This is a genomic window from Pedobacter zeae (assembly GCF_014196715.1).
Lineage (GTDB): Bacteria > Bacteroidota > Bacteroidia > Sphingobacteriales > Sphingobacteriaceae > Pedobacter > Pedobacter zeae.
On sequence record NZ_JACIEF010000003.1, the window covers coordinates 273,545 to 388,887 of the forward strand.

114 protein-coding genes (1 of these 114 cut by a window edge) are annotated in these 115,343 nt (G+C 39.8%); 49 read left to right on the forward strand and 65 right to left on the reverse strand.

Going from position 1 to position 115,343, the window contains the following annotated elements:
• Both GGQ60_RS14125 and GGQ60_RS14130 read right to left on the reverse strand, forming a co-directional pair.
• Positions 1 to 88 carry the beginning of a hypothetical protein gene (locus GGQ60_RS14125; protein WP_229685121.1) on the reverse strand. The gene continues 803 nt to the left of window position 1, outside the view, so only the first 88 of its 891 coding nucleotides appear in the window; its start codon is at positions 86 to 88; its stop codon lies beyond the left edge, outside the window.
• 86 nt (positions 89 to 174) lie between these two features.
• Positions 175 to 882: a DUF2490 domain-containing protein gene (locus GGQ60_RS14130; protein ID WP_183765490.1), complete on the reverse strand. Its 708-nt coding sequence runs from the start codon at positions 880 to 882 to the stop codon at positions 175 to 177.
• A 365-nt stretch (positions 883 to 1,247) separates the two neighbouring features.
• Between GGQ60_RS14130 and fabV the strand changes: the two genes are divergently transcribed.
• The 5 genes from fabV to GGQ60_RS14155 all read left to right on the forward strand — a co-directional run bounded on the left by fabV (position 1,248) and on the right by GGQ60_RS14155 (position 5,270).
• Positions 1,248 to 2,441 carry an enoyl-ACP reductase FabV gene (gene fabV / locus GGQ60_RS14135; RefSeq protein ID WP_183765492.1) on the forward strand — a complete coding sequence of 398 codons (1,194 nt, stop codon included), beginning with the start codon at positions 1,248 to 1,250 and terminating at the stop codon, positions 2,439 to 2,441.
• A 97-nt stretch (positions 2,442 to 2,538) separates the two neighbouring features.
• Positions 2,539 to 3,003 (forward strand): GNAT family N-acetyltransferase, encoded by a 465-nt coding sequence (locus GGQ60_RS14140; RefSeq protein WP_229685122.1) that lies wholly within the window; start codon positions 2,539 to 2,541, stop codon positions 3,001 to 3,003.
• Positions 3,004 to 3,213: 210 nt separating this feature from the next.
• Positions 3,214 to 3,666: a cold-shock protein gene (locus tag GGQ60_RS14145; RefSeq protein ID WP_183765495.1), complete on the forward strand. Its 453-nt coding sequence runs from the start codon at positions 3,214 to 3,216 to the stop codon at positions 3,664 to 3,666.
• A 504-nt stretch (positions 3,667 to 4,170) separates the two neighbouring features.
• The gene (locus GGQ60_RS14150; protein WP_183765497.1) at positions 4,171 to 4,857 is read left to right on the forward strand and encodes an SIMPL domain-containing protein; all 687 of its coding nucleotides are present in this window, start codon (positions 4,171 to 4,173) and stop codon (positions 4,855 to 4,857) included.
• Positions 4,858 to 4,955: 98 nt separating this feature from the next.
• The gene (locus GGQ60_RS14155) at positions 4,956 to 5,270 is read left to right on the forward strand and encodes a hypothetical protein (protein WP_183765501.1); all 315 of its coding nucleotides are present in this window, start codon (positions 4,956 to 4,958) and stop codon (positions 5,268 to 5,270) included.
• Positions 5,271 to 5,640: 370 nt separating this feature from the next.
• Here the strand turns inward: GGQ60_RS14155 and serS are convergent, their stop codons facing one another.
• Positions 5,641 to 6,912 carry a serine--tRNA ligase gene (gene serS, locus GGQ60_RS14160; protein ID WP_183765504.1) on the reverse strand — a complete coding sequence of 424 codons (1,272 nt, stop codon included), beginning with the start codon at positions 6,910 to 6,912 and terminating at the stop codon, positions 5,641 to 5,643.
• A 98-nt stretch (positions 6,913 to 7,010) separates the two neighbouring features.
• Between serS and rsmI the strand changes: the two genes are divergently transcribed.
• From rsmI to GGQ60_RS14200, 8 genes are all read left to right on the forward strand, one after another.
• Positions 7,011 to 7,724, forward strand: coding sequence for a 16S rRNA (cytidine(1402)-2'-O)-methyltransferase (gene rsmI / locus GGQ60_RS14165; protein ID WP_183765507.1), 714 nt, complete (start codon positions 7,011 to 7,013; stop codon positions 7,722 to 7,724).
• Positions 7,725 to 7,762: 38 nt separating this feature from the next.
• Positions 7,763 to 8,416 carry a PH domain-containing protein gene (locus tag GGQ60_RS14170; RefSeq protein ID WP_183765510.1) on the forward strand — a complete coding sequence of 218 codons (654 nt, stop codon included), beginning with the start codon at positions 7,763 to 7,765 and terminating at the stop codon, positions 8,414 to 8,416.
• Positions 8,417 to 8,545: 129 nt separating this feature from the next.
• On the forward strand, positions 8,546 to 10,174 hold the full coding sequence (gene lnt, locus GGQ60_RS14175) for an apolipoprotein N-acyltransferase (protein ID WP_183765512.1): 1,629 nt from the start codon (positions 8,546 to 8,548) through the stop codon (positions 10,172 to 10,174).
• The gene (locus GGQ60_RS14180) at positions 10,167 to 10,628 is read left to right on the forward strand and encodes a DinB family protein (protein ID WP_183765515.1); all 462 of its coding nucleotides are present in this window, start codon (positions 10,167 to 10,169) and stop codon (positions 10,626 to 10,628) included. Before lnt ends, GGQ60_RS14180 begins: the two co-directional genes overlap by 8 nt.
• 5 nt (positions 10,629 to 10,633) lie before the next feature.
• Positions 10,634 to 11,140: a signal peptidase II gene (lspA, locus tag GGQ60_RS14185; protein ID WP_183765518.1), complete on the forward strand. Its 507-nt coding sequence runs from the start codon at positions 10,634 to 10,636 to the stop codon at positions 11,138 to 11,140.
• A 135-nt stretch (positions 11,141 to 11,275) separates the two neighbouring features.
• Complete coding sequence (locus GGQ60_RS14190; RefSeq protein WP_183765521.1) at positions 11,276 to 12,025, forward strand: M57 family metalloprotease; 750 nt, start codon at positions 11,276 to 11,278, stop codon at positions 12,023 to 12,025.
• Between the two features lie 199 nt (positions 12,026 to 12,224).
• The gene (locus GGQ60_RS14195; RefSeq protein ID WP_183765524.1) at positions 12,225 to 12,641 is read left to right on the forward strand and encodes an OsmC family protein; all 417 of its coding nucleotides are present in this window, start codon (positions 12,225 to 12,227) and stop codon (positions 12,639 to 12,641) included.
• Positions 12,642 to 12,760: 119 nt separating this feature from the next.
• Positions 12,761 to 13,213, forward strand: coding sequence for a hypothetical protein (locus GGQ60_RS14200; protein ID WP_183765527.1), 453 nt, complete (start codon positions 12,761 to 12,763; stop codon positions 13,211 to 13,213).
• 86 nt (positions 13,214 to 13,299) lie between these two features.
• On the opposite strand, the gene GGQ60_RS14205 is transcribed toward GGQ60_RS14200, so the two are convergent.
• Together GGQ60_RS14205 and GGQ60_RS14210 are read right to left on the reverse strand one after the other, a co-directional pair.
• On the reverse strand, positions 13,300 to 14,940 hold the full coding sequence (locus GGQ60_RS14205) for an NAD+ synthase (RefSeq protein ID WP_183765530.1): 1,641 nt from the start codon (positions 14,938 to 14,940) through the stop codon (positions 13,300 to 13,302).
• 48 nt (positions 14,941 to 14,988) lie between these two features.
• The gene (locus GGQ60_RS14210) at positions 14,989 to 15,663 is read right to left on the reverse strand and encodes a porin family protein (protein WP_183765533.1); all 675 of its coding nucleotides are present in this window, start codon (positions 15,661 to 15,663) and stop codon (positions 14,989 to 14,991) included.
• A 29-nt stretch (positions 15,664 to 15,692) separates the two neighbouring features.
• Here GGQ60_RS14210 and gldB point away from each other — a divergent pair, with 29 nt between their 5' ends.
• From gldB to GGQ60_RS14230, 4 genes are all read left to right on the forward strand, one after another.
• Positions 15,693 to 16,727, forward strand: a complete 1,035-nt coding sequence (gldB, locus tag GGQ60_RS14215) for a gliding motility lipoprotein GldB (RefSeq protein WP_183765536.1) — start codon at positions 15,693 to 15,695, stop codon at positions 16,725 to 16,727.
• Between the two features lie 47 nt (positions 16,728 to 16,774).
• On the forward strand, positions 16,775 to 17,548 hold the full coding sequence (locus GGQ60_RS14220) for a patatin-like phospholipase family protein (protein WP_183765539.1): 774 nt from the start codon (positions 16,775 to 16,777) through the stop codon (positions 17,546 to 17,548).
• 312 nt (positions 17,549 to 17,860) lie between these two features.
• Complete coding sequence (locus GGQ60_RS14225; RefSeq protein ID WP_183765542.1) at positions 17,861 to 18,655, forward strand: M12 family metallopeptidase; 795 nt, start codon at positions 17,861 to 17,863, stop codon at positions 18,653 to 18,655.
• Between the two features lie 75 nt (positions 18,656 to 18,730).
• On the forward strand, positions 18,731 to 19,648 hold the full coding sequence (locus tag GGQ60_RS14230; protein WP_183765545.1) for a hypothetical protein: 918 nt from the start codon (positions 18,731 to 18,733) through the stop codon (positions 19,646 to 19,648).
• Between the two features lie 57 nt (positions 19,649 to 19,705).
• Here the strand turns inward: GGQ60_RS14230 and GGQ60_RS14235 are convergent, their stop codons facing one another.
• From GGQ60_RS14235 to rnhB, 4 genes are all read right to left on the reverse strand, one after another.
• Positions 19,706 to 20,422 carry a 2-phosphosulfolactate phosphatase gene (locus GGQ60_RS14235; protein ID WP_183765548.1) on the reverse strand — a complete coding sequence of 239 codons (717 nt, stop codon included), beginning with the start codon at positions 20,420 to 20,422 and terminating at the stop codon, positions 19,706 to 19,708.
• A gap of 74 nt (positions 20,423 to 20,496) precedes the next feature.
• Complete coding sequence (gene gcvT / locus GGQ60_RS14240) at positions 20,497 to 21,576, reverse strand: glycine cleavage system aminomethyltransferase GcvT (RefSeq protein ID WP_183765550.1); 1,080 nt, start codon at positions 21,574 to 21,576, stop codon at positions 20,497 to 20,499.
• A gap of 729 nt (positions 21,577 to 22,305) precedes the next feature.
• Positions 22,306 to 23,508, reverse strand: coding sequence for a glycosyltransferase (locus GGQ60_RS14245; RefSeq protein WP_183765553.1), 1,203 nt, complete (start codon positions 23,506 to 23,508; stop codon positions 22,306 to 22,308).
• Between the two features lie 22 nt (positions 23,509 to 23,530).
• On the reverse strand, positions 23,531 to 24,139 hold the full coding sequence (rnhB, locus tag GGQ60_RS14250; RefSeq protein WP_183765556.1) for a ribonuclease HII: 609 nt from the start codon (positions 24,137 to 24,139) through the stop codon (positions 23,531 to 23,533).
• Positions 24,140 to 24,419: 280 nt separating this feature from the next.
• Here rnhB and GGQ60_RS14255 point away from each other — a divergent pair, with 280 nt between their 5' ends.
• The 3 genes from GGQ60_RS14255 (at position 24,420) to GGQ60_RS14265 (ending at position 26,087) form a co-directional block, all read left to right on the forward strand.
• On the forward strand, positions 24,420 to 24,758 hold the full coding sequence (locus GGQ60_RS14255; RefSeq protein ID WP_183765559.1) for a TfoX/Sxy family protein: 339 nt from the start codon (positions 24,420 to 24,422) through the stop codon (positions 24,756 to 24,758).
• 77 nt (positions 24,759 to 24,835) lie between these two features.
• The gene (locus tag GGQ60_RS14260; RefSeq protein ID WP_183765562.1) at positions 24,836 to 25,444 is read left to right on the forward strand and encodes a hypothetical protein; all 609 of its coding nucleotides are present in this window, start codon (positions 24,836 to 24,838) and stop codon (positions 25,442 to 25,444) included.
• A 112-nt stretch (positions 25,445 to 25,556) separates the two neighbouring features.
• Positions 25,557 to 26,087, forward strand: coding sequence for a DUF4251 domain-containing protein (locus tag GGQ60_RS14265; protein ID WP_183765565.1), 531 nt, complete (start codon positions 25,557 to 25,559; stop codon positions 26,085 to 26,087).
• A gap of 110 nt (positions 26,088 to 26,197) precedes the next feature.
• Here the strand turns inward: GGQ60_RS14265 and GGQ60_RS14270 are convergent, their stop codons facing one another.
• The 12 genes from GGQ60_RS14270 to rsgA all read right to left on the reverse strand — a co-directional run bounded on the left by GGQ60_RS14270 (position 26,198) and on the right by rsgA (position 39,958).
• Positions 26,198 to 27,280, reverse strand: coding sequence for a glutaminyl-peptide cyclotransferase (locus GGQ60_RS14270; RefSeq protein WP_183765567.1), 1,083 nt, complete (start codon positions 27,278 to 27,280; stop codon positions 26,198 to 26,200).
• On the reverse strand, positions 27,258 to 27,623 hold the full coding sequence (locus GGQ60_RS14275) for a YraN family protein (RefSeq protein ID WP_183765568.1): 366 nt from the start codon (positions 27,621 to 27,623) through the stop codon (positions 27,258 to 27,260). Before GGQ60_RS14275 ends, GGQ60_RS14270 begins: the two co-directional genes overlap by 23 nt.
• Positions 27,624 to 27,840: 217 nt before the next feature.
• Entirely contained in the window at positions 27,841 to 29,823 is a 1,983-nt protein-coding gene (dnaG, locus tag GGQ60_RS14280) for a DNA primase (RefSeq protein ID WP_183765570.1), read from the reverse strand.
• A 110-nt stretch (positions 29,824 to 29,933) separates the two neighbouring features.
• Positions 29,934 to 30,371, reverse strand: a complete 438-nt coding sequence (locus GGQ60_RS14285; RefSeq protein WP_260300621.1) for an SGNH/GDSL hydrolase family protein — start codon at positions 30,369 to 30,371, stop codon at positions 29,934 to 29,936.
• A 12-nt stretch (positions 30,372 to 30,383) separates the two neighbouring features.
• Entirely contained in the window at positions 30,384 to 30,596 is a 213-nt protein-coding gene (locus tag GGQ60_RS23005) for an SGNH/GDSL hydrolase family protein (protein ID WP_229685124.1), read from the reverse strand.
• 269 nt (positions 30,597 to 30,865) lie between these two features.
• Positions 30,866 to 31,807, reverse strand: a complete 942-nt coding sequence (locus tag GGQ60_RS14290) for a hypothetical protein (RefSeq protein WP_183765572.1) — start codon at positions 31,805 to 31,807, stop codon at positions 30,866 to 30,868.
• Between the two features lie 106 nt (positions 31,808 to 31,913).
• A complete protein-coding gene (locus GGQ60_RS14295; protein ID WP_183765574.1) occupies positions 31,914 to 33,098 on the reverse strand; it encodes a M20 metallopeptidase family protein in 1,185 nt (394 codons plus the stop codon).
• Positions 33,085 to 33,528, reverse strand: coding sequence for an SPOR domain-containing protein (locus tag GGQ60_RS14300; RefSeq protein WP_183765576.1), 444 nt, complete (start codon positions 33,526 to 33,528; stop codon positions 33,085 to 33,087). Before GGQ60_RS14300 ends, GGQ60_RS14295 begins: the two co-directional genes overlap by 14 nt.
• Before the next feature lie 319 nt (positions 33,529 to 33,847).
• Complete coding sequence (locus GGQ60_RS14305) at positions 33,848 to 37,324, reverse strand: preprotein translocase subunit SecA (RefSeq protein ID WP_183765578.1); 3,477 nt, start codon at positions 37,322 to 37,324, stop codon at positions 33,848 to 33,850.
• 136 nt (positions 37,325 to 37,460) lie between these two features.
• Positions 37,461 to 37,760: a hypothetical protein gene (locus GGQ60_RS14310; protein WP_183765580.1), complete on the reverse strand. Its 300-nt coding sequence runs from the start codon at positions 37,758 to 37,760 to the stop codon at positions 37,461 to 37,463.
• A gap of 176 nt (positions 37,761 to 37,936) precedes the next feature.
• The gene (locus tag GGQ60_RS14315; RefSeq protein ID WP_183765582.1) at positions 37,937 to 38,890 is read right to left on the reverse strand and encodes a Smr/MutS family protein; all 954 of its coding nucleotides are present in this window, start codon (positions 38,888 to 38,890) and stop codon (positions 37,937 to 37,939) included.
• A 147-nt stretch (positions 38,891 to 39,037) separates the two neighbouring features.
• Positions 39,038 to 39,958 (reverse strand): ribosome small subunit-dependent GTPase A, encoded by a 921-nt coding sequence (gene rsgA / locus GGQ60_RS14320; protein WP_183765585.1) that lies wholly within the window; start codon positions 39,956 to 39,958, stop codon positions 39,038 to 39,040.
• A gap of 177 nt (positions 39,959 to 40,135) precedes the next feature.
• Between rsgA and fumC the strand changes: the two genes are divergently transcribed.
• The 6 genes from fumC to GGQ60_RS14350 all read left to right on the forward strand — a co-directional run bounded on the left by fumC (position 40,136) and on the right by GGQ60_RS14350 (position 45,091).
• Complete coding sequence (gene fumC, locus GGQ60_RS14325; protein ID WP_183765588.1) at positions 40,136 to 41,533, forward strand: class II fumarate hydratase; 1,398 nt, start codon at positions 40,136 to 40,138, stop codon at positions 41,531 to 41,533.
• A 102-nt stretch (positions 41,534 to 41,635) separates the two neighbouring features.
• Complete coding sequence (locus tag GGQ60_RS22915) at positions 41,636 to 41,983, forward strand: hypothetical protein (RefSeq protein ID WP_221235973.1); 348 nt, start codon at positions 41,636 to 41,638, stop codon at positions 41,981 to 41,983.
• 8 nt (positions 41,984 to 41,991) lie between these two features.
• Positions 41,992 to 42,507 carry a fumarate hydratase gene (locus tag GGQ60_RS14335; RefSeq protein ID WP_183765594.1) on the forward strand — a complete coding sequence of 172 codons (516 nt, stop codon included), beginning with the start codon at positions 41,992 to 41,994 and terminating at the stop codon, positions 42,505 to 42,507.
• Between the two features lie 2 nt (positions 42,508 to 42,509).
• Entirely contained in the window at positions 42,510 to 43,316 is an 807-nt protein-coding gene (locus GGQ60_RS14340; protein WP_183765597.1) for a S1/P1 nuclease, read from the forward strand.
• Positions 43,317 to 43,426: 110 nt separating this feature from the next.
• The gene (locus GGQ60_RS23110) at positions 43,427 to 44,284 is read left to right on the forward strand and encodes a low molecular weight protein-tyrosine-phosphatase (protein WP_308421193.1); all 858 of its coding nucleotides are present in this window, start codon (positions 43,427 to 43,429) and stop codon (positions 44,282 to 44,284) included.
• 39 nt (positions 44,285 to 44,323) lie between these two features.
• Positions 44,324 to 45,091 (forward strand): ThuA domain-containing protein, encoded by a 768-nt coding sequence (locus GGQ60_RS14350; RefSeq protein ID WP_183765600.1) that lies wholly within the window; start codon positions 44,324 to 44,326, stop codon positions 45,089 to 45,091.
• Positions 45,092 to 45,139: 48 nt separating this feature from the next.
• Here GGQ60_RS14350 and GGQ60_RS14355 read toward each other — a convergent pair whose 3' ends face one another.
• Positions 45,140 to 45,895 (reverse strand): hypothetical protein, encoded by a 756-nt coding sequence (locus GGQ60_RS14355; protein ID WP_229685125.1) that lies wholly within the window; start codon positions 45,893 to 45,895, stop codon positions 45,140 to 45,142.
• Positions 45,896 to 45,973: 78 nt separating this feature from the next.
• On the opposite strand from GGQ60_RS14355, the gene GGQ60_RS14360 reads away from it, so the two are divergent.
• Positions 45,974 to 47,428 carry an alpha-L-fucosidase gene (locus GGQ60_RS14360; RefSeq protein WP_229685126.1) on the forward strand — a complete coding sequence of 485 codons (1,455 nt, stop codon included), beginning with the start codon at positions 45,974 to 45,976 and terminating at the stop codon, positions 47,426 to 47,428.
• Positions 47,429 to 47,436: 8 nt separating this feature from the next.
• Here the strand turns inward: GGQ60_RS14360 and GGQ60_RS14365 are convergent, their stop codons facing one another.
• From GGQ60_RS14365 to GGQ60_RS14375, 3 genes are all read right to left on the reverse strand, one after another.
• Positions 47,437 to 48,963 carry a rhomboid family intramembrane serine protease gene (locus GGQ60_RS14365; RefSeq protein ID WP_183765603.1) on the reverse strand — a complete coding sequence of 509 codons (1,527 nt, stop codon included), beginning with the start codon at positions 48,961 to 48,963 and terminating at the stop codon, positions 47,437 to 47,439.
• Between the two features lie 7 nt (positions 48,964 to 48,970).
• Positions 48,971 to 49,720 carry a class I SAM-dependent methyltransferase gene (locus GGQ60_RS14370; protein ID WP_183765606.1) on the reverse strand — a complete coding sequence of 250 codons (750 nt, stop codon included), beginning with the start codon at positions 49,718 to 49,720 and terminating at the stop codon, positions 48,971 to 48,973.
• Between the two features lie 174 nt (positions 49,721 to 49,894).
• A complete protein-coding gene (locus tag GGQ60_RS14375; RefSeq protein ID WP_183765609.1) occupies positions 49,895 to 53,092 on the reverse strand; it encodes a S41 family peptidase in 3,198 nt (1,065 codons plus the stop codon).
• A gap of 74 nt (positions 53,093 to 53,166) precedes the next feature.
• Between GGQ60_RS14375 and GGQ60_RS14380 the strand changes: the two genes are divergently transcribed.
• From GGQ60_RS14380 to GGQ60_RS14395, 4 genes are all read left to right on the forward strand, one after another.
• Positions 53,167 to 54,447 carry a glycosyltransferase family 4 protein gene (locus GGQ60_RS14380; protein ID WP_183765612.1) on the forward strand — a complete coding sequence of 427 codons (1,281 nt, stop codon included), beginning with the start codon at positions 53,167 to 53,169 and terminating at the stop codon, positions 54,445 to 54,447.
• A 135-nt stretch (positions 54,448 to 54,582) separates the two neighbouring features.
• On the forward strand, positions 54,583 to 55,329 hold the full coding sequence (locus tag GGQ60_RS14385; protein WP_183765615.1) for a glycosyltransferase family 2 protein: 747 nt from the start codon (positions 54,583 to 54,585) through the stop codon (positions 55,327 to 55,329).
• Positions 55,330 to 55,332: 3 nt separating this feature from the next.
• Positions 55,333 to 56,025: a hypothetical protein gene (locus GGQ60_RS14390; protein ID WP_183765618.1), complete on the forward strand. Its 693-nt coding sequence runs from the start codon at positions 55,333 to 55,335 to the stop codon at positions 56,023 to 56,025.
• Positions 56,026 to 56,095: 70 nt separating this feature from the next.
• Entirely contained in the window at positions 56,096 to 56,656 is a 561-nt protein-coding gene (locus GGQ60_RS14395; protein ID WP_183765620.1) for a type 1 glutamine amidotransferase domain-containing protein, read from the forward strand.
• A gap of 176 nt (positions 56,657 to 56,832) precedes the next feature.
• Here the strand turns inward: GGQ60_RS14395 and GGQ60_RS14400 are convergent, their stop codons facing one another.
• The 5 genes from GGQ60_RS14400 to typA all read right to left on the reverse strand — a co-directional run bounded on the left by GGQ60_RS14400 (position 56,833) and on the right by typA (position 63,105).
• Positions 56,833 to 57,876 carry a hypothetical protein gene (locus GGQ60_RS14400; protein ID WP_183765623.1) on the reverse strand — a complete coding sequence of 348 codons (1,044 nt, stop codon included), beginning with the start codon at positions 57,874 to 57,876 and terminating at the stop codon, positions 56,833 to 56,835.
• Between the two features lie 125 nt (positions 57,877 to 58,001).
• On the reverse strand, positions 58,002 to 59,192 hold the full coding sequence (locus tag GGQ60_RS14405) for a serine hydrolase domain-containing protein (RefSeq protein WP_183765626.1): 1,191 nt from the start codon (positions 59,190 to 59,192) through the stop codon (positions 58,002 to 58,004).
• A gap of 29 nt (positions 59,193 to 59,221) precedes the next feature.
• Positions 59,222 to 60,154, reverse strand: a complete 933-nt coding sequence (locus GGQ60_RS14410; RefSeq protein ID WP_262891943.1) for a lysophospholipid acyltransferase family protein — start codon at positions 60,152 to 60,154, stop codon at positions 59,222 to 59,224.
• A 68-nt stretch (positions 60,155 to 60,222) separates the two neighbouring features.
• Positions 60,223 to 61,149: a lysophospholipid acyltransferase family protein gene (locus GGQ60_RS14415; protein ID WP_183765633.1), complete on the reverse strand. Its 927-nt coding sequence runs from the start codon at positions 61,147 to 61,149 to the stop codon at positions 60,223 to 60,225.
• Positions 61,150 to 61,299: 150 nt separating this feature from the next.
• Complete coding sequence (gene typA, locus GGQ60_RS14420) at positions 61,300 to 63,105, reverse strand: translational GTPase TypA (RefSeq protein ID WP_183765636.1); 1,806 nt, start codon at positions 63,103 to 63,105, stop codon at positions 61,300 to 61,302.
• Between the two features lie 203 nt (positions 63,106 to 63,308).
• On the opposite strand from typA, the gene GGQ60_RS14425 reads away from it, so the two are divergent.
• Entirely contained in the window at positions 63,309 to 63,668 is a 360-nt protein-coding gene (locus GGQ60_RS14425; protein WP_183765639.1) for a DUF4180 domain-containing protein, read from the forward strand.
• A gap of 132 nt (positions 63,669 to 63,800) precedes the next feature.
• Here the strand turns inward: GGQ60_RS14425 and GGQ60_RS14430 are convergent, their stop codons facing one another.
• The gene (locus GGQ60_RS14430; RefSeq protein WP_183765642.1) at positions 63,801 to 64,253 is read right to left on the reverse strand and encodes a VOC family protein; all 453 of its coding nucleotides are present in this window, start codon (positions 64,251 to 64,253) and stop codon (positions 63,801 to 63,803) included.
• 137 nt (positions 64,254 to 64,390) lie between these two features.
• On the opposite strand from GGQ60_RS14430, the gene GGQ60_RS14435 reads away from it, so the two are divergent.
• On the forward strand, positions 64,391 to 65,077 hold the full coding sequence (locus GGQ60_RS14435) for a TIGR02117 family protein (protein ID WP_183765645.1): 687 nt from the start codon (positions 64,391 to 64,393) through the stop codon (positions 65,075 to 65,077).
• A 19-nt stretch (positions 65,078 to 65,096) separates the two neighbouring features.
• Here the strand turns inward: GGQ60_RS14435 and GGQ60_RS14440 are convergent, their stop codons facing one another.
• The gene (locus GGQ60_RS14440) at positions 65,097 to 65,909 is read right to left on the reverse strand and encodes an alpha/beta hydrolase (RefSeq protein ID WP_183765648.1); all 813 of its coding nucleotides are present in this window, start codon (positions 65,907 to 65,909) and stop codon (positions 65,097 to 65,099) included.
• Positions 65,910 to 66,092: 183 nt separating this feature from the next.
• Between GGQ60_RS14440 and GGQ60_RS14445 the strand changes: the two genes are divergently transcribed.
• From GGQ60_RS14445 to GGQ60_RS14495, 11 genes are all read left to right on the forward strand, one after another.
• Positions 66,093 to 66,800: an esterase family protein gene (locus tag GGQ60_RS14445; RefSeq protein WP_183765651.1), complete on the forward strand. Its 708-nt coding sequence runs from the start codon at positions 66,093 to 66,095 to the stop codon at positions 66,798 to 66,800.
• Between the two features lie 103 nt (positions 66,801 to 66,903).
• A complete protein-coding gene (locus tag GGQ60_RS14450; protein ID WP_183765654.1) occupies positions 66,904 to 67,959 on the forward strand; it encodes an ATP-grasp domain-containing protein in 1,056 nt (351 codons plus the stop codon).
• A gap of 29 nt (positions 67,960 to 67,988) precedes the next feature.
• Complete coding sequence (locus GGQ60_RS14455) at positions 67,989 to 69,089, forward strand: carboxylate-amine ligase (protein ID WP_183765657.1); 1,101 nt, start codon at positions 67,989 to 67,991, stop codon at positions 69,087 to 69,089.
• A 7-nt stretch (positions 69,090 to 69,096) separates the two neighbouring features.
• A complete protein-coding gene (locus GGQ60_RS14460) occupies positions 69,097 to 69,924 on the forward strand; it encodes a type 1 glutamine amidotransferase (RefSeq protein ID WP_183765659.1) in 828 nt (275 codons plus the stop codon).
• A 119-nt stretch (positions 69,925 to 70,043) separates the two neighbouring features.
• A complete protein-coding gene (locus tag GGQ60_RS14465) occupies positions 70,044 to 71,231 on the forward strand; it encodes an ATP-grasp domain-containing protein (RefSeq protein ID WP_183765661.1) in 1,188 nt (395 codons plus the stop codon).
• A gap of 338 nt (positions 71,232 to 71,569) precedes the next feature.
• A complete protein-coding gene (locus GGQ60_RS14470; RefSeq protein WP_082018525.1) occupies positions 71,570 to 71,728 on the forward strand; it encodes a FeoB-associated Cys-rich membrane protein in 159 nt (52 codons plus the stop codon).
• A 12-nt stretch (positions 71,729 to 71,740) separates the two neighbouring features.
• Complete coding sequence (locus tag GGQ60_RS14475) at positions 71,741 to 72,328, forward strand: Crp/Fnr family transcriptional regulator (RefSeq protein WP_183765663.1); 588 nt, start codon at positions 71,741 to 71,743, stop codon at positions 72,326 to 72,328.
• Between the two features lie 178 nt (positions 72,329 to 72,506).
• The gene (locus GGQ60_RS14480; RefSeq protein WP_183765665.1) at positions 72,507 to 73,037 is read left to right on the forward strand and encodes a YceI family protein; all 531 of its coding nucleotides are present in this window, start codon (positions 72,507 to 72,509) and stop codon (positions 73,035 to 73,037) included.
• A gap of 76 nt (positions 73,038 to 73,113) precedes the next feature.
• Positions 73,114 to 73,986 carry a pirin family protein gene (locus GGQ60_RS14485; RefSeq protein ID WP_183765667.1) on the forward strand — a complete coding sequence of 291 codons (873 nt, stop codon included), beginning with the start codon at positions 73,114 to 73,116 and terminating at the stop codon, positions 73,984 to 73,986.
• A gap of 285 nt (positions 73,987 to 74,271) precedes the next feature.
• Positions 74,272 to 77,676, forward strand: a complete 3,405-nt coding sequence (locus tag GGQ60_RS14490; protein ID WP_183765670.1) for a trifunctional glycoside hydrolase family 18/polysaccharide deacetylase/glycosyltransferase family 2 protein — start codon at positions 74,272 to 74,274, stop codon at positions 77,674 to 77,676.
• Positions 77,677 to 77,744: 68 nt separating this feature from the next.
• A complete protein-coding gene (locus tag GGQ60_RS14495) occupies positions 77,745 to 78,212 on the forward strand; it encodes a DUF1440 domain-containing protein (protein WP_183765672.1) in 468 nt (155 codons plus the stop codon).
• Here the strand turns inward: GGQ60_RS14495 and ispF are convergent.
• Both ispF and porV read right to left on the reverse strand, forming a co-directional pair.
• Positions 78,209 to 78,688: a 2-C-methyl-D-erythritol 2,4-cyclodiphosphate synthase gene (ispF, locus tag GGQ60_RS14500; RefSeq protein WP_183765675.1), complete on the reverse strand. Its 480-nt coding sequence runs from the start codon at positions 78,686 to 78,688 to the stop codon at positions 78,209 to 78,211. The two genes, GGQ60_RS14495 and ispF, sit on opposite strands and share 4 nt — an antisense overlap.
• Before the next feature lie 49 nt (positions 78,689 to 78,737).
• Positions 78,738 to 79,928, reverse strand: a complete 1,191-nt coding sequence (porV, locus tag GGQ60_RS14505; RefSeq protein ID WP_183765678.1) for a type IX secretion system outer membrane channel protein PorV — start codon at positions 79,926 to 79,928, stop codon at positions 78,738 to 78,740.
• A 560-nt stretch (positions 79,929 to 80,488) separates the two neighbouring features.
• On the opposite strand from porV, the gene GGQ60_RS14510 reads away from it, so the two are divergent.
• Positions 80,489 to 82,162 carry an SUMF1/EgtB/PvdO family nonheme iron enzyme gene (locus tag GGQ60_RS14510; protein WP_183765691.1) on the forward strand — a complete coding sequence of 558 codons (1,674 nt, stop codon included), beginning with the start codon at positions 80,489 to 80,491 and terminating at the stop codon, positions 82,160 to 82,162.
• Positions 82,163 to 82,337: 175 nt separating this feature from the next.
• Here the strand turns inward: GGQ60_RS14510 and GGQ60_RS14515 are convergent, their stop codons facing one another.
• The 28 genes from GGQ60_RS14515 to pckA all read right to left on the reverse strand — a co-directional run bounded on the left by GGQ60_RS14515 (position 82,338) and on the right by pckA (position 107,959).
• Positions 82,338 to 82,838, reverse strand: a complete 501-nt coding sequence (locus tag GGQ60_RS14515; RefSeq protein ID WP_183765694.1) for an acyl-CoA carboxylase biotin carboxyl carrier protein subunit — start codon at positions 82,836 to 82,838, stop codon at positions 82,338 to 82,340.
• 3 nt (positions 82,839 to 82,841) lie between these two features.
• Complete coding sequence (locus GGQ60_RS14520; protein WP_183765697.1) at positions 82,842 to 83,426, reverse strand: DUF4159 domain-containing protein; 585 nt, start codon at positions 83,424 to 83,426, stop codon at positions 82,842 to 82,844.
• A 128-nt stretch (positions 83,427 to 83,554) separates the two neighbouring features.
• The gene (locus GGQ60_RS14525; protein WP_183765699.1) at positions 83,555 to 84,259 is read right to left on the reverse strand and encodes a 16S rRNA (uracil(1498)-N(3))-methyltransferase; all 705 of its coding nucleotides are present in this window, start codon (positions 84,257 to 84,259) and stop codon (positions 83,555 to 83,557) included.
• Positions 84,260 to 84,267: 8 nt separating this feature from the next.
• Positions 84,268 to 85,695 (reverse strand): hemolysin family protein, encoded by a 1,428-nt coding sequence (locus GGQ60_RS14530; protein WP_229685128.1) that lies wholly within the window; start codon positions 85,693 to 85,695, stop codon positions 84,268 to 84,270.
• The gene (locus GGQ60_RS14535; protein ID WP_183765702.1) at positions 85,695 to 86,246 is read right to left on the reverse strand and encodes an inorganic diphosphatase; all 552 of its coding nucleotides are present in this window, start codon (positions 86,244 to 86,246) and stop codon (positions 85,695 to 85,697) included. The genes GGQ60_RS14530 and GGQ60_RS14535 overlap by 1 nt, the downstream gene beginning before the upstream one ends.
• A 2-nt stretch (positions 86,247 to 86,248) precedes the next feature.
• Positions 86,249 to 86,908 carry a DedA family protein gene (locus GGQ60_RS14540; protein WP_183765704.1) on the reverse strand — a complete coding sequence of 220 codons (660 nt, stop codon included), beginning with the start codon at positions 86,906 to 86,908 and terminating at the stop codon, positions 86,249 to 86,251.
• A 47-nt stretch (positions 86,909 to 86,955) separates the two neighbouring features.
• Complete coding sequence (locus tag GGQ60_RS14545) at positions 86,956 to 88,329, reverse strand: NADH-quinone oxidoreductase subunit N (protein WP_183765707.1); 1,374 nt, start codon at positions 88,327 to 88,329, stop codon at positions 86,956 to 86,958.
• A 3-nt stretch (positions 88,330 to 88,332) separates the two neighbouring features.
• On the reverse strand, positions 88,333 to 89,796 hold the full coding sequence (locus tag GGQ60_RS14550; RefSeq protein WP_183765710.1) for a complex I subunit 4 family protein: 1,464 nt from the start codon (positions 89,794 to 89,796) through the stop codon (positions 88,333 to 88,335).
• 20 nt (positions 89,797 to 89,816) lie between these two features.
• Positions 89,817 to 91,721, reverse strand: coding sequence for an NADH-quinone oxidoreductase subunit L (gene nuoL / locus GGQ60_RS14555; RefSeq protein ID WP_221235974.1), 1,905 nt, complete (start codon positions 91,719 to 91,721; stop codon positions 89,817 to 89,819).
• A 13-nt stretch (positions 91,722 to 91,734) separates the two neighbouring features.
• A complete protein-coding gene (gene nuoK / locus GGQ60_RS14560) occupies positions 91,735 to 92,064 on the reverse strand; it encodes an NADH-quinone oxidoreductase subunit NuoK (RefSeq protein ID WP_039472993.1) in 330 nt (109 codons plus the stop codon).
• Entirely contained in the window at positions 92,064 to 92,567 is a 504-nt protein-coding gene (locus GGQ60_RS14565) for an NADH-quinone oxidoreductase subunit J family protein (RefSeq protein ID WP_183765712.1), read from the reverse strand. Before GGQ60_RS14565 ends, nuoK begins: the two co-directional genes overlap by 1 nt.
• Positions 92,568 to 92,698: 131 nt before the next feature.
• Entirely contained in the window at positions 92,699 to 93,202 is a 504-nt protein-coding gene (locus GGQ60_RS14570; RefSeq protein WP_183765715.1) for a NuoI/complex I 23 kDa subunit family protein, read from the reverse strand.
• A 2-nt stretch (positions 93,203 to 93,204) separates the two neighbouring features.
• On the reverse strand, positions 93,205 to 94,242 hold the full coding sequence (gene nuoH, locus GGQ60_RS14575) for an NADH-quinone oxidoreductase subunit NuoH (protein ID WP_183765718.1): 1,038 nt from the start codon (positions 94,240 to 94,242) through the stop codon (positions 93,205 to 93,207).
• Positions 94,242 to 95,252 carry an NADH-quinone oxidoreductase subunit G gene (locus tag GGQ60_RS14580; RefSeq protein ID WP_183765721.1) on the reverse strand — a complete coding sequence of 337 codons (1,011 nt, stop codon included), beginning with the start codon at positions 95,250 to 95,252 and terminating at the stop codon, positions 94,242 to 94,244. The genes nuoH and GGQ60_RS14580 overlap by 1 nt, the downstream gene beginning before the upstream one ends.
• A gap of 96 nt (positions 95,253 to 95,348) precedes the next feature.
• A complete protein-coding gene (nuoF, locus tag GGQ60_RS14585) occupies positions 95,349 to 96,716 on the reverse strand; it encodes an NADH-quinone oxidoreductase subunit NuoF (protein ID WP_183765724.1) in 1,368 nt (455 codons plus the stop codon).
• 80 nt (positions 96,717 to 96,796) lie between these two features.
• Complete coding sequence (locus GGQ60_RS14590) at positions 96,797 to 97,309, reverse strand: NADH-quinone oxidoreductase subunit NuoE family protein (protein WP_183765727.1); 513 nt, start codon at positions 97,307 to 97,309, stop codon at positions 96,797 to 96,799.
• Positions 97,302 to 98,516 carry an NADH-quinone oxidoreductase subunit D gene (locus GGQ60_RS14595; protein WP_183765730.1) on the reverse strand — a complete coding sequence of 405 codons (1,215 nt, stop codon included), beginning with the start codon at positions 98,514 to 98,516 and terminating at the stop codon, positions 97,302 to 97,304. Before GGQ60_RS14595 ends, GGQ60_RS14590 begins: the two co-directional genes overlap by 8 nt.
• Before the next feature lie 4 nt (positions 98,517 to 98,520).
• Complete coding sequence (locus GGQ60_RS14600; protein ID WP_183765733.1) at positions 98,521 to 99,021, reverse strand: NADH-quinone oxidoreductase subunit C; 501 nt, start codon at positions 99,019 to 99,021, stop codon at positions 98,521 to 98,523.
• A complete protein-coding gene (locus GGQ60_RS14605) occupies positions 99,021 to 99,563 on the reverse strand; it encodes an NADH-quinone oxidoreductase subunit B (RefSeq protein WP_183765736.1) in 543 nt (180 codons plus the stop codon). The genes GGQ60_RS14600 and GGQ60_RS14605 overlap by 1 nt, the downstream gene beginning before the upstream one ends.
• A gap of 230 nt (positions 99,564 to 99,793) precedes the next feature.
• Complete coding sequence (locus tag GGQ60_RS14610; RefSeq protein ID WP_183765739.1) at positions 99,794 to 100,165, reverse strand: NADH-quinone oxidoreductase subunit A; 372 nt, start codon at positions 100,163 to 100,165, stop codon at positions 99,794 to 99,796.
• 82 nt (positions 100,166 to 100,247) lie between these two features.
• Entirely contained in the window at positions 100,248 to 101,966 is a 1,719-nt protein-coding gene (locus GGQ60_RS14615; RefSeq protein WP_183765742.1) for a tetratricopeptide repeat protein, read from the reverse strand.
• Positions 101,967 to 102,053: 87 nt separating this feature from the next.
• On the reverse strand, positions 102,054 to 102,953 hold the full coding sequence (locus GGQ60_RS14620; protein WP_183765745.1) for a PstS family phosphate ABC transporter substrate-binding protein: 900 nt from the start codon (positions 102,951 to 102,953) through the stop codon (positions 102,054 to 102,056).
• An 8-nt stretch (positions 102,954 to 102,961) separates the two neighbouring features.
• The gene (locus tag GGQ60_RS14625; protein ID WP_029274767.1) at positions 102,962 to 103,189 is read right to left on the reverse strand and encodes a hypothetical protein; all 228 of its coding nucleotides are present in this window, start codon (positions 103,187 to 103,189) and stop codon (positions 102,962 to 102,964) included.
• A 6-nt stretch (positions 103,190 to 103,195) separates the two neighbouring features.
• Positions 103,196 to 104,014: an energy transducer TonB gene (locus GGQ60_RS14630; RefSeq protein WP_183765748.1), complete on the reverse strand. Its 819-nt coding sequence runs from the start codon at positions 104,012 to 104,014 to the stop codon at positions 103,196 to 103,198.
• Positions 104,015 to 104,032: 18 nt separating this feature from the next.
• Complete coding sequence (locus GGQ60_RS14635) at positions 104,033 to 104,539, reverse strand: ExbD/TolR family protein (protein ID WP_147227704.1); 507 nt, start codon at positions 104,537 to 104,539, stop codon at positions 104,033 to 104,035.
• Positions 104,540 to 104,542: 3 nt separating this feature from the next.
• Positions 104,543 to 105,157, reverse strand: coding sequence for a biopolymer transporter ExbD (locus tag GGQ60_RS14640; RefSeq protein ID WP_183765751.1), 615 nt, complete (start codon positions 105,155 to 105,157; stop codon positions 104,543 to 104,545).
• Between the two features lie 78 nt (positions 105,158 to 105,235).
• Positions 105,236 to 106,066 (reverse strand): MotA/TolQ/ExbB proton channel family protein, encoded by an 831-nt coding sequence (locus tag GGQ60_RS14645; RefSeq protein ID WP_183765754.1) that lies wholly within the window; start codon positions 106,064 to 106,066, stop codon positions 105,236 to 105,238.
• Positions 106,067 to 106,363: 297 nt separating this feature from the next.
• On the reverse strand, positions 106,364 to 107,959 hold the full coding sequence (pckA, locus tag GGQ60_RS14650; protein ID WP_183765757.1) for a phosphoenolpyruvate carboxykinase (ATP): 1,596 nt from the start codon (positions 107,957 to 107,959) through the stop codon (positions 106,364 to 106,366).
• A gap of 693 nt (positions 107,960 to 108,652) precedes the next feature.
• Between pckA and thrA the strand changes: the two genes are divergently transcribed.
• From thrA to thrC, 4 genes are all read left to right on the forward strand, one after another.
• On the forward strand, positions 108,653 to 111,106 hold the full coding sequence (gene thrA, locus GGQ60_RS14655) for a bifunctional aspartate kinase/homoserine dehydrogenase I (protein ID WP_183765760.1): 2,454 nt from the start codon (positions 108,653 to 108,655) through the stop codon (positions 111,104 to 111,106).
• A gap of 4 nt (positions 111,107 to 111,110) precedes the next feature.
• Positions 111,111 to 111,563, forward strand: a complete 453-nt coding sequence (locus GGQ60_RS14660) for a DinB family protein (protein WP_221235975.1) — start codon at positions 111,111 to 111,113, stop codon at positions 111,561 to 111,563.
• 21 nt (positions 111,564 to 111,584) lie between these two features.
• Positions 111,585 to 112,517, forward strand: coding sequence for a homoserine kinase (locus GGQ60_RS14665; protein WP_183765763.1), 933 nt, complete (start codon positions 111,585 to 111,587; stop codon positions 112,515 to 112,517).
• A gap of 86 nt (positions 112,518 to 112,603) precedes the next feature.
• On the forward strand, positions 112,604 to 113,911 hold the full coding sequence (thrC, locus tag GGQ60_RS14670; RefSeq protein ID WP_183765766.1) for a threonine synthase: 1,308 nt from the start codon (positions 112,604 to 112,606) through the stop codon (positions 113,909 to 113,911).
• 127 nt (positions 113,912 to 114,038) lie between these two features.
• On the opposite strand, the gene GGQ60_RS14675 is transcribed toward thrC, so the two are convergent.
• The 3 genes from GGQ60_RS14675 to GGQ60_RS14685 all read right to left on the reverse strand — a co-directional run bounded on the left by GGQ60_RS14675 (position 114,039) and on the right by GGQ60_RS14685 (position 115,335).
• Positions 114,039 to 114,398, reverse strand: coding sequence for a hypothetical protein (locus GGQ60_RS14675; RefSeq protein ID WP_183765769.1), 360 nt, complete (start codon positions 114,396 to 114,398; stop codon positions 114,039 to 114,041).
• A gap of 144 nt (positions 114,399 to 114,542) precedes the next feature.
• Complete coding sequence (locus GGQ60_RS14680; protein ID WP_183765772.1) at positions 114,543 to 114,956, reverse strand: tail fiber domain-containing protein; 414 nt, start codon at positions 114,954 to 114,956, stop codon at positions 114,543 to 114,545.
• Positions 114,957 to 115,032: 76 nt separating this feature from the next.
• Entirely contained in the window at positions 115,033 to 115,335 is a 303-nt protein-coding gene (locus GGQ60_RS14685) for a hypothetical protein (RefSeq protein ID WP_183765774.1), read from the reverse strand.
• Between the last annotated feature and the right edge of the window lie 8 nt (positions 115,336 to 115,343).

The following is a 115,343-nucleotide window of genomic DNA, read 5'->3' on the forward strand; positions in this document are numbered from 1 at the left end:
TTTGGTTAGCCGAAGAGCTTCGAATTTCCTGTGCCTGCATCCGCTTGCCAAACAGGAGTGCTAAAAATAGAAGGGTAAATCGTTTCACGCGGCAAATTGAGCAAAAAGCAAGATCAATTACAATAGCTTTAACATTTTGTAAGAGTTGGAGTACAAAAAAATGACTTTAAATCATTAAAACCGGGTGTAAACAGCCAGCTGAATAATATTGTTAATGGTATTATTGTTCAGCCCGTGAGAAGCCTGATTCATATAACCGGCTTCCAGGTCAATTTTTTTCGAAAAACGGTATCCCACAGCAAGATAGGCCCTGTTCTGATCGAACACACTGTTATTGATTTGGTTCCTGTTCTGCAGGTTTAAGAAAATTTCGTTTTGCAAGGCTACAAAAGCACCTTTTTTAAAAACAGGTTGTGTTTTTTGTAAAGGCTGTATCAACCTTACGAAATAACGGAACCTTTGCGAAAATACATCTTCTCCGGTTCTGCCGATAAAGCGCTGCTCAAGCCTAAGCCTATGACTGGCAAATACCGAACCGATTTTATGGTTGTAAATATATTGTTCAAAAATACGGTGCTCGTGAAGGGTAAGATCGGTACTTCCTGCCACTTCGGTGGTTGTGGTCTGCCACAGGTAACCCAACGCAAGATTGCTTTTGTTATTGATAAAATATTGCACTGCGGGCCGTACCAGTGTATTGCGCACATAGCCCCAGTTATCTGCCGAACGGATCTGCAGATCGAACTGTAATCCCCACTTCTCATTAAACCTGGTATTGTTCAAAAACATAAACCAACCCGAATTTTGGTATTGGGTCTGCGCATATAGCCTTCCTGATGCCAGGACGAATACCATCGAGGCAAGTAATAATATTTTTCTCATAAAAAGATAAACCGGTTTTATCTGTGTGCTGCTAAAATAAAAGAAATATGTTAAAGTAGGAAGTCAGAAGTCTTGAGTCCAAAGTCTAATCTATAATGTCTATGCCCAACTTTGTATTCTCTGCTCCTTTGTGGTTAAATAAAAGCCGGAATCTCAATTTACAACAACAGATTTCCTGACTGCGTTGCACTCCGCCCGAAATGACGGTTGCGCAGAATCAACAAACTTAAAAATCTTCAATATTTAAAATTCATTTAAGGTTAAACAATTAAAAATATATCTTCGTTAAAGATTTGGACATTAAGGCATTCAATTAGCTTAAATTGTGCTTATTTTAACATTACAAAACGTAAAAAAGAACAAAAATGATTATCGAACCTAGAATGAGGGGCTTTATCTGTTTAACAGCACATCCCGATGGTTGCGCTCAAAACGTAAAGAATCAAATTGAATATGTAAAATCAAAAGGAGCTATCAATGGTCCGAAAAAAGTATTGGTAATTGGCGCATCCACCGGTTTCGGCCTCGCATCGAGAATTTCCGCTGCTTATGGTTCTGGCGCTGCTACTATTGGCGTATTTTTCGAAAAAGCCCCTTCACCAGGCAAAACAGCTTCACCGGGCTGGTACAACAGTGCTGCTTTTGAAAAAGAAGCACATGCAGCAGGCTTATATGCAAAAAGCATTAACGGTGATGCCTTCTCCAAAGAAATCAAAGCAAAAACGATCGAACTGATTAAAGCTGATTTAGGTCAGGTAGATTTAGTCATTTATAGTTTAGCTTCGCCGGTAAGGAAACACCCGGATACAGAGGTATTACACCGCTCTACCCTAAAGCCTATCGGCCACACTTATACCAATAAAACGGTCGATTTTCACACCGGTACCGTAAGCGAGGTTTCTATCGAGCCAGCTACCGAAGAAGATATTGAGAATACGGTTGCGGTAATGGGCGGCGAAGACTGGGCCATGTGGATCGACGCTTTAAAAGCAGAGAACCTTTTGGCAGAAGGTGCTACAACGGTAGCTTATTCTTACATTGGTCCTGCCTTAACCGAGCCGGTATACCGTAAAGGAACGATAGGAAGAGCAAAAGACGATTTAGAGGCTACTGCCTTTACCATTGGCGACAAGCTGAAAGATATTAACGGTAAAGCCTACGTATCGGTAAACAAAGCATTGGTTACACAGGCCAGCTCAGCTATCCCGGTTATTCCTTTATATATCTCATTATTGTACAAAGTGATGAAAGCCGAAGGTATCCACGAAGGTACCATCGAGCAGATCCAAAGGTTATATGCCGAGCGGTTGTTTACCGGTAACCCGGTTCCTGTTGACGAAAAAGGCAGAATCAGGATCGATGATTGGGAAATGCGCGATGATGTACAGGCTAAAGTGGCCGAACTTTGGGAACAGGCAACTACCGAAACTTTACCAGCTATTGGCGACCTGGCTGGTTACCGGTCTGATTTCTTGAGCCTGTTCGGTTTCGAAATTGATAAAGTAGATTATCAGAAAGAAGCCAATGAAGTTGTTGAAATTGAAGGCCTGGTTGAATAAACCACTGGCCTGTCGCCCTGAACCTGTTTCAGGGTCTCTATTATAAAAATACTCAACAAACGGCTGGCTTTTTTAGCCGGCCGTTTTTATAAAAAATATGATGCATTTCGATTTACAGCCCACATTAGAAGACGATCTGATTAAAATTGTCCCATTAAAAGAAACAGATTTTGAAGCCCTGTTTGCTGTAGCATCCGATCCCCTACTCTGGGAACAGCACCCCAATAAAGACCGTTACCAAAGGGATGTTTTCCAGAATTTCTTTAAAGGCGCTATCGAATCGCACGGCGCTTTTATCGTTTATGAAAAAGAGACCGGCGAAATTGTTGGGAGCTCGAGGTATTATGATCTAAATGCAGCAAACCATTCAATTGCCATAGGTTATACCTTTGTTGGTCGTAAGTTTTGGGGCAAAGGCCACAACCGTTCTTTAAAAACATTGATGCTCGATTATGCGTTCCGTTTTGTAGATAAAGTAATCCTGCACATTGGCTCAACCAACTTCAGGTCGCAAAAGGCAACAGAGAAACTGGGTGCTTTAAAAACAGGCGATTTGAAGTAGCTTACTATGGCGAACCTGCAAAACCCAATTTTATTTATCAGATTGATAAAATAAAATGGACAAACAGGTAAGTTTAGGCTATTTTTAAGCAATAACACATCCTTTATAAGCTGCTTCTCCCGATTAAAATCGTGTTTATGATTCTGTATTGTTATCTTTGTTTAATTCTCCATTCCACTCACCCTTCTAAAACAAAACAGTAAGTAAAATATGGCTAAATCCCAGGCATCATACAGTAAAAAAGAAAACGAAAAAAAACGGTTAAAGAAACAAAAAGATAAACAAGAGAAAAAAGAAGAACGCCAGGCGAACGCCAAAAAAGGTTTAACGCTGGAAGATATGATGGCTTATGTAGACGAAAACGGAAACATCTCTTCTACCCCACCTGATCCGAATAAGAAAATTGTAATCAATACAGAAGATATTCAAATTGGCATTTCGAGACAAGAAGACATCATCGACGAAAACCCTGTTAAAAAAGGAACCGTTACTTTCTTTAATGACAGCAAAGGTTACGGTTTCATTAAAAACACCGAAACACAGGATAGTATCTTCGTTCACGTAAATGGCTTGACAACACCGATTAAAGAAGGCGATAAAGTGACCTTCGAGGTAGAAATGGGCCAAAAAGGGCCAACTGCCGTTAAGGTTTCAAAAGTTTAACGGCTAAATACTGCGCCGGCAGCCTATCCAGGCTTGCCATAAAAATAAAATTCAACAGCAAACATGCTGTTGCGCTTGGTTTTATAATCCTGATAATTCCGTCTATTTAAGCATAAAACCTTGCGCACATTTTTTCTAGATCGGGAAAACACACCAGCATTTTATATGCTTCCTTAGCTGCCTGCTCTTTCTGTTGAGGTATAAGCCATGCGATTTTAATAAATTGTGCCTCATCAATGTTCAGGTTATTAAAAAATATTTTAAGGCTGAATTTAGTATTTACGGCTTAAAGAATTACTTTTCCGGCTTCTTTTTCCAAAACACATCCAGCTGAAAATAAGACAAATAGACGCAAAACAAACCTAAACAACATTAAATAACAGCCCTGCTGTAGCTATTTGCCCGCTGTAACCGTTATCAGTGAAAACAAAAAAATATTTAATCTCGGTGTGGAATTTGCATAGCATTTACATCTTTACAGTACACACAAAGAAAATTTGAATTATGAAAAAGTTAATAGCACTTGCATTAGTTGCATTTTTAGGATTATCGACAGCGATGGCTCAACAAGTAGATTTACGCAGAAAAATTAATGTTAGCGGTACCTCCGAAACTGAAGTAACACCCGATATCATTTACATCGGTATTTCGCTTAAAGAGTACTTAAACGGTAAGAAAAAAGTAGAGATTACTGAGTTAGAAAAACAGCTTTATGCTGCAGTTCAAAAAGCTGGTATTGCCAAAGAAAATTTAACCATCAGCAATTTAAGCAGCTGGAACTACGCAACAGAGAAAAAGAAAAATCCTGATTTTTTAGCCAGCAAACAATACCGCTTAAAAGTTAGTGATTTAAACAAATTCAATTCGATCATTGAAGCAATTGATGCTAAAGGAATTGCTAATACCAACATCGAAAGCTATGATTACAGTAAAATTGAAAGCCTGAAAAAAGAACTGAAAATTAAAGCCCTGTTGGCGGCTAAAGAAAAGGCTGCTTACCTGGTAGAAGCTTTGGGCGATAAATTAGGCAGTGTTATTGAAATACAGGATGGTGGCGACAATATTATACAGCCTGTTTACAGAAATTATGCGATGAAAGCTGAAATGGCTGATGCCGCCGGAGCCCCGGAAATTGATTTCAAAAAAATTAAGCTGAATTTTACAGTAAATGCCATTTTCGAGATTAAATAAAAATTTTAACACTTAAATAAAAGCTTTTTAAAAACCTACCAGAACATTTTGGTAGGTTTTTTGTTAGAAAGAGGTCGTAACACTAAAAAATTAATATTATGAAAAAATTCGTTTACATGTTAGCCTTGGTTTTCGCTTTAGGCATTAGTTTCAATTCAGTTCAGGCAGCTGATAAGCCTGCGAAAAATCCTACAGAATTAACTGCAGAACAAGCGGTAAAACTGGAAAAAATTAAAACCCGTGTTGAAGAGATCAGAGACATGGACAAATCGAACCTGACTAAAGCGGAGCGTAAGGCATTGCGTAACGAATTAAGAGAATTAAAGGGTCAGGCCCGTGCAATTTCCGGAGGTGTTTACCTTTCAGTTGGTGCCATCATTATCATCATCTTATTGTTGATCTTGATCCTATAATTAAATCACATCTACCTATATAAAAACAAAAAGCTTTGCAGTATTGCAAAGCTTTTTTTATGCACTTCTTAGGAAGTTTGCGATGGGTTATACGATGAAAACTTCGTAAGTCTTAGTCCTTGCTTAGCTATTGAAGCTTTTCATGTGCCTTTACCTTCAAAACTTCGTTAGTTACCCAACTTGATCAACTACGTAAGTCATGGGCTTTACAACTGATATCAGGTAATTAAAAATGCATTTCGTCATTTGAGCCGGAATATGGGCAAGCCGAAGCAATCTATTCTATAATTTATGGTCAAAAAAGGTTGCTTCACTCCTGCGCAAAGCCTTCTTCTGTCCGGAATGATGAAATTAAAACCCAACTCCCACCTTAATCAATCATATCAAATCCGGTATACTTCACTAAAGCATCCGGAATTTTAATACCGTTCTCGGTCTGGTAATTCTCTAAAATCGAAGCAACAATACGAGGCAAAGCCAATGCGCTTCCGTTTAGCGAGTGTGCCAACTGTGCTTTTCCCTCTTTTCCTTTAAAACGCAGCTTTAAACGGTTAGTCTGATAAGTTTCGAAATTAGAAACTGAAGAAACCTCTAACCAGCGCTCTTGCGCCGCGCTCCAAACTTCCATATCGTAAGTCATGGCTGAGGTAAAGCCCATATCGCCACCGCATAAACGCAATACGCGGTAATGTAGGCCCAACTCCTGTAAAAGCGACTGTACATACAGGCTCATATCTTCCAGGGTTTCATAAGATTGATCAGGATGTGTAATCTGTACCACTTCTACCTTATCAAACTGGTGTAAACGGTTCAAACCGCGTACATGTGCACCGTAAGAACCGGCTTCTCTACGGAAACAAGGCGTATAGGCCGTATTTTTAATGGGTAAGTCTTCTTCCTTAATAATAACGTCGCGGTACAAATTGGTTACCGGTACTTCGGCTGTTGGGATTAAATATAAATCATCAATGGTTGAGTGGTACATCTGCCCTTCTTTATCAGGCAATTGCCCGGTTCCAAAACCCGAAGCCGCATTTACGAGGTGCGGCACCTGCATTTCTTTATAACCCGCAGCAGTAGCGTGATCTAAAAAGAAATTGATCAGGGCACGCTGCAGCCTGGCGCCTTTTCCCTTATAAACCGGGAAACCTGCACCGGTTATTTTAACCCCCAATTCAAAGTCAATAATATCGTATTTAGCTGCCAGTTCCCAATGTGGCAAAGCCTTACTGGGCAGTTTTGCCGGTTCGCCATGCGTAAGTACAATTTCATTATCCTCAGCAGTGGAGCCCTGTTTTACCAGATGATAAGGCAGGTTTGGCAGCTGAACAATTAAGTTGTGCTGGGCTGTTTCCAGTTCGTTTAATTTATCGCCCAGGTTTTTAATATTTTCCTTATGAGAAGCCGTTTGTGCTTTAATCGCCTCAGCTTCGTCTTTTTTACCTGCACGCATTAAATCGCCAATTTGTTTGGCTGCTGCATTTGCTTCTGCAGAGATACTATCCAGCGAAGTTTGAGTGGAACGGCGTTCTTCATCAATTTTGATGATTTCGTCTACCAGTTCTGGTTGTTTAAAATTACGTACACTTAAACGTTCTAAAACTTTCTCTCTATTTTCGCGGATATAGTTAACTTGCAGCATTATTTAATTTTTTAAGCAAAGATAGCAAGAGTTTGGAGTTTGGGGTAAGGAGTTTGGAAAAAACTGCAAGCCTTTAACTGTAAACCGCAAACTGAAATATGGATGGCAAACTATTTCTTGTACCTACACCAATAGGCAACCTGGAGGACATGACCTTCAGGGCAATCCGGATTTTAAAAGAGTGCGATTTGATTTTGGCAGAAGATACCCGCACAAGTGCACCCATGCTTAAACATTTTGGCATTGATAAACGGGTTTTTGCGCACCACCAGCATAACGAACATAAGGCCACTTCAGAAATTATCAGGTTTTTAAACGAAGGGCAGCAAATTGCCCTGATTTCGGATGCGGGTACACCAGCTATTTCCGATCCGGGTTTCTTTCTTGTACGCGAGGCCATTAAAAACAATATTGCAATAGAATGTTTACCAGGTGCAACTGCTTTTGTACCAGCTTTGGTAAACTCGGGTCTCCCGGCCGATTCTTTTTGCTTTGAAGGTTTTTTACCGGTTAAAAAAGGCCGGCAAACTAAATTCAAAAAACTGGCTGAAGAAGAACGTACGATCATACTTTATGAAAGTCCGCACCGTTTATTAAAAACTTTAGAAGAGTTTGCCCAATATTTGGGTGCTGAGCGGCAGGCATCGGTAAGCAGGGAGCTGACCAAAATGTTTGAGGAAACCGTAAGGGGCACTTTGGCCGAAATAAAATCACATTTTGAAAACAATACTTTAAAAGGAGAATTTGTAATTTGCATAGCGGGTAAACCGGCAACAAAAAACAAAAACAAATATGATGATGCCGAAGATTAGCATCTGAACATAACCACACATCAATTTTAAAAAATATTATGATTAGTATAGATAGATTTCTGAGCGACGAACAAGACCCTAAAGCGGTTGAAAAGGTGATTGGAAAATTAAACGATCTTTTAACCAATGGCGAAGAGCTTTTGTATTTAGCTGTGCAAAAAAAACCGGCCGTAAACCTGCTGCCTGATAGCATTGCGATTTCGAACAAAAGGATTTTTTACTGCGAGCCGGGCAACCTGGGTTTAACCATGAACTTTAAAGACATTTCCTGGAAAAGCATTAAAGAGGTTTCGTTTAAGGAAGAGTTTTTCGGGTCTAAATTTATTTGTGTACCACAGCATGGCGAAAATATTGTAACCGAATTTATTCCGAAGGTACAGGCGCGCAAATTGCATCAGGCCGCAAACCAGCAACTGGAAGAGTATAAAGAAATGCTGCGTCAGCAAAAGTTGGAAGAAAACAGGGCAACAGCCTCTCCGATCAGTTTTAATGCACAGCCAGTAGCCGAAATTCCGGCTTACGAACCAGCTCCTGAACCCGAACAACCGGTTATCCAGATTGCCGAAGTGGTAGAAGAAGCTGAAGACGAAACAACTTTGAAATTACGTAAGCTTAAAACTTTGTACGATAAACACCTGATTACACAGGAAGAGTATGAAGCCAAAAAAGCAACTATTTTAGATAGCTTATAAGTAAACCCCTGTCATGCTGAGGCAAGAAGCATCTTTAACATAACCGTACTGCACTTACGTTAACAAAAATAAGGTCAGTTTTCTGTCGCATAGAGACTCTTCCTGCGTCAGAATGACAAGTATTCTTATATGAAATCTAAACAAACCTACTTCCTCGCCCTCTTAAGTGCATTTTTACTGTGGCTGGCCTGGCCGCCTATGCCATTTACCACTCCCTTACTATTAATCGGTTTGGTACCCCTGCTCATCGCAATAGATCATATTGCCGGCAGTAATTTCAAAAAAGCAGGCAAAAGGGTTTTCCTAACTGCGGGTTTAACTTTCTTAACCTGGAATACCGCGGCTATTTATTGGGTTTACAATGCCATAAGCGCCTATAATAACCCCATTGTGGCTATTCCGGTATCGTTAATCCCCTATGGTTTAGGCGCGCTTTTAATGACTTTTTCGGTTTGGCTCTATTACCGTTTGGGCAGGTATGTGAATAAAACGGTTGCTTATATCGGCCTGATTTCCTTTTACATTGCACTCGAATATTTGCAGCAAACCTGGGACCTTGCTTTCCCCTGGATGACTTTAGGCAACGGATTGGCAGGCATGCACCAGCTGGCACAGTGGTACGATTATACCGGGGTTTACGGCGGGTCGCTCTGGATTTTAACCAGCAATATCCTTGCTTTTGAAGCTTACAAAAAATTAAAATCTCAAACTGGCTATTTAAAGTACAGGTCTTTAGGTATCTGGGTAGTAGTGGTCATCATTCCGGTGACCGTATCATTAACCAAATACTTTACAGCCGAACAGAAAGGAACACCCAGCAATGTAGTAGTGGTGCAGCCGAATATTGATCCTTATCAAAAGCTCGAAAATATCCCGCCTGCTGAACAGATTAAAATTTTAACCCGTCTTTCTGATTCGATCGGGCAAACCAATACCGAGTATTTCATCTGGCCTGAAACAGCCATTCCTAATTATGCTGATGAAGATAGGATCAGAAGCAATAATGATTTCATTAACCTGCAAAGCTTTTTATCAAAGTACAAAAACGGCACATTGATTACGGGTATAGAAAGCATCAAAATTTATCAGGATAAAAAAACCATCACCTCAAAATTTGATAACCAGCAGGGTGTTTACTTTGATAATTTTAACACCGCCATGCAGGTAGAAAATTCGGCAAACGTGCAGTTTTATCATAAATCTAAATTGGTACCGGGTGTAGAAAAAATGCCCTTTCCAAAGGTGTTTTCATTTTTAGATGGTGTTTTTGCACAATTAGGCGGAACAGTTGGTGGCTGGGGCTGGCAGGATAAACCCAGTGTTTTATATGCCCAAAGCGGTATAGGTGCCGCACCTGTTGTTTGCTACGAAAGCCTCTGGGGAGATTGGATTGGCCAACAGGTAAAAGATGGTGCACAGTTTATCGCCATCATTACCAATGATGGCTGGTGGGGAAATACTTCAGGTAAAGACCAACACGAAATGTATGCTAAACTCAGGGCCATAGAAACGCACCGCGATGTAGCACGCTCGGCCAATACCGGCATTTCGTGTTTCATTAACCAGCGTGGCGATATTACCCAAAGCACCAAATGGTGGACAAGAACCGCCATCAAAGCCAACATTAACCTGAACGATGAACTAACCTTTTACGCGAAGAATGGGGATATTATTGCCAAACTTCTTAGCCTGGCAGCCATTCTTTTAGCTTTGATTATTCCGTATAGAAAATGGATCAGGAAACCACGCCATGCTTAAACAACAATACGAATACGTTTTATCTTCCAGAAATACCCTTTTAACTTATATCAGTACCATTTCCGAACAGGATTTCTTAACCGATAACAGTTCATTTGGCCGGGGTTCTATCCGGAATTTACTGGTCCATATCTGTCAAACCTACTGTGCATGGATAGGCGAAAGGGCTTTAGGCATTAAACAGGAATTTTTACCTTTCGAAAATTACCGGACCTTAAGCGATTGTCTGAGCTATTTTGCCCAGGTAGATGAATATATTGGCTTATTTACCGAAAAATTTAAAGGAAATGAACTGCTGCAAATTGAACTGCAAAGAAATGGGGGATCTTTAATCGTAAATCCATTAAAGCTGTTTACCCATGTGATTACGCATGAATTTCATCACAAAGGACAAATCATGTCGTTAAGCAGGCATTTAAGCTACACGCCGGTTGATGCCGATATTATCAGATAAAAAATATGCAAAAAATAAAAACCTTACGCTGGTCAGTATTGCTCTTATTATTAGCCTTAAATTTTGGCTGCGACCAGATATCCAAAAAAATTGTCCGCGCCAAGATCAGCGATTACGAACACATCAGCATTATTAAAGGCCGTTTTACTTTAACCAAGGTAGAAAATACCGGTGCGTTTTTAAGCTTAGGGGATGAAATGCCTTATATTTTCAGATTAGTCATTTTAACAGGACTACCTCTGTTATTTTTGGGCTATGGCTTATATTTTCTGTTTGCCAAACATCATTTACCAATGACGATGCAAATTGCTTTGTGCTTTCTGATAGGTGGCGGTATAGGCAACCTGTATGACCGGATAGTACATGGATCGGTGACCGATTTTATGCATATGGATTTTTACCTTTTTCAAACAGGCGTTTTTAATTTTGCTGATATTTCGATTATGATCGGGATCGGAATTTTGCTTGTCCAGTCCATTAAAAATAAAGCAGTTCAGCAAGAAATAGATTAGGCACATCAATATCGTAATAGACTAATTAAAAATACAAACTTATTTATTAAATATACATATTTGTATTTTTTGTATTATATTTAGCTATACAATACCATTTACAACCTATTACGATCTAAACTAAAAACCTAAACTATGAAAACCCTATTAAAAAAAGTGGCTTTGATCGCATTGCTATCAGCGATCATCATCTCCTGTAAGAAAAAAAATGAAATCCCGGCCGAGTCCGAAATCCAAACTACCCAAAATCAAAAAGTTCTTGCTTACATCAAAAATCTTGGATTTACGGATGCGCAGATTGTAGAAAGTGGTGATAATTATGTAGTTGACGGAGATATTGTATTCAGCAAGAAAATGGAAGTTCCGGCAGATTACGGAAAAGCAATAACCGAACAATATTACAATGGTTACATTGTAACCAACAGCACCAACATCCGCGTTAAAATCGATCCTTCGATAACCAGCATGACCAGCGAAATCAATTCTGCAATTAACCAATGGAATACAGTGCCAAATTCAAAACTAAAATTTGTGATCACAACCGGTACTGTATACGATATCCTGATTAAAGTGGATAATACCATCGGAAGCTCTACCTGTGGACAAGCCTATTTATCAACTTCAAACGGTAAAGCCGGTAATACTATTTGGATCAATCAGGCCCTCATCCAAAACAATTCTTTTGCACAGCGCACAAGAACCATTACGCATGAATTTGGTCATACCATTTCATTTAAGCACACGAACCAGTCTACCACAATTAATGTTCCCGGTGTTGGCGGAACAGACGCACTATCGCTCATGAATGGCGGGCAATGTGGAAGCGGTGCTACTGTTTTATCAGCAAAAGACAAACAGGCTACCGCAGTATTGTATCCTTTATAATTAAAAATCAGATAAAATAACCTAAAAGATCGTAATTAAAAAAGGAGCTGTTTCAAAGAAACAGCTCCTTTTTTAAAACACTTTAAATAGGATTTTCAACTGATTTGATACAAGAATTTCTTAATGAAGAATTATCATCTTTTAACCAAACATATCTTTATCTTTAGCTGTTAACAATTTAAAAAAACAAAATCTGATCATGAAAAGAAACGCAACAGCCGTATGGCAAGGTTCTATTAAAGAAGGTAATGGCAGTATCACTACGCAAAGCACGACCTTAAATAATACTCAGTATTCTTTTAATTCACGCTTTGCAGAGGGTGTTGGTACCAATCCTGAGGAATTAATCGCTGCGGCACACGCAGGCTGTTTTACCATGAAATTATCAGCTAATTTAACTGAAGCAGGATTTACAGCTGATAAACTGGAAACCAAATGTGAAATTAACCTGGATCCGTCAAAAGGTGAAATCGTAGAATCGCATTTAACTTTAACAGCTTCTGTACCTGGTTTAACACAGGAAAAATTTGATGAACTGGTAGCAGATGCAGAGAAAAACTGCCCGATCTCTAAATTATTGAATACAACCATTACGGTTGATGCTACTTTAGGATAAGAATATCTTTAACCAATAAGCGTCATTTGGGAGCATTTGCAAACCTCAGATGACGTTTTTTTTTGCATTAAACCTCAACACTTTGTTAAAAATATATAACTTAGTAAAAACGCAACTCAATGAAGGGATCATTCTTATTTCTCGGCACTATATTATGCTTAAGCAGCTGCATCCGCATTGGCAGCAAAAAAGAATTGGTAATCAACTCTGTTCCTGCTGCCAGCTCCTCTCATTTAAACCTTACTGCTGTTTCGGAGGAAGAACTTTTTCACATAGCCTGCTTTAATAATGATACAGCTCTTGTAAAGATCGCTGTAGCAAAATTAACCGAGCAGGAAAACCTATTTCATGTTGCCTGCTTTAACACTCAAGTAACGATAAGGAAAATTGCTGTTGATAAACTAAAAGATGAATCCAACCTTTTCCATATTGCTGTGTTTGATAAAGATGCTGCCACCAGAAAGCTTGCCGTAAGCAAAATAAATAATGCGCTGCACCTTAACCACATTATTGCAAATGAACAAGACGGTGAAATCAGGAAGTTGGCACAAAATCAGCTTCAGCAGAATTAAACTGCCCTTTGGTAAGCCATTGAATAATCCCGACAATTGAACAATTTAACATTTCAACAATTTAAACTTTAAAACCTTTCAACCTTCTAAGCCATATACTTCCCTACAATTGGCATTCTCCTTCCCATACCAAATGCTTTAGGCGATACCCTTAAAATGGGAGGGGTTTGGTAGCGTTTAAATTCTGCAATATTAACCATCTTTAATATGCGCTGCACCAAAGCTTCGTCGAAACCCTGTGCAATAATTGCTTTGGATCCTTGTTTCTTTTCAATATGCTGGTACAATATTTTATCGAGGATTTCGTACTCCGGCAGGGAGTCAGAATCTTTCTGATCAGGCCTCAATTCTGCCGAAGGTGGTTTAACAATGGTATTAAGCGGAATAATTTCTTTTTCCTTATTGATGTACCTGGCCAGCTCAAAAACCTGCATTTTATACACATCTCCAATTACCCCGATAGCGCCGCACATATCGCCATATAAAGTACCGTAACCTACCGCGCACTCGCTTTTGTTCGAGGTATTCAGTAAAATATAGCCAAATTTATTACTCATGGCCATGTTAATAATCCCCCTGATCCGGGCCTGAATGTTTTCTTCTGCAAGGTTAAATGGTAAACCTTTAAAAGCTGGTGCCAAAATATGGTCAAAAGCGTCGGCAACTTCTTTAATCGGTACAATTTCGTGCATACAGCCAATATTGTTAACGAGGTCTAATGCATCCTGTACCGAATGGTCTGAAGAAAATTTGGAAGGCATTAAAACTGCCATTACATTTTCTGGCCCTAAAGCACGACAGGCCAGTGCACAAACCACAGCCGAATCAATTCCCCCAGACAAACCTAAAACCGCTTTACTGAAGCCTGATTTTCTGAAATAATCTTTAATCCCCAATATCAACGCATCATGAATCTGCTCAATATCTGTTAATCTTTCTGCTTTTGGGTATTTATTATGCACACTTTCAATCTCATCTAAATCAAAAACCTGGAGATCCTCCTTAAAATATTTCATTTCGGCCTTCATTTCCCCATCGGCATCAAAAACCAATGAACCGCCATCGAAAATAATTTCGGTTTGCGCCCCCACCTGATTTACGTAAAATACAGGCAAATGGTATTTTTTAGCATTATCTGCCAATACCTGTATGCGCTCATCATCGTGCGTATAAGAAAAAGGAGAAGCCGCAATATTGATCATTACATCAGGCTGCTCTTTAATCAGTTCATCCATTGGATTTGATACATACAACGGATTGTCGTTGATATTCCACAAATCTTCGCAAATGGTTAAGGCAATTCTTTTACCCTTAAAATCGATACAGTTAAATTGTGTGGCAGGTTCGAAATAGCGGTATTCATCAAACACATCGTAAGTTGGCAACAATGCTTTTTTAACAATGGCCTTAATTTTTCCTTCTTCTATAAAATAGGCTGCATTAAACAGGTCTTTTCCCTGCAATACTTCATTTTTAATTGGCAGACCAACAATGCAGGCAATGCCTATACAATGTTTGGCTATTTCCTGGGCAGCAGTTTCGCACAATACGATAAACTCGTCAAACTCCAAAAAATCTCTTGGTGGATAACCACAGATAGCCAATTCGGCAAAAACAACCAGATCAGCTCCTTTATCTTTGGCCAGTTTAATATTTTCGGTTATTTTTTGGGTATTGGCCTCGAAGTTTCCGATATGGTAATTGAGTTGTGCTAGTGCTATTTTCATGTTTATTGTGTCAAGCAGTGAGTATCGAGTATCAAGAGAATATCCGGATTAAAAGAATACGCCAAAATTAAGTGCTAAATAATGATTTCTAACATCTCTGGCTTTATCTGTTACAATATTAGTAAAACCGTTATTAAAAGTTAATCCGGCTACAATACTGGTATTTCCGGAAACATCAAACTCACCACCGCCACCAATGATTAAGCCGGCACGGTAAAGTTTAATATAGTCTGATACGTTTGAATTATCGCCAACAACCATCCCACCCGTTACAGCATCCTGTTTTGCACTGATATTGAACGAGTTAGATAAACCAAATTGCCCATACCACCGTTTACCATCTGCTTTTATGGTTTTCAACTTCACCGTTAATGGTAAATCTATGTACTGCAATTTATATTTTAGATCGTAAGCTTTCGGTGCGGTACTGCCGCTGTTTGCGTAATAAGGCAATACGTTGGCCTCAGTACTTTTACCGTTTATCGATGTAATGGTTAGCGCAGTAGCAAAACTGTAATTAGGGGCAAAATTGAAATCGCCTATCAATCCGTAAGAAAAGCCTAAAGCCACACCATTGGTTTTTCCCTGTTCGGGTTTAATCCAGCCAAAAGTTGGTGTAGCGGTTAAACCTAACCTAAAGCCGTAATTGGTTAAAGAGTAATTTTGTGCCCACGCGCCAAAGCTTAACAGAGACAAAATTAAAATGGTCGATATTTTTTTCATGCTATGCTGTTTATATATATTTGTTCTACATGATGTATAACGTAAAACAGTGGCAAATTTATCTAATTTTTCTTTTTGCCATGGCATTTATTTCCTGCAGGCAAGGTAACCGGCCTGATGTAAGTAAAATACAGGCGGATCTCAGGATCGAAAGATTTGATAACGAGCTGTTTGCAGGCAAAAACAAAAACGTTACCGGGGTCGACCAACAGCTTCGTTCTAAATACGGGGTATTTTACGATGATTTTATCCACCGGATACTCGATAGCAGGTATTCCAGTACCGAGTCGCTGGCCAATTTATACCGCGACCAGGCCTATACCGATTTAACCAAAGAAGTGGACAGCGTTTTCCCCAACCTAAAACCACAGGAGGAAGGCTTAAATGAAACCTTTAAATACATAAAATATTACTACCCCAAGGCTAAAATCCCGAGGTTTATTGCTTTTGCTTCTGGTTTTGCTTATCAAATGCCAGTAGGCGACGGTTACCTTGGCATTGGCCTGGATATGTTTTTGGGCAAAGACAGTAAGTTTTATAAGGCCATTGTGCAAAGTGTACCCTTATACCTTTCGCGAAGATTCAGCCCTGAATACATTGTACCCCGTGTTGCCGAAACTTATGCACACGAAGAGCTTTTTACCGAACCTGATGAAAACAGGACGCTTTTATCAAAAATGATTTTCCAAGGAAAAATATTGTACTTTCTTGATCAGGTTTTGCCGGAAAATATAGGCGATTCGACTAAGATCGGCTATACCCAGCAACAATTGGATTGGGTGCAAAATTTTGAGGGCGACATTTGGGCATATTTTTTGGAGAACAGCTTTCTGTATGAAACCGATTACCAAAAGATCCAGGTATTTTTATCAGAAGGACCTTTTACACCGGGTTTAGGAGAAAACAGAGATTCGGCGCCAAAATTGGGCGTATGGGTTGGTTGGCAGATTGTACGGAAGTACATGAAAGAACATCCAGATGTTACCCTGCAGCAATTGATGGCCGATAACGATACACAGAAAATTTTAAATCAATCAAAGTATAAACCAAAACAACGGAAGTAGTTAGCAGTAGGCCGTTAACCAGTTCAAAAACAATTAACCCAGAAAAAATGAGAGTTGGCATTGTATTATCAGGCGGAGGTATCAGGGGAATAGCACATTTAGGTGTTTTAAAAGCCTTCAGTAATTTGGGCATTACTTTTAGCCACATCAGCGGAACCAGTGCAGGCGCAATAGCAGGTGCATTTTTTGCCGCTGGCATAGATCCGGAAGAAGGTTTGAATATTTTCTTAAAAACCAAACTCTGGCGCTTCGTCCGGCCGGCTGTTGGGTCTTTGGGCTTGATTAATATTGAGAACACTGCGTTAATTTTAAAAGAATATTTCCCTGATGATACCATTGAGAAATTAAAGATTCCGTTAACCATCGCTGCTGTAAATTTTAGCGAAGGCCGCTTGGTTTATTTTACCAAAGGGCCACTCATCAGGGCCATTCATGCCTCCAGCTGTATACCAGGCATTTTTAAACCCATTATGATTGATGGCCAGATGTATGTGGATGGCGGCATTTTAAATAATTTTCCCGTTGAACCCCTAATGGAAGATTGCGATTTCATTATCGGCTCCTCTTGTAACCACCTTAAACCCGTTGATAAAATTACAGGCATAACCAATTTAATGGGGCGTGCAGGAATTATGTCAATCAACCATGATATGGAAAGAAAGGCAAAATTCTGCAACGTGCTGATCGAACCAAAAGGTTTAGGCGCCATTAGCACCTTTGATATGAAACGCGCTGAAGATATTTATTGGCTGGCGCACGAGGAAGCCCTGATTACCATTAAAAATAGCCCTACCATTTCCGACTTGATCACCAAACCCTAAAAAACTAAGATGGATATACTCAAATTCAAGTAGTATTAATACTACTTGAACAGTACAATAAATTAAGAATTTATCATAGTATTACAAATACACTTATGAAATAAAAATATTACATTTCCCTTGGTGGTTATATAATATTATTTTACTTTAGGATTATACTTGCAGCAGCAGGTGTATTAACCTAAACGTCTATCTATGTTTTTTAGTCTGATTATTCTTTTTCAGCACAGAAGAATTCCTGTTTTTACGATCTTCTAACTTGATTTTTTGTCAAATACAGATCATTAAATTTTTACCTAAAAAACCTAAAACATGAAATTCTTAAAATTAAATAAATCCCTGCTTACCGCTCTCGCATTAATAACCGTATTATTCGCCTGCAAAAAGGAAAAGCCAACAGAAACAGCAGATTTGCAAAAACCAGAAACCACAGCTGTTAACCCGCTAGGCGACATCCACATCTGTACAGAACGGTCCTTAGATGGTACCACCCCAAGAGGCGCCGTTTTAAAATCAACAAAATGGACTCCCGGAACCACTATAAAAGTGAGTTTAAATGGAAGCACAGCAGCAATCAGGGCAAAAGTGATCCAATATGCCAGGCAATGGGAAAATTATGCTAACATTAAATTCAATTTTGTAACCAACGATAATACAGCTAAGATCAGGGTAAGCTTTGTTAGTGGGGATGGATCTTGGTCGTACATAGGAAAATCAACACCAAGCACCGGAGCGACCATGAACTTTGGTTGGTTAACTGCAAGTACAGCCGATTCTGAATATAGCCGTGTGGTCATCCACGAATTCGGTCATGCCTTAGGCTTGATTCACGAACACCAGCATCCATTAGTGGCTATTCCTTGGGATAAACCTGCGGTTTACGCTTATTATGCTGCTGCACCAAATTATTGGAGCCAGGCAGATGTAGATAATAACTTATTTGCAAAATACAGCACTACGCAAACCAACTATAGTGCTTATGATAAATATTCGATCATGCATTATTCAGTTCCAAACGAATTAACCATAGGCGATTTCGAGGTGGGATGGAATACCGTTTTATCGCCTACCGATAAATCATTTATCGCTACAGTATATCCCTTTTAGGAAATAAATTATTCAACACATAGTGGTTTAAATGACCACTATGTGTATTTTGCTGTTATAAACTTAAACACAGGTATGCTGATCGCTTTGCGCACTTCCTTTATCAAACAATTTCTGGCCTGCTTAACGCTCATTTTATTTTACCAAAACGCATTTGCACAAGATAGTCGTCAAAAATGGGAGCTAAAGCCATACGTTGGCATTCAGCAATCCAAATTTAATTGGTCTATTGCAGGGAATGCAGACGGCACTAATCCGGATATCTTATCAGAATTGATCTGGAAAGATCTTAAAGGGGCTGATTTCGGTTTAGATATCAAATACCATATTACCAGTCGGCTCAGTATTAAGGCCACCAACCAATACAGCACCATAACCAAAGGTGAAGTAGAGGATACCGATTATGCAAATGATAACCGGCAAAATGCTTTTTATTTCGATCTGCTTAATGCAAATAAAGGTTATTTGTACCATGGAGGGCTACAACTCAGCTACCAGCTATTAAAGTTTGGGCAATTTAGTACTCATCCGATTATAGGAGCTTCATACCATCAGCAGAAGTTTTTCCTGTTGGAAAGTGCAAATAATCCCGACAGCAAAGGCTTAAACTCTACCTATGAAGCGAGATATAAAGGTTTCGATTTTGGTGCAGAATTTGTTTTTAAAATGCAGAAATTTAGCATAGGCGCCACGTTTTTAGGCGGTTTTTATACATATTCGGCAAAAGCCAACTGGAATTTAATTCCTGACTTTGCTAAACCTGTAAGTTTTACACATAAAGCCAATTCATTTTCGTTAAATGGCGGCATCAACCTGGCTGTGCCATTAAACAAATGCTTGCAGGTAGAGGCTGACTATATGATCAATAACATCAACACCTATTCAGGTGTAGATAAAGCTTTTTTTAATAGCCGCCCAACAGAGGAAACTCAATTTAATGGTGCAAATTTCAGAAAAAATGCAATATTGCTCGGCTTAAAATTTAGTTTTTAGATTGACTTTACATAGCTCATTGTCATCGCTGAAAACGAAGACTATAACCAGAAGTTTTTAATTTTTTAGGGCCACCAGGCGTTCGCCCTCCAATACCGGAATTGCTTTGCAAACATTTAATTGCAAACAAAAAACAACATCCTCTTCAATATTTAGTTGTGCAAGGCGATGACTATGAGAAGATTTGCGCAGGTATTGCCGCAGGTCATCTTTAGCTAACAGGTATAAATCTTCTGCAGCTACGCTCGAATCATCAAAATGTTCAAAGTTTTGACGGAGTTTGTTTACAACTGCACCTGCAAACAAGGTATCTTCCAGGTTAAACTGGTCTTTCCAGCCGGCACATAATAAAAGTACATTTTTATCCTGGCTTTGCAGATAAGTACAAAGTGAATCCAGATTAAGAAACGATCCGATTACTACCTGAAAAGCATGCTTTTGTGCCAAATGCAACGCTTTGGTTCCATTGGTTGTAGTAAGGACAACCGTTTTTCCGCCAACTTTTTCTTTTGTATAGGAGAAAGGCGAATTACCAAAATCATATCCGGTTACCACTTCTCCGTTTCTTTCTGCAGCCAATAAAAATCCACTTTCGCGATAATTTAAACAATCCTCTACATGAGCGACCGGAATAATCGCTTCGGCACCATTATCGATCCCATAAGTAATAGAGGATGTAGCCCTTAAAATATCGATCACGACCACAATGCTCTGCTCGATATCGTAAAGGTTAATCAAAGCGGGCGTTAAACAAACTTCTATTTTTTTTGACATACGTGGAGTTTCGAGTACTAGAGTATCAAGTAACAAGACAAATTTATCTCACTACTTGATACGGGCTACTCTATCTATTTATAAAAAGGAAATTTAACCACTTTTGCTTTAATCGGTGTATTGCGGATGCTGATGAAAATTTCAGTTCCTTCTTTCGTAAAATCTTTAGCAACGTAACCCATGCCGATTGCTTTTTGCAATGATGGGGCTTGCGTACCTGAGGTTACCCTGCCAATTACATTTCCGTCAGAATCAACAATTTCGTAATCGTGACGCGGAATACCACGATCGATCATTTCGAAACCAACCAGTTTCTTTTGAATTCCTGCTTCTTTTTGCGCCAATAACGCCTCTGAGTTTGTAAAAGATTTAGAAAACTTCGTAATCCAGCCTAACCCCGCTTCAATTGGCGAAGTAGTATCGTCAATATCGTTCCCGTACAAACAGAAACCCATTTCTAAACGTAGTGTATCACGCGCACCCAAACCAATTGGTTTAATATTTTGTGCTTTTCCGGCTTCAAAAATGGCATCCCAGATCTGGTTTGCGTACTGGTTTTCGAAATAAATCTCAAAACCGCCCGCACCGGTATAACCTGTTGCTGAAATTACTACGTTTTCAATGCCGGCGAAAGTACCTTTAACAAAGGTGTAATATTCCATTGAAGCCAGATCAACATCGGTTAAGCTTTGCAAAGCCTCTGCAGCTTTTGGTCCCTGAATCGCCAACAAAGAGGTTTGATCAGAAATATTGTGCATTTCAACCCCTTCGGTATTATATTGCTGGATCCAGTTCCAATCTTTCTCGATGTTGGATGCGTTTACTACCAGCATGTAGGTAGTATCGTCTATTTTATAAACCAAAAGGTCATCTACAATACCTCCGTCCTCGTTTGGCAGACAAGAATATTGAACTTTTCCATCATATAATTTAGCGGCATCGTTACTGGTTACACGTTGGATCAGATCCAATGCTTTTTCTCCTTTAAGGATAAACTCGCCCATGTGGCTCACATCAAAAACACCCACACCGTTACGAACAGTTGCATGTTCAGCATTAATACCTTCGTAAGTAACAGGCATATTATATCCTGCAAATGGAACCATTTTAGCGCCTAAAGCGATGTGTTTTTCTGTTAATGCGGTGTTTTTCATCCGTGAATTCTATTTTTTTATGATAATGAAGCAGTTTTAGTTTGTTTATCAGCTTATTAAGCTGCAAATCACATTGTATTTTGCACTTATTTTTTCTGAGCGCAAAACTACTAAGAAAAAGACAAAATTTTGAGGTTAATTTCAAGTGAGTTTTTTAGGCTGAAATCCGTTTAACCAAGGCATTACAAGTCCGCGGGAATCATGATTTTGTGTTTTTATTTTAATACATAACACGCAATAAGAAACAAAGAGCCTGCTAAGCGAAGGAACCCTTGTTCATAAACCCGATTGAGCGGAATAGCCCGCATCCCGATTTTTTCATCGGGAGAGGACTATAAGCGAAAGCGGGACTGCAAACCGCCAAGAACTACAAGCCGATCATTTCCCATTCCTAAAATTATTTTTTTAAGGAGCGCAATACTAGTACAAAACAGCAACTTTCCTCCCATTTTACGCTTATACGCTTTCCCGAAAGTTCGGAATACCTCGTTGCTGCAGGGTAACGCTTCAACCGGGGCTAAATGGCCAGTTCAGCATTTCATTTTTGAAGCTGCGAAGAATGAAATGAAAAGTGGGACTACATGCGGTCAAGGGTAACTAAACGCTCATTTCCTAATCTCATTCTCTGAAATGCCAACCGATAGGATAAATAAAGAATTATAGTACGTGGAGACACAGACCATGATAATGACGATCCAGTTGAAAATATTAAAATCTTTCCTGATCAAGCTAGGCCTGTACCAATTCCTCGTATATCTTCAACATTTTACCCGAGATCAGATGAACACCATGATCGTTCTCCACAGTTTTCCGGGCGTTCTCCCCTATTTCCATCCAGCGTTTAGGATTAATGATACACTGCAGAATAGAGCGGTAAAATTCATCTGCCGTATCGGCAATTAAAATGTCGTAACCATGCCTGCAATTAATGCCCTCGGCAGCGGTAGTAGTAGCAATGATGCATTTTTTCATCGCCATTCCTTCAATAATCTTCACCCGCATACCGGTACCCGAAATTAATGGGACAATCATTATTGCCTTCGAGTTCATAAACTCTATTGCATCAAAAACCTCTCCTTCTACAATCAGGTTTTCAGAATCATATTCGAAAAAATGTTTTTGCATATTTTTCCCTGCGATGTAAAAACGGAGGTCTTTGTTCAGCTTTTCGATATCCGGCCATATATCGTCCAGAAACCATTCCAACCCTTCCTGGTTGGGCCGCCAGTCCATTGCACCCAAATGAAAAAGTGTAGGAAAACTGGTTTTCGTTTTATCTGTTTTATATTTATCCAGATCAATAGCCACCGGAAAGACCGACATGGGCACTTCGCAGCCGAAGCGCAGAATACTCTGCCTGTCAGGCTCGCTGATAGCAAAAATCTGGTGGAAACGGTTAATCTGATCCGTTTCGTAAGCTTTAAGTCTTTGAGCTAAAAACGCAAGATATTTACGCCGGATAAGAAATTTTTCTGAATGTGAGAGACGTTCCCAAAGGGTAAATTCGATATTGTGTGCCCTGTAAATCAGTTTGGCATTACTGTTTGCCTTTACCACATCCAGGTAAGGTACCACAAAAAGACCTTCGAACTGGATAATATCGAAAGTATTTTCGCGGAGAACGTTTTCCAGTTGCCGCGCCGCATCTTCACTGTAAAAACGGGAAACGTTATATGATTCGTTAGTAAATATGTTAAAAAACGCCGACCATATATTTACATCCGTATCCAAATCGTGAGTATGGTATTTAATCTGTTCAAAAACAGGATCGTAAATATCTTCAATATCAACACGGCCTTTTGTGGGGTTGAGACTGAACAATGTAATATCTGCACCAAGTTGCAGCAAACCTTTTATGGTGTTGTAAACCACTATAGGATAACCACTATTTGGCGGAAATGGAATCCGCTTGGTAATCAACAGAATTTTCACAATGTGGTGAAATTACGAAATTTTAGGCGTTTTTTGAAAACAGATCCAACTGCGGATCACTAACATTAAAAGTTCTGCGGTGAAAAGGCGACAGTCCGATCTCGATCACAGCTTTACGGTGGGCCGTTGTGGGATAACCTTTATTCTGCATCCAATTATAATGCGGATAATCGGCATGAAGGTTGGTCATGTATTCGTCGCGGTGTGTTTTGGCCAATATCGACGCCGCAGCAATGTTCAGGTATTTACCATCCCCTTTAACAATGCAGCTATGTGGAATCTGTGGATAAGCCTTAAACCGGTTGCCATCAATCACCAGGTATTGAGGTTGGGTATGCAATTTCTCAATTGCCCTGTGCATGGCCAGAAAGGATGCATTTAAAATATTGATGCGGTCTATTTCTTCATGATCACAGGAGGCCACCGCCCAGGCTAATGCTTGCCGCTCAATAATTGGCCTTAATAGCGCACGCTGATCGTGCGATAATTGTTTCGAGTCGTTTAAACCTTCCAGCACAAAACCTTTTGGTAAAATCACCGCAGCAGCAAAAACAGGACCCGCAAGGCAACCCCTTCCAGCTTCATCACATCCGGCCTCTAACAATTCATCCTGGTAGCAGTTTAACAACATGTTACAAATTTACTGAAATAGAGATACTAAGGAAATTATTTTGTTCAATATCTTTTAAATCTTAATTTTAGGATAACTTGCTTGAAGTTATAATGAGAATAATGTTTTAAAAGCACCTAGCCCCTATCTATCCGTCATGCTGAATTTATTTCAGCATCTTTTTAGCATGAAAGACCCTGAAATAAATTCAGGGTGACGACCGCCTTAAATAAAAGCCGGTTCAAACTGTCCAAAGGAAATATTAATTATCTAACTCATATTAATACAAGAATTTTAAAGCATGAAATACAACGAAACCCTTGCGCTGCGCGTGGCCGAACGTTTACAGCATATACCCGATGTGGAAGAAAAACTGATGTTTAACGGACTGATATTTATGGTGAACGGTAAGATGTGTATTGGCATTTCGAAAAACGGCATGATGGTGCGGCTCGATCCGAATACCCTGGAAACTTTATCAGATAAAGATGGCTGGGAACAAATGGTGATGGGCGGACGCCCGATGAAAGGTTACATTTCGGTTTCAGAAGACGTATTAAGCCGAAACGATGAACTCGATTTCTGGGTTAAGCTCGCCCTGGACTTCAATCCTTTTGCTAAAGCATCAAAAAAGAAATAGCGTATAAATCACTAAATAACTCAAAACTAGCAGGAACCATATTTTTTCATTATTTTTACGAGTCTAATCGAATATCAATGAAAAAAAGAGCTGTTATAGCGGCATTCCTGCTATTTACTTCATTTATTGTACTGGCTCAGGTAGAAACTACCACATTAACCGAAATACCACAACGGGCTGCAATATCAAAAGCCAAATTACCAAAGGGACATTATTGCGAGTATTGTAAGCTTAACTATCCGGAATCACATTTTCCCTGCATTATGAAATCAATAAAAGGGAAACTCGACGCTGCAACCGGCGAGATCAATTTTACAGCCGGACAGCCCATTAGTGGCATTGTAGTAAAGGGAAGTAAAGATACCGGAGACTTACTTACCTTAATTACCAATGAAAAAGGTGAAATAGAATTTAATAATACCACAACGGGAAATTACAAATTTGTGGTTTCTGTACCTTCAACCAATCCGAATTCGAGGGTAGCAGGTTCTCCGATTGGGGGGATAGTAGTTAAAGGAGGCAAAAGCCCAAAAGGCAGTTCAATTACCTTAATTACCACTGAAAATGGAGAAATCGAACTCCAAAATATTTCGGCTGGGAAGTATAAATTTACTGCTCTGGGTGCTTCTGAAGATGAAAAAAACAACCCGTTATTTAAATCAATCTATTCAGAAAAGGTAAACTGATCATATCCATCATAATTTCGTTAAATTTACGCTAAGTTTCATTTTTTGGCACTGTTATGGAATCTTTCAAAACTGTGCATCTTTAAGTTGTTACACATTTAAAACACACATTATGAAACGTTTAAATTTAATATTGAGCCTTGGCCTTCTTATGCTAAGCATTCAATCATTTGCCCAAACCGATAAAGAAACTACGGCAAAAATCGTAGCGGATAAGAATTATATTTTTGTTGCCAATACTGCCCTGCCAATGTCGAACAATGACGTTAACAGGATATTGTCTATGATGCCGGGCAGCCAGGCAGGCTCTGCAATAAACCTGACCGGATCTCAATATGACGTGAAGGTCACCAAAGACAGCATTGTTGCTTACCTGCCTTATTTTGGACGATCTTTTTCCGCTCCGATGGACCCAACGCAAGGCGGCATTAAGTTTACCTCGAAAGATTTTACCTACACCGAATCGAAAAACAAAAAAGGTTTGTACACCATCCAGATTAATACAAACGATGTAAAAAGGGAAAATTACCGGTTTACCATTAATATTTCTACCAATGGCTATGCTTCTTTAACCGCTAGCAGTGTAAATAAACAGCCCATCGTTTTTAATGGTTATTTAGACGAGCCGAAGAAAAAAGATTAAAATTTGTAATCTTGAACCTGTCGAATGACCTATTAAATCATATTAAAGCATTTTGATACTTCTTCAAGCTCAATACAGGCTAAGCTCAATGTAACATGTCGACAACTAAATTATTTCTTTACCAGTTCGATCTGAAAAATATGTGGCCATTTTTTGCCGGTAACCCAAAGCTTTTTACCGGCTTTATCGTAAGCGATTCCATTTAATACATTATTGGCTTTTTCATCTTCAGTTTTAAAATAATCCGATGGCAACAGTCCTGACAAATCAATCTTGCTTTCAACGGCCCCCGTTTCCGGGTTGATGATCATGATTTCATTGGTAGTATAAACGTTTGCATAAATTTTACCATCAATAATTTCAAGTTCGTTCAGGTTCTGGATGGCTCCTTTATTATCAAAAACATCGATCGAACCAATTTTTTGATAGGTATCTTTATTCAGGAAAAAGATGGTGTTTGAACCATCGGTATTGAATACTTTTTGTCCGTCAAAAGCCAATCCCCAGCCTTCTCTTCCGGTGGTATAAGAAAACTCAGCTAATTTCTTGAAAGTAGCCTTATCATAAACAAAGCCCACTTTTTCGCGATAAGTAAGCTGGATAATCTTGTCTCCTATTACGGTAATACCTTCGCCAAAATACTGTTTGTCTAAATCTGTTTTCTGAAGAACTTTCCCTGTTGATGGATCTACCTTACGCAGGCTTGAGTGCCCGTAATCGCCGGCACTTTCGTAGAAAAAACCATCATGATATTCTAAACCTTCCACATACGAAGCGGTATCGTGAGGTAAGGTCTTAATCACCTTATAGCCGTACTCAGCGGGAGCCTTTGCAGCTAAAACATTAATATTTGAGGTTAAATCTTCGGATTTTCCGGCACCATATATTTTTGCTGTTATCAGGTGATTACCCAGTTTCAAACCTTCGGTTTTAAGCTTGATAGCCGAAGTATCGGCTTTTGAAATCATTTTAATGGTATCGATCAGGTAAATTACAGAATCTACTTTCTGCTCGGTACCAAATTGTAATTTAACATCAAATTCCTTTCCTGACGGTACATTAAGACCTGTCATTGGTGAAAGAAAGCTACGGTAAGTGGTAGTAGAACTGTCTTTACAAGCACTCATGGAGGCGAGCACAGCTGCAATAAACATAAAATTTTTAACGGGATTAATCTTCAGGCCAAAACGCATCTTCTATATGGTTTAAATTATAATTTTTATTTTTTGTAAAAGTAATCGCAATAATATCAAAACGGATATCATTTTGATGGTTCATCAAGTCAATATAAGCATTAGCAGCGAATTCCATCTGTATTTGTTTGGCTTTATGTACAAATTCTTCCGGCTGTCCAAATGTAACCGAGCTCCGTGATTTAACCTCAACGAAAATCATGATCCCGTTTTTATATGCGATTAAATCAACTTCGGCTTTACCATGGGTCCAGTTTTCGTCCAAAACCTCATATCCATGATCTTCAAGATATTGTTTGGCAATTTTTTCGCCTTCTTTACCTAAATCGTTATGGAGCGCCATAGTTTATTGAATTTTTAACGTCAGATGTAAATGACCGGGTTTTACTGCTTATCTGGCACGGCGACGGACTAAGAAATCGTCATTTCGGGCAGAGTGTAATAAAGTTGAGAACTACTGGTTCTTACCTAAGCTAACTCCGTCTCAAAATGGATCTCTACCTCCCTGTACGGGCAGGAGCTCCACAGCTTTCCGATCGGGATGACGTACCTTTTGTCGTTTACTTAACAATAACCGAACCTAAAAACTTCGATATCTCCCTTTCCACACCTTTGATTACTCCATAACGCTGCATCAAAACCATCTGGTTATCCTCGTTCTTTTCTTCTTTGATTTCTTTTAAAAGATTCATCAATATCTTTTCTACCTTTCGCTTTTTCAGGTGGAAAATGCCGCCCAAAATAGTGGCTTTTAAATTCATCGACTCGTCTTTAACATAAATGAGGTGTTTATTTAACCAGTTTTCACTTAAAGTATGCTCAGATGTTGAAAGTGTAATGGCCAGGTCGGCAATTGATCTATCTTCATGTTTAATAAAATGGCTCGATGTTGGTAAACGGCCGTTATCTATTTCAGTTTTATAATAATCAATAATCTGTTTACAGAGAGGGTCATCAAATTCAACATCAGCCAGATTCTGCATAATAAACGGGCCAATGTACATATCATCTATTTTATCCCAGTTTACGAATTCGTGCCCATAGGCCAATAAAAGCCTTACGATTTCCTTTTCCTGAAATTCCTCTTCTTCTACGGACGGCTGTTCGTAGCCCATGGGACCGGCACTATCGTCCCACAAATCATCAGGCGGGCCAAGTGGCTCAGGCGGGCCAGAAGAATAAGGTTTCGGGCTTGCCGATGGGTTTGCCTTTTGGTTGTTATCGAAGTTTTTTTTCAGCTTGGCTGAGCGCATTTTATTCAGCTCACCTAATAAAATGTGCTCGTCAATTTCGAGCAAACTACTGCATTCTCTGATAAAAACCGAAGCTTTGATCTGATCGGGGATCTTGGCAATACTTTCTACAATATCGCGGATAATACCTGCACGTTTAATAGGATCGTTGCCGGCATCTTTAAGCAGCACATTTGCCTTGTATAAAATAAAATCCTTTCTGTTCTGTTCGAGATAGCTCTTAAAAGCACCGGCACCAACATGGTGCATATACGAATCCGGATCGTGCCCATCAGGGAAGGAAACAATTTTTACATTCAAACCTTCTTCCAGAATCATATCCAAACCACGCAGCGAGGCTTTAATACCTGCAGCATCACCATCAAACAAAATGGTAATGTTTTGGGTAAAACGGCCAATCAGTTTGATCTGCTCAACGGTTAATGATGTGCCGGAAGAAGCCACCACGTTTTCGATTCCGGCCTGATGTACCGAGAGAACATCGGCATAACCTTCGGCAAGGTAACAGTTATCGAGATCACGAATAGCTTTTTTAGCATGAAATAGCCCATAAAGTACATTCGATTTATGATAGATTTCACTTTCGGGCGAGTTTACATATTTAGGAACATTTTTATCGGTTTTAAGCGTTCTGCCACCAAAACCTATAATCCTACCTGTAAAATTATGGATCGGGAACATGACTCGTCCACGAAAACGGTCGTAAATTTTACCGTTATCATTTTTGATCGACAATCCTGTGGATTCCAGAAATTCTAATTTATGCCCCTGGCCGGTGGCGCTTTGTGTTAACGCATCCCAAACATCGGGCGAATAACCCACTTCGAATTTTTTAAGAATATCTTCTCTAAAACCGCGTTCTTTAAAATAACTTAAACCAATGCCCCTGCCTTCCTCGGTATCCCACAGCTGTTTTACAAAAAAAGACGAAGCATATTGCGAAACAATGTAGAGGCTCTCTTTAGCGCTCTGTGTTTCAGCATCCTGAGGGCTTAGTTCAGTTTCTTCAACTTCTATGTTGTATTTATTGGCTAAAAACTTAAGGGCTTCCGGATATGAATATTTTTCATGATCCATAATAAAGCGTACCGAATCGCCTCCTTTACCGCAACCAAAACATTTGTAAATACCCTTGGTTACGGATACATGGAAAGAAGGCGTTTTTTCGCCATGGAAAGGGCAATTACCAATTAAACTGGTCCCGCGTTTCTTTAGGTGCACAAAATCCCCAACTACCTCCTCAATGCGGGCGGTATCCATTATCTTATCTATCGTTTCGCGGTTTATCATATACGCTCTGCTCTTCCCTCTTATTTAACCACAAAGATAACGGAGAAAAAACACAAAGCACACAGAGAAAAATTTCTTTGTGTGCTTTGCGAACTTCGCGGTTAAAAAATCTACTTCACCAAAGGCAATAGCTGATCGGCCACCAATTTATTCCCTGTTTCATTTAGGTGGACCCTATCTACAGTTAAAATGCCTTTTTCTTTATCTTCCGGATTATTTTTCGCCTCGTATTCGGTAAAAACTTTTCTTAAATCGCATACGGGAAGGTTATTTTTTGCAGCCAACGATCTAATTCCTTCAGCATATTTATTCAGATCGGCATCCAATTCATTGGTACCATCTTTTTTCTCGCCAACAACAGACGGGGTAACCAATACCACTTTACTGCCTGCACCTTGAATTTTGTTGATCAAAGCCTGATAAAATTTTAAATATTTATCATAGTCTGTTCCGGTATGAGATGATTGTTTATGCCACACATCATTAATGCCTACATAAATCACCACCAAATCGGGCTTTTTGCTTAAAACATCATCTTCTAAACGCAGGTAAAGATCGTATTATACCTTATTACCACCTATACCTGCACCGATTACATCATATTTGGCAGAATCGAGTGATTTTTTGATCAGGGTTACATATCCGTTTTTTGAAACACCCTGTTGGGTAATCGAATCACCGAAAAAGATAATCCGTTTTGGTTTAAATGTCATTGATGTTAATACAATTAAGCAAAAGCTTAGTAAAATACCCGTTTTTATTATTGTTTTCATCGTATGTAATGGATTAGGTTATTTTCATTGGTCTTTATTAAATACTAAGGAAGAAAAGAGTTGCATTTTTACCGCTTTAATCATCCTTTAAAGATAAATGTTTTAGTCGATAGTTAATCCTTAGAGGGTAACTATTGCAAGGCTGCCTCGAACTTACCTGAATATTTTGTTATTATAGAAATATCCTGATCATAAAGCAGCTGCAAGGCAATTGAAGACTATTTCTACTTGTAAAATAAATTCAGGATGATGAACACTTTCCCTAATTATTATTTACCCTTTTCGAGTTTATAATCTTTATGTACAATTAAAAAGCTTGCCCGTTCTTCTTTCTTGAAAGGATAATCCCAATTGCCCTGATAGGTGATTTTAGTAGGCAGTTTATCATCACCAAAATAACCCATTTCGATGTTCATCTGCACATCAAAATCGAAAAGCAGGTTACTGTATTTCATATCGATATACCGTCCAAGTATATTAAAATTCCTTTTATCAAAAATAGTTACCAATTCCTTAATCATAATCCCATCTTTTGTCCAGCTGCTCAAATCTGGTTTAACCGAAACCCTGAATCGGTAAACGGGAATCGAATCCAGGTAAGTACCACTGGTGAAACCATAATCGTAATACTGGCGCATATTGGCCGAAAATATTTCTGTTTTGCTGCCGATAAACGGAACCTTTACCGGACGGCCCGGATTAAAAACCAGCGTTTTTAACTTGTCTTTGTAACTTTCGTTTGTTCCGCCTTTTCCATCGGGTTTTGGTGCATTGGGAACAAAATCAGTATTGTATGAATTCATAAAAATGTAATCGAACATTTCTACGGTGTACAATTGATATTTTCCGTTCTTTTTATAAATCTTTCCTGTATCCTGTTTTACCAGGTATTCCATTTTGTAAGGTCCGCTATTGTTGTGCCTTATTTTACGGTATATCTTTCCATCCACCCGGTTCTTTTTATCGTAACTGTAAATCCTGTTTTCGGCAATGAAGGTATAGCGTTTCATGTCCCTGAACGACTGATAAAAAGAAGTATCGTACATTACCTTCCTGATAAATGTTTCTACGTTCAGTTTTTCGGCCTGAATGTTTACCGTAGAATCTAGCGTAATGGTTTTAATGGTATCCGGATTGAAACGCTGGATTTCCTGCGCAAAACCATTATAAAAGAGCGAAATAAACAGTAAAAACAAAAATATCTTTTTCATGGAAGAAAGTATGTAAAATGGAAGATGTATCATGTAAAATGGGAAATGGATGATGTAGCTGAAACTCCTCCATCATCCGTATTACATTTTTACATCTTACCTCTATTTAGTTGCCCAGTTGTTTTAGCGCAATATAAGCCATTAACCCGGTCGAGATTTTCAGGGCGTCCTCGTCCACGTCAAACCTTGGGGTATGTACCGAATATTGTGTGTCTTTAGCCGCATTCCCAGTACCTAAACGATAAAAACAGGCATCTGTTACCTGCGAATAGAAAGAAAAATCTTCGGCTGCCATCCAGATATCCAAATCCACTACATTTTCTTTGCCTAAAAACTCTTCAGCATAGGCCCTTGCATTAGCGGTTAGTTTTTCTTCGTTGATCAAAAAAGGATAACCTCTATGGATATCGAAATCGCAGCTTCCCCCCATGCTTTCGGCAATGCCTTCTGCCATTTTTTTCATTCGTTTATGGGCTTCATCTCTCCACTCCTCATCCAGGGTCCTGAATGTACCTTCGATTTTTACTTCATTGGGAATAATGTTGGTTGCCCCGTTGGCAATTACTTTACCAAAAGATAAAACTGAAGGGATACGCGGATCGGCATTACGGCTCACCACCTGCTGCAGGGCAATGATGATATGCGAAGCAATTAAAACCGGATCGATATTTTGATGGGGCTGGGCGCCATGCCCGCCTTTACCGGTTACGGTAACATATAGTTCATCTGTAGAAGCCATATAAATGCCCGAACGAAAACCTACTTTACCGGCATCGATCAAAGGCATTACATGCTGACCAACAATATGCTGTGGTTTAGGGTTCTCGAGCACCCCTTCTTTGATCATGATACTTGCTCCACCCGGCAACAGTTCTTCGGCAGGTTGAAATATCAGTTTTACTGTTCCGCCAAAATCATCTTTTAACTGGTTTAAGATATATGCTGTTCCTAAAAGGGAAGAAGTGTGCACGTCATGTCCGCAGGCATGCATCACACCGTGATTTTTGGAACGATAAGGTTTGTCGTTTGCTTCATGGATAGGCAAAGCATCCATATCGGCACGTAAGGCAATTACCTTATCGGATGGTAAATTTCCTTTAATTAACCCTACTACACCTGTATTGGCGCAATCGGTATATTCAATTCCCCATTTTTTTAGTTTATCCTTGATAAATAAGGAAGTTTCGAACTCTTTGAAAGATAATTCAGGGTTGGCATGGATATGCTGACGATAGCCTACTACATCATTAAAAATGTGAGCAGCCAGTTCCTGTACTTTATTTTTGATCATTGGTTGTTGTGGTATCTAAAGTTGGTGCATTGATTTTCTCCCTAAAAATAAATAATGTTGGGAAAGCCGGTCTGAGTTCGTTGATGAGGCGTTGTGCCTCCAGGCGGGTCCTGAAATCGCCCACACGAACATAATAATTAGGTTCTTTATAGGTAAGATAAGTATTTAACTGGGGGTAAAGCCCTTTAAAGCGGGCCTGCTCATTAAAAACTTCCCGCCGGTCTGATCCATAAAATATCTGTACCCGATAACCGTAAGCAGAAACGATGGGTTTGCCTGGTTTTACCTCGCCAGAGGTTTTATAAACTTCGAGGCGTTTGGCAATTAAACTATCAATTAAAGGATCTTTTATAACCGTTACCTCTCCCTTTTGTGCAAAAGCAGTAGCGGTAAGAAATAAGCACAATATAAAAGTTATTGTTGTTTTCATCAGCAAAATAATTGGCATTTGGTGAGCAGTGTGCCCTCACCTTCTTCTTAACAAGAAAAATGCCGAAACCGTTGCAAAAATCGGCATTCTTTATGGGTTAAGCAAATAGTTAATTATTTGGAAGAAAATCTTACAGCACGAAACCTTTGTTTCTGTAATCTTGTAAAAAATCAGCGTCCATTCTAAAACGGATCTTTTAAATACCAAAGGTTACTGATTCTTCACACCGATCCAAACTACGTCCGTCTTATCCATGATGAAGAAGGCAACAAAAAAGCCCCGACTAAAATGGCCGGGGCTTTTGTTTTATATATGCTGATTATAAGTTAGCGCCGTGGCAGTTTTTGAATTTTTTACCACTACCGCATGGGCAAGGTTCATTTCTACCCACAGTTGCTTCCTTACGGACAGGCTGTTGTGGAACGGCCTCGCGTGTATCGCTCAAACCAATGCCCGGTTCCTCTCTGCCGAACTCCTGTTTGGTAGTTTGTAATTTTGGCTGTTTTACAGGCGCCGGTGCTTCCCTTACCTGGTCAGGCTCTTGCTGAACAGGGATGCCACCTTTGTATAAGAAACTTACCACTTCTTTATTTACAACATTAAGCATGTTTTTAAATAAGTTAAAGGCCTCCATTTTATAAATTACCAATGGATCTTTCTGCTCGTAAACCGCATTCTGAACTGACTGTTTCAAATCGTCCATTTCGCGTAAATGCTCTTTCCAGCTATCGTCGATCAGGGCCAATACAATGGTTTTTTCGAATGCACGGATTACTTCTTTTCCTTTATTATCGATGGCTTTCTTCAGATCAACAGCAACCTGAATACCGCGGATACCGTCTGTAAACGGTACTACAATCTGCTCGATATGCGATCCGCGTTCTTCGTAAACCTGGGTTAAAACCGGTAAAGATTGCTGAATGATGGCTTCTGATTTACGTGCATAAAATTCTTCGGCTTCTTCGAACAGTTTTTCGGTTAACTGAGGAATACTGGTCGATGTAAATTCTTTTTCGGTAATGGCTGTATCCAAAGAGAAATTTTTGATCACTTCCAGTTTAAAACCATCAAAATTAGCTTCCTGTTTGTATTCGGTTACGATATCTTCGGCAACATCGAACACCATATTGTTCATATCCACATCCAAACGTTCGCCGAATAATGCATTTTTACGTTTGGCATAAATTACAGTACGCTGCGAGTTCATCACATCATCATACTCCAATAAACGCTTGCGGATACCAAAGTTGTTTTCCTCTACTTTTTTCTGTGCACGCTCTATAGATTTGGTAATCATTGAGTGCTGGATCACCTCTCCATCTTCGATACCCATGCGTACCATAATGCTCGATATACGCTCTGAACCAAACAAACGCATTAAGTTATCTTCTAATGAAACGAAGAACTGAGATGAACCCGGATCGCCCTGACGACCAGCACGACCGCGCAACTGCCTGTCTACACGGCGTGATTCGTGGCGCTCGGTACCTACAATGGCCAAACCTCCGGCTTCTTTAACACCTGGGCCCAACTTAATATCGGTACCACGACCAGCCATGTTGGTTGCGATGGTTACTGTTCCGGCCTGACCAGCTTCGGCAACAATATCGGCCTCTTTCTGGTGCATTTTAGCGTTCAATACGTTGTGTTTAATTCCACGCAGTTTAAGCATACGGCTTAATAACTCAGAAATCTCTACAGAGGTTGTACCCACCAATACCGGACGGCCTGCTTTTGGCTGCAATTGTCCTGTTTCAGGGTTAACTGCAGGGATTAAAGCACCTTTAGCATCTAATTTTGGTACAGCCCTGCCGATTTGGTCGTATTTAACCACCGGTTTGCCATCTTTTTGCTTTACATTACCGTCTTTATCTGTTTCATATTCCGTTTCGTAATGAGAATATGGGAAAACGAGGTATTGTATCTCTGCTGCAACAGCATTATATTTTTCGCGAACGGTACGGTACACATAATCCTGCTCATCAATCCTCGAAATGTTTCTGTTGGTAGGGATTTCTACCACATCCAGTTTATAGATCGACCAAAACTCTCCGGCCTCCGTGGTTGCAGTACCCGTCATACCGCAAAGTTTGTGGTACATACGGAAATAGTTTTGTAAAGTTACAGTTGCATAAGTTTGGGTAGCATCCTCAACTTTTACATTTTCTTTGGCTTCAATTGCCTGGTGTAAACCATCAGAGTAACGGCGGCCATCCATAATACGGCCGGTCTGCTCATCTACAATTTTGATTTTTCCTTCATCGATGATGTATTCTACATCGATTTCGAACAAGGTATAAGCTTTTAATAATTGGTTAACCGAATGGATACGCTCTGCCTTAACCGAATAATCGCGCATTAAAGCATCTTTTTGAGCAACCTTATCTTCTAATGGAAGATCAGATTTTTCAAGCTCCGCAATTTCAGTCCCCACATCGGGCAATACGAAGAAATGCGGGTCCTCCCCTGATTGGGTAATCAGTTCGATACCTTTTTCTGTTAATTCTACCTGGTTATTTTTTTCATCAATATAGAAATACAATTCAGAATCTACCTTAGGCATGTTCTTAGATTGATCTGCCATATAGTGGTTCTCTGTTTTCAACAGCAACCCACGAATACCGCTTTCGCTCAGAAACTTAATTAAAGCTTTGTTTTTTGGCAAACCACGGTAAGCACGTAATAATGCCAAACCGCCTTCGCCTTCTTCGGTTCCGCTGTTGCCGGCATTGATTAATTTTTTAGCCTCGTTCAAAGCCTGGGTTACATAGGCCTTTTGTGCATTAACCAAACGCTCAATACGTGGTTTTAATTCATAAAACTCATGCTCATCTCCGCGTGGGATCGGGCCAGAAATAATTAAAGGGGTACGGGCATCATCAATCAAAACCGAATCGACCTCATCCACCATTGCAAAGTGCAACTTGCGTTGTACCAATTGATCAGGTGTTTGCGACATATTGTCACGCAGGTAATCAAACCCGAACTCATTATTGGTTCCGTAAGTAATGTCTGCGGCGTAAGCCTTTCTTCTTTCTTCCGAGTTTGGTTCGTGTTTATCGATACAATCAACCGTTAAACCATGGAACTCGAATAACGGGCCGTTCCATTCACTATCACGTCGTGCAAGGTAATCATTCACCGTAACGATGTGTACACCCTGTCCGGCTAATGCATTTAAATAAGCCGGCAACGTACTCACAAGGGTTTTACCCTCACCGGTAGCCATCTCGGCAATTTTACCGCTGTGCAATACGATACCACCAATTAACTGTACATCGTAATGTACCATGTTCCAGTTTACCTCGTTTCCGGCAGCCTCCCATTTGTTGGCCCACTGAGCCTTATCGCCTACAATTTTTACGTTGTTTTTACGCGCAGCGTAATCCCTGTCAAACTGGGTTGCGGTAACTTCTAAATAATCGTTTTCGCTTAAACGGCGGGAAGTTTCTTTAATTACAGCAAAAGCCTCCGGAAGGATTTCCGATAATACTTTTTCTAATTCCGTATCGCGCTCTTTACCCAGGGCATCAACCTGATCGTAAATAGCTGTTTTTTGGTGAAGATCTAAGCTTTCACTTTCTGCATCAGCCTTTAAAGCGGCAATTTTTCCATCAATATCAGCTAAAAAAGTAGAAATCCTTTCTTTAAACTCGAGGGTTTTACCACGTAATTCATCGTTGCTTAGCGCAGACAGTTTACTGTAGTGTTCGTTAATTTTAATAACAATTGGCTGAATGGCCTTTATATCTCTTTCTGATTTACTTCCGAAAATCTTCGCTAAAAATCCTAACATTATATTTTAAATCGTATTTATTTATTAAAAAATGGTGTGTTACAACAACCAAGCCACTGTCAGCATTAAGTCAGTTTGGCAGTTGTTAGTATGAACAGGCTTAAAAAACCTTAAAAAACTGGGTTAACCAAACAAACTAGGGACTGTTGTTTTTTGGTTTTTTGCGGATGGTTAAATCGGTGATTACCTGATTTACGCTTATATATTTTGCTACTTTTAATTGAGGTTGGGTTCCAATTAAAGCAAGGCGTGTGTACGATAATAAATAAGGATTACGCTGCTCGTTAAACTGAACAACACTTTTATCAGATGCATTAGCATTGATTTTATACTCATTACAATATTCATTTAATATCCTAAGCCCTTCAACACGTTCGGCCTTTGCCAGATGCGTTAAGCTAAAAAATACAAGAGATATGGTAACGAGGTGTTTCATTAATAGCGGCAAAGCTAGTTTTAATCTTTTATAAAAAGAAATTACAGCGCAGCAAAAAGTGTACCTCGATCTTCCTTTCGTGCTGAATGTAATGAAAAATGTTTAATTCATTGGAAAGATTCTGAAACAAGTTCAGAATGACGGATCGCGCGCAAAAGTCTCTCCTACATCATCCATTACTTGAAAACTACTTCTGTAGCGCCATATCCGAATTTTTCTTTTCTGGCATCCATATAAGTTTTAATGTGCGGATTTTTACTGATCAGTTTATGGATTTTATCCCGAAGGGTACCATTTCCGGAGCCGTGGATAAAAACCATCTTATCGAAATGATGCACTACAGCAGCATCAAGGGCCTTTTGAAAATGCGTGAGCTGGATCTGCAAAATTTCTCCGGCTTCTAAGAAGTGGTGGTCATCACGTAATTTTTCGATATGCAGATCAACCTCCTTTGCAGGCGCTTCGACCATTTTCTTCTCATCGGCCGATTTAAAAAAACTTTCTTTTAATTTTTTCGCATCGATGGTTACCGGTACCAGGTCATCTAAACGAACCAACCAGCCCTTGTTTTTAAGGTTAGGTAATTCTTTCTGTTCGGTACTAAAATCTTTTGCCCTGAATTTCTTACGGATTACCAATGGATCGATAGGCTTAGCCTCAGCTATACCTGCCACCAAAACCTGAAAGGTAAACTCAGGCCAGAGCTCCAGATCGGCTAAAGACGCAGCATACACCAGTGCCAGCGAATAGGGCTGTATAATGCCATGAAAGGCATTCGCATATTTTCCCTTTCTTTCAGTCGTGAGGTTCAGCAATAAGGTATTGGGCGATTGGTTCTGCACGTGCAAATGCACCACATTACCTGCTTTATCATCGGTTGCTGCAGCTACATAAATACCATTTTCTATTTTAGTAACACCAGGTACATTAACCTGAACCGGTTTAGGTACATCAACCTCTTCCGCTACTACACCATGTCCATGTACCGATGTTAAGTTGCTCACTGCAACCGGAATTTCAAAACCATCCTCGTCTGTTACCCCCAAAGTTTGCGCATCGATAATGCGGGTAACATAGCCCTCGCGTTTCTCATCAACAAAACGCACAAAATCTCCCAGTTTAAATTTCATATTACCTAAATCCCAAAAAAAGATTTCTCCATTTATTTAATATCGTTTCTACTTATATTAATCACTAAGACATAAGGCATGCCAATATCTTTTTTTAAGCATACCTAACAACTGCCGCTATAAGCTTTAGTCTTTCAGCTTTACTTGTTAGTACCGGGTATCGTTTCCGTGATAAATACTCAGGTAACTTTCGTACCTTGAGATGGCAATTTCGCCGGCATTAACAGCTTCAATAACCGCACAACCTGGTTCGTTTACATGGCGACAGTTGTTAAAACGGCAATTATGCGAAGTTTCGAAAATCTCCCTGAAAAAATGTCCCAGCTCTTCTTTTTCGATATCGATCACCCCTAATTCACGGATACCCGGCGTATCTACAATGAATCCGCCCTGTGGCAGCGCGAACATTTCAGCAAAGGTTGTGGTATGTTGCCCTTTATCGCTCCAGTCAGAAACCTCGCCGGTCTTTAAATCACGATCGGGCAATAAGGCATTGATCAGGCTCGATTTACCTACTCCGGAATGACCTGAAATTAAGGTAATTTTACCGGTAATCAGTTCCTGAATTATGGGAATATTGATTCCTTTTAAAGCCGAAACCTCATAACAGGCATAACCAATGTTTTCGTAGATATTTTTAAACTCCTGCAAAATCTCCAAGCCCTCCTTGCTGAACAGGTCGAGTTTATTGAACACCAAAACCGCAGGCACATCATAGGCTTCGGCAGTGACCAAAAACCGGTCGATAAAACCCAAAGAGGTACGTGGCGAAGCTAAAGTAACCACCAGAATGGCCATATCTAAATTGGCGGCTAAAATCTGGGCCTGCTTACTCAGGTTAATTGATTTGCGGATGATATAGTTTTTACGGGGAAGCAGTTCGTTAATCAACCCCTGATTGCTATCGCGTTCAAGCTCAAACTTCACCCTGTCGCCAACCGCAATCGGATTGGTCGTTTTAATACCTTTAATCCTGAACTTACCTACAATGCGGCAATCGTAATGCTCACCATTATCGGCGAGCACGTTGTACCAACTTCCCGTAGATTTAATAACTAATCCCTGCATATTTGCAGTAAAGGTATGAATATGATTCCATTGGTAGAAGCGACCTTAGCGCATAAAAGTTTGTGCTTTAGCCAGTACCTTCCTCCTATATTCTTGCTATCTACCAAATATCTTACATAAATACAACGCTTTAAAAGGCAAAAAACCTAAATTTGCCACAACAAAAATCAAAATATAATGAGTTTCAGAATAGAACACGATACCATGGGCGAGGTGCAGGTACCAGCCGACAAATACTGGGGTGCACAAACCGAACGCTCACGCAACAACTTTAAAATCGGTCCGGAAGGTTCGATGCCTAAAGAAATTATCCATGCTTTTGGTTACCTGAAAAAAGCAGCGGCACTGGCCAATAATGAGCTTGGTGTATTATCGGCTGATAAAGCTGAACTTATTGCCAAAGCTTGTGATGAAATTATTGCGGGCCAGCTGGATGATCAGTTTCCATTGGTAATCTGGCAAACCGGTTCGGGTACGCAAAGTAACATGAACGGCAACGAGGTAATTGCAAACCGTGCACATGTTATTAATGGTGGTGCACTGGCTGATGATAAAAAAGTACTTCACCCGAATGATGATGTAAACAAGTCGCAATCATCAAATGATACCTTTCCAACTGCAATGCACATTGCAGCGTATAAACTTACGGTTGAAAATACCATCCCGGGTTTAACACAGTTAAGAAATGTACTAGCCCAAAAAGCAGAAGAATTTGCCGGGATTACCAAAACCGGCCGTACCCACTTTATGGATGCCACACCATTAACCTTAGGCCAGGAGTTTTCGGGTTACGTACAGCAGATCGATAACAGCATCAGGGCTATTAAAAATGCCCTGGTAATGGTTGCAGAACTGGCTTTGGGTGGTACAGCTGTAGGTACAGGCTTAAATACGCCAAAAGGATATGACGTTTTAGTAGCTAAAAAAATTGCCGATTTAACAGGTTTACCTTTCGTTACTGCCCCAAATAAATTTGAAGCGTTGGCTGCACATGATGCAATGGTTGAGCTTTCTGGCGCTTTAAAACGTACAGCGGTTGCCTTAATGAAAGTGGCTAATGATGTAAGGATGTTAAGCTCTGGTCCGCGTTGTGGTATTGGCGAAATCATTATCCCGGATAATGAACCAGGATCATCTATCATGCCGGGTAAAGTTAACCCAACTCAACCTGAAGCTTTAACTATGGTTTGTGCCCAGGTAATTGGCAACGATGTTGCTGTTTCGGTAGGTGGCATGTCGGGCCATTTCGAACTCAACGTTTTCAAACCGTTAATTGCAGCTAACGTGTTGCAATCGGCACGTTTAATCGGCGATGCCTGTGTTTCTTTCACCATAAAATGTGCAGAAGGAATTACGGCAAACCTGCCTGAAATTGAAAAACACCTCCAAAATTCTTTAATGCTGGTTACAGCCCTAAACCCACATGTGGGCTACGAAAATGCTGCTAAAATTGCAAAAAAAGCACATAAGGAAAATAAAACCTTAAAAGCAGCAGCAGTAGAACTGGGTTTATTAACCGCCGAGCAGTTTGATGAGTGGGTACGCCCTGAAGATATGGTTGGCAGCTTAAAATAGACCAACACTTTAACCGCTAAGCGCTTAAGCACTTAGCGGTTAATAGAAAATTACTGGGTATAAGATAGGTTTATGCCAAAGCATGAGTAAATAATAGGTCATATGGAGTCAATAATTGTTACCATAATCAGCATGGTATCCATCATAGCCCCTTGCATCATACTTGGGGCATGCTGCTATTTTTTAACAAAGAAAGCTACCGCTGAGGCTATTTTAATGACTATTGGAGCAGGCACGGGCCTAATTATTCACTTGTTTTACCTTTTAATGCCTATTTTAACGAGTTATAAAAATATGCCCTACAGCAATATTTCAAAGTATTATACTGTAATTGGCGTTTTTAACTTCATTTCCGGCCTTTGCTTTGCCATTGGTTTTTTAATCTTGATTATCAATACCGTTAAAAAGAATAAGATCGTGAACGATCAGTCCACTAAAAGCATCGATTAGCAATAACAATGAACAAACGGCGTCTGGGTTTCAGGAATTTCTACATTATCCTTTTTACATTACCCATTTTACATCTAGCTTGTAGTCCGCGGCCAAACATCCAGGGCAAGGGTGAAGACTTTATGCAGGGCGTTTGGAACGAAGATTCGGTTGCGTTTAGCAATAAACTAAGTAACTATACCCAGCACCACTTTAAATTTACCTGCGATTCGGTTTATATCGATATGGTTACCCATAGCAAAGTAAACCTGTATGAAGATTCGTGCTATAAAAACGGTATCTGGAAAGAATACGCCAAGGGCGTTTATGCCGTAAGGGGTGATACGCTGTTTATTGGCGCTACTTTTACACATGCTAATTACAAACAAAAAATATCAGGCTGTTACCGCAACGGCAGATACGAAAAGAATTTCCTGATCAAAAAACATGCTGCAGATACCTTATCTTTAGAGGGTTTAAGCGATCAGCGCGAAATCAAATTAATCCTCAAGCAAAAGATTACCTGCGTACAAAAAGAATTATAAAAATGATTTTAACATCAATTAAAAAGAAGATAACCACTGCTCTTGCAATTGGTTGTTTAGCTTATTTACCCATGCAGGCAAATGCCTGGGGTATCATTGGCCACCGTGTGGTAGGCGAAATTGCCGATAGTTACTTAAAGGCGAAAACGCGTAAAGCCATTCAGGGTATTTTAGGTTATGAAACTTTGGCCATGTGTGCCAATTGGGGCGATTTTATCAAATCAGACTCCACCTATAATTATATGTATAACTGGCATTTTGTTAATCTCCCTGCCGGATTAAATAAAGATGGCGTGTATAATTTTCTCGAAACAGAAAAATCTCCAAACCTTTACAATAAAATCCCTGAGCTGATTGCCATTTTAAAGAAAACAAGCAGTACCCCTGCCGAAAAGAAACTGGCTTTACGCATGCTGGTGCACCTGGCAGGTGACTTATGTCAGCCCATGCATGTTGCTCATAAAGAAGATTTAGGCGGGAACCGCATTTCGGTACTGTGGTTTAATGAAAAATCGAACATTCACAGGGTGTGGGATGAGCAGCTGATCGATTATCAGCAGTTAAGCTATACCGAATACGCAAAAGCCATTAACCACGCTTCAGCTATACAGCTTTATAACTGGCAGAATACCAGCTTGAAAGATTGCATCTACGAATCGTATACGATCTGCACAAAGATTTACGATACCACCAGGCCGGATTCGAAATTAAGCTACCGGTATAATTTCGAATGGATTGATACCCTTAACAACCAACTTTTAAAAGGTGGCGTACGCCTTGCCAAAATGCTGAACGATATTTACGGATAAATAATCTTCTCATTATTCAATGCCCTGATGCTATTTAGCTTAGGGCATTTTTTTACCCTGGTGTAACACATTAACGATGAGATCCGTTTAGTGTAATGCGAGCCAAACCCATGAAAAAATTACTACTCATTTTAACGGTATGCTTAGCTTTAGGCTGTAAAAAAGACCCGGATAAAACCCTAACCCAAAATGACTGGCGCATCGAATCGGCTACAGTAAAACCGGCGATGACGATCGGCCGAAAAACAAGTACAAACTACCTCGAACTGATGGGGCCATCCAGTTGTGTGAGTAACTCCATGATATCTTTTTCATCGAAGGGAACTTACGTTTGGAGCTCAAATGGAGCACTTTGCGATCTCTTATCCGATACAAGTGTTAAAACCTGGAAAAGAGAGGGCGATCAGATTTTTTTATCGGCCGTGCCAAATTCACCGATGGCACTAAAAGGCGATAAACTTACCCAAACCACTTCAACCACGACAACAGAAGGAATTATTTATACATTTGTTTTTGTATATAAATCCAATAAGTTGAAAATATTAATGGTTTGCCTCGGCAACATCTGCCGTTCGCCGCTTGCCGAAGGCATTATGCGCCACCTTGCGGATGAAAGACAATTAAACTGGGAAATTGCTTCGGCAGGAACAGGTAACTGGCACATTGGTAAGGCACCAGACCACAGGAGTATTGCAGCCGCCAAAGCATTGGGTTACGATATCAGTAAACAGCAGGCGCAGCAGTTTAAGCAATCCATGTTTGCCAGTTACGACCTTATTTTGGTTATGGACCGCAATAATCTGGCTGATGTTATCAGCCTTGCAAAAAGTGATGAAGAGCGAAAAAAAGTTAAACTTTTTCTGGATAACGAGGAAGTTACAGATCCATATTGGGATAATGCGCTATTTAACCCCGTTTGCAGGCAGGTTGAAAAAAGATGTATAGAAATTATCAAACAACTTTCTTAAATTTAGCACTTACAATTCAACATCCTAACCAAGTTAAAAATGAAAAAGTACCTGTCTCTGTGTTTATTAATCGCAACTGTTTTTTTATTTCAGGCCTTTGCCAACATAAAAAAACCGGCCAAGCTCCTGGTCTTTTCCAAAACAAAAGGTTTTAGGCACAATTCTATCGAAATTGGCAAAGAAATCATCCAAAAACTGGGGAAAGAACATCATTTTGATGTGGATACCACGGAAAATGCTGATCTGTTCACAGAAGATAACCTTAAAAATTATTCGGCTGTTATCTTTTTAAGTACAACAGGCGATGTGCTCAATAACAAACAGCAAATCGCATTCGAAAGATATATCCAGGCTGGCGGTGGCTATGTGGGTATCCACGCCGCAACCGACACCGAATACGATTGGCCTTGGTATGGCAAATTGGCAGGAGCTTATTTCATTAGTCACCCAGCCATACAGGAAGCTAAATTTATCATTAAAGACAAAAAACATCCTTCTACCCAATTCTTTACGGATTCTGTTTGGATGAGAAAAGATGAGCTCTATAATTTTAAAGACATCAACCCTGATATTAAAGTGTTAATCACCTTAGACGAGAAATCATATACAGGCGGTAAGAACGGCGATTTTCACCCTTTTGCCTGGTATCATAACTTTGATGGTGGCAGGGCATTTTATACCTGTATGGGGCACACTAAAGAAGGTTGGGCTGAAGATAAATTCCAGAAACATTTATGGGGAGGCATTGAATATGCCATCGGTAAGCAGAAAAGCCTGAACTATAGCAAAGCTCGTTCAAAATTTTAAATAGCACATTGAGCTTATTGACGGAGATTCAGCAAGCTCAATATTAAATTATACCTGCACTTTTTTATCGTTCACCAAATAAATAAAATTGAGCATACAAAAAGATGCAATTGCCCCAAAAGTATGCCATAGAAAATGCGTACCCATACTTAATAACCCCCATTTATCTACTACACGGAAAGTAAGTGCAAATATAAACGCAATCAATGCAAACCCCACCCATTTGCCATTTCTCCATTCGGTTTTAATCAGGTAGCCAAATACGGGGAATAACACCATTGCGGCCATAAAAGCATAGTTGATATTGATAAAAACCTGAAAATCACCCTGGCTGAAAAGGCTTCTTACATAAAACTGGAAAAAGGCATAAACTGCCACGATTAATATGGCAAAATACCATTTGATGAGTTTTGACAGGAAATAAATACCGGCCGAAAGACACAGGAGCATTATGGGCATCCAATCCATCATGATAAAAACTGGCCAACGCCTTAATCCGTGATAGGTGGTGCCACCTATGCCACCAATATAAAGTAATATCAGGGCAATGCTCAAAAATTTATGCTGTTTGAACTTTCCCCAAAGCCTGATCGTCCAATATAGGGCAATGGCCAGGAAAAAACAGCTTGTTATGGTATTGAAAGGCTCTGGGAACAGCTGGTTCAAATTGGTTTCAGTGTACAGAATGCCACCATCTGGAGGATTATGGATAAAAGCGCTCATGAATAAATAACGTAAGAAAAAATTAAATGTTTGATCCGGTAATGTAACGATCAGGATGGAAAAATACCCCGTTTTTTCCATCTCCCGTCAATTAATATTAATTAACTTTTAACGCAGCAATCATAATTATTTGTACTTTAGTTAGATCTAAGCTATATAATGATGAAACCTTTATTGATCTTTTTTTTATTTATTACAACGGCAGTTTATGCCCAAACAGCACCTGAACCTTATGGTGCATTACCCTCTAAAAGGCAATTGGCCTGGCACGACGTGGAAGTTTACGGATTGATCCATTTTACACCAACCACATTTGAAAACAAAGAGTGGGGATTTGGTGATGCTGACCCAAAAACATTTAACCCAACAGATTTTAATGCCGATCAGATTATTAAAGCGGCTAAGGCTGGTGGATTAAAAGGCATTATCCTGGTGGCCAAACATCATGATGGTTTTGCCCTCTGGCCAACCAAAACGACAGATTATAACATCAGCAAAAGCCCATTTAGAGCAGGAAAAGGAAATTTAGTTAAAGAAGTTGAACAGGCTGTACGTAAAAACGGTTTAAAATTTGGGGTGTATTGCTCGCCGTGGGACCGGAACAATGCACTTTATGGTACCGATAAGTACCTGGCCATCTACCAGGCTCAGTTAAAAGAGCTTTACAGTAATTTTGGCGAACTCTTTATGAGCTGGCACGACGGTGCAAACGGTGGCGATGGCTATTACGGCGGTGCTAAAGAAAAACGATCGATTGACAACACTACTTATTACGACTGGAAAAATACCTGGGCCATTACACGCAAAATGCAGCCAATGGCCAATATTTTTAGCGATATCGGTTTAGATATCCGTTGGGTAGGCAATGAAAACGGAAATGCAGCAGAAACCTCATGGGCCACCTTTACACCAATGGCACCTGATGGGAAAAATGAAGCCGTTCCCGGACAGGCCAATTACCCACAAAGCCCCGGAGGGATAAGAAACGGAAAATTCTGGATGCCTGCCGAGTGTGATGTCCCTTTACGGAAAGGATGGTTTTATCATGCCAATGAACAGCCAAAAACACCGGAAAAACTATTCGACCTGTATTTAAAAAGTGTAGGCAGAGGTGCAGGATTAGACCTTGGCTTGGCGCCTGATACCCGTGGCCAGCTTCATCAAGATGATGTAGCGGCCCTGAAAGCTTTTGGCGACATGGTTAAACATACTTTCGAAAACAACCTCGCCAAAAATGCCGAAGTTAAAGCAAGCAATACACGCGGTAAAAAATACCATACAGCTGCGCTGCTTGATCATAACAGGGAAACTTACTGGGCTACAGCTGATGAGGTGCACAGCGCAAGCCTCGAACTGGATCTCAAAAACCTTAAAACTTTTGACATCATCAGCTTACAGGAATACATCCCGTTGGGACAAAGGATAGAAGCTTTTACCGTTGAGATATTTGAAAAAAATGCCTGGAAAAAAGTTTACGACGGCACCAGCATAGGTGCAAAAAGACTAATTAAGTTAGATAATCCTGTTACCACAAATGAAGTAAGAATAAATGTTATCAAATCGCCCGTTTGTATTACCCTGAGCGAAATTGGATTGTACAAAAAAACCAGTTAAACCAGTTATTATTCCGGTTTGTAAATGATCTCAAATACTTTTGCCAATGCAGTAGAAGTTTCTTTGCTATAGCGACGGGAGCTGTCGGCCTTAATATCACGGTACATCAGCATTACGGCACGATGGGAAGCCTTGCTTAATTTTATTTTCTCTTCACGTTCTTCAGCATCTTCAGGCCTTAAATTCAGGGCCTGCATTTGCTTAATGATTGCCAGGTTTTTTTCCATTGGTATGATCCCATCTTCTTTAATAGAAGCGAGTTTAACATCCTTAGGCAATGAGATTTTCAAATTCATAATGCCATTGAGTGAACCCATATTACCGTTAAAAGTATCCCTTAATTTACGATACTCCTCCGTTCCATATTTCGGGCTAAAATGAAGCACTCCACTAAAAAACATTAAAAATAAAAGTACTGATACCGCATATCTTGCCCAGGTTTTAACTTCGAAAGTTTGATCCCATTTATAGTTAAGCAGGTAAGTAAAAATAAAACCCGAAACAAAACCACCAATATGTGCTGCATTGTCTACCCTTTTCCCAAATGCGCCGTTAATGAGCACCAACAGAGAAACAATCAATGTGCTTACTAACAATGCCTTGGTAGCCTTCGGCTCGAAAGTTTTGGTAATCAATAAAGCTATAAAAGCGCCATACAAGCCCATAATAGCACCAGAAGCGCCCATCATCACGCCTTCCTGGTGAAAAATCAAACTCACCAGGCCTCCGCAAATACCGCTCATCAAATAAATAAAAAGGTATTTCTTCCAACCCAGTTTATTTTCGATCATCAAACCCAGGTAAACCAGGGCATACATATTAAAAAATAAATGCGATTTAGACCCGTGGATAAACTGGTAGCTGATTAAACGCCAGTATTCGCCGCCCAGCACCAGATTACGTTGGTTAACCCCAAAATTTAATGCAATCTTTCTGAGCTCTTCTATAAAATCGGGATTATAACTATTCCCATTTCTTACCAACAGATACCTTAAGTATACTATGGAGAAAAGAACAAGTGCTATATAGTAAAAGACATTGATGAGTACCAGAATGGGGGTAACCGTGTAGCCCTTTTGAGGAAAAAACAGGAATAATACGTTTTTGATCTTATTTTTCGTAGCCAAAGGTGCTTTTTCGAAATAATGATCGTCCTGTGTTTCGATAAACCGGTGAAATTTAAACAGATGCTCTTCCCAAACATCTTTCAGGTGGAATTCTACATATTCAAATTCGTGAAAAAATTTCTCCAGGTTCAGTTCATTCTTGCCATAATCGTTAAAAAGCATTTGGATACCAACACATTCACTCTTTACCACGGCAAAATTTCCATGAATACGGATCGATATTTCTTCGCTGTACGATTGGAAAGATATTGGAGTATAAGCAATTAAACCGGTTTCGGAAATGTGACTTAAGCTCCATCCCAGATTTTCGATAGCCTGTTTGGCAACAATTAAATACTTATCAGCCGGAAAATCGGCCAAGGGGATGTATTTTTCTATTTTAGGAGAGTAGCCCCAACTGATGGACATAGCGTTTTTAGATTTTTTTCCCCACTAAGATAATATAAGGTGACAAATTTTTGCTTTCAAATGGGATAATCCTGGTAACTATTTTTCCGGTCAGCCAAACTGCTTTTTTAAAAAGGCGTACAATTGCCGGTTTTTGGTCTTCATTTTCCAGCCAAATGCTAAAACGGCCAAAATAACCCGATTTTACCTCCTTAAGCCCAGCCTGCTCGCAAATTGATTTCAGCAATGCGGGGTCCATGCTACTGATGTTGTGTTTATCATAATTTTCCCTATCAAACCGTTTCTGGAACCAACCATTAAGGGCTTTGAAGTTTGGCAATGTAATAAACAGCGTTCCGCCTGGTTTTACAAAAGCAATGTGGCGGTTAATAATATCTGCAGTATCGTTAAAATGCTCAATTAAACCGCAGCTTAGCACCAGGTCGTACTGTTTTTCGGGTGTGTAGTTAAAAAGGTCAGTTTCAATAACATCGATATCTTTTTCCGTTAAGCCGTTAATCTCTAAAAGCTCTTTTACAACAGGTGGGTGAACAAAATAATCCAGCAGGGTAACATCAAGCTCAAAATATTTTTTCAGGAATACGGCATAATAACCCGGAAAACCTCCCAATTCGATAGCAGTTTTCACGTGGTCTTTTTGAATAACATCAGCCAGTTGATGGTGAAATAAATAATTTGAAGGTAACTGAACCGCGAGTCCTTTTTTACTTTCCCAATAATTTACCCAAAAAGCCCTGTCGGTTAATAAATTTGCCATGTTATAAATAATTCCAACCTCAAAGAAACGGAAAGTATATTAAAGTTGAAAGGTTTGCATTGCCGGATTGTTAAATTGCTTTATTGCTGGATATGCTACAATATAACAATCCAACAATAAAACAATATTTGCACCATACCCGAATAACCGGTTTAAACAGTTAACCGATTAACCCTATTTCAGGTCCTTTAAAATCTCAGCTACTGCTTTTTCCAATTGAGGATCTTTATCGGCCAAACGGTCTTCAAAAGTGTTTTTCACAAAAATATCAGGTTTTACCCCTTCTTTTTCTATGTTTTTGCCATCCATGGTATAGCAGCCCCAGGATGGTAAACGGTAAGAAGATCCATCAACCAAACCCTTAGCCGAGGTAAAAATAATCCATCGATAAGTTTCTGTACCGATAATTTTCCCCAGTTTTAATTGTTTAAACCCTGCAGCGGTCATTTCGGCATCACTTAGCGATTGCTCATTAATGAGTAACACAATCGGTTTTGCAGCGGGGCCAAAATTACTTTGCGGAGCCAATTTACCTCCGCGGTATTTCCACTGAAGGTAAGGGCGCTGCGAAAGGAATTTCAGCACATCGTCGTGCACGTTTCCGCCGGTATTATAACGGAGATCGAGGATAATGGCTTCTTTGTTTTCTTCCTGGGCAACCATATCCAGCAAAAAGGTTTCCAGTTCGCCACTACCCATATTTTTCATATAAGAATAAGCAATACGGTTATTGCTCCACTTATCTACATTTTGGTGGTTTTTGGTAATCCACTCATCATAAAGATTTCCACGTAAGGCACCTGAACTTTCGGGATGTACATTTACATAAACATCTTTTCCATCGCGTTTAAACGTTAAAGTCATTTCGCGATCGAGTGAAGGTTTGCTGAAATAATAATCGCGGTCTATTTTCTCATCTACCTTAACCCCGTTTACTTCTGTTAAAATATCTCCTGCTAAAATTTTTGTTCCGGTGCGCGCAGCATTACTTTTAGCAGCAATACGTTTTACTTTTAAAGGATTTTCGTTATCGAAAATGATTCCCGTTTCGTTGGTAATGTAGTTGAGGTTTTTGCGTTCCTCAGCGCCCGCACTGTTAAAACCCATATGCGAAGAATTCAGTTCGCCCAGCATATCATTCAATAAAATCCTTAAATCATTCCTATTGTTTACATAAGGAAGATATGCCGCATAACGGGTCCTCATTTTATCCCAGTCTACGCCATGGAATTTTTCGTCATAAAAATTTTCGTCCAAACCTACCCAGGTTTCGTAAAACATCTGGTTAAATTCGGCATTCAGGTTCCTGGTAAATTTATAACCATGATCTACCCTATCAAGCTTGTTGCCTTCCAGGCTATATTTATTGATCACACCACGCGATAAAACGAAGAATTTATCCCCTGATGAGATGATCGAATAATCGCCACCGTCGGCAACTTTTTCGGTTTTATTGGCTTCAAAAGGCTCGATTGTAGTACGGTAAAGGCCTGGCGCACCACCTTCGTGGTTAGACAAATAAAACACATAGGTTTTATCCCCCTTGGCATAAGCATCTGTTCCATATTGGCCACCAAACGATGGACCAACCAATTCTATTCTATCAAGAATATCCTGCGTATTAATCGTAATTACATTGGCAGGTTTAGGGGTAGGTTTAACTTCATTTTTCTTTTTAGCCGTATCGGTTTTTGATTTCTTGTCATTTTCACTTTTGAGCACTGCAGGTTTAACATTTATTGGCGCCGGTTGGCTTTCTTTAAACAGATCGTCGAACTTATCCGAACGGTAAGGCTCATCGTAATTGTTCAATGCCATCCGGTAAATATGCGCATTCAGCATTCCTGTTGGATAAGACGGCTTGGTACGGGCACTGGTAAAAAAAATATACTTGCCATCTGGCGACCATGCCGGACCAGTTTCTGTAACTCCTGTATTGGTTAAGTTAATTGTTTTATTGTTTTTGATGTGGTGCACCATAATATCCTGTTCAAAATTCCGGTACACCGTAAAAAGTATATATTCGTCATTTGGCGAAAAACTCGGTGCCGAACTCTGTATCGCCCAAAACTCATCGGTTACCAAGGTTTTGGCATCAAATGTTTTAAGGTCCATGAGTTTAAGTTCATTTCTACCGCTTAAATACACCGCCATGGTCTTTGTTTTGTTCAACGTAATATCGCGCACATTTGCTTTATCTTTTGTAAGCTGTTTTACGGATCCTTTTCCATCACCGGTAATGGTAAACCAGTTCTGGTAACCGTTAGCCGTTTGACTGAACAAAATTGTTTTGTTATCGGCCAGCCATTTACATTCTAAAGCTCGCTCACCGCTATTGGTAATTTTACGGATAAACTTTCCGTCGGCATCACTTACAAATACTTCACCACGCGAAATAAAAACCATTTTTTTCCCGTCTGTAGAAACATCGAATGCCGAAATATTGCCACGCACATCGTACTCCTGCTCTTTGCTCAGCACCTGATTGCGTGAGGTACTGATATTAATTTTTTCAGTTTTTTTAGACGCTACATCGTAAGTATATAACTGGTAATCTTTTTCGAACACAACGGTTGTTCCATTGGCCGAAACAAAAGGACGTTTAATGGAAGTATCGAAATTGGTTAAACCCGTTTTTTTCCCGTTGATAAAGGTATAAAGGTTGTATTCATCATTGCCCTCATCCGACACGAAAAACACATTCCCCTTTTGGTCAACACTGGTCCAGAAATCTTTTCCGATATAATCCGTATACCGTTTATAACTTTTTGTTTTTGGATTGTATGACTGGATATCTGGATTATATGCGCCTTTATAGTGCTTACGGTTTGGAAAGCGGTAACTCTCCCAGGTATCGTTAAAAAACAATTCTCCCGTTGGCGATTCAGCAATGTGATGGGTAGTATTAAAATAATTATCAAACAGGCGCAGGGCTGTCCCTCCGTTTACCCCTACTTTATAACTCGAAAACGAATTGTATCGGCCAGAGGTAAAATAGATGGTTTTCGAATCCCAGCTCCAGTTATCCACCTCATCAGCGGCATCATTAAAAGTTAACTGTTTGATATCGCCCCCGGCCAAAGGCATTACATAAATATCGTAATTTCCAAACTGGTTGGAAGAAAAGGCAAGCCACTTGCCATCCGGAGATACCTTAGGATTAATTTCTTCTCCCTGCATGGCAGTAAGCCTCGAAGCTACCCCACCCTTAACCGGAACTTTCCAGATATCGCCATCATAACTGAATACTATTGTCTGCGCATCTGGCGTTAAAGCAGGGTATGCAGCAAAATAGGTTGGCCCCTGGGCAAAAGAACAGAAAGGCACAAAAAAAGCTAATGCAATTAGCCGTTTTAACAGGAATTTGATCATAATTTATTTTGTTTGGCTTTGGATGCCTCAAAATACGTAACAGATTTTATATTCGTAAACAATAAAATGTATTTTTGATTGATTTGAAAGTAGTACACCTAAATACCTACGATGGAAATGGCGGAGCAGGGCGTGCCTGCCTGCGTTTAAGTGATGCCCTAAAGGCCAGTGGAATCGATTCGAAAGTGTTGGTTTACTATAAATTTGGACAAAACCCAAAGATAGATACCTTTAGCAAATCGCCAATCCAAAAGGCAAAGGCGGTTTATAATATCCTAGCGGAAAGATATTTCGCTAAATGGTTAAGTAAATCGGTAAAAACACCCTTTAGCCTGCAATGGTTCGGCCGCTCAGTAATTCACCATCCCGATGTTAAAAATGCCGATATTATCCATATACATTGGATTAACCATGGCTTTCTTAACCCTAAATTTTTAGCTCAGCTGGATGAACTGGAAAAACCGATTGTTTGGACTTTTCACGACAGTAATGCGTTTACCGGCGGGTGCCATGTGCGTTACGGATGCGAAAACTTTCACCATCAATGCGGTAACTGCCCGATTTTAAAAATCAGTGGTAAAAACGATATCTCGCACAAGACCTGGCTGCGCAAACAAAAAGCTTACACCAAATTGAATTTCCATATCGTGGCACCCAGTAAATGGATGGCCGCATCAATAAAATTCAGCAGTTTGCTGGGCACAAGGAAAGCTACAGTTATCCCGAATACCATTGAGACAAAAATTTTCAAACCCTACGTTAAACCGGAAGCCAAAAAGATCCTGAAGATCAATCCGGATAAATTTGTACTGATGAGCGGCTTTATGCCTTCTAAAAACGACAAACACAAAGGAACCCCTTATCTGATCGAAGCGCTGGAGATCCTCTCCCGCCGTACCGGCATACAGAAAGAAAATATTGAACTGGTTATTTTTGGGAATAAGGAGAATGCCGAAATGCCCGAATTTCCTTTTAAAACCACTTTTCTGGGTGCCATTAATAAAGACGATCATTTGGCAAAATGTTATTCTGCCGCCGATGCTTTTATTACCCCTTCTCTTGAAGATAATCTGCCCAATACCGTAATGGAAAGTTTAGCATGTGCTACACCGGTAATTGCCTTTACCACAGGCGGTATTCCGGATATGGTGAAACACATGCAGAACGGCTACCTGGCCGAATACCAGAATGCAGAAGACCTGGCAAACGGCATTGAATGGCTTTATCACCGCCCGAATAAAGAGGAAATACAAAAAGCAGCGAGATTAAGCATTTTAACCGATTTTTCGGAAGAGGTTGTTGCCGCAGAACATATCCATCTGTATGAGACCTTGATTGGTTTACAGCCGAAATAAAAGCCATCGTTTACCTTGATTTTATGTGTCAATATCTGATCAACAACACAAATGTTTACCGAATTTCATTTTATTTTTCATCAGGCAAATTTGAGTAATCTTTATTAAATTTACTCCGATCCAAAAATCCAACTCTTGCCAAAGCTAACCATCATCACCATTGTGTATAATAACGTTCGTGATATAGAACGTACGATAAAATCGGTTTTAAACCAGACCTACAAAAACATAGAATATATCGTTATTGATGGTGCCTCGACCGATGGCACTCTGCAAGTAGTTGAACAGTATAAGAATCAGATTTCGAAAATCATATCAGAACCCGACAAAGGTATATACGATGCCATGAACAAAGGTTTAGCCCTGGCTACAGGCGATTATGTACTTTTCATGAATTCGGGCGATGAAATCTACGATCCCAAAACCGTAGAGGATATCTTTGCGAGCTCGCCGGGAGCAGATATTTATTATGGCGAAACTGAAATGTACAATGATAACTGGGAAAGTTTAGGCCGCAGGAGGCATGAAGCACCCGAAGAATTTGACTGGACCAGTTTTAAATATGGCATGAGCATCAGTCACCAGGCCATTTATATCCGCCGTAGCATTGTTACGCCTTACGATTTAACCTATAAATACAGTTCAGATATCGACTGGATTATTAAAGCAGCTAAAAAGGCATCTAATATTGTTAATGTTAACCGTTATGTAGCCAAATACCTGGTAGGTGGCATGAGTAAGAAAAAACACCGCGAGAGCTTAAAAGAACGGTTTAAAATCTTTACCAAATATTATGGCTTGTTGCCCAACATTTTTAACCATATGGTTATTGCTGTTAATTTAGCCTTATATTTTGTGAAACACCGCAGAACGAACGACTAGCTTATGAATGAGGAAATTAACGAACTACTCTCTATTTATAAGCAGGAAAAAGAACTGATAGAATCTTTAATCAAAGAAGACGAAATTGATCATGATTATAGAGCTGTTTATCTTAAATCTAAAATCCTGAATAGGATCAAACACCAGATCAGAACAATCGAACTGTTTATTGATCCACATTTACAGGAAAAGGAACAGCTGAAAAGAAGATCCGATTTTTTTGCCGAAATGGACAGGAATGGGTTAGCTAAAGATTATTATGCATTTCAACTCGAAAAGATTAATCATGAACTTGAACAATTAAACAACTTCACACCAGGTTATTTTAACGATGGGCAGGAATTTGACGATGCTGTATTTAACCTTGTTGAAAATAAAATCAGTGCTTTCATTTTTAACCTGCGTAAAGAAGAAAACCTTTATCTGAAATTTTCGGTCAAAAAGAATAAAATCATTATCCGTTTAACCCCATTTGCGGATATCTTGGCTAGCAATTATTTTATTAAATCTACAATAAACGTGCTTAAGCAAATCGGATTTAAGAAAAACAAATCGCGTACCTGCTTTCAGATGAAATACCCATTGGAGAGCTTTAAAGATGCCATTCCAGTTAAAACAATTGCGAGCAGGGTAATTTATGAGGCCTTCTATAACTACCGGATAAATCAATCAACAACCTTGGAGATTATTCCCTAATCTCAGATTTCTGAAACAATAATTTTTCTCAGCTGTCTTTAATATATCACCTATTAAAACATTAAAGATTATGGGACAATTAAGTAACCGCACCATTGCTGTACTTTCAGAAAGCGGATTTGAAGAAGTTGAATTAACCGAGCCAGTAAAAAGGTTAAAGGAAGAAGGAGCTACGGTTCACATTATCTCCTCAAAAAGTGGACAAATAAAAGCTTGGGATCATGATCATTGGTCGATAGAAGTTGATGTAGATAAAACCATTGCCGAGGCAAATGCCGACGACTATAACGGATTACTTTTACCTGGTGGTGTAATTAATCCCGATCAGCTACGGATTAACGAAGATGCACTGTCTTTCGTAAAATCGTTTTTTGCCGATGGAAAACCAGTGGCAGCCATTTGCCATGGTCCGCAAACATTAATCAATGCCGATGTGGTTCAGGGCCGAAAGTTAACTTCTGTAAAAAACATTTCTCAGGATCTGATTAATGCAGGGGCAATATGGTCAGATGAGGAAGTAGTTGTTGACCAAGGGTTGGTTACCAGCCGTACACCACAGGATATACCTGCTTTTAACGATAAAATTGTGGAGGAATTTGCCGAGGGTGTTCATGAAGGGCAGCATGCTTAAAAACTTTGGACGCTCTTTCTAGATTCACTCAAAAACGGCTGGCAAATTGCCAGCCGTTTTTATTTTGGGCTTTTTTGTGCCGTCAGATGTTACCATCTGATGGAGCTTTATTAACAAGAAAATAGAATTACCCTATCAAACTATTTTCTGTGTCGGATGGTAACATCCAACACCACTTATAGCTTAACCTGCCTGATGATATTTTTAATGTTCAATTCAATAATATCGGTCATGGTTCTGCACCTCAGGTAATTTGTATCTTTAAAATAATCGCTCATACCCTGCTTTAGTAAAGCGATATTTTCAGGTGTGGTAAGTTCCTCTTTGTTCGAAACATCGCGAAGATCCGTTAATCGGTGCCGCTCGCTCCTCACCCGGTGCACAATCGATGAGCGTTCTTCCTGTTGGTATTGCAGTACGGTTTTCTCTGTCAATTGCTCCATACTCATTTTTACGTACGGCAGATTCTCTTTAAAAAATTGCGGAAGGTAAACTTTTAAATTCCCTTCGTAAAACTGCTGGTCAAAATCTATTGCCCTAATGCGGAACTGGATATCATCAAAATCAGGCGTAATCTGTACCACAAAATTATAAGCCCGCATGTCGCCCAAAAGCATAATCAAACAGCGCTCATTAAACTTTACAAACTCTTTGGCAATACGGGTTGGATTAAATTCTGGCGTATACAACTGTCCTTTGGTAAAAACATCTCCCGGGATACCGGCAATATGTTCCTCCACCAAAGTATCCCCATCAACCAGGTAGTTTACCTGATTAGGGGAAAGGATCTCTTCCATTTCCAGTCCGTATATACGCGATGCATCCGCCTTTTTAATATAAAAATAATCGTAAACATCATTCAGGCGGTTTACGATCCTGATGCGGAAAGGGTGTGTATTGCCGAAAGTGCAGTATTCAATTTTATCGATGTATTTATGTTCTACAATCCGCAGGTTACCAGATGCCTTTAAATTGGCATAAATTTCCTTTAAGCCTTCATGTAAGGGTCCGATTAAATCCTGCGCATAAATAGGTCCTTCCCAAAGTGAATCTTTACCAAATTTATCCATTAACGGGAAGGCTTCATTAAACTGCATCAGATCATTGTAGCCGATCGGCAATTTCGCTTCGCGCTGGTAGGTACGCAGGTATTTCTGCAGGGCAGGCGTAACCGGAAAAATCGGTTTCTTTTTTGAAATTTTTACATCGTTATTTTCCATGCAAGGGCAATGTACATTTTTAAAAATTTAGCCACAAAAACATGACTCCTTTCTTTTCCTACTGCAAAGGGCACCAAGTTTTACGCAAAGGTCACGGAGTAAAAGCTACATAGCATACTTTGCCGTTAATTCTTCGGATAACTAAAAGGCAAGCCGCTTAAATACCTGCTGATTTTCCGGTAAGGATAATTACCTGCACCATGATCGGCAAACTGTACAATAATGGTATTTGTTTTCGGATCGACATACAACCTTTGTCCCAGCATCCCTTCAGCAGCATAATCGCCTTTATCTCCTTCCTGAGGGATCCACCAAAGATAATGATGGGCCGATTTTTGCCATCCCTTTGCTGATGCGGGTGTTTCGTTACCAATATTGATCGATTGATTTACCCAGTTTTCTGGGACAACCTGACTCCCGTTGAACCTGCCTTTATTCAAATACAGGCGACCTATTTTAGCTAAATCTATTGGGGTTACCTGAAAACGGCTTGCAGTATTTGTTAAACCATTTAGCTGATCCAGGCCCCAGGTTGCATTATATTCGGCCCCGACCTGTTTCCAAATATGGGTTTCAAAATACTTGGCTACCGATTTGCCACTTGCTTTTTTCAGAACCCAGCCTAATAAAATCGGATCGATGCTTTTATATACCCAAACCGTACCGGGCTTGTTAACCAATTTTACTTTCATTAATTGAGCCTTCATATCATCAGTATAGTAATATTTGGCTTCATCAGAAAAAAACGCTTTTACAATCCCGCCCAATGCGTCTTTGAACTCAAGGCCCGATTTCATATCCAGCAGGTTCTTCAGGGTAATCTGCCCGAAAGCCGGATTCGATTTTAGTTCGGGAACATATTGCGTTACCTTATCATTAAGGCTTTTAATATGACCATCGGCCAATGCCTGGCCTATCATAATGGAAATCATGCTCTTCGCTCCCGAAAATAGGGTACTCAAAGTGCTATCGCTATAACCCTTATCATACCTTTCGTACAGTACACTATCATTCCTGATCACGATAAAAGCATTAATCTGCCCGTTTTTTAAGTAGGTCTTTAATGGAATTAACCGGTTATTCCCATCCTGAACATGCAAAGTATCCAAATCATTGCGTGGTTGTGTGGTCCGGATAAAATGAAAAGCCGAATCGCTTTTATGTGAAATTTCCTGTGGGAAAATTTTATAGGTTTCGGCATTTGGCGTTCTATATTTTAACACCTTTAAAAGGTATGGCTTCCAGAGAAATAAGGCAAATAATGATAAAAAGAATGCATAGATCAGCAACAATAATATTTTTTTGAACGTTTTCATTTACAAGCGTTTATTCACAAATATAAATATTATGCCTGTTTTAACCTTTCATTTCCATTAAAAGCAACTCCCGTTTTTGGTTTGTATTTCCATCTTTTATGGCTCCACAACCAATATTCCGGTCGCTCCTTAATCATCTGTTCCAAAAAACGGGTGTGCAGTTCGGTGATTTCAAATTCAGCGGTTTCAGCAGGGTTTAAACATAATGGAACACAATCTACACTATAAAAACCCCGCTTAAGTACATTTATCTTAAAATAAAATATCGGTTGACCGGTACGTTTCGCAATTTTTTCAATACCCAACTGAACCGAACTGGGCTGGTGCAAAAAAGTAGTCCAGTAATGGGATTCATCTTTAGAGGGCGCCTGGTCGTTCCCAAAGCTAAAGATGCTGGGTTTACCTTTGCTGGCCTGTAAAGCACGCATGGTTTGCCGCATGGCAATGAGCTTATTGCCAAACCTGCTTCTTACTTTTTTAAACCAGTTATCGAATATCGGGTTTGATAAGGGTTTATATATAGGATAATGATCTGCAACAAAATTGAGTCCGATGCCCAGGGTGCCCCACTCCCAGTTACCGTAATGGGCCGAACAAATGAGTATGCTTTCACCACGGTTTAAATAAGCCTGAACCTGTTCTTTATTTTTAAAAACAAAACGCTTCTCTATTTCTTTTCTGGAGATGCTGCTCATCTTAACGATTTCGAATATCAGTGATGCCAGGTAGCGGTAGTAACGTTTTTCGATGTGTACAATTTCTTCCAGTGTTTTATCAGGCAGCGCATTCAATAAGTTTTCCCTCACCACTTTCCGCCGGTAGCCAAAAACAAAATAAAGCAATAAATAAGCGCCATCGGCCAAAATGTATAAAACAGATAGCGGAAACAGAGATAATACGCCTAAAAAAAATATTCCTAAATGGGCAATCCCCTTTTTAATCATACGATGAGAAGTTGAAATGCTAAATTAAAAAGCAATTCAAAAAGATATGCCACAAAAATGTTAGGTTTTAATTTCCGATAAACGGTTTATACTGTCGCATCCATCATGCTCTGATCTTCGGATACCGCTTCAACACGCTTTGGCGGTCGCTTGTATTTCCACCTGCGGTGACTCCACAACCAATAAGCAGGCGCGTCTTTGATCATGTCTTCCAAAAAATGGGTATGCAGTTCGGTAATTTCAAACGCAGCGGTTTCAGCCGGATTTAAACAGATGGGCACACAATCTACCTCGTAATATCCCCTTTTTACAGTGTTAATTTTGAGGTAAAAAACCGGGCGATTGGTTTTTTTTGCAATCTTCTCTACTCCGAGCTGAATCGAGGATTCCTGGTTTAAAAAAGTTGTCCAATAGGTCGAATCTTCTTTTGATGGCGCCTGGTCGCTTCCGAATGTAAACAGGGTAGCTTCATTTTTACTGGCTTGTATAGCCCTTAGGGTTTGGCGCATGGATACCATTTGGTTACCAAACCTGCTCCTCATATCCAGAAACCAATTGTCAAAAGCATCGCTGCTCAACGGTTTGTAAATCGGGTAATGTTTGCCTGAAAATGTTAAACCGATGGCCATACAAACCCATTCGTAATTACCAAAGTGTGCTGAACATAAAATTACACTTTCTTTGTTTTGGAGGTAGGCTTCAACAAGATCAGCATTCTTAAATACAACCCTTTTACTAAGTTCTTTTTTAGAGATACGCTTCATTTTGATCACCTCTATAAAAAGCGATGCCAGAAACTGGTAGAATTTTTTCTCGATCGACTTGATTTCAGTTATACTTTTTTCAGGAAAGGCATTAAGCAGGTTTTCTTTAACCACTTTTCTGCGATAGCCGAAAACATAAAAAATCAGCACATAAAAAGCATCTGCCAATCGGTATAAAATGAATAGCGGTAAAAGAGAGAGTAAATTCAGTAAAACTATACCCGCCTTGGATAACCCTTTATTAATCACTAAATTATAATGTTTGGTATAATGGGCAAAGGTACAGTTGAATCAACGATCAATTGCCACAAAATTGTTTTTTTATTAAAACACTTATCGCTTAAACGCAAAAAAGCTCCGATTTATATCGGAGCTTGATTATTTATTTATGTTAAGGGCTTAAGCGAATTGCTTTCCTTTAACTTTACGTTCCTGCTCTGTTAAGAAGATTTTACGTAAACGCATACTTACCGGTGTAACCTCGATATACTCATCGGCCTGGATGTACTCCATCGCCTCTTCTAAAGAGAATTTAATGGCCGGTGCAATACGCACGTTGTCATCGCTTCCTGATGCACGCATGTTGGTTAAAGCTTTACCTTTTACGATGTTGATCACTAAATCATTATCGCGGATGTGCTCTCCCAAAATTTGTCCTTCGTAAATATCAACTCCCGGATCAACGAAGAAACGGCCTCTATCCTGTAATTTATCGATCGAATATGCGGTAGTAGTACCTTTATCCATTGAGATCAACACACCATTTAAACGGCCAGGGATGGTTCCTTTCCAAGGCTCGTAAGCTTTGAAACGGTGTGCCATAATTGCCTCACCGGCTGTAGCGGTTAAAACGTTGTTACGTAAACCGATAATACCACGTGATGGGATCTCGAACTCTAAGTGCTGTAAATCGCCTTTTGGTTCCATAATCAATAACTCACCTTTACGCTGCGTTACCAATTCGATTACTTTACCAGAAACTTCTGCTGGTACATCTACAATTAAAGTTTCAACCGGCTCGTGTTTTTTACCATCGATTTCTTTAACGATAACCTGTGGCTGACCAACCTGCAATTCATAACCTTCACGACGCATGGTTTCAATCAATACAGATAAGTGAAGGATACCACGACCATATACCAACCACGAATCAGCCCCCTGGGTTTCAACAACTTTCAATGCCAGGTTTTTTTCCATCTCTTTAATCAAACGATCTTTGATCCGCTGAGAGGTTACCAGTTTACCTTCTTTACCGAAGAAAGGAGAGTTATTGATGGTAAACAACATGTTCATTGTTGGCTCATCGATACTGATTACCGGTAATTGTTCCGGTGCTTCAAAATCAGCAATAGTATCACCAATTTCAAAACCATCAATACCTACCACAGCACAGATATCGCCAGAGCTTACTTCTGTAGCTTTTACTTTTCCTAAACCTTCGAAAGTATAAAGTTCTTTTACTCTTGATTTTACAATTTTGCCATCGCGTTTAATTAAAGTAACCGGTTGGTTTTCTTTAATTGTACCACGGTGAACACGGCCAATTGCAATACGACCTACGAAAGAAGAATAATCCAACGAGGTAATCTGCATTTGTAAGGTACCTTCGTTCATTGGTGCTGGAGGGATATTCGCCACAACCGCATCCAATAACGGGAAAATATCTGTTGTAGGAACCTTCCAGTCGGTACTCATCCATCCTTGTTTTGATGAGCCATAAATAACAGGAAAATCCAATTGCTCTTCTGTAGCCTCAAGGTTGAAGAATAATTCGAAAATCTGCTCATAAACCTCTTCAGGACGGCAGTTTTCTTTGTCTACTTTGTTTACCACCACAATTGGTTTTAAACCCAGTGCCAAAGCTTTTTGCGTTACAAAACGCGTTTGAGGCATTGCTCCTTCAAAAGCATCACAAAGCAAAAGTACACCATCGGCCATTTTTAAAACACGCTCAACCTCACCACCAAAATCCGCGTGACCAGGAGTATCGATGATATTGATTTTTACATCTTTATATCTCACCGAAACGTTTTTAGATACGATAGTGATACCACGTTCGCGCTCTAAATCGTTGTTATCCAATATCAATTCTCCTGTTTGTTCGTTGTCACGAAAAATAGAACAAGAGTGTAAAATCTTATCAACCAAGGTAGTTTTTCCGTGGTCAACGTGTGCTATAATAGCTATATTTCTAATCTTTTGCATAAAATGCGCCTCAAATTTGGCGCAAAGATAGTGTTTTGAAATGGATTTTCTACTATATGGCCTACTATTTAATGCGATGATAATGTTGCAATTGTCTCTTTTTCAAACATAAACGCAAACAGTTGTTTTCTTTGCAAAAGAAAGACTCCTAAAAAATAGAATTTGTAACTTGCCAGCCATAACCCTTAAGTATGAAGGCTACAATGAAAATAGAGACACACACAGTAAACAATATCAACATTGCCGAAATTATTTCGGAAGAAATGATCATCAATAATGCTGAAGATGGGCTGGACCTCTTGGGAAATCTATATTACCAGGGCTTTGATAAAATCATTATCGACAAGAAAAATATCACACCAGATTTCTTCGACCTGAAAAACGGGATAGCAGGTGAAATACTTCAAAAATTTTCGAATTACCGTGTAAGCCTGGCTATTGTGGGTGATTTTAGCGCATACCAAAGCAAGAGCATTAAAGATTTTATTTACGAAAGCAATAATGGCAAGCATATTAATTTCCTGGCATCAACAGCCGGAGCATTGCAGCGTTTTGCCGGTTAAGCCATTTGCCCGCGAACTTTGCAACATTGAGCTTGCCTGTACTGAGCCTGGCGCAGTATCGAAATACTTTAAGCGGTGTTAGAATACGTCTTCGACAAGCCCAGGATTGACAATTTTATCTAAGATATACATTCAAATACCTGCATTTAACCAGTCCTGATAAGAAATTACCCCTAAATCTGGTTTAGCCTCACCATCTAAAATCGCGATGAATTCGAGTGCATGCCCATCAGGATCGTTAAAATAAATGGCTACTGCAGGCATCCAGGCAAATACCATTGGTGCGGCATCATCGCTTTTTAAGAAATTATAGGGCTTCAGGTGATGTTGTGTTAAAAAACTAACTGATTTATCGAGCACATCAGCTACCTCACACCTGAATGCAAAATGCCTGATATCGATTTCATCTTTTGGCTTTTCCCAAATCCCCAGCATGGCTTCCTGCGGTTTGCCAATCCAGAAAAATGCAATCCTGCGTTCTTCTTCATAATGGCATTGGGTTAAACCCAAAATATTGCTGTAAAAATCTATTGATCTTTCCAGATCCGTTACGTAAATATGTGTTTCAAATAGTCCCTTTATCATATTGTAAAATTAAGGAGAAGTAACAGACTCAAAAAATCATGTTTTTCGATGCCGGTATCAACAAAATCAATATTAGGCGTTTGGGTTACCAAAAACATTCATTTTGTATTAAATTAAAGATAAATAACCAGGATAGCATGAATAAACGGTTTTTAAAATACGCAAGTAAGTTTTGTACTGTTTTTATCCTTTTGATCGGAGTTTATTTCCTCACCGCTTTTTTCGCCTCACGTATAACCGTAAACCCCAACCCTACAAATCCAAAAGAAATTGCGATTTACATTATGACGAATGGTGTACACACGGATATTGTAGTACCTGCAGTTACCGCACAGGTAAACTGGACGAAAGAAATCCGTTATCAAAACACTTTAGCGGCCGATAGTACCTATCGATACCTGGCCATGGGCTGGGGTGATAAAAAATTCTACCTCGAAACACCCGAATTTTCTGACCTGAAACTTAGCAATGGTTTGAGGGCAATTTCCGGATTAAGCGCATCAGCCATGCACACTACTTATTACCAAAATATACAGGAAGATACGCGTTGTAAAAAAATTATGATCAGTAAAGCACAATACCAACAGCTGATCCATTACATCTTAAATAGTTTTAAAAAAAATAAAGAAGGGCATCTGATCAAGGTCAAATCGAACGTTCACTATGATATAGGCGATGCTTTTTATGAAGCTAAGGGCAGTTACAGTATTTTTAAAACCTGCAATACCTGGGCAAATGCCGCACTAAAGGCTTGCGGGCAAAGAAGCTGCCTGTGGACGATATTTGACACCGGTATTTTTTTGAAGTATTCACTTCGCAAATAAAGGTTAAGTTAGGTGAGTCTTATACCTCAAATGCCCAATCCAAAAAAGCCGGCATTACACTTTCCCAGGTGGGTACATCGTGTTTACCGCCAACTTTTTCATAGTAAAAAACATTGGCAGGCCTTTTATATCCTTTATCCAGGAGGATTTTTACAATATCAATCGTATCGTCGATCGAATCGATGATCATGTTTTTATTCCGGTCGGCCTTTTCATCTTCCGTTCCGGTCATTAACCAAAACCTCATATCAGGTTTGGTAGCGGAATTTTCAATTTTCGCGTGCATAATCCGGTCGGCATCAGTATATCCCTCGTTCAAATCTTTTTTCCTCCACCAAAATGCTCCGGAGAAAACACCAACCACATCAAAAACCGAAGGATTGTTCCAGGCAATATCGAAAGCAGACAAACCACCTAAAGAAAAGCCGGCAAAACCTACTTTGCCCGAAACCGGCATCGCGATTTTCTTTTTCACAAAAGGCAGCAATTCTTTGATAACAAAATCGTTGTAAGCCTGCGCTTTGGCACCGCGGCCCTTAAAATCGGGCACGCCGGCAACACCATATTCCATTAACCGGTCTTCTGATGCTTTAATGGCCACAACCACCAATCTGTGGTTTCTTTTACCATGATGCGCATCTTCCAAAATCCGGCTAAAATGCATTTTGGCTACATCCTGGCCATCGTTCAACAGTAAAAGCTCTATTTTTTCGTTTCCTAAAATACCATCGGGTGTGTAAATATCTATTTCTACCTCGTGCTTTAAATAAGCAGAAGGTATTTTAAAGCTACTGGTATTAACTTTTACCGATAAAATTGTGGTGTATATCATAATCAAAATCCCCTATCACATGGCTATCGCCTCAGAATGAGGCTGCAAAGGTACAAATCTCCATAAACTATTAATTACCATAGGTTAATTTTTACGATTACACTTTTAATTTGCTTCATTTTACTGCTCCAACTATTCTTTTTGTAGATTTTAATTTATACCTTAAATCATTCAATTTTTATTATGGTTAAAGAAGAACATAAGAAATGGTACAGCCCTAATTTAAGTGGCGAAATCGACATGCTCATCTTTGGTCACGGTGGTATTCCTATCCTACTGTTCCCCACAAGCATGGGGCGATATTTTGAAAATAAGGATTTCAGGCTGATCGATTCTGTTGAAGGATTCATCAATGAAGGGAAAATCAAAATCTATTGCCCTGATGGCGTTGATAAATTGAGCTGGTACAACAAAAATATCCATCCTGCCGACCGGGTGAAGAACCACATCTGGTACGATAAGTATTTATTGGAAGAAGTTGCGCCTTTGGCAAGGCACGAAACCGGGCACAGCAAAATTATCACTGCAGGCTGCAGTTTTGGAGGTTACCATGCGGCAAACTTTGCTTTCAGGCACCCCTGGCTGGTGAGCCACATGTTCAGTATGAGCGGGGCTTTTGATATTTCAGGGCAACTGGATGGTTTCTACAATGACGATGTTTATTTTAACAATCCTGTTGATTATCTTTTGAATAACAGCAACCCCGAACTGCATTACATGAAAATTGTGCTGGGCACTACCGACCGCGATATGTGCCGGCCTGATAACGAACGATTATCCGGCATCTTAAGGCAGAAAGGAATCGATCATTGGTTGGATATCAGGCAAAATGCCGATCACGACTGGCCGATCTGGAGGGAAATGTTCCCGAATTATATTGCACAACTTTAGTTTGGCCTCCTGGCCGATTTAGGCTACGACGGTCCAAACAATTAACCGATTAAGCAGTTAAACCATTAACCATTTTGGTCAAAAATTAAACTTAATTATACCGATGAAGAAAATAGGGATTTTATTTGGACAGGAACGTTCTTTTCCTGAAGCCGTAATTGAAAGGATCAATCAAAAAGCTGAAAAGGGGATCACTGCCGAAGCTGTTAAAATCGACAAAATATTTCAGAATGCGCCCTTGGGTTATTCGGTAATTATCGACCGTATTTCGCAGGATGTGCCATTTTACCGCGCGTCTTTAAAAAATGCAGCCATCACCGGAACAGCAGTGATCAATAACCCTTTCTGGTGGAGCGCTGATGAGAAATTTTTTAATAATGCACTGGCCGAACAGATTGGTGTGCCGGTACCTAAAACCGCACTCATTCCTTCGAGAGAGCACCCCACCGGAACCACATCAGAATCGTTCTCAAACCTCGAAATGCCGTTAGATTGGGACGCCATTTTTGAATATGTGGGATTTCCGGCCTATATGAAGCCTTATGATGGTGGTGGCTGGAGAGATGTTTATAAACTGCATAACAAAGAAGATTTTTTCGATAAACATAGCGGCACAAAGCAACTGGTGATGCTTTTACAGGAAGAGATCATTTTCGAGGAATATTTCAGGTGTTATTGTATCGGAGGTAAACATGTGCGTATTATGCAGTACGATCCGCGAAATCCGCATCATTTGCGTTACGCAACCGAGGGTAAATCGCCCGATCCTAAATTGCTTAAAAAAGTAGAGGAATACACTTTAAAATTGTGTACATACTTAGGCTACGATTTTAATACGGTAGAATTTGCCGTGCGCAATGGTGTACCTATAGCAATTGATTTCTGCAACCCGGCGCCCGATGCGGATATAAAAAGCGTTGGTCAGGAAAATTTCGACTGGGTAGTAGAAACTACGGCCAATTACGCTATCGAAAGGGCAAAAGCACAAAAAGATGGTCAGGATAACTTAACCTGGGGCGAATACATTAAAGCTTCTGTTGGGAATAAACCTCTAATTGCAAAAGCAACCCCCAAGGCAGCTAAAACCCCAACAGTAAAAAAAGCTACCGCAGCAGAAAAAGCACCGGCAAAGCCTAAAAAAACAGCACCAAAAAAATAACTGCGTTTTAAATTCTAACCGAGATTAATATGAACGAATTTACGCTGGGTGTAGAAGAAGAGTACATGGTAATTGATCCCGTTACCAGAGAGCTTACTTCGCACGACCAAAAAATTGTAGAGGCCGCACAAAAAATACACAAAGACCAGGTTAAAGCAGAAATGCACCAGGCAGTGGTAGAAGTTGGTACCGGAATCTGTAAAAATACTACCGAGGCACGCAATGAGATTTCACAGTTGCGTTATACGGTATCGCAACTGGCCGGAGAGCAGGGTTTAAGAATTGGTGCTGCGGGTACACACCCCTTTTCGCACTGGGAAAAACAGCTCATTACAGAACATCCCCGCTATAACGAAATTGTTAATGAATTGCAGGAGGCTGCCCGCTCCAACCTTATTTTTGGCCTGCATGTGCATGTTGGTTTTCAATCGAGAGAACTGGCTATTCATATTGCCAATCAGGTGAGGTATTTTTTACCGCACGTTTTTGCCTTATCAACCAACTCACCTTTCTGGGAAGGCAGAAATACAGGCTATCGATCATTCAGGACTAAAATTTTTGATAAATTTCCGCGTACCGGTATTCCCGATATTTTTAACAGCATAGAAGATTACGATAATTATGTGAAGCTGCTGATTAAGACCAATTGCATGGACAACGCCAAGAAAATTTGGTGGGATATCCGTGTACATCCGTTTTTCGATACCGTTGAGTTCCGCATTTGCGATTGCCCGATGCTGATCGATGAAAGCATGGCATTTACAGCATTATTTCAGGCTTTATGCGCCAAATTATACAAACTGCGCCTGCAGAATATGGAATTCATCAGTTATTCGAGGGCATTGATCAACGAAAATAAATGGCGTGCTGCCCGCTATGGTATTGACGGGAATCTGATCGATTTCGGTAAGGAAATGGAAGTTAACTGTCGCAACCTCGTGTTGGAACTGCTGGACTTTGTAGATGATGTGGTGGATGATCTGGGGTGCCGTGAGGATATCAATTATGTACATAAAATCCTCGAACATGGCACAGGTGCTGACAGGCAGTTGGCTGTTTACCAGCAAACTGGTAACTTTGAAGCCGTGGTAGATTATATTACCACCCAAACACTTATAGGCGCAAAGTAATTTTACAATGGATAAAAGAAGCTTAAAGGTGGCTGTTATTGACATGAATAACGGTGCACCTAATCAGGGTATGCGGGGAATTCAGGAAATTTTATCCCGTTTTAAAAACGAAAATAATATCGACTTAACTTTTGATATTTTTGATTTAAGGCAAAAAGGCGAAATACCGGGTATAGGTTACGATGCCTATATTTCGAGCGGCGGCCCGGGTAGCCCAATTGAAAGTAAAGGAGAACAATGGGAAAATGATTTTTTTAATCTACTGGATCTGATAGAAGATTTTAACCATAAAAACAACGAAAGAAAAAAATATGCTTTTTTAATCTGCCATTCCTTCCAGTTGGCCTGTAGAAAATATGAATTGGGCAATGTAACCGAAAGACGGTCGAACGCTTTTGGTATTTTCCCGATTACGTTGACTGAAGATGGGGAACAAGACGAAACTTTTAATGGTCTTACCAACCCTTTCTTTTCAGTCGACAGCAGAGATTGGCAAGTCATCGAGCCTGATTTTGCCGCTTTCAGGAAAAAGGGGGCAAAATTACTCGCCATCGAAAAAGAACGCAAACATGTGGATCTGGAACGCTGCATGATGTCGATCCGGTTTTCGGATGAAATTATCGGTACCCAGTTCCACCCGGAGGCTGACCCCGTGGGGATGAAAATGTACCTGCTGCAAGACGAAAGGAAAAAAGCCATAGTAGACATGCACGGCGAAGAAAAATACTTCGATATGCTTAATAGTTTAGACGATCCGGCAAGGATTGTACTTACGCAAAGTATTATTTTACCTAATTTCCTGCGAAAAGCCATCGGGAATCTGCAAGAAGCATAATCTGCTAAACTCGTCGTCCTTTCGACTGGAGCGCAACGGAATGGAGAAATCTATTAACAAGTTTAAAGGATTTCTTCACTACGGTAAAAATGACGCTTAAAAAAATCAAATAAAAACCTATGATACCTGCACAGCGACAAAAATACAACCAGCGGTTTACCGCCGAAAAGTATCAGATCTTTTTAAATGAACTGGGGTTGGGTTATCCGGAAATTCCTTTCAGGGTGGCAGAAACTCCGATTTTTGTTCCACAGGCCTTAAAAGAAAAACTGATTGCTGCAGGCGAAGAGATCATAAAGCTGATTAAACAACCCAATTTTAAAGCCATAACAGATAAGGCCATACCGGTAAACTGGAAAGTACCCAATGAAAACGGACAGCCACATTTTCTGACCTTCGATTTCGGCATCTGTAAAAACGATGCTGGCGAGCTCAGTCCGATGTTAATCGAAATGCAGGGCTTCCCATCCTTATATGGTTTTCAGCATCATTTGGCCAAAACCTTTAAAACATGTTTTGATATAGACGATTCGGTGAATTATTTTTTAAATGGTTTTAACGAAGAAAAATATGTTGAGCTGCTTAAGGAAGTAATTATAGGCAAGCACCAACCCGAAGAAGTGGCGCTAATGGATGTTGATGCACCGAACCAGAAAACAGCAATCGATTTTTTCGTTACACAGAAAATGCTGGGCATTAAAATTCTGGCTTTAGCCGATATTAAAAAAGTTGGCAAACAATTGTTTTATGAAGAAAATGGCAAACCGATCCGGTTAAAAAGGATATACAACCGTTTAATTTTTGACGAAGTTGCCGATAATACCGAAATCTTCAAAAACAGTTTTGATCCACGCGGGGAACTGGATATCGAATGGGTAACACATCCTAACTGGTTTTACCGCATCAGTAAATACACCATGCCTTTTTTAAAGAGTGAATTTGTACCTGAAACGCGCTTTTTAAACGAGATAGAAACGCTTCCGGCTGATTTAGAAAACTACGTGCTTAAACCTTTGTTTTCTTTTGCCGGCATGGGTGTTATGATTGATGTAAGCCCATCAGACATCACTGGCATTCAGGATCCCGAAAACTGGATTTTACAAAGAAAGGTAAATTATGAGCCTGCGGTACTATCGCCCGATGGCGGTGTAAAAGCCGAAATCCGGATGATGTATTTATGGCCTGATGGTGGCGAGCCACAGCTCTGCATAAATCTGGCCCGCTTAAGCCGTGGCAAAATGATCGGCGTACGTTACAATGCCGATTTTGATTGGGTGGGCGGAACGGTGGCTTTTATGGAGGTATAAACTATGCTTTCCTTCGCCACAGAGATCATTAAGGAAAAGCACAGGGGAACAAAGAGATAAATCTTTCCATAATTCTGTGGCAGAAGAAAAAATTCCCGTGGATACGAACCTTATCCGATAACGAATAACACACGCTCTATGCCCTCTGTGCCAAACGCTGTTCCCTCTGTGGTAAAAATTATTAACCGCAGAGAAAAAGCACAGATTACCACAGCGAATTATTATGATTACTCCATCTCCATGCCCTCAGTGTAAAACTCGGTTTTCCTTGTGGTAAAACCGGCAATAATTTACATTCAGTTGAACAGCCAAACACCAAAAGCCCTTATATTTGTGATATGGATATTCAAACGATTTTAGTCTTTTTACTTTTTGCGGTTGCATTGGTATATGTTGGCCGTTTGGTTTTTAAATCATTACAGGTAAAAAAAGATGGTTGTGGGGGCAATTGCAAATGTGGTGTAGATTTTTCTGATATTAAGCCTGCAAAAAAATAAGATTAAACTTTTATGATTCATCAGTTTCAGAAGTACCTGCAAGAAAAAATAGAAATTACTGATGAACAGTTCGAAAGTATTTCGGCTGGATTAAAAGTAAGGAAATTTGAAAAAAACGAAATCCTTCAATATACCGGCGATACCCTTAAGCACGGCTTCTTTGTAGGCAAAGGCTTATTGAGAGCCTATTCAATTGATGCCAAAGGTAAAGAGCACATCTTACAGTTCGCACCCGAAAACTGGCTTATCTCCGACCGCAACAGCATGAATAATGAACCTTCGATATTCTTTATCGATGCTATTGAAGCAACCGAAGCAGTATTGATGCCCAACGATTTCATGGAAGAAGCAGCCAGTAAAGTGCCTTGCTTGCAGCCGATGCAAATCAGGCTGTTAAATAACTCGATCCGTTTTATGCAGAAGCGCATTAACATGCTGCTCAGTGCAACTGCCGAAGAAAGGTACCTCGATTTCATTAAACTATACCCTAATCTTACGCTGCGCGTTCCACAGTGGATGATTGCCTCTTACCTGGGCATTACACCCGAATCGCTAAGCCGCGTAAGAAAGGAGCTGGCCAATAAACACTTTAAGGCTTAATTAATTTGGAATAAGTTAATGATTTGACCAGATTAACTTTCAAACATTCCAATTTTACAACCTTCAATCTCTCAACCACTTCCACATCCTTTCATTACTTAACATACATCAATTTTTCTGAAGAACCTTCGCTGTACTTTTGTGTTGTAAATAATAAACATCTCAAAAAAACAAAAATATGGCAACTACAAAATGGACATTGGATCCAACCCACAGCGAATTACAATTTAAAGTAAAACACTTAATGATTACTACGGTAACCGGTAGTTTAAAATCTTTCTCTGCAGAATTAACATCTGAAGGTGATGAATTCGAAAATGCAGAGATTTCTTTCAAAGGTGATATTGGCTCTATTGATACCGGAAATACCGACCGTGATAACCACTTAAAAAGCGGCGATTTCTTTGATGCTGAAAAATTTGCACACATTGAATTTAAATCAAAATCAGTAGAAAAAGATGGCAGCGATTATATCGTTAAAGGCGATTTAACCATTAAAGGTGAAACTAAACCAGTAAAATTAACAGCTGAATTTGGTGGTATTGCTACTGATCCATGGGGAAATACCAAAGCAGGCTTTACTTTAAGCGGAAAAATCAACCGTTCTGATTTTGGCTTAACCTGGAATGCCGCTTTAGAAACCGGTGGCGTAATGGTAAGTGAAGAAGTTCGCATTTTGGGCGAATTGCAGTTTGTAAAACAAGCATAATTTAGCATAGAGCAAAGTGCATGGGGCTATTTAAGCTCCCTGCGCTATGCGCCATGCCTTAAAAATTTAGAAGGTAATGGACAACACAAAACAAATCAACAATATACTTAAAGCTCCTGCGCCGCACATGGTTGGCGATGGCTTTAGGGTACATAATTTTTTCCCAGGCGGATATGAAATTGATATGAGCCCTTTTTTCCTGATGGATTATGGCTCAAAGATCGAATTTTCTGCCAGGAAAGAACCAAGGGGCGTTGGTGTTCACCCACACCGGGGCTTTGAAACGGTAACTATTGCCTATCATGGTGCAGTTGCCCATCACGATAGCTCGGGCAATAGCGGTGTAATATATCCGGGCGATGTACAATGGATGACTGCCGCAAGTGGTGTATTACATAAAGAATACCATGAAACCAACTACAGCTTAACCGGAGGTCCTTTTCAAATGGTTCAGCTTTGGGTTAATCTACCTGCTAAGAATAAGATGGGCAAACCGGGTTATCAGGCCATTAAACAGGCTGATATGGCTCATGTTGATCTTCCTGAAAATGGAGGTAAAATTGAAATTATAGCAGGGCATTATGAGGGTATAAAAGGCAATGCAAATACCTTTAGTCCAATAGAACTCTATAATGCCCGGTTAAATAAAGGTGGCAAAGCTACTTTTAACTTTCCGGAGAATTTTAATACCGGATTGATGGTAATTGAAGGTTCGATTAAGGTAAACGGATCAGAAACGGCAGTAGCAGATAATTTTATCCATTTCAAAAACAAAGGTAAAGAGATTAAAGTTGAAGCCCTGGAAAACAGCGTGGTTTTAGTTCTGAGTGGAGAACCAATAGATGAACCAATTGCTCAGTACGGTCCATTTTTAATGAATACTGAAGCCGAAATCCACCAGGCGATTGAAGATTACAACCAAGGCAGATTTGGTTATTTAGAGGAGTAAGAGGTTTATTAAATTATATTTGAGCCGGCACTTTTTTGTAAAATTTGCCGGCTTTTTTGTGCCTTTTATAAAGTAAGAATCCAATCTCATTGGAGCAGCTACATTCGATAAAGACGATATGCTAACCAAAAGCTCCGGAAATTCATTTTTCCGGCTGATAAACAGATCAGTAAAAATAGTATCTTAGAAGAACTAACGATCTACCGCCTCAGCCGTTTCATTTTAAGTCATTCATCCAATCTTCATATTCGTTAGTGATTTTTGATCATCAATCAGAATAGAAAAATGTCCGGAAAACAAATATTTCAAACTGAAACTAAAAGGCGCTGGTATGCATTTACATGGGTAAGCCGTACGTTTTTTTTAGTCTTCATTATCGCAATCATCTGCGTAGTGTATACGCTGTCTTCAGTACAGGCACCCAATCTGCCTTTTATCAACACGAATACACCATTAACAAAAAAACAATTAGAGAAGTTAAAAAAGTCGCAACAGTATAAAGATTTTACCATAGAAAAATCTAAGCTGCAAAAGATAAAAAAAGACCGTGAACGCCGCATTTTAACCCATCGTGGTAACAACAAGCGTATTAATATGGCTTTTTACGTAAGCTGGGCCGCAAGTAAAGAATCTTCAATATCAGATTTAAAACGCAACATCAGCCATCTGGATATGGTGGCTACAGAATCGTTTTTTTTAAATGGCGATTCTATTGTAGACAAAGTAGATACTGCGGCTTTAAAGGTAATACATACCGCCAAAAAATCGGCAATCGCGGTAGTTTCAAATTATAATAAAGACCATTGGGATGGTGCAGCAGTAAAAAGATTATTAAACGATCAGCCTGCCCAGCAAAAACTGATTTACGATCTTATATCGGTTACCAAAAAATATGGCTATAGCGGCATCAACATAGATTTTGAAGAGCTTAACCTTCAAAATAGCGACGGTTTTAACGCTTTTATGAAAAATCTGTATACCCAGTTTCATGCCGAAAAACTAATTGTTTCCCAGGACATTTCACCGGAAAACGACGATTATAAGCCAGAAATCCTTCAAAAATATAATGACTACTTAGTACTGATGGCTTATGATCAGCATACCGAACAAAGTAACGCAGGCGATATTTCACATCAGGAATGGGTAGAAGAAAAACTGGACGATATCTGTAGCAAGGTTAATGCTGACAAGGTGATCCTGGCACTGGCCTGCTACGGCTACGATTGGCCCAAAAACAGTGTTGGCGCTCCAATTACCTACGAACAGGCCATGACCACCGCGGTTAATTACAAAAGTAAAATTAATTTTAACCCCGAATCGGCCAATCTTAATTATAGCTACAATGATGGAAGCGGCATTAAACACGAAGTATATTTTACTGATGCCGCCACTTATTTTAATTTGATCCGCAAGGCGGATGATTGGGATATTGCTGGCATAGCCTTATGGCGCCTGGGTTCAGAAGACAAACGTTTATGGTCGTTTATTTCCAATGATCTTAGCCTCGATACATTAAAAAAGAAACCATTTGATCTGCGCAAAATTGCTTCATTAAATATGGGGGGGATCTCCTATTTAGGCGATGGTGAAATACTGGACCTTATTTCTACCCCAACCCCGGGCAGTGTAAAATTTACCTTAAATAAAGATAACTTTTCTATTGCCGATCAAAAGTATACCAGACTACCAGAGCAATACGTAATCAAGAGATTTGGAGAGGCCGATAAAAAAATCGTCTTAACCTTTGATGATGGACCTGATCCGGTTTATACCCCACAGGTGCTAAATATTCTGAGGAAGGAAAAAGTACCCGGCTGTTTCTTTGTAGTTGGGATTATGGCCGAACAGAATATGGAGCTGTTAAGACAAGAATACAACGATGGTTACGAAATCGGGAACCATACGTTTTTTCATCCCGATATGTCTGCCATTGGCCCAAGACGTGTACAGTTTGAGCTGAATGCTACCCGTCGTTTAATTGAGGCAGTTACCGGCCACAGCACCATTTTGTTCCGTGCACCTTTTAACGCTGATGCCGAGCCTCAAAACGTTTCAGAAATTTTGCCGGTTGCCCAAAGCCGTAAAGAAAATTACATCAATATAGGCGAATATATTGACCCTGAAGATTGGGAACCGGGAAAAACCGCCGACCAGATTTTTAACGAAGTGGTGAAACAACAGGACAACGGCAATATTATTTTATTACATGATGCCGGCGGCAACCGTGAAGCTACTGTGGCTGCATTACCCCGGATTATAAAATTCTTCAAAGCTAAAGGATATACCTTTACCACCGTGGGCGATTTAATGGGCAAAAAAAGATCGGAACTCATGCCCGCGGTTAAATCTACGGCAAATAGCGGTTTTTCTGGCTCAGGCGATTACTTTTTCATCCATTTCTTTTATTACGGAAATATGATTTTGAACATCATATTTTCTGTGGCTATCGTACTTGCTATTTTAAGAACCCTGTTTATTGCTTATTTAGCCATCAGGCAGCGAAAAAGGGCAAAAGAGAATATCGGCCAATTGATTGCAGACCCTTCAGAAAAAGTAAGTATTATTATTCCTGCATACAATGAAGAGGTTACCGCCATTCAAACCATTAATAGCCTATTAAAAATTACTTATCCTGATTTCGAGCTGATTTTCGTTGATGACGGATCAAAGGATAAAACCTACGACATCATTAACCAACATTTTGGCCAGCACCCACAGGTAAAGGTTTTTACAAAAGCGAATGGCGGTAAAGCATCGGCCTTAAATTTCGGTATATCAAAAGCAACTTCCGAATTTGTAGTGTGCATTGATGCCGATACACAGTTAAAAAATGATGCCGTTACCGAACTGATGCGTTACTTTTATAGTGATGAGATTGCTGCCGTAGCCGGAACAGTAAAAGTTGGCAATGCCAATAACATCATTACCAAATGGCAATCAATAGAATACATTACCGCCCAGAATATGGATAGGCGCGCTTTCGATCTATTAAATACCATTACCGTTGTTCCCGGTGCAATAGGTGCATTCAGAAAAAAGGTAATCCTCGAAGTTGGTGGTTTTACCGTTGATACACTTGCCGAAGACTGCGATTTGACTATGCGTATTTTAAAGGCAGGTTACAAAGTTAAAAACTGCGATAGCGCAATTGCTTACACTGAAGCCCCTGAAACAGTAAGTATGTTACTGAAACAACGTTTCCGCTGGAGTTTTGGCGTAATGCAAAGCTTTTGGAAAAACAAAAAAACACTGCTCAACAAGAAATACGGCTATTTTGGAATGGTAGGAATGCCAAATATCCTGATTTATCAGATTATTTTGCCGCTATTTTCGCCACTTGCCGACTTTTTCATGCTGATTTCTTTAATCAGTGGCTTATTCTCATTGAGTGCTATTAATAATTTAACATTAACCGGTTTTTCGGGCATTTTAAGCCTGCATAACGGTTTTGGCCAGGTGTTGTTTTATTACATCATCTTTATTGTAGTAGACATGATTTTTGCTGCAATAGCTTTCCGCATGGAAAAAGAAAAATATACTAACCTGCTTTACATCTTCCCTCAGCGCTTTTTTTGGAGACAATTAATGTATATTGTATTATTCCGCTCGTTCAGGAAAGCAATAAAAGGCGAACTGGAAACATGGGGTACCATAAAAAGAACAGGTAATGTGAGAGAACAAACAGCTTAAAAATTAAAGGCGGCTTCCGAAGCTCAATAATGTACAGGCAGGCCTCGGAAGTCAGCCCTTAAAAAATTATGATGATGGAAAAATCTAACCAAGCTTCATTTTCATTAAGAAAGGTGCTGTTGATCACCCTCATTGCCGGAACGTTAGATGGACTGGCAGCAGTTATATTCCTGGCAAAAATGAACTTTAGCGGTGTATTTCAATATATTGCCAGTGCCATTTTAGGGAGTACGGCTTTTACCGGCGGAATTAAAATGGTTTTAATAGGTTTAGCCTTGCATTATTTTATTGCCTTTAGCTTTACCTTATTTTACACTTTTGCCGCTACTAAAATTGCTTTACTTAAACAGCACTTTATACTATCCGGAATTCTTTACGGCCTGCTTGTTTGGACGGTTATGAATTTAATAATTGTTCCGTTAACCAAAATACCAGCGGTACCCTTTCACTATGAAAAGGCTATTTTAAATGCAATCATATTGGTTTTCTGTATTGGCCTACCCATTTCTTATTTAACAGCCCGTAAAATTATTTAAGGTTTTTCTATTAAACACACGGCATAAGAAACTACGCCTTCTTCCCTGCCGATAAAGCCCATCTGCTCGTTGGTCGTTGCTTTTATAGAAATATCATCAGTAGAAATACCGATAGCATCAGCAATATGCTGTTGCATAGCCGGAATATGTGGATTGATTTTTGGTGCCTCCAAACACAGCATGGCATCGATATTACCAACCTGCCATCCTTTTTCGGCCAATAGCTTAACTGTTTCCTTTAATAAAATAATGCTGCTGATTCCTTTCCAACGGTCGTCTGTATTTTTAAAATGGAAACCGATATCGCGCAAATTGGCAGCACCTAAAAGCGCATCGCAAATAGCGTGTAGCAGCACATCGGCATCAGAATGCCCATATGCACCTTTATGGTGTTCTAATTTAACTCCACCGACAATAAAAGGATGCTGATCTTTTAACTGATGTACATCGAATCCGAAACCTACTCTAATTTTCATGGATGGGGCAAAATTTTGGTGAATTGTTTAAATCTGTTGATCGGCTAAATTACTTTTTAGCAATCTTTTTGTCGCCAAAGTTAAACAAAAGACCAAAACGTAAGGTATTGGCAAGTGGGCTTGTTTGTGCATTTGCAATTAAATAGGAGAAATCGATATTAAAAACGTTGTACTTTAAGCCCAGCCCCAATGTAAAGTAGCGACTGTCGCCTTTCATCGGGCTCTGGTAATTGTAACCGGCCCTTACTGCAAACTGCTGATTGTACCAATATTCCAAGCCGGTCGAAATTCCAACTTCTTTAAGTTCTTCTTTAAAACCTCCCGGGGCATCACTGAATGAGCCAAAAATTCCGGCAGGTACCGAACGGTTAGGATCTTTTCCACGGACAATGTTATTGTTCGAATCGTATATTGGCTGGGTTGGTACCAAAAGCTTATTAAAATCAAGTGCAAAGGTTAGGGTACTAAAATCGTCCATTGTAAAGGTAGATGCACCGCCTATTTTAAAATTAGTTGGCAAAAAGAAATTTTCTCCGCCATCAGAATAGCTCATTTTGGTTCCAATGTTCGAAATATTGGCACCTGCAGAAAGAACCGTCTCCTTGCCAAACACCGAAGTTGTTGTTTTATATAATCCTGACACATCAACAGCTACTGCATTTCCACTATGAACCTGTCCTGAAGATGAAAATTGGCCCGAGGCTAAATTTGAATAAATATATCGTAAGGATGTTCCCAATGAAAACTCCTCACCAAAATTACGTGCATATGAAACATCGAAAGCAAGTTCATTTGGATTGGAGATACCCAGGTCTTGTTGATTGATGTCGGTAAGCTGAATGGAGCCCAAAGAAAAATACCTTAATGAAGCACCAATGGTACTACGGTCATCCAATTTATAAAAGCCACTTAAATAAGCAAGATTAATATCAGGAACTAAACTTTTTAACCAAGGGCTATACGAAATTGAAAATCCATAAGGTTTTTCCAAAAAAGCAAGTTTAGAAGCATTTATACTGGAAGAATTTACGTCACCGGCAACAGCTACGCCAGCATCGCCCATTGCACCGGCACGTGCATCAGGGGTAATGAGCAGAAATGGAACTGCCGTTATAATATTGTTCGACTCGCTACCGTTTGTTTGGGTATTGCCTATGGTTACCTGGGCATTTGTTTTACCAAATACCAAGGCCAATGAGAGTGCGGAAAAAGCAAGCTTACTGATGTACTTGAAATTCATCCTTTAAGGTACGTAATTTTAGATTTTGGTATTGAGCAATAAGTCAGAATATATACTGTAACGCAAAACCAAAACTTATATTTTCAGCAAATTACGAATTCTGTGATTATTTACTAATTAAACCTACTATTTTTACATAAGGATGTAGGCAAAAAACCATAACACCCAATTAATTAAAGGGTTAGGAATTAATAATTGTCGGTTTTTTTATCATATTTTTTTCCTGGGTGATAAGCAAAAAGCACATACCATTTTGAACATGCTGAATATGAATCCCCAGATTTTTTCTTTCAACCGGTTTTAAATCACAATAACAGAAATAAATAACCCTATAATTGTGTTAAAAATAACAGATTAGTATTGGATCACGGTCAAAACACTATACGACTGAATATTAATTATTTACACAAAAATACAGGCAGACACAATACGTCATAAAATAATACGTTATGGCTTAAAAATCTAATTGGTATTTTTTGTCACATAATTTATATAATCATTTAAAATTTGTTTAATTTTATCGTCAGAATGGCCTGTTGGCGATATTCCCAACGTATTATATGAAAAAACTATTACTATATTCTTTTACCTGTTTATCATTGACCGCCTTACTTTTTGGCTGTAGTTCAAAAGGGGGAAACAGTTCGAGCAAAACGGGTATTCCTTACGCAAATAGGAAAAGTAAAAACAACCAATCTGGTGCTTTTGCCGTGGCTACCCAGTACAAAAGAGCACCGGGGCCAGGTTTGATCCCCATCGAAGGTGGAGTTTTGGTTGTAGGAGGAAGTGCTATTGAGGTACCGGGTGTAGAGCCAAACATCTACAATTACAAAAGGCAGGTTACCGTTCCTTCTTTCTACATGGACGAAACCGAAGTATCGAACACCGACTGGCTGGAATATCTACACTGGATCAGGTATAACTTCCCTGAAGACCGCGAGTATTATTATAATGAGCTTCCTGATACCCTGGTATGGCGCCGTGCCCTATCCTATAATGAGCCTTACGTAGACAACTATCTTCGCCACCCGGCCTACCGTGATTACCCGGTTGTAGGTGTTTCATGGGAACAGGCTTCGCGTTATTGCGAATGGAGAACATCAAGAGCCAACGAATTTATTTTACGCGAGAAGGGTATTTTAACCGATTATAAAACCTTAGCAGGCAACGGAAAAGCAAATAACAATAACGCTACTGCTGCAGCACCAAAACCAACAAACCCATTTAATACGGATGCCTATTTAAATGGCCAGTATGACGATAAAGGTAAAAATGCGCCGATTGATTACAACACCAAATCTGGTGCAGCAACAACTACTGCAGGAGCAGCAACAGGTACCGGTAAAAATCAGCCAAGAAGAACTGCAACATTGGAAGATGGTGTAATAATGCAGCCATACCGTTTACCAACAGAAGCTGAATGGGAATATGCAGCTTTAGGTCTGATCGGCAATACGGAATATGAGAACATCAACCAAAATAAAATTTACCCATGGAATGGTTTAGGCGTGAGCTCGGCCAAAAAGAAAACCAGGGGTATGATCCAGGCCAACTTTAAACGTGCACCCGGTGATTATATGGGTGTTGGCGGTTCATTAAACGATAAAGGAGATTTAACCGTTCCGGTTATTCAATATGCACCAAACGACTTCGGCTTATACAATATGGCTGGAAACGTAAATGAATGGGTGAATGATGTTTACAGAACGGCAACATTTACTGATGCTGATGCGTTTAACCCTTACCGTGGTAACTATTTCACCAACAAAAAGTTAGAGGATTCGCAGAATGGAAAAATTGCATTAGATAAATATGGCAACCCGATTAAGGAAAATGCTTATTCCGGAAGAAAACAAACCTGGGCGGAAAAACAGGCACAGGCAAAACGCTCCGATTCCATTTCTAAATCGACTGATCCACAATCGCCGGTAGCATCAACTACTTATCAAGCGGATCAAAGAGGTTACCGTGACAGGCAAAACACGCTATTAAATGAAGAAGGTGTAACGCTGGTAAACGATAAATCGAGAGTATATAAAGGTGGTTCATGGAATGATATGGCCTATTGGTTAAATCCGGCAACGCGCCGTTTTATGCAGCAAGATGAGTCATCAGCTGAAGTGGGTTTCCGTTGTGCCATGACGATGCTTGGTGCACCTGAAATTAGCACTGCAGGAAAAAGAAGCTTTAAAAACCCTCCGCAAAAACCTTACAGGGTAAGCAGAGGTAAATAAAAAAGAAAAGTCCCGGTTTTAAAAAAATCGGGACTTTTTTATGCGTTTTATTAAACGAGATTCGTCTCGACTGAAACGAAGTGGAATGGAGAGATCTATCTCGGGTTAGATTTAGCTTCGCTGAGCACTTCGTGGTTCTCGGCTACGCTGCACTCCGCTCGAAATGACATATGGCCTACTTAAATTGAACCAGAACCTGGTTCTTTTCTATTTTATCGCCTTGCTTAATCAAAATCTTTTTAACGATACCGTCAGTTGAAGATTTCAGGATATTCTCCATCTTCATGGCTTCTAAAATCAGCAGGTTATCGCCCTTTTTAACTTCGGCATTTTCTTCAACCAGAACCTTTAATACCAAACCGGGCATTGGTGCCTTAATTTCTGATACCTTATTGGTGTTTAAATTATCCAGCCCAAGCTGTTTTAACAAAACATCAAACTGATCTTCAACACTAACCTGGTAGATATTTCCATTTATCTTTATTTTACAGGTTTTATCAGCCTTGTTCAGTTCAATAACTTCGGTATTAAATGACCTGTTCTGGTATAAAACATGTGTACCACTATGACCAAGTTTACTTAAATCGAGCTGAACGGGATTACCGTTTACCATAAGAACTGAATCCCTGTCTTCCAGTTCAAATAAAAACTGATCGTTTACTTTTATTTTATACATTGGCTATTGAGTTAAGGCATATTGAACCAGGTTTGCGCCCATTTTAAGTGCCTTTGTGCGCGTTTCCTGGCTATCTTCAGGATAAGTACCAAAGTCTTCCCAACCATTGCCTAAATCGCATTCGTAGGTATAATAACAAACTACTCTCCCCTTAAAAATCAAGGCAAATCCTTGTGGGCGTTTATTATCATGTTCATGGATTTTTGGCAAACCTGCAGGAAACTTAAATTTTTGGTTATAAATGGGATGATTGGCAGGCAGTTCAACAAAGTTTAATTCCGGAAATACCTTTTTCATCTGCGGCCTGATAAATTTATCCAAACCGTAATTGTCATCAATGTGCAGAAAGCCTCCACCGGTAAGGTATTGCCTTAAATTTCTAGCTTCCTGATCGCTGAACACCACATTACCATGCCCCGTCATATAAATAAAAGGGTAATTGAATATCTCTTTCGATCCTACCTCAACAATGCTTTCTTCGGGATAAAAATTAGTTTTAATATTGGCATTACAATAAGAGATTAAATTTGGCAGTGCTGTGCGGTCTGCATACCAATCGCCACCTCCGCTATATTTTAATTTGGCCATCCGGTACGTTGGAGGAAAAGTGCTGAAAGACCAAAGCAAAAAGCTAAAAGCTAAAAGGCAAAAGCAAAAAGCCGATAGCTTTGCTTTTTTTGAAAACTGAAAACTGAAAATTGAAAACTTCAAACTTACTATCGGTTAAGGTAATTGATTTCAAAACAAACAGATAAAGCAGCAGTTTCTGTGCGTAACCTGTTATCACCTAAAGTTAGTGCTTTAAAGCCTTTGTTCAAAGCTAAATTCACTTCTTCGGGTGTGAAATCTCCCTCGGGGCCAATAAGTATAAGGTATTTTTGGTGCGGAATTACCAGTTCGGATATGTATTTTTTCTCTCCATTATCGATGCAATGTGCAATTAATTTATCACCAGTAAATGGTTCCTTTAAAAAAGCATCCAAAGAAATGGCCTCATTTAATTTAGGGTGATAAGCTTTGATCGACTGTTTGACTGCAGAAGTGATTACTTTATTCAGGCGATCTTCTTTAACTACCCTTCGTTCCGACCGGTCAGTAATAATCGGTGTAATCTCGTCAATACCCAGCTCGGTAGCTTTCTCCAAAAACCATTCGATGCGATCTATGTTTTTGGTTGGGGCAACGGCAATGTGGAGGTAATGATTGCGTTTATGAAACTCCCTTTCTACATTTAATATAGCCAGTGAGACCTTTTTAGGATTATCAGCAATAATTTCAGCAGTATAAAACCCACCTTTTCCATCAACCAGGTTTACCACTGAGCCCACTGTAAGACGCAAAACCCTTACACAATGTTTACTCTCTTCTTCATTAAGGGTGTATGTATTTTGGGTGATATCCGGCGTATAAAAAATATGCATAGCTGAAATTAGTGATTATCAACCATATCTTCTTTATTGATTACCAATTCTAACTTGATGGTTTCGATATTCTGCTCTGCTTTTTTAAGAATGGTAAACAGGTAACCGTAAGATTCGTTACTTTCACCAACTTCAGGAATACGCTCAAAAATGTGTGAAACCAAGCCACCTATGGTATCGAAATCTTCATCTTCCGGCAAATCGTGCGGCAAGTGCTCATTTACATCATAAACGGTTGCGAAGGCATTTACAATAAACTCATTATCCGAAACTTTCTCAACCAATGGCTTTTCTTCATCGTATTCGTCCTGAATTTCACCAACCAGTTCTTCAACGATATCCTCCAGGGTAACCATACCGGCCGTACCGCCAAATTCATCCAAAACAATAGCAATCTGTATGCGGTTACTTTGCAGTTCGCTCATCAGATCGTTAATTTTTTTAGTTTCCGTTACGAAATATGGTTTGCGGATAATATCATTAACCGTCCATGTCTGGTTGCCGGCCGCCACTAATGGCAGAACATCTTTTGCATGGATAATACCAACAATTTTATCCATTACCTCATCGTAAACCGGTAAACGTGAGTAGCCCTCTTTGATAATGGTATCAATTACTTCTTCTTTATCTGAAGTGAGTTCGATACCCGAAATTTTGGTTCGCGGTACCATGATATTTTTTACCACCCGCTCATTAAAATCGAACACATTTTTGATCAGCTCATGTTCGTTGTTATCCAGTGCACCACTTTCTTTGCCCTGATCGAGCAGGTACTGTAATTCTTCGGTACTGTGAATAGATTCGTGCCCGGCAGAAGTATCAATACCGAAAGGTTTTAAGATGATGGAAGCAAAACTGTTAAGTATCCAGATGAAAGGGCGGAGAACTACATAGAATAACTGCAGTGGCACCGAAACAAATAACGTTGTCGCTACCGGTCTTTGTATAGCAAATGACTTTGGTGCCAACTCGCCAAACACTATGTGCATGATGGTGATTAGAGAGAAGGCTACAATGGTTGATGCTGTATGGATACTTGCATCGCTGAGTCCCCACTTTAAACTATCGAAAAGATTTTTAAAGATGGTATGCATAACGCCTTCACCAACCCAACCTAAGCCAAGTGATGCAAGCGTTATACCCAATTGCGTTGCTGCCAGATATCCATCAAGATTATGGATAATGGTTTTGGCCATTTTACCCACCCGGCTGCCCGATTTTGCTTTAATTTCTATTTGAGATGCACGAACCTTTACAATGGCGAACTCTGCCGCCACAAAAAATCCATTTAACAGCACCAAAAATAAGGCGAAGAACAACCGCCATCCAACCGATCCGGTATCTGGTTCCTGTAAGGCTACAAGAACTACATTGGAGGTTGGTAGTATTGTACTTAACGCTGAATTTAAAAACAAACAGACCGTGGGTAAATCCATTAAGCTAATTCTCTAAATGTTGTGTTATAAAGTTCTATGCTTTCTTTAATTACTTTATGCGCATAACGAACACCCAATAAATGTTCGATAGTTACATTTTTATCTTCTAATGCTTTATAATCCTGAAAGAAACGAACAATCTCTTTCATTTGATGCGGAGGTAATTCATCTAAATCGTTAATGTAGTTTACTGACATGTCGTGAGCAGCAACAGCGATAATTTTATCATCCTGCTCTCCGTTATCAACCATATGCATCACCCCTACTACTTTCGCTTCAATTAATGTCATTGGATATACATCAACTGAACAAAGCACTAAAATATCTAAGGGATCTTTATCATCGCAATAAGTTTGCGGAATAAAGCCATAGTTTGCCGGATACATTACCGACGAAAAAAGAACCCTATCTAATTTGATCAGACCTGATTCTTTGTCTATTTCGTATTTTGCTTTTGAGCCTTTTGGAATTTCAATAATTGCGTTAACAATTTCTGGAACGTTTTTTCCAGGAGATACGCTATGCCACGCGTGGGTTTCGTCTTTTGCCATTTTTAATTTAAATCTGTTTTATCTTCTTCAGAACCACTCACCACTTTTCTTTTTACAAAGGTAATTAATAATGGTATAGTTGTAATAAGGATAAAGCCAATAATAATATATAATAAATAATCGTTTATTTCTCTTTCGAATCTTCTGCCCAAAAAATAGCCCAATAGGGTTAAAGAGCAGATCCACAGCACACCACCAATAATATTGTACAGGGCGAACTTTTTAAATTCCAATTTTACCACCCCAGCAAAAATCGGTGCAAAAGTTCTAACAATGGGCACAAAGCGCCCCATAATCAATGCAAAGGCTCCCTGTTTGTTATAATAATCTTCTGCAGCTTTTAAATAGCGTTTCTTAAAAAAGAAGCTGTCTTTTCTGGTATACAATAATGGCCCGGTTCTTCTGCCAAACCAATAGCCGGTAAAATTACCCGAAATCGCCGCAATACAAAGTCCGGCTAAAAGAACTGCAATATTTACATCCAGTTTACCGGTTGCCACAAACATGCCTGCTAAAAACAGCAGGTAATCACCAGGAAGAAAAAACCCAAAAAACAGACCCGTTTCTGCATAGATTACGAATACAACGAGATAGAAACCGCCCTCCCTCAATAATTTTTCGGGATCAAGTAGTTGATGCAGGTTATTCCAAAAATCGTGCATATTCAATTATTCGTAAAACTACAAATAATTATTAAACAACAGCATACCTATATCAGGTTTAAAATAATTGCAGGATAAACGCCCAAAATAAGAGTAATTACTACCGATACCAACAACACAACTTTATATTGTACCGGTGTAGCAAGCGTTGTTTCAGCGCCATCTTTAAACCACATGGCAACAATTACCCTGAAATAATAATAGAAACCCACCAATGCATTTAAGATTGCAAAAGCCACCAGCAAGGTTTTATATTCGGTCATTACATTTAAGAACATCAGGTATTTACCGATGAAACCAGCAGTTAACGGAATACCGGCCAAAGAGAGCATGGCAATAGTTAAAGATAATGCTACCAAAGGGTTTTTCTTACCCAGGCCATTGAAACTTTCAAAGCTGTCGTTACCGGTTTTTTGCTTCACTAAAATCAGTACAGCAAAGGCGATAATAGAAGCGAAAGTATAAGCCGATGCATAAACCAATACATTGCTACCCGAGTTTTTGGTAAGTACGATCAATGAAAATAACAGGTACCCGGCATGTGAAACACTTGAGTAAGCTAACATGCGCTTAAAGTTCTTTTGGAACAGGGCTGTTACATTTCCGATAAATAAGGTTAAACAAACAATCACCGTTAATGGCATTACCCAGAACTCGTGCAATGGAGCCAAAGCACCTTCAAACAAGCGTAAAAATGCAGCAAAACCAGCGGTTTTAACCACAGTGCTCATAAAGGTGGTAATTAAAGAAGGTGCTCCTTCGTAAACATCCGGCGTCCAGAAATGGAAAGGTGCGGCACCAATTTTAAAGCATAAACCAATCATCATCAGGATTACTCCAGGATAAAAGATCGGCGAAATTGCAGTAGTATTATTTACCAGGTAAGCCTGGATTTTATCCAGATCGAACGAACCTGTAGCACCATAAATCAGTGTAATACCAAACAACAGGAACCCTGTTGAGAAAGCTCCCATTAAGAAATACTTTAACGAAGCTTCGTTTGAAGCAAAATCCTTTTTGCGGATACCGGCCAGGATATATAAACTCACCGACATGATCTCCAAGCCCACAAACAACATCGCCATGTTTTTATAGGATACCATCATGACCATTCCGGCAAGTGCAAAAAGGATCAGGGTGTAGTACTCGGCAATATTATCGCTTTTAGCGTGAAAATAATTTTGGGTTAATAAGAAAATCAAAAGGGTTCCAACAATACAAACGCCAGAAAATGCAAGTGCAAAATTATCGGTCTGCATCATTCCGAAATGAACAGTATTATCACCCCAGGCACAAAAAGTAAAGCCCAAGGCAGTAAGTAAGCCAACAACGGTAAGCGGCAATAATGCTTTATTTGCTTTAAACAAACCTGCGTAAAGAACAATAAAAGCTGTTATACTAATGGTTATTATAATATTCATTGCTTATTTTACTGATGTTAATTTTTGATTTACCTGTTCTAATAAATGTTGTACAGATGCCTCTGTTAAGTGCAATAACGGCTTTGGATAAACGCCCAGAACGATAATTAAAGCACAGATCAAATAAAGGACAAATTTCTCTGACCCCTGTATATCGCTGAATGTGATGGTTAATTCGTTTGTTTTGCCCAGCATTACATTCTGGTACATGCGCAACATGTAAACTGCACCAAAAATGATGGTTAAGCCCGCAATTGCTGCAGCCCAAATCCCTACATTATAAACGCCCATTAACAATAAGAATTCGCCGATGAAGCCGTTTGTTCCCGGTAAAGCCACGGTTCCCAAAACAATAATCAGAAAGGCGATAGCCAACTGAGGAGCTACTTTAGCAATACCTCCTAATTCTTCTATTTTATTGGTTTTAACACGTGAGAAAATAATATCCAGCACAAAGAATAAACCTACTACGTTAATACCATGACTAAGCATCTGCACCATTGCACCCTGCATGCCTTGCTGGTTTAAAGCAAAAATACCTGCAGAAATCAAACCCACGTGGCCAATTGAAGAATAAGCGACCAAACGTTTGGCATCTTTTTGCGTAAAGGCAATTAATGATGCATATACAATGCCGATAATTGACAGGCCTATTGCCACGCACGACCAATCCTGAACACCGGCCGGTACAATTGGCAATAACCATCTGATTACCCCGTAAATACCCATTTTTAGCATAATACCCGATAATAACATGGTACCTTGTGCAGGTGCAGCAGTGTAGGTATCGGGTTGCCAGGTATGGAAAGGGAAAACCGGCATTTTAATCGCAAAAGCAATAAAGAATGCCCAGAAAATCCATCCCTGCTGTGCTACATCCAGGTTTAAGGCATAAAAAGCTGAGATTTCAAAATTGTGCGCCGGGTTTTGCAGGTAGAGGTAAATGATCCCCATTAGCATAAATAACGAACCAGCGATGGTGTACACGAAAAACTTCATGTTAATGCGAACACGGTCTTTTCCGCCCCAGAAAGCACAAATAAAATAAATCGGAATTAATGCAGCTTCCCAACCAATATAGAAAAGGAAAGCATCTAAAGCAGTAAACACCAACAATAAGCCAGCTTGCATAAATAAAATCAATGCATAAAAAGCAGCCGGATTTTTATAGTCGTGTTTATAGCTTGACAGGATAATAATCGGGATTAATAAGTTGGTCAATAAAACCACCAACATGCTGATACCATCGATACCGGCATGGAAGTTAATGCCCAGATTAGCAATCCATGGTAGATTTACCTCAAACTGCGTACTCGCATCCGGGATGAAGTTACAGGCGATAAACAAAGTCAGCCCTAAAGAAGCTACCGAAAATACGGTCGAAACTATTTTAGCCGACTTACCTGCAAATGCTGCGATAACAGCACCCACAAGCGGAAGAAATATAAGTAGTAAAAGTTGTTCCATTATTTATTTTTGAACCCTTTTTATAATATGTAACTAAATGTATAGATCAATAACGCGATGATACCAAATACCATCATAAACAGGTAGAAACCCACGTTTCCGCTCTGTAATAAGCGAAGGCCTTTACTTGCCTCGTTTGTGCCCCATCCCAATCCGTTTACAATGCCATCGATAAACTTGTTGTCGATAATGCGGTAAAAGAATTTAGAAAGGATATCCAAAGGCCTGGTAATGATGAAATCGTAAATTTCATCCAAATAAAACTTGTTGTACGATAATTTAGCCAGTGCCGAACGCGGTGCCTCATCGGCAACCGGAACATGCGCACCTTTTACATATTTAGTATAGGCATATAATAACGCGATAACTGCTGCTGCAACCGAAGTACCCATCAAGGCCAGCTCGGTAGAATGGCTTAAATCAAGCTCATGCTGTGCAACACCCGCACCTGTTAACCAGTGGGCCAACCATTCGTTACCGCCAAAAATATGCGGAAAGTTAATGGCCCCACCAATTGCAGCCAGAACAGCTAAAATTACCAAAGGTAGCGTCATAGCAGCTGGCGATTCGTGAATATGGCTTTCGGCATGATGCGTTCCGCGGTATTTTCCAGAGAATGTAAGGAACATCATCCTGAACATATAAAATGCCGTTAAGAATGCTGTTAATACCCCGATTCCCCAAAGTACAGGGCTTGCCTGAAAAGCGTGAGCCAAAATTTCGTCTTTTGAAAAGAAACCAGAGAACGGCGGTAAACCGGCAATTGCGATCGTGCCGATCATCATGGTGGCAAATGTAGTTTTAAGTTTGCTTCTCAATCCACCCATGTGACGCATATCCTGCTCATGGTGCATGGCATGAATAACCGAGCCGGCACCTAAGAATAATAATGCTTTAAAGAATGCATGTGTTAATACATGAAAGAAAGAACCTGTGTAAGCGCCTACCCCTAAGCCTAAAAACATATAGCCCAATTGCGATACGGTTGAGTAAGCCAATACTTTTTTAATATCGGTTTGGGTTAAGGCGATAATAGCTGCTACTAAAGCGGTTGCTGCTCCAACAATGGCAATGATGTGCTGGGTAAGTGGAGCAAGATCGAACAATACGCTTGAACGGGCAATCATATAAATACCCGCCGTTACCATCGTTGCAGCGTGGATTAATGCCGAAACAGGAGTTGGTCCGGCCATGGCATCTGGTAACCAGGTAAACAAAGGCAATTGCGCCGATTTACCGCAGGCACCAATAAACAATAAAATGGTAATTAAAACCAAGGTATTATTACCAGGTAGCATGTTAGCTGCCTGAGGGAAAATTTTTGAGAATTCTAAACTTCCGAAGAAATTGAAAATTAAAAATACTCCTAATAAAAAGCCTAAATCGCCAATACGGTTCATAACAAAAGCTTTTTTAGCTGCCGAGGCATAAGCACTGTTGGTATACCAGAAACCGATTAGCAGGTACGAGCATAAACCAACGCCTTCCCAGCCAATAAACATCACGATATAGTTAGAACCCAATACCAATAAAAGCATGAAGAATACAAACAGGTTCAGGTAACTGAAAAACTTACCGAAACCTTCATCATCGTGCATATAGCTTGTAGAATAAAGGTGGATTAAGAAACCTATTCCGGTAATAATCAGGAGCATGATCGAACTTAACGGATCAACCAGGAATGATAAAGGAATGTGTAATGCACCAGCACTGATCCAATCAAATAAAAATACTTCGTGAGCTTTTTGTGTATCGCCTTGTAAGCTAAAGAAAATAACTACGCTGATGATGAAAGAAGCTAAAATAACGCCACTTCCGATGATACCAACAAGTCCTTTAGATAAAGATTTTCTGCCTAGTCCGTTAATTACAAAACCTAAAAAAGGAAGTAAGGGAACCAACCAAATCAATTGTTCTATTGTCATTCTTATTATATATTTACCACTTAAGGCGATTTAAAACATTAATATCTATCGATTTCGTATTTCGGTATACCATTACAATGATCGCCAAACCTACTGCAACTTCTGCAGCTGCCAAAGCCATAATGAAGAATACGAAAACCTGTCCTGAAGGATCGTTGCTATGCACAGAGAAAGCGGTTAGAAGCAAGTTAACTGCGTTTAACATCAACTCTACCGACATAAAAATTACGATTGCATTTCTGCGGGTTAACACGCCAATTACACCAATAGTAAAAATAATTGCACTTAGATAGATGTAATGATTTAGCGGCACGCCTGCCATTTGTGTAGTTAAATTTTCCATTATGCTTCTACCTCATCTCTTTTAGATAATAAAACGGCTCCAACCATTGCTGCTAACAGTAACAGAGATGATAATTCGAACGGTAATAAGAACGGGCCGAAAAGCTCTTTACCTAAGTTTTCTACCAAGCCTAATCCCGGATTTTTTAAAATTAACGGACTGCTGATGCTTGCTGCCTTTAACGAACCGATCAGGGTAACAATTAAGCAACCCCCGGCAATTACGCCCACAATTTTAATCAGTGGCGATTTAGAAGGTTCGGTTTCCTTGTTCAGGTTGAGTAACATCAGCACGAAAAGGAACAATACCATAATAGCCCCCATATAAACAATAAAGTTTACAACAGCCAGAAATTGCGCGTTCAGCAATACATAATGTACCGTGAAGGTGAAAAAGGTAAGAATTAAGTACAATACACTGTGGATTGGATTTTTCGCAAAAATCACCATCAGTGAAAAAATGATACTTAATGTAGCTACGAAATAGAATACTTGTGTACTCATTAATTTGTTTTTTGTTTTATCTGTTTTCGTCACCCTGAACTTATTTCAGGGTCTTATCAAGAAGATGCTGAAATAAATCCAGCATGACGATTATCTTAATTATACAGTCTGCAGGTAGGCTGACTATACTATTATTTTTTCATTTCCAATGGCGCCTCTACCAGCTTATCTTTTCCATAAATGAAATCTTTACGTAAATAATCAGCAGGTACAATTGGTCCGTCTAAATAAATGGCCTCTTTAGGGCAAGCTTCTTCGCATAATCCGCAGAAAATGCAACGCAACATGTTAATTTCATAAGTTGCAGCATATTTCTCTTCGCGGTATAAGTGTTTTTCTTCAGGCTTACGCTCTGCGGCAATCATGGTAATTGCTTCAGCAGGGCAAGATAAAGCGCATAAACCACAGGCGGTACAACGCTCTCTTCCCTTTTCATCACGCTTAAGTGAGTGCATCCCCCTAAAGTTGGTCGAGAATTCGCGTTCTACTTCCGGATATCTTACTGTAGCCTCTTTTTTGAATAAGTGGCTAATGGTGATGCCCATTCCCTTAACAATTGCCGGAAGGTACATCCGTTCCATAAAGCTCAGTGGCTTTTGTTCCAGTACTTTTTTCTTATTACTTAATGATTCCATAATTAAAACTTCTCAATAATCGCAATCACAACTCCAGTTATTATAATGTTGGCAATGGCTAAAGGAATTAAGCCTTTCCAACCTAAATTCATCAATTGATCGTAACGGAAGCGCGGGATGGTCCAGCGTACCCACATGAAGAAAAAGATGAATAATACAATTTTCAAAAAGAATACCCCGGTTCCTATCAGTGGCGCCCAGGTTGGGCCTAAATGTGTTGCCACATAATCCATACCCGGATAATTATAACCGCCCCAATATAGTGCAGCCATTACGGCTGATGAAACAAACATATTGATGTACTCCGCAAACAGGTAAAAACCCAATTTCATTGATGAATACTCCGTGTGGTAACCACCGATCAACTCTGTTTCACATTCCGGTAGATCGAATGGAGCACGGTTGGTCTCAGCAAAAGAACATACCATGAAAATGATAAATCCTAGTGGTTGATACCATACATTCCAATTAAGACCATGTTGTTGTGCTACGATTTCTTTTAAGCTTAAGGTGTTGGTCATCAGAAGCAAAGCAATGATTGATAAACCCATAGCAATTTCGTAACTGATATTTTGCGATGCGGCACGGATGGCACTTAATAAAGAATATTTGTTGTTAGATGCCCAGCCACCAATCATTACGCCATAAACACCAAGAGACACAACACCAAAAATGTACAAAACACCAACATTGATGTCGGTAACCTGTAATGAAATGGTTTTTCCGGCAATTAATACGGGGGTTCCCCATGGAATAACGGCAGTACCTATACAGGCACAAAGTAAAGCTAAACCAGGGCCTACGATAAATAACCACCTGTTTGAGGTAGTAGGAATAATTTCTTCCTTCATGAACATCTTAACCCCATCGGCAAGTGGCTGCAAAATTCCAAAGGGGCCAGCTCTATCCGGGCCTAAACGATCCTGTAAAAATGCAGCAACCTTACGCTCAGCATAGGTAGAATACATGGCAATTACCAAACTGATACCGAAAATTACCGCTACCAGAATAAACTTTTCTATAATAAAACCTGTATCCATTAGTATTTTACTGTTTTATGTAATTCAATTTCGTTTGCGGCCTGTAATGCTGCATTTGGTTTAATTACCGGCAATGGTTTTAAAGTTTCGTAGTGGTTAGATGCAATTACCGAAGTATCATCGATATGCGTTGGATGTTCGATAACCCAGTCAGATGTTGCTTTTTTATCGAAACGGCAAGTATTGCAGATAAACTCTTCAACCTCTCCAAACTGGTCTTTACGTGCGGTAACACGGAGAACATCTTCTCCTTTGTACCAAAGGGTTACTTTACCGTTGCATTTTTCATGGTCGCAGTTGCGGTGTGCATCAACTGGTTTGGTAAACCAAACGCGGTTTTTGAAACGGAAAGTTTTATCAGTTAAAGCACCAACAGGGCAAACATCAATTACGTTTCCGGAGAAATCGTTATCAACCGCCTGCTGGATGTAAGTAGAAATTTCTGAATGATCGCCACGGTTTAGAATGCCGTGAACACGTTTGTTGGTGATCTGGTCGGCAGTAAAAACACAACGGTAGCATAAAATGCAACGGTTCATGTGTAACTGGATCTTATCACCAATATCAATACGTTCGAAAGTACGGCGCTCAAACTCATAACGGGTTTTTTGCAGACCGTGCTCGTAACCTAAATTCTGTAAATCGCACTCCCCTGCCTGATCACAAACCGGGCAATCCAATGGATGGTTAATCAATAAAATTTCCACTACACCGGCACGTGCTTCCAAAACTTCAGGTGAAGTAATGTTAAGCACTTCCATCCCATCCATTACGGTTGTACGACAAGATGCAACCAATTTTGGCATTGGACGAGGGTCTTTTTCCGAACCTTTTGTTACCTTAACAATACAGGTACGGCATTTACCACCACTGCCTTGTAACTTGGAATAATAGCACATGGCCGGAGGAACAATATCACCCCCGATTTGCCTTGCAGCATTCAGGATGGTGGTTCCGTTATCAACCTCTACTGTTATACCATCTATCGTAACCTTAACTTTTTCACTCATGGTTAATGATATTCTTTATTATTTTCTTGGTTCGTGTTGCCACGAACCAATTGTATTTATTAGCTTTCGTTTCGTGAAGACACGAAACGGTGCGATTTATTTCTCTTCCGTTACCGGAGCTTTTTCAATCGGCGTAGCATAGTTTGCTAAACCATAATTCTGGCTCTGGCTCTTTACCGGCTCTTTAATGTGCCACTCAAATTCATCTCTGAAATGACGGATAGCACTGGCAACCGGCCATGCTGCAGCATCACCTAACGGGCAAATGGTATTTCCTTCAATTTTACGCTGAACATCCCATAATAAATCTACATCATCCATGGTACCATGTCCGTGCTCAATTTTATGCAGGATTTTTTCCATCCAGCCAGTACCTTCACGGCATGGCGAACATTGTCCGCAACTTTCGTGGTGGTAGAAACGCGAAAAATTCCAGGTATTGCGTACGATACACTGATCTTCATCAAAAGCAATAAAACCGCCGGATCCCAACATGGTTCCGGTAGCAAAACCACCTTCAGATAATGATTCATAACTCATTAAGCGGGGCTCACCATTGGCCAATTTTAAAGTGAGGTTAGCCGGTAAAACCGGAACGGATGAACCACCTGCAACTGTTGCTTTCAGACGTTTTCCGTTAGCAATACCTCCGCAATATTCATCTGAATAGATAAATTCTTCCACAGGTAAACCCAGTTCGATTTCGTAAACACCTGGTTTTACTAAATTACCTGATGCTGATATTAGTTTGGTACCTGTACTTCTACCGATACCGATTTTAGCATATTCATCACCACCATCGTTAATAATTGGCACCACTGCAGCAATCGATTCTACGTTGTTTACTACCGTCGGACAACCGTATAAACCTGCAATCGCAGGGAAAGGTGGCTTAATGCGGGGGTTACCCCTTTTGCCTTCAAGCGATTCTAACAAAGCAGTTTCTTCACCGCAAATGTAGGCACCACCACCCGGCTGAACATATAATTCTAAATCGTAACCGGTCCCTAAAATGTTTTTGCCTAACCATCCTGCCGCTTTTGCTTCAGCAATGGCCTTCTCCAGGATGCGGATCTGAGGCATCATCTCTCCACGAACGTAGATGTATGAAACCTTTGCACCTAAAGCAAAACTCGAAACAATCATGCCTTCAATCAAAGCATGCGGAATGTAAGTCATCAGGTAACGGTCTTTAAAAGTTCCCGGTTCAGACTCATCGGCGTTGCAAACCAGGTAACGGGCAACACCTTCAGGCTTAGCCAAAAAACTCCATTTCATTCCTGTTGGGAAACCCGCACCACCGCGACCGCGCAAGCCTGATTTCTTAACCTCTTCAACAACCTCTTCTGGCGTTAAAGTTTTAAGGGCTTTTTCAACGGCACGGTACCCGCCTTTCTGGCGATAGACCTCAAGTGTATTGATGCCTGGTACGTTTATATGCTCAAGTAATAATTTGCGACTCATTGTTTATAGATATGAGATGTGAGATATGAGATTTTAGACCAACTGCCTATTCTCATATCTCAGATCTAGTTTCTCAAATCTTATTTATTTTTCAAATCTTCAATCAGTTTATCTACACTCTCTGTAGTGAGGTTTTCGTAGAAGGTATATTCCGGACTGATTTGTAAAACCGGCCCGAAGCCACAGGCGGCCAAGCATTCAACTCCTCTAAAGCTGAAAAGGCCATCAGGCGTAACTTCACCTTCTTTAACACCCAACTTATCTTCTAAGTGGCTTAATATTTTTTCGGCTCCCACCAAGCAACAAGGTCCGGTACGGCAAACCTCCAAAGCATATTTACCCTGAGGTTTTAAAAAGTACATGGTATAAAATGTAGCTACCTCATACACCTCAATAGGCTGAATATTTAAATATGCAGCTACCTGATCCATTGCCGATGTTGGTACCCACAGAAACTCGGCCTGTACCAAATGTAATAAGGGTAGCAGAGCTGATTTTTGTTTTCCCTCCGGATAACGGCTTTTTATTTCATCAAATTTGGCAAGCAATTCTGATGAAAACGTTACAGGTGTTTGTTCTTCTACTTTAAGCATCTAATTCTCCTGCAATAATGTTCATACTACTCATGTTGATAATGGCATCAGACAATAACATGCCCTCGCTCATTGGCGCAAACATCTGGTAATTTATAAAACTTGGTCTGCGGAAGTGTAAACGGTACGGGGTACGACCTCCATCGTTGATCAGATAGAAACCCAACTCGCCGTTTCCGCCTTCTACAGCGTGATAAACTTCTGCTTTTGGCGCATCAATTTCGCCCATCACAATTTTAAAGTGATAGATCAGTGCTTCCATGTTGTTGTAAACTTCCTGTTTAGGAGGGAGGTAAAAATCAGGAACATCGGCATGGAAAATACCTTTTTCTTCCGATTTTAATTTCTCCATAGCCTGCTCAATAATGCGTACACTCTGCCACATTTCCTCATTGCGAACCAAATAACGATCGTAAATATCGCCACTGGTACCAACAGGAACTTCAAAATCGAAATCCTGGTATGAAGAATACGGGTCGCTCACACGCACATCGTAATCAACACCGGTAGCACGTAACAGTGGGCCTGTCCAACTGTATTCTAAAGCAATTTCTTTGCTTACTTCTGCAACTCCGGCAGTCCTGTCAATAAAGATACGGTTGCGGGTTAACAGGTTCTCGAATTCTTTTAATGCCGCAGGAAATTCTTTTAAGAATTTATTGATTTTGGCAAAAGCGATATCGTTAAAATCTCTTTCAAAACCACCAATACGACCAATATTTGTAGTTAAACGTGCACCACAAACCTCCTCGAAAATCTCATAAATATGTTCACGGAACTGGAAAAGGTAAAGGAATGTGGTTGTGGCACCGGTATCCTGACCAATGATTGTATTGCAGATAATGTGATCCGCAATACGCGAAAGCTCCATAACGATTACCCGAAGATAATCTACACGCTTCGGCATTTTAATATTCAGCAGCTTCTCAACCGTCATGTGCCAGCCCATATTATTAATGGGCGAAGAACAATAATTTAAACGGTCGGTAAGTGGTGTAATCTGATAGAACGGGCGGTGTTCGGCAATCTTTTCGAAAGCACGGTGGATATACCCAATTGTTGAAACGCCGCTTACAATGCGTTCGCCATCTAATTGCAGAACGTTCTGAAAAACGCCGTGGGTTGCAGGGTGCGTTGGGCCTAAGTTTAAGGTTACCAGCTCACTTTGCGGGTCGTTATCTGTAAATACCGGATGGTTATGATTCATAAAATTACCTTCCAAAAAATTCGTCTTTTTTATCTACCCTGTTCGGGTCTTCCAATGGGTATTGTTTCAACATTGGGTGTACACCTAGATCGTCCATATTCAGGATACGGCGTAAATCAGGGTGTCCTTCAAATTTAACCCCGAACAAATCGTAAGTTTCGCGCTCCATCCAGTTGGCACCTTTCCAAACCGTTGTTGCAGTTGGGATGGTTGGATTTTGCTCTGAAATAAAAACTTTGACCCTAATCCTCACTTTTTCTACCATGTTGTGCAAATGGTAAACCACCGCAATACCATGATCTTTACCGGGGTAATGAACTGCTGTAATATCAGTTAGAAAATTGAATTTTAATTCTTCTTTAAGATGCGAAAGCACATTGATAATCACATCTTTATAGGTTACAAAAGTCAATAAACCATAAGGCTCAGAAACGGCAGTAACTTTTTCACCAAACTTTTCAGTCAGCTTAACGTGGATGTCGTTATTTAAAGTTGTTTCTTCCATTATTTAATGCCGTATTGACCTAAGAGTTGCTTATAATAATCAGAATTACGTCTTCTGCCCGATTCGTTTTTCACAAGGTCCTGAATGCGCTGAAAGCCATCAAGAATAGCCTCTGGCCTTGGTGGGCAGCCTGGAACGTAAACATCCACAGGAATTACCTCATCAATACCCTGTAATACAGAATAAGTATCGAAAATACCACCACTGCTTGCACAGGCACCAACCGCCATTACCCAACGTGGCTCTGCCATTTGGATATACACCTGTTTCAATACCGGGGCCATCTTTTTTGCGATGGTACCCATAACCATTAAAACATCAGCCTGACGGGGAGAAAAACTTAAGCGTTCCGCACCGAAACGACCTAAATCGTAGTGAGAACCCATGGTAGCCATAAATTCGATTCCGCAACAAGAAGTTGCAAACGGCAATGGCCATAATGAATTTGAGCGGGCCAAACCAATCACTTTATCTAAAGAGGTGGCAAAATAGCCAGGCCCTTCGGTTCCTGGAGGCGCATCAACTATATTAATTTCACTCATGTTTATAAACAAAAAATGCTCATCCTTTTGCAGAATGAGCAACAAATTTACAATATTTTAAAGGCAATTAAACTAGCTTTACTCGATTTAGAACCTTTCTAAATAACAAAAATCCGATGTAGTTAGTGTAAGTGGTACACATTTCAGTTTCCGGCCGGCAATTATCAGTTTACAGCTTATAATCAGAAGGCTATTGACTGCCAATTGTGAACTGAAAACTGTGAAATGAATTAATTCCAGTCCAGAACTTTCTTTTTGATTACGTAGATAAAACCTAACAATAAAGTACCCATAAAGATGAACATCTCAATCATCCCATCCATCTTTAATGCACGGAAATTAACTGCCCACGGATACATAAAAATCACCTCAACATCGAAAAGCACAAATAAAATGGCTACTACGAAATATTTGATGGAAAAAGGTTGACGGGCATTACCAATTGATTTAATACCGGCTTCAAAAGTTTCCAGTTTATCTGCCGTCTTACGTTTAGGGCCTAATAAGTGAGTGGCTACCAACGTGAGTACAACAAAACCTAAAGCAACGATTACCTGGAATATAATCGGTAAAAAATCTATAGCCGAACTTTGCGCTTGCATATTAATTATTTTATGGTTGCAAAAGTAAAAGAAAAAGGCAGAGTAACCAAACTCTGCCTTTTCTAAATTATTTAACTTTAAACTATTTGCCTTTACCTTTTGCAGGAGCAGGTGCGGCTAATTCTTTCAACTTAGCTGCAGCAAAAGTACCACTAGGGTAAACCGCTACACTTTTGTTAAAATATTCTTTAGCTTTTTCTTTGTCCTTATAGAAATAGTAACCACCAATGGTATCATAAGCTTCAGATAATTTTTTAGCGTTAGCTGTTGCTAATTCTGGCTTTTCAGTGATTTTTTTGATGTACTCTTCATAAAAAGGAATCATCAACCCTTTTGGATCTTTCTCATCGTCTAATAAACTGTTGATACGTGCTCTGGTAAGGTAAGCATCGTATGTTTCTGGCGATAATTGAGTCACTTTGGCAATAGATGAATCAGCTTTCACTAAAATCTCTTTCGAAGGATTTTGTTTAGCAGTTAATTTAGCTGCATAATCAAAGTAATTTGCCATCGCATTATAATAGTAGTTATATAATGCACCTTTTCCATTTGGATTAGCTTTTATTGCTTTTTCGTAAACTTCTGAAGATTTAGCATATTTCTTGGCATCATAGAAGCTTTTAGCAACTTCTGCCAATGCATCAGCATTTGTTGAATCTTTTTCTACTGCTTTGGTAATGTTGATCAAAGCTAAGCTATCTTGACCAGCTTTTAACTGTGCTTTACCTAAATATAAATAGTCAAAGCCAAGGATTTTATTTGGATCTTTCTCTTTTGAGAAAAACTCATTCATACTGGTTAATGCAGCAGGATAATTTTTGTTCTCATAAGCAGCCCAGCCTTTCATCCTTGATACAATAGCGCTTTTAGGATCATTTGCAGGAGCCTGAATGGTTGATGCAACCTGCTCTAAAGCTGGAAAATCTTTTGCATAAAACAAGAACTGAGCATAACGCAATTGAGATTCTAAAGATTTATCCGTTAAATCCATGTACTTTTTATAGTTCTCTATTGCTTTGGCTGCTTTTTGCTTATCAGTACCGAAGCTACTCCATTGTAAGTATAATTCACCCAATTCGCGGTAAGCCGGACCATAGTTCGGGTCAGCTGCAATTACATCCTGTAATTCTTTTTCTCCTTCCGGAAAAGCCCTGGATTCCTTGTACATTTTACCGATCTGCGTTTTAGCTCTTCTGTTGTTCGGATCAATGTCGTTAACACGCATATATGGACCTAATGCTTCAGAGTTTTTCTTTTGTAACGCATAAGCATCACCCTGCGCCAAGAATACTTCTGCATCTTTATCTTTCGCATCTAATTCATCTGCTTTGGTAATGTTAGCCAGTGCATTTGTAAAATCAGGTTTAGAAACATCATCACTTGGTTTATCCTGCGCTAAATATGCTTTACCGATATACAAATAAGTTTTGTAATCTTTCGGTGCCAAAGCCACAGCTTTATCAAAATTGGTTTTTGCAGAGGTCGGGTTGTTTGATAACATATCTGCTTCGCCCAAACCAATCAGGTTTAAGTTGTTTTTAGGATCGGCGGTAATGCCTTTAGTAAATACCGCTCTGGCTGAGTCGATATAACCGGTTTTTAAGTAAACCAAACCAAGATTGTAATAATTATTACCATCTGATGCTTTAGAGCTCACCAACGATTTAAGCATTGATGATGCTTTTTGGTACTGTTCAGCGTCAATGGCTTTTTTCGCGTCATTTAAATCTTGAGCAAAAACTGCAGAACCCATCAACACCAAACCTACATTTAAGGTTATTGCTTTCTTTAAAATTTTCATCGGATATTCTGTTTTTTTTATTTAATAAAAATGAAGTGTCTCTTTAGATTTACTTCGTGGTTCAATTTATTTTTTTTTAACTTAATTTCACTTTGTCAGGTGAAGTTCTCTCGGCATTAATTTATGTGGCCCCAGTCCAGATTTAAGTACAATCAATTGTCCTCTCTGACTTCTTAACCATGTTGCAAATCCTGTGCCTAAACCGTCTCTCCCCTCGCAATCGATAATATTTATGTTTCTTAAGAAAGGATAAACACCGTTGATCAAATTATCCTGGGTTGGTTTATAAAACTGGTCATCGCCAACTTTACCTTTCAAATTTTTCACTCCCAATACTTTTACCTGCGACAGGTATCTGCTTACCTCTGTATTTTGGTCAGCAATCCAATTTACGCCCAAAATACCAATAAAATTTTTATCTTCTGCAATAAGTTTAATGACTTCTTTGCTAGAATTTTTAGAATAAACACCTGTGGCTGGAAATTGATTGATTTTAGCAAGTTCCTTAAAGTATTGAAAAGTGCTTGAATAAGCGTTATCGAATACCAATTTTTTTTCTGATTTCTTCCCCTGTAATATATCAATCACTTCTTTAACGGTAATGGTGCTGTCAATATTGCCCTGATTGGTAATTAAAGCAATACCGTCAATTGCAAAACGCGAAGAGTTGATCTTAATATTACGCTGATTATAATACTTTTCTTCAGCTTTGGTTAACAACCTTGGCAAAACAATTACCCTTACACTATCATTTAAAAATGCAGGCAATAATTTCTCCTCGGGTTTTACGGTAGTCTGAAACTTTGCATCCGGATAATCCAAACTAAAAATATCGATCTGATTTTGAACAATTGGTCCAACACTTTCATCAACCAATATTTTTAAGGTCCCGCTGGTTCTGGTCTCTTTAACAGCACCGGCTTTGTTTTTACGTTTGCACGATACAAGTAAAGCTATTACACAAAATATTAAGAGGAAATTTTTCATTGAGGTGATTAATCGCGCCTACCCAGGCTTAAAAGTCTTACAAAAGCATAAATAATTAAGAAGATACCAATTGCGATACGGCCCCATTGCGGAATAGTACTTAAGCGGAGGGCTATTGGTTCGTAAAAGATGAATGCAAAGCCCAATACCACATAAAAGACAAACATGACAAGGCCTAAAATGAGCAAAAACCGCTGTTTAGGCGATTTTTGCTTAAAAATATCAAAATTTAACATCTACTATTAGTTCAATGTAAAGTTAACGTTGATGTTATATTTTACCCTTACAGGCTTACCATTTTGAATACCTGGGTTCCAACGCGGACTGGCTTTCAATACACGGATGGCCTCTTCATCAGTTCCGCTACCTAAACCACGGGTTACCGTGATATCAGTTAGCTTACCATCTTTTTCCACAACGAAAGATAAAAATACTTTACCCTGAACGTTGTTTTCCTGTGCCATTGGCGGGTATTTTATTGCTCCTCCTAAATACTTATAGAACTTAGCAATACCTCCCGGGAATTCTGGTTGTTTCTCGATACTCACAAAGTCGTAAACTTTATTGTCATCAACCGCAACAGCAGCTTCCCTTTTTGGTCCTTCACCTACCGGTTCAGCAATCACGATATCTGCTGTTGGATCACCTTTGATATCTCTCTGACCCGGATCAGCCTCTTTCAATTTTTCTACTGTAGGTGGTTCATCACGAACTTCGATATCTGGTTTTACAATTGGAGGTGGCATTTTTACCTGGTCAACCTTTGGTGGCGGTGGCTCTACCGGCGGCGGCGGAGGTGTTTCCGGGTTTACCGGCGGTGGCGGAGCTAAAATTACTTCCTGTGCTTTTACCTGCTCTTCCTCATGATCCATCGAACCTTTGATCAGGCTATAGATTTTTGGAGAGAAAAATAAAACAAGGAAGATTATAGATCCAATAATTAAGGCTCTTGTAGTGGTAGCACCATTGGTTTTACGCAATTGGTATGCACCATAGTTTTTGTTTTTATCGGCAAAAACCACTTCAAGCCATTCTTTTCTGAATATATCTAACTTCGACATAACTATTGGTTTTACTGATTATAAAATTCCTTTTTCTTTCATGAACTGTTTCTCATTGTCAAGGATGTTATCATCATCAATCTGACGAACCTTTACTTTAAGAATTTCCAACTCGTCCATGATATCAACAAAGTTCTGAAAGGTAGAACCTGATGTTGGTTTAACAAGCACAACGAAGTCGCCCGCAACACCCGAAGCATCAGCTGTTTTTCTATTTTTTACAATAGCGTCTTCTATCTGTGAACCTGATTCGATTGTTGGTGCGCTTTCTCCGGCTACTCCCATGTACCATGCTACTTTATTGTTTTTACCCAATAAGATGGTCATCGTTTTACTCGCTTTCAGCTCTAACCTGTTTTCAGGTAACTTTTCGTTTTTATCCGGTTTTGCAATATCCATCGCCTGTGGCGTAGAGATTACTGTTGTTAAGATAAAGAATGTTACCAAAAGAAACATTAGATCCACCATGGGGGTCATGTCAACCCTTGGCGTGGCTTTCTTCCCGCCTGTGTTTAATTCTGCCATTTCTTATTTCTTTTTAGCTTCAGAGTTAGTTACCAACAAGAATTTGTTTACGCTTTGTTTCTGAAGTACATCAATAATCTTTTTAACTACAGGATATTCTTCCTTTGCATCACCTTTGATACTGATGCGCATGTCCTGATTGTTGATCTCTTTCGTCGCTTTACGTGCATTTAAAACCCATGCATTCAACTGGTTGTCAGTCGAATCTGAAGGTATGCCCGGCTGAACTCCAGGTTTCATACGGTCGCCGCCATTCATGGCGATAAGCGACTTTAAGCTCTGGATCGGCACACCGAAGCTCCCTATGTTCGAAAAGCGCTGAATTTCTATTGGAGTGAACGATATTTTATACTGTTCGCCCATCAGCTCTAATGTTTTCGCTCTCACTTTTGTACCTGCTACTTCAAAGAAAACTTTACCCTGCCCAATGGTTAATATCGCATTGTTTTCTACCGGTACCTTAAATTCATACGTTGATGAAGGTGTAGAAACAGCTAATGGTTCTGGTTGCCTTGCCGTAGCAGTTAAGATGAAGAAAGTAAGTAACAATGATGCCACATCACACATGGCGGTCATATCGGTTACCGTACTTGTTCTTTTAACTTTAATTCTAGGCATAATATTTTTACTAGTTTTTAATAATGATGATCTTTTTTCCGGTTTTCCATAAAGCCGGTAAAAATTTTTTCAAAATTCTTATTTATGCGAACTAGCGTATGTTTGAACGATGCTGAAACCAGCCTCATCGATTGCGTAAGTTAACTTGTCGATTTTAGAAGTTAATACGTTGTACATGATAATTGCCACAGTAGATACCAAGATACCGGTTGCAGTGTTGATAAGTGCCTCAGAGATACCTACCGCAAGTGCTGATTGATCTGGAGCACCAGAGTTTGCCAAACCGGCGAATGCGCGGATCATACCGGTTACTGTACCCAATAAACCTACCAATGTACCAATTGATACCAAAGTTGCAATTACAGTTAAGTTTTGCTCTAACATTGGCATTTCTAAAGCTGTAGCTTCTTCAACCTCTTTCTGGATGGCAACAATTGATTGCTCAACATCCATGTTGGTATCAGCTTCGACTTCGCTATATTTTTTCAAACCAGATTTAATTACGTTAGCAACTGAACCTTGTTGTTTATCACACTCAGCTTTTGCAGCTTCGATGTTTCCTGCGCTTAATAAGCCTTGTACTTTACGGATGAAAGTATCTAAGCTCGTTTTTCCACTCGCTTTACCAATAACGATAATACGCTCGATAGAGAATACAATTACTACCAATAGTAATCCAACCAAGATTGCTACGATAGGGCCTCCTTTGTATGCCGTTCCAAGATAGTTACCAGGTAATGGTAATTTTTCTCTGTCACCATCGATAAAGTTGCTTCCTTCTCCGAATACGAATCTCCAAACACAGAATCCAATAACGATACAGATTGGAATAACGAATGTTGCAAATACATTTGAAGCGCTAGAAGAGCTCTCTTTTTTAACAGTTGTTGGTTTTGGTGCGTTTGCCATTTTTTTTGAATTTTTAGTTTTAGTTCTTGTTTTTAATTTTTAGCTGTTTTTTCTTATTGTATACACACAACGTTTCTTAACCGAAATTGTTGCGAAAAACAAATTTATAAATTGATTTTAAATTACAAATTAATAAATCAACAAGCAATTAAATCGTTACTTAGAATTTTGTTCCGGCAAATCACCTAGGGTGTATAACAAAAAAATTGCCCCAGCCGAGGCAATTCTTTCACAATAAAAACTAAAAAAAAATCGAATTGCAAATTTTTTGCTCAAAAAATGCATTTTAAAGCACATTTAACATAATTTTAACGCTTCTTGTCTGCTTTTTGACACTTTTGTCAGTTCGAATTGCTTAAAATTCTCTTCAAAGGCATTAGCCAGCTGATAAGCCTTTAAAAAATATTCTTCCCGGTTATCCCATGTTTTGGAAGGATCTAAAATATCATCCGGAACCCCCGGACAGTTTAACGGCATCATCAGTTTAAATACGTGATGTTGTTTATAGTGGTGATGATTTAAACTGCCGTTCAATGCAGCTTTGATCATGGCGCGCGTATAGCTTAATTTCATCCTTTTACCCACTCCATAGGCTCCCCCACTCCATCCGGTATTGACCAGCCAAACGTTTACTTCGTGCTTTTTCATCTTATCGCCCAATAAAGCCGCATACCTGGAAGGATGAAGCGGCAGGAAAGCTTTGCCAAAGCAAGCTGAAAAAGTGAGCTGTGGTTCGGTAACCCCAGCTTCTGTTCCGGCAACTTTTGCGGTATAACCGCTCATAAAGTGGAACATGGCCTGTTCAACATTTAACCTGGAAATGGGTGGCAATACTCCAAATGCATCAGCGGTAAGGAAAAAAATATTTTTTGGCACGGCCGCTACAGAGGGCAGGATGGCATTATCAATATAATCTATCGGATAAGCAACACGTGTATTTTCTGTTTTATCGATGTTGGAGTAATCCACCTCTTTTGTTCCCGGGAAGAAGTTGATGTTCTCTAATAAGGCACCAAATTTAACTGCCTTGAATATCTGTGGCTCTTTTTCCTCCGTTAAATCAACACATTTGGCATAACAACCGCCCTCGAAGTTGAATACGGAATCGTTTCCCCAGCCATGTTCGTCATCACCGATCAAGCCCCTTTCAGGGTCGGCAGACAGTGTGGTTTTGCCCGTTCCGGACAGGCCGAAAAATATAGCCGTATCGCCATCTTTACCCACATTGGCCGAACAATGCATAGAAAGCGTATTTTTATATATAGGAAGTATAAAGTTCAACACCGAAAATATTCCCTTTTTGATTTCCCCGGTATAGCCTGTACCTCCTATAAGGATCATTTTCCTTGTAAAATTAATAATGGAGAAATTTCCCTGGCGCGTTCCATCCACGGCAGGATCGGCCATAAAACCCGGCGCAGCAATAATAGTCCATTCGGGCGTGATCCCCAGCTGATTTGCTTCCGGGCGGATAAATAAATGATGAGCAAAAAGATTCTGATAAGCCGTTTCGGTAATTACACGAATGGAAATCGAATAATCCGGATCGGCGCATGCTGAAGAGTCGCGCACGTAAATCTTTTTATCGCCAAGATAACCGGTGAGCTTATCATATAACTGATCGAATTTTTCAGGGCCGATTTTAATGTTTACATCACCCCACCAAACCTGATCTTCAGTGATATCATCGCACACGATAAAACGGTCTTTAGGCGAACGTCCGGTAAATTTTCCCGTATCAATGGCCAACGCACCACACGCAGCCATGGTACCTTCATTATTTAATAAGGCTTCATCAATCAACTCCCCTGGAGATAACTGGTACTTTACAGCAATGTTCCCACCGAGATTTAAATAGTTTAAATCTGGCGCTTGCAGTTTCTTTTTGCTCATAACAATAAGTTAGTTAGTGCAGCAAAGGTAAAGACTTATCTTTTACAAAAACGAGTTTTAAAAAGTAATTTTTTACATATTGTAGCAAATACACTATGATTCAAATTACTTATTATCAATTAATTATACACTTATTTTGAATGTAAAAAAAATTAAAAATATACACTAAGTAAAACTATTTTACAGAACCGGATATCATCCAGTGTCATAGTAAACTTATTTAAAAGTAACCTCAGCATCTTTTCGAATAAAAAGCAGAGGCATTACGTACATGATATAAACCGAGATGGAAAGGTTGTTGTAAAGCCTCTTATCCCGCCTTGCCGGAAAATACTCCGAAAGGAAGAAGGAATATGGCTATTTCATTTGTTTAAACGTTTTAATAGAAATTTCGAAATAAAAATTAAAAAACATTTGCATTTTAAAAAAATAATCTTCTACTTTACAGTGTACAAAGTACACCAAGTAATGACAAATTTTAACACTTCAATTATTTCAACAATTATTATTACCACCGGTATAAACCAGCGGGACTAATTTGTTGTAGTTGAAAAAAACATAAAAAACACAAAAAGCGTCCCGATAAAAATCGGGACGCTTTTTTTTTAAAACCATGCTGAATGAAACCCTGTACAAACGAGCATTAAACCACAGATCGGTACGGCAACAGACAGTTAAACCCAATATAGACTAATGAAAGTACTCAAATTCGGCGGCACATCCGTAGGTTCGGCCGAGAACATTAAAACCCTCTTACGCCTGGTTGGCGAAGAAAAACAGAAGAACAATCCGGTAGTTGTATTATCGGCAATGAGCGGTGTAACCAATTTGCTAACCGATATGGCCGAAAAGGCCGAACGGGGCGAAGATTACGATGCACATTTAAAAGAAATTGAGGCCAAACATTTTGCCGTGATCCGAACTTTGTTGCCGGCAGCGGCGCAAAACCCGGTATTTACACGGTTAAAGATCTTTTTTAATGAACTGGAAGACCTGTTGCAGGCCGTAACCAACCTGCGCGAACTAAGTTTACAGACCAAGGATCAGATTATAAGTTACGGTGAGCGCTGTTCTACTTTTATGATCAGCCATATTGCTTCGCAGCAATTTGGAGATGCTCTTTATGTAAACGGTGCAGATTACATCAAAACAGACAGCAATTTTGGTCAGGCAAAAGTAGATACCGAACTGACTGAAATGCTGATCAACAACTTTTACCAGGAAAATAAAAACAAGGTACTTTTTGTTACCGGTTTTATTGCCAGCAATGCAGCCGGACGGGTAACTACCCTGGGCCGTGGCGGCTCTGACTATACCGCGGCAGTTTGGGGCGCAGCCTTAAATGCAGAAGAAATAGAAATCTGGACCGATGTAAACGGCATGATGACTGCAGACCCGCGGATCGTAAAAAAAGCTTTTTCTTTGCCAGAATTAAGCTATACTGAAGCCATGGAGTTGAGTTATTTCGGTGCAAAAGTAATTTACCCTCCTACCATGATCCCGGCTTTCATGAAAAAAATCCCGATTGTAATTAAAAACACTTTCGAACCGGATTTTGCGGGAACCTATATCAAAAGTGATGTAAAATCGTCGAACTTACCCATTAAAGGCATTTCATCTATCGATCATATCAGCATCATCAACCTCAGTGGCAGTGGTATGGTTGGTAAAGCCGGTTTTAGCGGCCGCTTATTTTCATTACTCTCCCGCGAGCAGATCAATGTGGTTTTAATTACACAATCGTCATCAGAACACAGCATTACGTTCGCGGTTAAACCAACAGATGCTTCACAGGCTATCTCCTTAATCAAAAAGGAATTTGAACTCGAATTGGACGCTAAGAAGCTTGAATTACCGGAAGTTGAAAATAACCTGGCAGTTTTGGCCATAGTGGGCGAAAACATGAAACGTACCCCGGGTATGAGCGGCCGTTTATTCAGTGCGCTTGGCCGTAATGGCATCAACGTAAGGGCCATTGCACAGGGTTCTTCAGAATATAATATTTCTGTTATCATCAGTAAAGACGATTTATCGAAAGCCGTAAATGCAGTTCACGATGCTTTTTTTACCGACCTAAAAAGGACCTTGAATATTTTTTGCTTAGGGACCGGAAATATCGGAAAAACCCTTTTCAACCAATTAAAAGAGCAAATGCCTTTCCTGGCGGCCAATAACGACCTCCAGGTAAAGGTTACGGGAATAAGCAATACGCGTAAAATGACTTTCAATGCGGATGGCTTGTCGCTCGACAACTGGGAAGCAGAATTAGCGGATCAGGGCGAACCGGCCAACCTGGCTGAATTTGTAGCTAAAATGAAGGCCATGAACCTGCCTAACTGTGTTTTTGTTGATAATACTGCAGCTGAAGCCCCAATTGAATTTTACCAGGGTATATTCGAAAGCAGTATTTCGGTGGTAACCTGTAATAAAAAAGGTAACTCGGCCGATTTTGCACAATACAAATCGTTTAAAGATACTGCGCGAAAATTTGGAGTAGATTTTTATTACGAAACCAATGTAGGTGCCGGTTTACCAATTATCAGAACCTTAAGAGAATTAATGATGAGTGGCGATAAAGTGGCACGTATTGAAGCTATATTATCAGGAACCATTTCTTACATCTTCAATAACTTTAAAGGTGATGCCGGATTTTACGAAACGGTAAAAGAAGCACAGGAACTCGGCTATACCGAACCCGACCCGCGCGATGATTTAAACGGAAAAGATTTTATGCGTAAAATGCTGATCCTGGCGCGCGATGCCGGTTATCCTTTAGAAGCGAGCGACGTAAAAATCGACAACATTTTACCGGACGCGTGTTTAAACGCAACATCAGTTGAAGATTTTTATTCAGAATTACAGGCTAATGCGGCTTACTTTGAAGATCTGAAAAATACCGCAGCCAAAGATGGAAAGGTATTACGTTACATCGGAAAACTCGAAAACGGAAATGTTGAAATCAGCCTGCAGATGGTTGATGACAGCCATCCTTTCTTTATGCTTTCGGGAAGCGACAACATTATTTCTTTCACCACGGATCGTTATAAATCGCGCCCTTTAGTGGTAAAAGGACCGGGTGCGGGAGCAGAAGTTACCGCAGCTGGAGTTTTTGCCGATATCATTAACGTAGGAACTTTAAGCAATTAATTGTATGCATCCGGTTTTAGTACAAAAGAATGAAATCATGCAACTGGTGAACCAGGCGCTGATTGATTTTGAAAATATTGATGAAACGGCCTGGAATGATAAGCCGCAACCAAATAAGTGGTCGAAAAAGGAATTATTGGGCCATTTGATTGATAGTGCGTCCAATAACATCCGCCGCCTCATTGTTGGCCAATACGAGCAAGGGGTTAAAATCATTTACCACCAGGATGAGTGGGTAGCCTATCAAAATTACCAGGCGGCCGATCTTGAAGAAGTGAAAACCCTGTGGAAGCTTTCGAATAACCAGATCTGCCGGGTTATTGAAAATATCCCTCCGGAAAAACTGCAAAACACTTGCGATACCGGAAAAGGAAAGACAGCGCTGCACAGCCTTTCCTATTTTATCGAAGATTACGTTGTGCACTTAAAATATCATTTAAACCAAATCACTGCTTAACCAAGCGCTAAGCTAATAATAATGAAAAATAGTATAAAAGTTTTCGCCCCAGCCACTGTTGCCAACGTAGTTTGTGGTTTCGATGTACTGGGATTTGCCGTTAATGAACCAGGCGATGAAGTTGAAATGCGTTTTACCGATACACCTGGCGTAGTGATCAAAACGATTACCGGCGATGACGGCCGTTTGCCTTTAGATGCTGCAAAAAACACCGTTAGCGCCAGCGTACAACATTACCTGAAACACGTAAACCGGTTGGATGTAGGCGTAGAAATTAAGCTGCACAAAAAAATGCCAATAGGTAGCGGCTTAGGTTCGAGTTCGGCGAGTACCGTTGCCGGTTTATTTGCCATAAACAAATTAATGGGCGATTTGCTGACCACCAAAGAACTGGTTCCATTTGCCATGAAAGGCGAAGAATTGGCCTGTGGCTATGGTCACGCCGATAATGTTGCACCTGCTTTACTTGGCGGATTTGTATTGGTTAGAAGCTACGAACCGCTCGATGTAATTTCTTTGCCTACCCCTGCAGGCATGTATGCGGCAATCGTTTATCCTGAAGTAGATGTACCAACGAAAGATGCACGCCAGATGATCCGCAGTAAAGTATCGTTAAAAGATGCGGTTACCCAATGGGGAAATGTAGCCGGACTGGTGAGCGGCTTGTTTATGAACGATTTTGATCTGATCGGGAGAAGCATGAAAGATGTACTGGTAGAGCCAACCCGTTCCATCTTAATTCCGGGTTTTGAAGAAATGAGAACGCTGGCCATGGAAAATGGTGCCATCGGATTCGGAATTTCAGGATCAGGTCCATCAGTATTCGCCTTAACCAGGGACGAAGAAACTGCCCGAAAAATCACAAAATCGCAGCAACAACATTTACATAAAATAAATATTAACAGCAAAGCTTTTGTTTCTCCTGTAAACGCGGAAGGACCAAGAGTGATGTAAGTAAGGTGTAAGGTAAAAGGCATAAGGCGTGGGGGCATACCTATCGCACAGCCCTAAACCTTACACCCTAAAGCTTATAACTTAAAATGAAACTATACTCAACCAATAATAAAGATTTACGGGTTTCTTTTAAAGAAGCCGTTTTTAACAGCATGCCACAGGATAAAGGTTTATATATGCCTGTTGAAATTCCACAGCTGGATCCTGCTTTTATCGAAAATATTGAACAGTACACTTTACCCGAAATTGCGTATCAGGTAGCTTCTGCACTGCTGAAAGATGAAATTCCGGCAGATGACTTACAATCCCTTATAGCTGATGCCATTAATTTTGAGGCACCGGCTGTTAAATTAGATGATAAAACCTTCGTTTTGGAACTTTTCCATGGCCCATCTCTGGCTTTTAAAGATTTTGGCGCCCGCTTTATGAGCCGGGTAATGGCCTATTTCTTAAAAGATGGCGAACAACTTTTAGACGTGCTGGTTGCTACTTCAGGCGATACCGGCGGCGCAGTAGCTTTGGGATTCTTAGGCGTGCCTAATACCAGGGTAACCATCCTTTATCCGGAAGGAAAAGTGAGTCCGATACAAGAGCTGCAGTTAACCACCAATGGAGAAAACATTCGCGCCATTGAAGTAAAGGGTACTTTTGACGACTGCCAGGCTTTGGTAAAACAAGCTTTTGCCGATGCTGAGCTTAATGCAAGATTCCGCCTAACCTCGGCTAACTCGATTAATATTTCGAGGTTAATCCCGCAAACCTTCTATTATTTCAACACTTATGCACAGCTGAAAAAACAAGGGCATAATGCTGTGGTTTTTTCCGTACCAAGCGGAAACTTCGGCAATATTGGTGCAGGTTTATTAGCTTACAAACTGGGTTTACCTGTAAAACAGTTTATCGCCGCTACCAATGTTAATGATACGGTGCCCCGCTTTTTAGCCACGGGTAACTATGAAACCAAACCTTCTACACAAACGTATTCGAATGCAATGGATGTGGGTGCACCAAGCAATTGGGTAAGGATTATGGATTTGTTTAACCAGGATGTTGAAGCTTTAAAAAAAGTGGTTACTGCTTATCGCTTTACCGACGAAGAGACACTGGCCGGAATCAAGGCCATCGACAATCAGTTTAATTATGTGGCCTGTCCGCACACTGCCATTGCCTATCTGGCGGTAGAAAAATATAGACAAGAAAATCCGACAGATGAAAGCGCTGCAGTATTTTTATCTACGGCACACGCCTGCAAATTCCCGGATATCTTTCCTGCGGATATCGCTGTCAAAATCGAAATCCCGGAGCAGGTTACAGCTTTAGAAAGCAAACCTAAACAGGCTGATCAGCTAGGCGTAGATTTTGAAGGGTTTAAGGCGTATCTGCTAAAAGGGTAATAGTATGCTGTTAGGGATTTGTAATTTCTACTGTTGAAAAGATTTTAATCCTTTTAGAAATTGTTCGAAACCAGATTACACATCCGAAAAATGACTGGTCCGGATTGCAAATCCGGACCAACTTAAATTAATTAACCGAAGCGAAAGCTGTAGAAGTAATGCTGACATTATTAAATGTAGCACTTCCTGAATCGGTGGTAATGGCTTGTCCGTTAAATCTAAATGTGCGTGTACCCGGGGCCGCAGTATAAATAATAACCGTATAGGTACCGGCAGTCAACGGGCCATATGAACCTCCACTCGGGCCAAAATAAGCACTAATTGGAGTAGGGCCGTACAGGTAAATAGATCCGTTATCGCCGGTTCCATTACTTAAATTTAAACCAATGCTAAAAAATTTACTGGCACTATTTTCAGCCTTAATTTTTTGCAAAGGCAACATAGCCAGCACTGTACAGAACAGGAATAATTGAATAAGCTTTTTCATAACAATTGTTTTTTAATGGTAGATTTATATTGGTTATTTTTATAAAAATAAAAAATTTAAGCGTTATTCAGGATCGGTTTATTTATAAAAATAAAAAAGGTCAGGATATTACTCCCGACCTAAATTAATTATAAGACTAAAAAACTACTTTGTATTTCTGGATTTTAAACTGTTTAATTCTGCCCTTAATTGCGCTATTTGCTCTTGTTGCTCCTTTATACTGGCTACCAGAAGCGGGACCAGGCTTTCATAATCTACTTTGGTAATGGTGGCGCTTTTAAAGGCATTTTTGCCCGAGCTGTAGTCTTTTGCCTGTACTGAAACAATACCCGGAACGGCTGCCTTTGCATCGGCACCTACAAAACCATATTGTGGCCTTGCAGATAATCTTAATTTTTCGGCCCAGGCTTTATCATAATTAAAACTTACCGGTTCAAGTTTAATAACCTGCCCTAGGGCGTTTTCGATAGGTTTAACATTGTGTTGCGCAACTTCTTGCGCACTTAATTTTAAAGAGGCAGCGGCTAACAGCACTGCAAATGAAATTGCTCGTTTCATATATATATTCTGTGTTTTTTTAAATAGAAATGGGTTCTGTTTATGCTAAACAGGAAAACAAACCTTAAAGGGATGTTTATACGGAAGGTGGTGGAGTTAAAATATCCGGGAAGTAAGCCAACTGAAAAGAATGGTCAGGAATGATCACCCTTTTTGAAATTTGAAACGGGAAATATACTGCTCCCTGAAATACGATCTGCTGTACCTCATACTCACTTTCTGCTTTTTTTTCTTCCTTCTCTGTTGCATCGTCATTCGCAGATGCAAGTTCAATCTGGCTGGTAACCTGGCTTAAATACGAAACAACATGGCTTACCTTTAAGAAAAAAGTAATCGCTATGCAGACAATCAGTATATATTTAAAGCCTCCGGATTTCATTTTTACAA

What these genes read in the sequence shown, in the direction of transcription:
- GGQ60_RS14130 (WP_183765490.1), bottom strand. Translation starts at nt 882, where the DNA reads ATGAGAAAAATATTATTACTTGCCTCGATGGTATTCGTCCTGGCATCA.
- fabV (WP_183765492.1), top strand. Translation starts at nt 1,248, where the DNA reads ATGATTATCGAACCTAGAATGAGGGGCTTTATCTGTTTAACAGCACAT.
- GGQ60_RS14140 (WP_229685122.1), top strand. Translation starts at nt 2,539, where the DNA reads ATGATGCATTTCGATTTACAGCCCACATTAGAAGACGATCTGATTAAA.
- GGQ60_RS14145 (WP_183765495.1), top strand. Translation starts at nt 3,214, where the DNA reads ATGGCTAAATCCCAGGCATCATACAGTAAAAAAGAAAACGAAAAAAAA.
- GGQ60_RS14150 (WP_183765497.1), top strand. Translation starts at nt 4,171, where the DNA reads ATGAAAAAGTTAATAGCACTTGCATTAGTTGCATTTTTAGGATTATCG.
- GGQ60_RS14155 (WP_183765501.1), top strand. Translation starts at nt 4,956, where the DNA reads ATGAAAAAATTCGTTTACATGTTAGCCTTGGTTTTCGCTTTAGGCATT.
- serS (WP_183765504.1), bottom strand. Translation starts at nt 6,912, where the DNA reads ATGCTGCAAGTTAACTATATCCGCGAAAATAGAGAGAAAGTTTTAGAA.
- rsmI (WP_183765507.1), top strand. Translation starts at nt 7,011, where the DNA reads ATGGATGGCAAACTATTTCTTGTACCTACACCAATAGGCAACCTGGAG.
- GGQ60_RS14170 (WP_183765510.1), top strand. Translation starts at nt 7,763, where the DNA reads ATGATTAGTATAGATAGATTTCTGAGCGACGAACAAGACCCTAAAGCG.
- lnt (WP_183765512.1), top strand. Translation starts at nt 8,546, where the DNA reads ATGAAATCTAAACAAACCTACTTCCTCGCCCTCTTAAGTGCATTTTTA.
- GGQ60_RS14180 (WP_183765515.1), top strand. Translation starts at nt 10,167, where the DNA reads ATGCTTAAACAACAATACGAATACGTTTTATCTTCCAGAAATACCCTT.
- lspA (WP_183765518.1), top strand. Translation starts at nt 10,634, where the DNA reads ATGCAAAAAATAAAAACCTTACGCTGGTCAGTATTGCTCTTATTATTA.
- GGQ60_RS14190 (WP_183765521.1), top strand. Translation starts at nt 11,276, where the DNA reads ATGAAAACCCTATTAAAAAAAGTGGCTTTGATCGCATTGCTATCAGCG.
- GGQ60_RS14195 (WP_183765524.1), top strand. Translation starts at nt 12,225, where the DNA reads ATGAAAAGAAACGCAACAGCCGTATGGCAAGGTTCTATTAAAGAAGGT.
- GGQ60_RS14200 (WP_183765527.1), top strand. Translation starts at nt 12,761, where the DNA reads ATGAAGGGATCATTCTTATTTCTCGGCACTATATTATGCTTAAGCAGC.
- GGQ60_RS14205 (WP_183765530.1), bottom strand. Translation starts at nt 14,940, where the DNA reads ATGAAAATAGCACTAGCACAACTCAATTACCATATCGGAAACTTCGAG.
- GGQ60_RS14210 (WP_183765533.1), bottom strand. Translation starts at nt 15,663, where the DNA reads ATGAAAAAAATATCGACCATTTTAATTTTGTCTCTGTTAAGCTTTGGC.
- gldB (WP_183765536.1), top strand. Translation starts at nt 15,693, where the DNA reads ATGATGTATAACGTAAAACAGTGGCAAATTTATCTAATTTTTCTTTTT.
- GGQ60_RS14220 (WP_183765539.1), top strand. Translation starts at nt 16,775, where the DNA reads ATGAGAGTTGGCATTGTATTATCAGGCGGAGGTATCAGGGGAATAGCA.
- GGQ60_RS14225 (WP_183765542.1), top strand. Translation starts at nt 17,861, where the DNA reads ATGAAATTCTTAAAATTAAATAAATCCCTGCTTACCGCTCTCGCATTA.
- GGQ60_RS14230 (WP_183765545.1), top strand. Translation starts at nt 18,731, where the DNA reads ATGCTGATCGCTTTGCGCACTTCCTTTATCAAACAATTTCTGGCCTGC.
- GGQ60_RS14235 (WP_183765548.1), bottom strand. Translation starts at nt 20,422, where the DNA reads ATGTCAAAAAAAATAGAAGTTTGTTTAACGCCCGCTTTGATTAACCTT.
- gcvT (WP_183765550.1), bottom strand. Translation starts at nt 21,576, where the DNA reads ATGAAAAACACCGCATTAACAGAAAAACACATCGCTTTAGGCGCTAAA.
- rnhB (WP_183765556.1), bottom strand. Translation starts at nt 24,139, where the DNA reads ATGTTGTTAAACTGCTACCAGGATGAATTGTTAGAGGCCGGATGTGAT.
- GGQ60_RS14255 (WP_183765559.1), top strand. Translation starts at nt 24,420, where the DNA reads ATGAAATACAACGAAACCCTTGCGCTGCGCGTGGCCGAACGTTTACAG.
- GGQ60_RS14260 (WP_183765562.1), top strand. Translation starts at nt 24,836, where the DNA reads ATGAAAAAAAGAGCTGTTATAGCGGCATTCCTGCTATTTACTTCATTT.
- GGQ60_RS14265 (WP_183765565.1), top strand. Translation starts at nt 25,557, where the DNA reads ATGAAACGTTTAAATTTAATATTGAGCCTTGGCCTTCTTATGCTAAGC.
- GGQ60_RS14270 (WP_183765567.1), bottom strand. Translation starts at nt 27,280, where the DNA reads ATGCGTTTTGGCCTGAAGATTAATCCCGTTAAAAATTTTATGTTTATT.
- GGQ60_RS14275 (WP_183765568.1), bottom strand. Translation starts at nt 27,623, where the DNA reads ATGGCGCTCCATAACGATTTAGGTAAAGAAGGCGAAAAAATTGCCAAA.
- dnaG (WP_183765570.1), bottom strand. Translation starts at nt 29,823, where the DNA reads ATGATAAACCGCGAAACGATAGATAAGATAATGGATACCGCCCGCATT.
- GGQ60_RS23005 (WP_229685124.1), bottom strand. Translation starts at nt 30,596, where the DNA reads ATGAAAACAATAATAAAAACGGGTATTTTACTAAGCTTTTGCTTAATT.
- GGQ60_RS14290 (WP_183765572.1), bottom strand. Translation starts at nt 31,807, where the DNA reads ATGAAAAAGATATTTTTGTTTTTACTGTTTATTTCGCTCTTTTATAAT.
- GGQ60_RS14295 (WP_183765574.1), bottom strand. Translation starts at nt 33,098, where the DNA reads ATGATCAAAAATAAAGTACAGGAACTGGCTGCTCACATTTTTAATGAT.
- GGQ60_RS14300 (WP_183765576.1), bottom strand. Translation starts at nt 33,528, where the DNA reads ATGAAAACAACAATAACTTTTATATTGTGCTTATTTCTTACCGCTACT.
- GGQ60_RS14305 (WP_183765578.1), bottom strand. Translation starts at nt 37,324, where the DNA reads ATGTTAGGATTTTTAGCGAAGATTTTCGGAAGTAAATCAGAAAGAGAT.
- GGQ60_RS14310 (WP_183765580.1), bottom strand. Translation starts at nt 37,760, where the DNA reads ATGAAACACCTCGTTACCATATCTCTTGTATTTTTTAGCTTAACGCAT.
- GGQ60_RS14315 (WP_183765582.1), bottom strand. Translation starts at nt 38,890, where the DNA reads ATGAAATTTAAACTGGGAGATTTTGTGCGTTTTGTTGATGAGAAACGC.
- rsgA (WP_183765585.1), bottom strand. Translation starts at nt 39,958, where the DNA reads ATGCAGGGATTAGTTATTAAATCTACGGGAAGTTGGTACAACGTGCTC.
- fumC (WP_183765588.1), top strand. Translation starts at nt 40,136, where the DNA reads ATGAGTTTCAGAATAGAACACGATACCATGGGCGAGGTGCAGGTACCA.
- GGQ60_RS22915 (WP_221235973.1), top strand. Translation starts at nt 41,636, where the DNA reads ATGGAGTCAATAATTGTTACCATAATCAGCATGGTATCCATCATAGCC.
- GGQ60_RS14335 (WP_183765594.1), top strand. Translation starts at nt 41,992, where the DNA reads ATGAACAAACGGCGTCTGGGTTTCAGGAATTTCTACATTATCCTTTTT.
- GGQ60_RS14340 (WP_183765597.1), top strand. Translation starts at nt 42,510, where the DNA reads ATGATTTTAACATCAATTAAAAAGAAGATAACCACTGCTCTTGCAATT.
- GGQ60_RS23110 (WP_308421193.1), top strand. Translation starts at nt 43,427, where the DNA reads ATGAAAAAATTACTACTCATTTTAACGGTATGCTTAGCTTTAGGCTGT.
- GGQ60_RS14350 (WP_183765600.1), top strand. Translation starts at nt 44,324, where the DNA reads ATGAAAAAGTACCTGTCTCTGTGTTTATTAATCGCAACTGTTTTTTTA.
- GGQ60_RS14355 (WP_229685125.1), bottom strand. Translation starts at nt 45,895, where the DNA reads ATGGAAAAAACGGGGTATTTTTCCATCCTGATCGTTACATTACCGGAT.
- GGQ60_RS14360 (WP_229685126.1), top strand. Translation starts at nt 45,974, where the DNA reads ATGATGAAACCTTTATTGATCTTTTTTTTATTTATTACAACGGCAGTT.
- GGQ60_RS14365 (WP_183765603.1), bottom strand. Translation starts at nt 48,963, where the DNA reads ATGTCCATCAGTTGGGGCTACTCTCCTAAAATAGAAAAATACATCCCC.
- GGQ60_RS14370 (WP_183765606.1), bottom strand. Translation starts at nt 49,720, where the DNA reads ATGGCAAATTTATTAACCGACAGGGCTTTTTGGGTAAATTATTGGGAA.
- GGQ60_RS14375 (WP_183765609.1), bottom strand. Translation starts at nt 53,092, where the DNA reads ATGATCAAATTCCTGTTAAAACGGCTAATTGCATTAGCTTTTTTTGTG.
- GGQ60_RS14390 (WP_183765618.1), top strand. Translation starts at nt 55,333, where the DNA reads ATGAATGAGGAAATTAACGAACTACTCTCTATTTATAAGCAGGAAAAA.
- GGQ60_RS14395 (WP_183765620.1), top strand. Translation starts at nt 56,096, where the DNA reads ATGGGACAATTAAGTAACCGCACCATTGCTGTACTTTCAGAAAGCGGA.
- GGQ60_RS14400 (WP_183765623.1), bottom strand. Translation starts at nt 57,876, where the DNA reads ATGGAAAATAACGATGTAAAAATTTCAAAAAAGAAACCGATTTTTCCG.
- GGQ60_RS14405 (WP_183765626.1), bottom strand. Translation starts at nt 59,192, where the DNA reads ATGAAAACGTTCAAAAAAATATTATTGTTGCTGATCTATGCATTCTTT.
- typA (WP_183765636.1), bottom strand. Translation starts at nt 63,105, where the DNA reads ATGCAAAAGATTAGAAATATAGCTATTATAGCACACGTTGACCACGGA.
- GGQ60_RS14425 (WP_183765639.1), top strand. Translation starts at nt 63,309, where the DNA reads ATGAAAATAGAGACACACACAGTAAACAATATCAACATTGCCGAAATT.
- GGQ60_RS14430 (WP_183765642.1), bottom strand. Translation starts at nt 64,253, where the DNA reads ATGATAAAGGGACTATTTGAAACACATATTTACGTAACGGATCTGGAA.
- GGQ60_RS14435 (WP_183765645.1), top strand. Translation starts at nt 64,391, where the DNA reads ATGAATAAACGGTTTTTAAAATACGCAAGTAAGTTTTGTACTGTTTTT.
- GGQ60_RS14440 (WP_183765648.1), bottom strand. Translation starts at nt 65,909, where the DNA reads ATGATATACACCACAATTTTATCGGTAAAAGTTAATACCAGTAGCTTT.
- GGQ60_RS14445 (WP_183765651.1), top strand. Translation starts at nt 66,093, where the DNA reads ATGGTTAAAGAAGAACATAAGAAATGGTACAGCCCTAATTTAAGTGGC.
- GGQ60_RS14450 (WP_183765654.1), top strand. Translation starts at nt 66,904, where the DNA reads ATGAAGAAAATAGGGATTTTATTTGGACAGGAACGTTCTTTTCCTGAA.
- GGQ60_RS14455 (WP_183765657.1), top strand. Translation starts at nt 67,989, where the DNA reads ATGAACGAATTTACGCTGGGTGTAGAAGAAGAGTACATGGTAATTGAT.
- GGQ60_RS14460 (WP_183765659.1), top strand. Translation starts at nt 69,097, where the DNA reads ATGGATAAAAGAAGCTTAAAGGTGGCTGTTATTGACATGAATAACGGT.
- GGQ60_RS14465 (WP_183765661.1), top strand. Translation starts at nt 70,044, where the DNA reads ATGATACCTGCACAGCGACAAAAATACAACCAGCGGTTTACCGCCGAA.
- GGQ60_RS14470 (WP_082018525.1), top strand. Translation starts at nt 71,570, where the DNA reads ATGGATATTCAAACGATTTTAGTCTTTTTACTTTTTGCGGTTGCATTG.
- GGQ60_RS14475 (WP_183765663.1), top strand. Translation starts at nt 71,741, where the DNA reads ATGATTCATCAGTTTCAGAAGTACCTGCAAGAAAAAATAGAAATTACT.
- GGQ60_RS14480 (WP_183765665.1), top strand. Translation starts at nt 72,507, where the DNA reads ATGGCAACTACAAAATGGACATTGGATCCAACCCACAGCGAATTACAA.
- GGQ60_RS14485 (WP_183765667.1), top strand. Translation starts at nt 73,114, where the DNA reads ATGGACAACACAAAACAAATCAACAATATACTTAAAGCTCCTGCGCCG.
- GGQ60_RS14490 (WP_183765670.1), top strand. Translation starts at nt 74,272, where the DNA reads ATGTCCGGAAAACAAATATTTCAAACTGAAACTAAAAGGCGCTGGTAT.
- GGQ60_RS14495 (WP_183765672.1), top strand. Translation starts at nt 77,745, where the DNA reads ATGATGATGGAAAAATCTAACCAAGCTTCATTTTCATTAAGAAAGGTG.
- ispF (WP_183765675.1), bottom strand. Translation starts at nt 78,688, where the DNA reads ATGAAAATTAGAGTAGGTTTCGGATTCGATGTACATCAGTTAAAAGAT.
- porV (WP_183765678.1), bottom strand. Translation starts at nt 79,928, where the DNA reads ATGAATTTCAAGTACATCAGTAAGCTTGCTTTTTCCGCACTCTCATTG.
- GGQ60_RS14510 (WP_183765691.1), top strand. Translation starts at nt 80,489, where the DNA reads ATGAAAAAACTATTACTATATTCTTTTACCTGTTTATCATTGACCGCC.
- GGQ60_RS14515 (WP_183765694.1), bottom strand. Translation starts at nt 82,838, where the DNA reads ATGTATAAAATAAAAGTAAACGATCAGTTTTTATTTGAACTGGAAGAC.
- GGQ60_RS14520 (WP_183765697.1), bottom strand. Translation starts at nt 83,426, where the DNA reads ATGGCCAAATTAAAATATAGCGGAGGTGGCGATTGGTATGCAGACCGC.
- GGQ60_RS14525 (WP_183765699.1), bottom strand. Translation starts at nt 84,259, where the DNA reads ATGCATATTTTTTATACGCCGGATATCACCCAAAATACATACACCCTT.
- GGQ60_RS14530 (WP_229685128.1), bottom strand. Translation starts at nt 85,695, where the DNA reads ATGGATTTACCCACGGTCTGTTTGTTTTTAAATTCAGCGTTAAGTACA.
- GGQ60_RS14535 (WP_183765702.1), bottom strand. Translation starts at nt 86,246, where the DNA reads ATGGCAAAAGACGAAACCCACGCGTGGCATAGCGTATCTCCTGGAAAA.
- GGQ60_RS14540 (WP_183765704.1), bottom strand. Translation starts at nt 86,908, where the DNA reads ATGCACGATTTTTGGAATAACCTGCATCAACTACTTGATCCCGAAAAA.
- GGQ60_RS14545 (WP_183765707.1), bottom strand. Translation starts at nt 88,329, where the DNA reads ATGAATATTATAATAACCATTAGTATAACAGCTTTTATTGTTCTTTAC.
- GGQ60_RS14550 (WP_183765710.1), bottom strand. Translation starts at nt 89,796, where the DNA reads ATGGAACAACTTTTACTACTTATATTTCTTCCGCTTGTGGGTGCTGTT.
- nuoL (WP_221235974.1), bottom strand. Translation starts at nt 91,721, where the DNA reads ATGACAATAGAACAATTGATTTGGTTGGTTCCCTTACTTCCTTTTTTA.
- nuoK (WP_039472993.1), bottom strand. Translation starts at nt 92,064, where the DNA reads ATGGAAAATTTAACTACACAAATGGCAGGCGTGCCGCTAAATCATTAC.
- GGQ60_RS14565 (WP_183765712.1), bottom strand. Translation starts at nt 92,567, where the DNA reads ATGAGTACACAAGTATTCTATTTCGTAGCTACATTAAGTATCATTTTT.
- GGQ60_RS14570 (WP_183765715.1), bottom strand. Translation starts at nt 93,202, where the DNA reads ATGGAATCATTAAGTAATAAGAAAAAAGTACTGGAACAAAAGCCACTG.
- nuoH (WP_183765718.1), bottom strand. Translation starts at nt 94,242, where the DNA reads ATGGATACAGGTTTTATTATAGAAAAGTTTATTCTGGTAGCGGTAATT.
- GGQ60_RS14580 (WP_183765721.1), bottom strand. Translation starts at nt 95,252, where the DNA reads ATGAGTGAAAAAGTTAAGGTTACGATAGATGGTATAACAGTAGAGGTT.
- nuoF (WP_183765724.1), bottom strand. Translation starts at nt 96,716, where the DNA reads ATGAGTCGCAAATTATTACTTGAGCATATAAACGTACCAGGCATCAAT.
- GGQ60_RS14590 (WP_183765727.1), bottom strand. Translation starts at nt 97,309, where the DNA reads ATGCTTAAAGTAGAAGAACAAACACCTGTAACGTTTTCATCAGAATTG.
- GGQ60_RS14595 (WP_183765730.1), bottom strand. Translation starts at nt 98,516, where the DNA reads ATGAATCATAACCATCCGGTATTTACAGATAACGACCCGCAAAGTGAG.
- GGQ60_RS14600 (WP_183765733.1), bottom strand. Translation starts at nt 99,021, where the DNA reads ATGGAAGAAACAACTTTAAATAACGACATCCACGTTAAGCTGACTGAA.
- GGQ60_RS14605 (WP_183765736.1), bottom strand. Translation starts at nt 99,563, where the DNA reads ATGAGTGAAATTAATATAGTTGATGCGCCTCCAGGAACCGAAGGGCCT.
- GGQ60_RS14610 (WP_183765739.1), bottom strand. Translation starts at nt 100,165, where the DNA reads ATGCAAGCGCAAAGTTCGGCTATAGATTTTTTACCGATTATATTCCAG.
- GGQ60_RS14615 (WP_183765742.1), bottom strand. Translation starts at nt 101,966, where the DNA reads ATGAAAATTTTAAAGAAAGCAATAACCTTAAATGTAGGTTTGGTGTTG.
- GGQ60_RS14620 (WP_183765745.1), bottom strand. Translation starts at nt 102,953, where the DNA reads ATGAAAAATTTCCTCTTAATATTTTGTGTAATAGCTTTACTTGTATCG.
- GGQ60_RS14625 (WP_029274767.1), bottom strand. Translation starts at nt 103,189, where the DNA reads ATGTTAAATTTTGATATTTTTAAGCAAAAATCGCCTAAACAGCGGTTT.
- GGQ60_RS14630 (WP_183765748.1), bottom strand. Translation starts at nt 104,014, where the DNA reads ATGTCGAAGTTAGATATATTCAGAAAAGAATGGCTTGAAGTGGTTTTT.
- GGQ60_RS14635 (WP_147227704.1), bottom strand. Translation starts at nt 104,539, where the DNA reads ATGGCAGAATTAAACACAGGCGGGAAGAAAGCCACGCCAAGGGTTGAC.
- GGQ60_RS14640 (WP_183765751.1), bottom strand. Translation starts at nt 105,157, where the DNA reads ATGCCTAGAATTAAAGTTAAAAGAACAAGTACGGTAACCGATATGACC.
- GGQ60_RS14645 (WP_183765754.1), bottom strand. Translation starts at nt 106,066, where the DNA reads ATGGCAAACGCACCAAAACCAACAACTGTTAAAAAAGAGAGCTCTTCT.
- pckA (WP_183765757.1), bottom strand. Translation starts at nt 107,959, where the DNA reads ATGAGCAAAAAGAAACTGCAAGCGCCAGATTTAAACTATTTAAATCTC.
- thrA (WP_183765760.1), top strand. Translation starts at nt 108,653, where the DNA reads ATGAAAGTACTCAAATTCGGCGGCACATCCGTAGGTTCGGCCGAGAAC.
- GGQ60_RS14660 (WP_221235975.1), top strand. Translation starts at nt 111,111, where the DNA reads ATGCATCCGGTTTTAGTACAAAAGAATGAAATCATGCAACTGGTGAAC.
- GGQ60_RS14665 (WP_183765763.1), top strand. Translation starts at nt 111,585, where the DNA reads ATGAAAAATAGTATAAAAGTTTTCGCCCCAGCCACTGTTGCCAACGTA.
- thrC (WP_183765766.1), top strand. Translation starts at nt 112,604, where the DNA reads ATGAAACTATACTCAACCAATAATAAAGATTTACGGGTTTCTTTTAAA.
- GGQ60_RS14675 (WP_183765769.1), bottom strand. Translation starts at nt 114,398, where the DNA reads ATGAAAAAGCTTATTCAATTATTCCTGTTCTGTACAGTGCTGGCTATG.
- GGQ60_RS14680 (WP_183765772.1), bottom strand. Translation starts at nt 114,956, where the DNA reads ATGAAACGAGCAATTTCATTTGCAGTGCTGTTAGCCGCTGCCTCTTTA.
- GGQ60_RS14685 (WP_183765774.1), bottom strand. Translation starts at nt 115,335, where the DNA reads ATGAAATCCGGAGGCTTTAAATATATACTGATTGTCTGCATAGCGATT.